Source organism: Aeromonas sp. AE23HZ002T15, assembly GCF_054165525.2.
Map to the genome: position 1 here is coordinate 2,735,979 of NZ_CM201342.1, position 114,305 is coordinate 2,850,283.

Annotated in this window: 100 protein-coding genes and 2 tRNA genes (2 of these 102 cut by a window edge); 55 read left to right on the top strand and 47 right to left on the bottom strand. The window is 62.8% G+C overall.

The features are described 5' to 3' along the window. From rstB to trmA, 3 genes are all read right to left on the bottom strand, one after another. Window positions 1-258, bottom strand: partial view of a two-component system sensor histidine kinase RstB gene (gene rstB / locus ACT5M9_RS12750; protein WP_457982585.1) — the 5' portion only. It extends 1,068 nt beyond the left edge of the window; 258 of the gene's 1,326 nt are visible here — the first part of the coding sequence; it begins with the start codon at window positions 256-258; its stop codon lies off the left edge, out of view. Between the two features lie 94 nt (window positions 259-352). Then, window positions 353-1,060: a two-component system response regulator RstA gene (gene rstA, locus ACT5M9_RS12755; RefSeq protein ID WP_457982584.1), complete on the bottom strand. Its 708-nt coding sequence runs from the start codon at window positions 1,058-1,060 to the stop codon at window positions 353-355. Between the two features lie 210 nt (window positions 1,061-1,270). Then, window positions 1,271-2,377 carry a tRNA (uridine(54)-C5)-methyltransferase TrmA gene (gene trmA, locus ACT5M9_RS12760; RefSeq protein WP_457982582.1) on the bottom strand — a complete coding sequence of 369 codons (1,107 nt, stop codon included), beginning with the start codon at window positions 2,375-2,377 and terminating at the stop codon, window positions 1,271-1,273. Window positions 2,378-2,546: 169 nt separating this feature from the next. On the opposite strand from trmA, the gene ACT5M9_RS12765 reads away from it, so the two are divergent. Together ACT5M9_RS12765 and ACT5M9_RS12770 are read left to right on the top strand one after the other, a co-directional pair. Continuing rightward, window positions 2,547-3,665: a DUF5610 domain-containing protein gene (locus ACT5M9_RS12765; protein ID WP_457982655.1), complete on the top strand. Its 1,119-nt coding sequence runs from the start codon at window positions 2,547-2,549 to the stop codon at window positions 3,663-3,665. Window positions 3,666-3,756: 91 nt separating this feature from the next. Continuing rightward, complete coding sequence (locus tag ACT5M9_RS12770) at window positions 3,757-4,290, top strand: cobalamin adenosyltransferase family protein (protein WP_457982580.1); 534 nt, start codon at window positions 3,757-3,759, stop codon at window positions 4,288-4,290. A 152-nt stretch (window positions 4,291-4,442) separates the two neighbouring features. Here the strand turns inward: ACT5M9_RS12770 and malZ are convergent, their stop codons facing one another. The 9 genes from malZ to ACT5M9_RS12815 all read right to left on the bottom strand — a co-directional run bounded on the left by malZ (window position 4,443) and on the right by ACT5M9_RS12815 (window position 13,001). After that, complete coding sequence (malZ, locus tag ACT5M9_RS12775) at window positions 4,443-6,272, bottom strand: maltodextrin glucosidase (RefSeq protein WP_457982579.1); 1,830 nt, start codon at window positions 6,270-6,272, stop codon at window positions 4,443-4,445. A gap of 119 nt (window positions 6,273-6,391) precedes the next feature. Continuing rightward, window positions 6,392-7,240: an HDOD domain-containing protein gene (locus ACT5M9_RS12780; protein WP_457982578.1), complete on the bottom strand. Its 849-nt coding sequence runs from the start codon at window positions 7,238-7,240 to the stop codon at window positions 6,392-6,394. Between the two features lie 80 nt (window positions 7,241-7,320). Next, window positions 7,321-7,740 (bottom strand): META domain-containing protein, encoded by a 420-nt coding sequence (locus ACT5M9_RS12785; RefSeq protein WP_457982576.1) that lies wholly within the window; start codon window positions 7,738-7,740, stop codon window positions 7,321-7,323. A 310-nt stretch (window positions 7,741-8,050) separates the two neighbouring features. Then, a complete protein-coding gene (yegD, locus tag ACT5M9_RS12790) occupies window positions 8,051-9,412 on the bottom strand; it encodes a molecular chaperone (RefSeq protein ID WP_457982575.1) in 1,362 nt (453 codons plus the stop codon). An 89-nt stretch (window positions 9,413-9,501) separates the two neighbouring features. Further along, window positions 9,502-10,491: a 2-hydroxyacid dehydrogenase gene (locus ACT5M9_RS12795; RefSeq protein WP_457982574.1), complete on the bottom strand. Its 990-nt coding sequence runs from the start codon at window positions 10,489-10,491 to the stop codon at window positions 9,502-9,504. Between the two features lie 77 nt (window positions 10,492-10,568). Then, the gene (locus tag ACT5M9_RS12800) at window positions 10,569-11,036 is read right to left on the bottom strand and encodes a CreA family protein (protein WP_438551439.1); all 468 of its coding nucleotides are present in this window, start codon (window positions 11,034-11,036) and stop codon (window positions 10,569-10,571) included. A gap of 16 nt (window positions 11,037-11,052) precedes the next feature. After that, window positions 11,053-11,499 carry an Mpo1 family 2-hydroxy fatty acid dioxygenase gene (locus tag ACT5M9_RS12805; RefSeq protein WP_457982572.1) on the bottom strand — a complete coding sequence of 149 codons (447 nt, stop codon included), beginning with the start codon at window positions 11,497-11,499 and terminating at the stop codon, window positions 11,053-11,055. 109 nt (window positions 11,500-11,608) lie between these two features. Further along, window positions 11,609-12,484 (bottom strand): hypothetical protein, encoded by an 876-nt coding sequence (locus ACT5M9_RS12810; protein ID WP_457982571.1) that lies wholly within the window; start codon window positions 12,482-12,484, stop codon window positions 11,609-11,611. Window positions 12,485-12,614: 130 nt separating this feature from the next. Continuing rightward, on the bottom strand, window positions 12,615-13,001 hold the full coding sequence (locus ACT5M9_RS12815; protein ID WP_438551442.1) for a TraR/DksA family transcriptional regulator: 387 nt from the start codon (window positions 12,999-13,001) through the stop codon (window positions 12,615-12,617). A gap of 462 nt (window positions 13,002-13,463) precedes the next feature. Here ACT5M9_RS12815 and ACT5M9_RS12820 point away from each other — a divergent pair, with 462 nt between their 5' ends. The 10 genes from ACT5M9_RS12820 (at window position 13,464) to ACT5M9_RS12865 (ending at window position 26,272) form a co-directional block, all read left to right on the top strand. Further along, complete coding sequence (locus ACT5M9_RS12820; RefSeq protein WP_438551443.1) at window positions 13,464-14,795, top strand: glutamine synthetase family protein; 1,332 nt, start codon at window positions 13,464-13,466, stop codon at window positions 14,793-14,795. Window positions 14,796-15,016: 221 nt separating this feature from the next. After that, entirely contained in the window at window positions 15,017-16,378 is a 1,362-nt protein-coding gene (locus tag ACT5M9_RS12825; protein WP_457982569.1) for an aspartate aminotransferase family protein, read from the top strand. Window positions 16,379-16,432: 54 nt separating this feature from the next. Continuing rightward, entirely contained in the window at window positions 16,433-17,530 is a 1,098-nt protein-coding gene (locus tag ACT5M9_RS12830) for an extracellular solute-binding protein (protein WP_457982567.1), read from the top strand. Between the two features lie 118 nt (window positions 17,531-17,648). Continuing rightward, window positions 17,649-18,734 (top strand): polyamine ABC transporter substrate-binding protein, encoded by a 1,086-nt coding sequence (locus tag ACT5M9_RS12835; protein ID WP_438551446.1) that lies wholly within the window; start codon window positions 17,649-17,651, stop codon window positions 18,732-18,734. A gap of 76 nt (window positions 18,735-18,810) precedes the next feature. Further along, entirely contained in the window at window positions 18,811-19,965 is a 1,155-nt protein-coding gene (locus tag ACT5M9_RS12840; protein WP_457982565.1) for a polyamine ABC transporter ATP-binding protein, read from the top strand. After that, entirely contained in the window at window positions 19,962-20,867 is a 906-nt protein-coding gene (locus ACT5M9_RS12845) for an ABC transporter permease subunit (protein WP_438551448.1), read from the top strand. Before ACT5M9_RS12840 ends, ACT5M9_RS12845 begins: the two co-directional genes overlap by 4 nt. 73 nt (window positions 20,868-20,940) lie before the next feature. Continuing rightward, window positions 20,941-21,783 carry an ABC transporter permease subunit gene (locus ACT5M9_RS12850; RefSeq protein ID WP_438551449.1) on the top strand — a complete coding sequence of 281 codons (843 nt, stop codon included), beginning with the start codon at window positions 20,941-20,943 and terminating at the stop codon, window positions 21,781-21,783. 48 nt (window positions 21,784-21,831) lie between these two features. Then, window positions 21,832-22,554, top strand: coding sequence for an MOSC domain-containing protein (locus tag ACT5M9_RS12855; RefSeq protein ID WP_457982564.1), 723 nt, complete (start codon window positions 21,832-21,834; stop codon window positions 22,552-22,554). 146 nt (window positions 22,555-22,700) lie between these two features. Beyond that, window positions 22,701-22,777 (top strand) — tRNA-Pro (locus ACT5M9_RS12860). Between the two features lie 519 nt (window positions 22,778-23,296). Continuing rightward, complete coding sequence (locus tag ACT5M9_RS12865) at window positions 23,297-26,272, top strand: hypothetical protein (protein WP_457982562.1); 2,976 nt, start codon at window positions 23,297-23,299, stop codon at window positions 26,270-26,272. A gap of 793 nt (window positions 26,273-27,065) precedes the next feature. On the opposite strand, the gene ACT5M9_RS12870 is transcribed toward ACT5M9_RS12865, so the two are convergent. Continuing rightward, window positions 27,066-27,593 (bottom strand): AbiTii domain-containing protein, encoded by a 528-nt coding sequence (locus tag ACT5M9_RS12870; protein WP_438551452.1) that lies wholly within the window; start codon window positions 27,591-27,593, stop codon window positions 27,066-27,068. 123 nt (window positions 27,594-27,716) lie between these two features. Next, a complete protein-coding gene (locus tag ACT5M9_RS12875) occupies window positions 27,717-28,181 on the bottom strand; it encodes a thioesterase family protein (protein WP_438551453.1) in 465 nt (154 codons plus the stop codon). Between the two features lie 132 nt (window positions 28,182-28,313). Between ACT5M9_RS12875 and recQ the strand changes: the two genes are divergently transcribed. Continuing rightward, on the top strand, window positions 28,314-30,161 hold the full coding sequence (recQ, locus tag ACT5M9_RS12880; protein WP_457982561.1) for an ATP-dependent DNA helicase RecQ: 1,848 nt from the start codon (window positions 28,314-28,316) through the stop codon (window positions 30,159-30,161). Between the two features lie 71 nt (window positions 30,162-30,232). Here recQ and ACT5M9_RS12885 read toward each other — a convergent pair whose 3' ends face one another. After that, window positions 30,233-30,538, bottom strand: coding sequence for a c-type cytochrome (locus tag ACT5M9_RS12885; RefSeq protein WP_457982559.1), 306 nt, complete (start codon window positions 30,536-30,538; stop codon window positions 30,233-30,235). Window positions 30,539-30,643: 105 nt separating this feature from the next. Between ACT5M9_RS12885 and ACT5M9_RS12890 the strand changes: the two genes are divergently transcribed. The 3 genes from ACT5M9_RS12890 to ACT5M9_RS12900 all read left to right on the top strand — a co-directional run bounded on the left by ACT5M9_RS12890 (window position 30,644) and on the right by ACT5M9_RS12900 (window position 33,227). Next, the gene (locus tag ACT5M9_RS12890) at window positions 30,644-32,071 is read left to right on the top strand and encodes a protein adenylyltransferase SelO (protein WP_457982558.1); all 1,428 of its coding nucleotides are present in this window, start codon (window positions 30,644-30,646) and stop codon (window positions 32,069-32,071) included. A 12-nt stretch (window positions 32,072-32,083) separates the two neighbouring features. Further along, entirely contained in the window at window positions 32,084-32,371 is a 288-nt protein-coding gene (locus tag ACT5M9_RS12895; RefSeq protein WP_457982557.1) for a DUF3630 family protein, read from the top strand. Between the two features lie 181 nt (window positions 32,372-32,552). Beyond that, entirely contained in the window at window positions 32,553-33,227 is a 675-nt protein-coding gene (locus ACT5M9_RS12900) for a 7-cyano-7-deazaguanine/7-aminomethyl-7-deazaguanine transporter (protein WP_457982556.1), read from the top strand. A gap of 281 nt (window positions 33,228-33,508) precedes the next feature. Here ACT5M9_RS12900 and rraA read toward each other — a convergent pair whose 3' ends face one another. From rraA to ACT5M9_RS12945, 9 genes are all read right to left on the bottom strand, one after another. Next, complete coding sequence (rraA, locus tag ACT5M9_RS12905) at window positions 33,509-33,994, bottom strand: ribonuclease E activity regulator RraA (protein ID WP_438551459.1); 486 nt, start codon at window positions 33,992-33,994, stop codon at window positions 33,509-33,511. 204 nt (window positions 33,995-34,198) lie between these two features. Further along, window positions 34,199-35,623, bottom strand: coding sequence for a magnesium transporter (gene mgtE, locus ACT5M9_RS12910; protein ID WP_457982555.1), 1,425 nt, complete (start codon window positions 35,621-35,623; stop codon window positions 34,199-34,201). Between the two features lie 228 nt (window positions 35,624-35,851). Beyond that, window positions 35,852-36,247 carry a CesT family type III secretion system chaperone gene (locus ACT5M9_RS12915; RefSeq protein ID WP_457982554.1) on the bottom strand — a complete coding sequence of 132 codons (396 nt, stop codon included), beginning with the start codon at window positions 36,245-36,247 and terminating at the stop codon, window positions 35,852-35,854. Continuing rightward, the gene (locus ACT5M9_RS12920; protein ID WP_457982553.1) at window positions 36,244-37,128 is read right to left on the bottom strand and encodes a YopT-type cysteine protease domain-containing protein; all 885 of its coding nucleotides are present in this window, start codon (window positions 37,126-37,128) and stop codon (window positions 36,244-36,246) included. The genes ACT5M9_RS12915 and ACT5M9_RS12920 overlap by 4 nt, the downstream gene beginning before the upstream one ends. A 287-nt stretch (window positions 37,129-37,415) precedes the next feature. Continuing rightward, window positions 37,416-38,816 carry a siroheme synthase CysG gene (gene cysG, locus ACT5M9_RS12925; protein WP_457982551.1) on the bottom strand — a complete coding sequence of 467 codons (1,401 nt, stop codon included), beginning with the start codon at window positions 38,814-38,816 and terminating at the stop codon, window positions 37,416-37,418. 12 nt (window positions 38,817-38,828) lie between these two features. Continuing rightward, the gene (gene nirC / locus ACT5M9_RS12930; protein WP_457982550.1) at window positions 38,829-39,635 is read right to left on the bottom strand and encodes a nitrite transporter NirC; all 807 of its coding nucleotides are present in this window, start codon (window positions 39,633-39,635) and stop codon (window positions 38,829-38,831) included. Between the two features lie 51 nt (window positions 39,636-39,686). Further along, a complete protein-coding gene (nirD, locus tag ACT5M9_RS12935; protein WP_457982548.1) occupies window positions 39,687-40,004 on the bottom strand; it encodes a nitrite reductase small subunit NirD in 318 nt (105 codons plus the stop codon). Next, window positions 40,004-42,550: a nitrite reductase large subunit NirB gene (nirB, locus tag ACT5M9_RS12940; protein WP_457982547.1), complete on the bottom strand. Its 2,547-nt coding sequence runs from the start codon at window positions 42,548-42,550 to the stop codon at window positions 40,004-40,006. The genes nirD and nirB overlap by 1 nt, the downstream gene beginning before the upstream one ends. Before the next feature lie 311 nt (window positions 42,551-42,861). Beyond that, entirely contained in the window at window positions 42,862-43,764 is a 903-nt protein-coding gene (locus ACT5M9_RS12945; RefSeq protein WP_457982545.1) for a LysR family transcriptional regulator, read from the bottom strand. 182 nt (window positions 43,765-43,946) lie between these two features. On the opposite strand from ACT5M9_RS12945, the gene ACT5M9_RS12950 reads away from it, so the two are divergent. Then, on the top strand, window positions 43,947-45,341 hold the full coding sequence (locus ACT5M9_RS12950; RefSeq protein ID WP_457982544.1) for an MFS transporter: 1,395 nt from the start codon (window positions 43,947-43,949) through the stop codon (window positions 45,339-45,341). Window positions 45,342-45,444: 103 nt separating this feature from the next. Here ACT5M9_RS12950 and hslU read toward each other — a convergent pair whose 3' ends face one another. The 4 genes from hslU to argS all read right to left on the bottom strand — a co-directional run bounded on the left by hslU (window position 45,445) and on the right by argS (window position 50,146). Then, window positions 45,445-46,773, bottom strand: a complete 1,329-nt coding sequence (gene hslU / locus ACT5M9_RS12955; RefSeq protein WP_100859969.1) for an ATP-dependent protease ATPase subunit HslU — start codon at window positions 46,771-46,773, stop codon at window positions 45,445-45,447. A gap of 51 nt (window positions 46,774-46,824) precedes the next feature. After that, window positions 46,825-47,373 (bottom strand): ATP-dependent protease subunit HslV, encoded by a 549-nt coding sequence (gene hslV, locus ACT5M9_RS12960; RefSeq protein ID WP_457982542.1) that lies wholly within the window; start codon window positions 47,371-47,373, stop codon window positions 46,825-46,827. 187 nt (window positions 47,374-47,560) lie between these two features. Continuing rightward, the gene (locus ACT5M9_RS12965; protein WP_438551469.1) at window positions 47,561-48,397 is read right to left on the bottom strand and encodes an SPOR domain-containing protein; all 837 of its coding nucleotides are present in this window, start codon (window positions 48,395-48,397) and stop codon (window positions 47,561-47,563) included. A 3-nt stretch (window positions 48,398-48,400) separates the two neighbouring features. Continuing rightward, window positions 48,401-50,146 carry an arginine--tRNA ligase gene (gene argS / locus ACT5M9_RS12970; RefSeq protein WP_457982540.1) on the bottom strand — a complete coding sequence of 582 codons (1,746 nt, stop codon included), beginning with the start codon at window positions 50,144-50,146 and terminating at the stop codon, window positions 48,401-48,403. Between the two features lie 49 nt (window positions 50,147-50,195). Here argS and ACT5M9_RS12975 point away from each other — a divergent pair, with 49 nt between their 5' ends. The 4 genes from ACT5M9_RS12975 (at window position 50,196) to ACT5M9_RS12990 (ending at window position 52,372) form a co-directional block, all read left to right on the top strand. Continuing rightward, window positions 50,196-50,405, top strand: a complete 210-nt coding sequence (locus ACT5M9_RS12975) for a hypothetical protein (RefSeq protein WP_457982538.1) — start codon at window positions 50,196-50,198, stop codon at window positions 50,403-50,405. A 55-nt stretch (window positions 50,406-50,460) separates the two neighbouring features. Continuing rightward, window positions 50,461-51,027 carry an LON peptidase substrate-binding domain-containing protein gene (locus tag ACT5M9_RS12980; RefSeq protein ID WP_457982536.1) on the top strand — a complete coding sequence of 189 codons (567 nt, stop codon included), beginning with the start codon at window positions 50,461-50,463 and terminating at the stop codon, window positions 51,025-51,027. A gap of 132 nt (window positions 51,028-51,159) precedes the next feature. Beyond that, window positions 51,160-51,729, top strand: coding sequence for a sigma-70 family RNA polymerase sigma factor (locus ACT5M9_RS12985; protein WP_457982534.1), 570 nt, complete (start codon window positions 51,160-51,162; stop codon window positions 51,727-51,729). Then, on the top strand, window positions 51,722-52,372 hold the full coding sequence (locus tag ACT5M9_RS12990; RefSeq protein ID WP_457982533.1) for a ChrR family anti-sigma-E factor: 651 nt from the start codon (window positions 51,722-51,724) through the stop codon (window positions 52,370-52,372). The genes ACT5M9_RS12985 and ACT5M9_RS12990 overlap by 8 nt, the downstream gene beginning before the upstream one ends. A 57-nt stretch (window positions 52,373-52,429) precedes the next feature. Here ACT5M9_RS12990 and bacA read toward each other — a convergent pair whose 3' ends face one another. The 6 genes from bacA to galE form a co-directional block, all read right to left on the bottom strand. Next, window positions 52,430-53,245, bottom strand: a complete 816-nt coding sequence (gene bacA, locus ACT5M9_RS12995) for an undecaprenyl-diphosphate phosphatase (protein ID WP_457982532.1) — start codon at window positions 53,243-53,245, stop codon at window positions 52,430-52,432. 203 nt (window positions 53,246-53,448) lie between these two features. Beyond that, on the bottom strand, window positions 53,449-54,444 hold the full coding sequence (locus ACT5M9_RS13000) for an aldo/keto reductase (protein ID WP_457982653.1): 996 nt from the start codon (window positions 54,442-54,444) through the stop codon (window positions 53,449-53,451). 82 nt (window positions 54,445-54,526) lie between these two features. Further along, a complete protein-coding gene (galM, locus tag ACT5M9_RS13005; protein WP_457982651.1) occupies window positions 54,527-55,525 on the bottom strand; it encodes a galactose-1-epimerase in 999 nt (332 codons plus the stop codon). 23 nt (window positions 55,526-55,548) lie between these two features. After that, window positions 55,549-56,697 carry a galactokinase gene (gene galK, locus ACT5M9_RS13010; protein ID WP_457982530.1) on the bottom strand — a complete coding sequence of 383 codons (1,149 nt, stop codon included), beginning with the start codon at window positions 56,695-56,697 and terminating at the stop codon, window positions 55,549-55,551. Next, on the bottom strand, window positions 56,694-57,752 hold the full coding sequence (locus ACT5M9_RS13015) for a UDP-glucose--hexose-1-phosphate uridylyltransferase (protein ID WP_457982529.1): 1,059 nt from the start codon (window positions 57,750-57,752) through the stop codon (window positions 56,694-56,696). Before ACT5M9_RS13015 ends, galK begins: the two co-directional genes overlap by 4 nt. A 102-nt stretch (window positions 57,753-57,854) precedes the next feature. Then, window positions 57,855-58,868: a UDP-glucose 4-epimerase GalE gene (gene galE, locus ACT5M9_RS13020; protein WP_457982528.1), complete on the bottom strand. Its 1,014-nt coding sequence runs from the start codon at window positions 58,866-58,868 to the stop codon at window positions 57,855-57,857. A gap of 215 nt (window positions 58,869-59,083) precedes the next feature. On the opposite strand from galE, the gene ACT5M9_RS13025 reads away from it, so the two are divergent. From ACT5M9_RS13025 to ACT5M9_RS13050, 6 genes are all read left to right on the top strand, one after another. Continuing rightward, window positions 59,084-60,088 (top strand): substrate-binding domain-containing protein, encoded by a 1,005-nt coding sequence (locus tag ACT5M9_RS13025; RefSeq protein WP_457982527.1) that lies wholly within the window; start codon window positions 59,084-59,086, stop codon window positions 60,086-60,088. A gap of 1,019 nt (window positions 60,089-61,107) precedes the next feature. Further along, entirely contained in the window at window positions 61,108-64,161 is a 3,054-nt protein-coding gene (locus tag ACT5M9_RS13030) for a beta-galactosidase (protein WP_457982526.1), read from the top strand. Between the two features lie 223 nt (window positions 64,162-64,384). Next, a complete protein-coding gene (gene mglB, locus ACT5M9_RS13035; protein ID WP_438551481.1) occupies window positions 64,385-65,371 on the top strand; it encodes a galactose/glucose ABC transporter substrate-binding protein MglB in 987 nt (328 codons plus the stop codon). A gap of 54 nt (window positions 65,372-65,425) precedes the next feature. After that, complete coding sequence (gene mglA / locus ACT5M9_RS13040) at window positions 65,426-66,946, top strand: galactose/methyl galactoside ABC transporter ATP-binding protein MglA (RefSeq protein ID WP_438551482.1); 1,521 nt, start codon at window positions 65,426-65,428, stop codon at window positions 66,944-66,946. Between the two features lie 15 nt (window positions 66,947-66,961). Next, the gene (mglC, locus tag ACT5M9_RS13045) at window positions 66,962-67,972 is read left to right on the top strand and encodes a galactose/methyl galactoside ABC transporter permease MglC (protein WP_438551483.1); all 1,011 of its coding nucleotides are present in this window, start codon (window positions 66,962-66,964) and stop codon (window positions 67,970-67,972) included. A 58-nt stretch (window positions 67,973-68,030) separates the two neighbouring features. Then, window positions 68,031-69,764: a methyl-accepting chemotaxis protein gene (locus ACT5M9_RS13050; protein WP_457982524.1), complete on the top strand. Its 1,734-nt coding sequence runs from the start codon at window positions 68,031-68,033 to the stop codon at window positions 69,762-69,764. Window positions 69,765-70,691: 927 nt separating this feature from the next. On the opposite strand, the gene ACT5M9_RS13055 is transcribed toward ACT5M9_RS13050, so the two are convergent. Next, window positions 70,692-70,868, bottom strand: a complete 177-nt coding sequence (locus ACT5M9_RS13055; RefSeq protein WP_457982522.1) for a hypothetical protein — start codon at window positions 70,866-70,868, stop codon at window positions 70,692-70,694. Between the two features lie 747 nt (window positions 70,869-71,615). Here ACT5M9_RS13055 and arcA point away from each other — a divergent pair. The 4 genes from arcA (at window position 71,616) to ACT5M9_RS13075 (ending at window position 76,427) form a co-directional block, all read left to right on the top strand. Beyond that, complete coding sequence (gene arcA / locus ACT5M9_RS13060) at window positions 71,616-72,836, top strand: arginine deiminase (RefSeq protein WP_332502980.1); 1,221 nt, start codon at window positions 71,616-71,618, stop codon at window positions 72,834-72,836. Between the two features lie 61 nt (window positions 72,837-72,897). Beyond that, window positions 72,898-73,824 (top strand): carbamate kinase, encoded by a 927-nt coding sequence (gene arcC, locus ACT5M9_RS13065; protein ID WP_457982520.1) that lies wholly within the window; start codon window positions 72,898-72,900, stop codon window positions 73,822-73,824. 69 nt (window positions 73,825-73,893) lie between these two features. Beyond that, a complete protein-coding gene (argF, locus tag ACT5M9_RS13070) occupies window positions 73,894-74,898 on the top strand; it encodes an ornithine carbamoyltransferase (protein WP_100859991.1) in 1,005 nt (334 codons plus the stop codon). Between the two features lie 122 nt (window positions 74,899-75,020). Further along, window positions 75,021-76,427, top strand: coding sequence for a YfcC family protein (locus tag ACT5M9_RS13075; protein ID WP_457982518.1), 1,407 nt, complete (start codon window positions 75,021-75,023; stop codon window positions 76,425-76,427). A 202-nt stretch (window positions 76,428-76,629) separates the two neighbouring features. On the opposite strand, the gene ACT5M9_RS13080 is transcribed toward ACT5M9_RS13075, so the two are convergent. From ACT5M9_RS13080 to ACT5M9_RS13095, 4 genes are all read right to left on the bottom strand, one after another. Further along, window positions 76,630-77,121, bottom strand: coding sequence for an arginine repressor (locus ACT5M9_RS13080; protein WP_438551488.1), 492 nt, complete (start codon window positions 77,119-77,121; stop codon window positions 76,630-76,632). A 199-nt stretch (window positions 77,122-77,320) separates the two neighbouring features. Continuing rightward, the gene (gene pyrI, locus ACT5M9_RS13085; protein ID WP_349920181.1) at window positions 77,321-77,785 is read right to left on the bottom strand and encodes an aspartate carbamoyltransferase regulatory subunit; all 465 of its coding nucleotides are present in this window, start codon (window positions 77,783-77,785) and stop codon (window positions 77,321-77,323) included. 16 nt (window positions 77,786-77,801) lie between these two features. Continuing rightward, window positions 77,802-78,722, bottom strand: a complete 921-nt coding sequence (gene pyrB, locus ACT5M9_RS13090; protein WP_438551489.1) for an aspartate carbamoyltransferase — start codon at window positions 78,720-78,722, stop codon at window positions 77,802-77,804. A gap of 274 nt (window positions 78,723-78,996) precedes the next feature. Beyond that, on the bottom strand, window positions 78,997-79,539 hold the full coding sequence (locus ACT5M9_RS13095) for a hypothetical protein (RefSeq protein ID WP_457982516.1): 543 nt from the start codon (window positions 79,537-79,539) through the stop codon (window positions 78,997-78,999). 208 nt (window positions 79,540-79,747) lie between these two features. Here ACT5M9_RS13095 and ACT5M9_RS13100 point away from each other — a divergent pair. The 3 genes from ACT5M9_RS13100 (at window position 79,748) to ACT5M9_RS13110 (ending at window position 82,533) form a co-directional block, all read left to right on the top strand. Next, a tRNA-Trp gene (locus ACT5M9_RS13100) sits at window positions 79,748-79,824 on the top strand. Window positions 79,825-80,140: 316 nt separating this feature from the next. Beyond that, window positions 80,141-81,511 (top strand): phosphatidylserine decarboxylase family protein, encoded by a 1,371-nt coding sequence (locus ACT5M9_RS13105; RefSeq protein WP_438551491.1) that lies wholly within the window; start codon window positions 80,141-80,143, stop codon window positions 81,509-81,511. A gap of 197 nt (window positions 81,512-81,708) precedes the next feature. After that, complete coding sequence (locus tag ACT5M9_RS13110; RefSeq protein WP_457982515.1) at window positions 81,709-82,533, top strand: alpha/beta fold hydrolase; 825 nt, start codon at window positions 81,709-81,711, stop codon at window positions 82,531-82,533. A 37-nt stretch (window positions 82,534-82,570) separates the two neighbouring features. Here the strand turns inward: ACT5M9_RS13110 and ACT5M9_RS13115 are convergent, their stop codons facing one another. After that, the gene (locus ACT5M9_RS13115; RefSeq protein ID WP_457982514.1) at window positions 82,571-83,167 is read right to left on the bottom strand and encodes a LysE family translocator; all 597 of its coding nucleotides are present in this window, start codon (window positions 83,165-83,167) and stop codon (window positions 82,571-82,573) included. 103 nt (window positions 83,168-83,270) lie between these two features. On the opposite strand from ACT5M9_RS13115, the gene ACT5M9_RS13120 reads away from it, so the two are divergent. Both ACT5M9_RS13120 and ACT5M9_RS13125 read left to right on the top strand, forming a co-directional pair. After that, entirely contained in the window at window positions 83,271-84,170 is a 900-nt protein-coding gene (locus ACT5M9_RS13120; RefSeq protein WP_457982512.1) for a LysR substrate-binding domain-containing protein, read from the top strand. A 220-nt stretch (window positions 84,171-84,390) separates the two neighbouring features. Further along, window positions 84,391-86,280 (top strand): methyl-accepting chemotaxis protein, encoded by a 1,890-nt coding sequence (locus tag ACT5M9_RS13125; protein WP_457982510.1) that lies wholly within the window; start codon window positions 84,391-84,393, stop codon window positions 86,278-86,280. Window positions 86,281-86,403: 123 nt separating this feature from the next. Here the strand turns inward: ACT5M9_RS13125 and ACT5M9_RS13130 are convergent, their stop codons facing one another. Beyond that, window positions 86,404-86,847, bottom strand: coding sequence for a GNAT family N-acetyltransferase (locus ACT5M9_RS13130; RefSeq protein WP_457982509.1), 444 nt, complete (start codon window positions 86,845-86,847; stop codon window positions 86,404-86,406). A 205-nt stretch (window positions 86,848-87,052) separates the two neighbouring features. Continuing rightward, entirely contained in the window at window positions 87,053-87,955 is a 903-nt protein-coding gene (locus ACT5M9_RS13135; RefSeq protein ID WP_457982508.1) for an AraC family transcriptional regulator, read from the bottom strand. 140 nt (window positions 87,956-88,095) lie between these two features. Between ACT5M9_RS13135 and yqhD the strand changes: the two genes are divergently transcribed. The 6 genes from yqhD to ACT5M9_RS13165 all read left to right on the top strand — a co-directional run bounded on the left by yqhD (window position 88,096) and on the right by ACT5M9_RS13165 (window position 97,407). Then, window positions 88,096-89,259, top strand: coding sequence for an alcohol dehydrogenase (gene yqhD / locus ACT5M9_RS13140; protein ID WP_457982507.1), 1,164 nt, complete (start codon window positions 88,096-88,098; stop codon window positions 89,257-89,259). A gap of 506 nt (window positions 89,260-89,765) precedes the next feature. After that, window positions 89,766-91,292 (top strand): Re/Si-specific NAD(P)(+) transhydrogenase subunit alpha, encoded by a 1,527-nt coding sequence (locus tag ACT5M9_RS13145; protein WP_457982505.1) that lies wholly within the window; start codon window positions 89,766-89,768, stop codon window positions 91,290-91,292. An 11-nt stretch (window positions 91,293-91,303) separates the two neighbouring features. Further along, complete coding sequence (gene pntB, locus ACT5M9_RS13150) at window positions 91,304-92,788, top strand: Re/Si-specific NAD(P)(+) transhydrogenase subunit beta (protein ID WP_457982503.1); 1,485 nt, start codon at window positions 91,304-91,306, stop codon at window positions 92,786-92,788. A 362-nt stretch (window positions 92,789-93,150) separates the two neighbouring features. Next, complete coding sequence (locus ACT5M9_RS13155; RefSeq protein WP_457982501.1) at window positions 93,151-94,443, top strand: L-cysteine desulfidase family protein; 1,293 nt, start codon at window positions 93,151-93,153, stop codon at window positions 94,441-94,443. 155 nt (window positions 94,444-94,598) lie between these two features. Further along, complete coding sequence (locus ACT5M9_RS13160; protein ID WP_457982499.1) at window positions 94,599-95,999, top strand: L-cystine transporter; 1,401 nt, start codon at window positions 94,599-94,601, stop codon at window positions 95,997-95,999. Window positions 96,000-96,078: 79 nt separating this feature from the next. After that, a complete protein-coding gene (locus ACT5M9_RS13165; protein ID WP_457982497.1) occupies window positions 96,079-97,407 on the top strand; it encodes a CoA-disulfide reductase in 1,329 nt (442 codons plus the stop codon). 203 nt (window positions 97,408-97,610) lie between these two features. On the opposite strand, the gene bamD is transcribed toward ACT5M9_RS13165, so the two are convergent. Continuing rightward, window positions 97,611-98,366 (bottom strand): outer membrane protein assembly factor BamD, encoded by a 756-nt coding sequence (gene bamD, locus ACT5M9_RS13170; protein ID WP_438551504.1) that lies wholly within the window; start codon window positions 98,364-98,366, stop codon window positions 97,611-97,613. A gap of 116 nt (window positions 98,367-98,482) precedes the next feature. Here bamD and rluD point away from each other — a divergent pair, with 116 nt between their 5' ends. From rluD to ACT5M9_RS13200, 6 genes are all read left to right on the top strand, one after another. Then, window positions 98,483-99,463, top strand: coding sequence for a 23S rRNA pseudouridine(1911/1915/1917) synthase RluD (gene rluD / locus ACT5M9_RS13175; RefSeq protein WP_457982495.1), 981 nt, complete (start codon window positions 98,483-98,485; stop codon window positions 99,461-99,463). 122 nt (window positions 99,464-99,585) lie between these two features. Continuing rightward, window positions 99,586-100,323: a peptidoglycan editing factor PgeF gene (gene pgeF / locus ACT5M9_RS13180; RefSeq protein WP_457982493.1), complete on the top strand. Its 738-nt coding sequence runs from the start codon at window positions 99,586-99,588 to the stop codon at window positions 100,321-100,323. Window positions 100,324-100,521: 198 nt separating this feature from the next. Beyond that, window positions 100,522-103,098: an ATP-dependent chaperone ClpB gene (gene clpB / locus ACT5M9_RS13185; protein WP_457982492.1), complete on the top strand. Its 2,577-nt coding sequence runs from the start codon at window positions 100,522-100,524 to the stop codon at window positions 103,096-103,098. Window positions 103,099-103,157: 59 nt separating this feature from the next. Beyond that, window positions 103,158-103,979, top strand: coding sequence for an MBL fold metallo-hydrolase (locus tag ACT5M9_RS13190; RefSeq protein WP_457982491.1), 822 nt, complete (start codon window positions 103,158-103,160; stop codon window positions 103,977-103,979). A 207-nt stretch (window positions 103,980-104,186) separates the two neighbouring features. Continuing rightward, window positions 104,187-104,810, top strand: a complete 624-nt coding sequence (locus tag ACT5M9_RS13195; protein WP_457982490.1) for a c-type cytochrome — start codon at window positions 104,187-104,189, stop codon at window positions 104,808-104,810. Then, entirely contained in the window at window positions 104,807-105,721 is a 915-nt protein-coding gene (locus ACT5M9_RS13200) for a c-type cytochrome (RefSeq protein ID WP_457982489.1), read from the top strand. The genes ACT5M9_RS13195 and ACT5M9_RS13200 overlap by 4 nt, the downstream gene beginning before the upstream one ends. Before the next feature lie 296 nt (window positions 105,722-106,017). On the opposite strand, the gene asnA is transcribed toward ACT5M9_RS13200, so the two are convergent. After that, window positions 106,018-107,010, bottom strand: a complete 993-nt coding sequence (gene asnA, locus ACT5M9_RS13205) for an aspartate--ammonia ligase (RefSeq protein WP_457982488.1) — start codon at window positions 107,008-107,010, stop codon at window positions 106,018-106,020. Window positions 107,011-107,163: 153 nt separating this feature from the next. On the opposite strand from asnA, the gene asnC reads away from it, so the two are divergent. Then, complete coding sequence (gene asnC / locus ACT5M9_RS13210) at window positions 107,164-107,625, top strand: transcriptional regulator AsnC (protein WP_457982487.1); 462 nt, start codon at window positions 107,164-107,166, stop codon at window positions 107,623-107,625. Between the two features lie 321 nt (window positions 107,626-107,946). Here asnC and ACT5M9_RS13215 read toward each other — a convergent pair whose 3' ends face one another. Further along, entirely contained in the window at window positions 107,947-108,711 is a 765-nt protein-coding gene (locus ACT5M9_RS13215; RefSeq protein WP_457982485.1) for a substrate-binding periplasmic protein, read from the bottom strand. Between the two features lie 82 nt (window positions 108,712-108,793). Here ACT5M9_RS13215 and ACT5M9_RS13220 point away from each other — a divergent pair, with 82 nt between their 5' ends. Continuing rightward, complete coding sequence (locus tag ACT5M9_RS13220) at window positions 108,794-109,330, top strand: DUF2301 domain-containing membrane protein (RefSeq protein WP_457982484.1); 537 nt, start codon at window positions 108,794-108,796, stop codon at window positions 109,328-109,330. Here the strand turns inward: ACT5M9_RS13220 and ACT5M9_RS13225 are convergent. Beyond that, window positions 109,327-109,731, bottom strand: a complete 405-nt coding sequence (locus ACT5M9_RS13225) for a CBS domain-containing protein (protein ID WP_457982483.1) — start codon at window positions 109,729-109,731, stop codon at window positions 109,327-109,329. The two genes, ACT5M9_RS13220 and ACT5M9_RS13225, sit on opposite strands and share 4 nt — an antisense overlap. Before the next feature lie 148 nt (window positions 109,732-109,879). On the opposite strand from ACT5M9_RS13225, the gene ACT5M9_RS13230 reads away from it, so the two are divergent. Then, a complete protein-coding gene (locus tag ACT5M9_RS13230) occupies window positions 109,880-110,584 on the top strand; it encodes an SDR family oxidoreductase (protein WP_457982482.1) in 705 nt (234 codons plus the stop codon). A gap of 39 nt (window positions 110,585-110,623) precedes the next feature. Here ACT5M9_RS13230 and ACT5M9_RS13235 read toward each other — a convergent pair whose 3' ends face one another. Beyond that, window positions 110,624-111,166: a 2-amino-4-hydroxy-6-hydroxymethyldihydropteridine diphosphokinase gene (locus ACT5M9_RS13235; protein ID WP_457982481.1), complete on the bottom strand. Its 543-nt coding sequence runs from the start codon at window positions 111,164-111,166 to the stop codon at window positions 110,624-110,626. A 138-nt stretch (window positions 111,167-111,304) separates the two neighbouring features. Between ACT5M9_RS13235 and cydH the strand changes: the two genes are divergently transcribed. The 4 genes from cydH to ACT5M9_RS13255 all read left to right on the top strand — a co-directional run. After that, the gene (cydH, locus tag ACT5M9_RS13240) at window positions 111,305-111,385 is read left to right on the top strand and encodes a cytochrome bd-I oxidase subunit CydH (RefSeq protein WP_520395677.1); all 81 of its coding nucleotides are present in this window, start codon (window positions 111,305-111,307) and stop codon (window positions 111,383-111,385) included. 97 nt (window positions 111,386-111,482) lie between these two features. Continuing rightward, the gene (locus tag ACT5M9_RS13245) at window positions 111,483-112,883 is read left to right on the top strand and encodes a sensor histidine kinase (RefSeq protein ID WP_457982480.1); all 1,401 of its coding nucleotides are present in this window, start codon (window positions 111,483-111,485) and stop codon (window positions 112,881-112,883) included. A 113-nt stretch (window positions 112,884-112,996) separates the two neighbouring features. After that, the gene (locus tag ACT5M9_RS13250) at window positions 112,997-113,506 is read left to right on the top strand and encodes a hypothetical protein (protein ID WP_457982478.1); all 510 of its coding nucleotides are present in this window, start codon (window positions 112,997-112,999) and stop codon (window positions 113,504-113,506) included. Between the two features lie 55 nt (window positions 113,507-113,561). Next, a protein-coding gene (locus tag ACT5M9_RS13255) for a sigma 54-interacting transcriptional regulator (protein WP_438551038.1) crosses the window boundary here: on the top strand, window positions 113,562-114,305 show its 5' portion. The gene runs 537 nt beyond the window's last position; 744 of the gene's 1,281 nt are visible here — the first part of the coding sequence; it begins with the start codon at window positions 113,562-113,564; its stop codon lies off the right edge, out of view.

Consider the following 114,305-nt stretch of genomic DNA (forward strand, 5'->3'; position numbering starts at 1 on the left):
GGGCTGGCTGGTGAGGGTCCCGGCCTGCAGCGGCAGGTTGAGCTGACGGCTCTGCTCTCCCATGCGGGCGGGCCAGCGTTCAGGCGGTAGCCGCGCCAGCTCGCCGGTGAGCAGGCCGAGGGAGCCTTGCATCATGTGCTCCAGATAGCGATCCCCCGCCCGCTCGGCGCTGACCTGATAGACCAGGCCGATCAGCAGGATGGCGAGGCCGAAGCAGCCGATCAGCAGGAGGTAGAACTGGATAAACAGGCGACGCATGGGGTCTCTTCCTCTGGCGATGGATCGATGACGGCATCCTTACTTTCTATGCTGACCTTTTGGCCTGCGTGGCATCTAAAGACCCGTTGCCGGTCTACTCCCAGGCCTGGGGCACCAGCAGATAACCCTTCTGACGTACCGTCTTGATCCGGCTGGGGTTGTTGGGATCGTCCCCCAGCTTGCGGCGCAGGCGGGAGATGGCCACGTCCATGCTGCGATCCTGGCCGTCGTAGTCACGGCCCCGCAGGCTGCGAAACAGCACCTCCCGCCCCAAGATCTGGCCGGCATGGCAGGCGAGCTCCCACAGCAGATCGAAGTCGGCGGTGGAGAGGGGGATGCTGTGGCCCTCGAGACGCACGTCCCGCCCCGGGCCGTCTATCTGCAGGCGGCCGAACTGCAGGCGCTGGGGGGGCGGGCTGACAGGGGCCGATTGTGGTGCCTGGCCCTGTTGGCGGAACTGGACCCGCAGTCGGGCCAGCAGCACAGGGGGCGGCGTGGTCTTGAGGATATAGTCGTTGGCACCGAGCTCCAGGCTCAGGATCTGGTTCATGTCGCTATCGAGGGAGGTGAGCATGACGATGGGGCCGGCAAAGCGTGGGCGGAGATCCCGGCACAGGGAGAGGCCATCCTGACCCGGCAGCATGATGTCCAGCAGCACCAGATCCGGCTGCTCCGCCTCGACGCGGGCCAGCGCCCTGTCCCCCCGGGTCTCCAACAGGACTTCCATATCGTGGCGGCCGAGCCAGCTACTTATGAGCTGGCCTATTTCGGGATCATCTTCAACAAAGAGAACGCGTGGCATGGTGGCGTGGCACCCCGGCAATGGCGCGAATGCGAGTGCCGCCAGCATAACGGCTCCCGTTGCCACATGCACAGGGTTAAATAATCGGACAGGGCCCAAGGGCCCTGTCGTTATGCTGGCGAGCTTGTCGGCGGTATTCCCACCCCTGGCTAGACTCCCTTGGCGCCCCTCTCCTCTGGCGGGAGAAGGGCTGGGGATGAGGGGAAGAAGTTAACCCGCCTTGCGTTTCAGATAGACCCCGGCCTCCATATGGTGGGTCCAGGGGAACTGGTCGAACAGGGCGAAGCGGGCGATCTCGTGGGTCTCGCCGAGCACCGCCATGTTGGCCTGCAGGGTCTCAGGGTTGCAGGAGATGTAGAGGATGTTGTCGTACTCCTGCACCAGTTTGACGGTCGCATCGTCCAGCCCGGCGCGGGGGGGATCCACGAAGATGGTGTTGCACTGGTAGCTCTTGAGCTCCACCCCCTTGAGGCGGTTGAACTCCCGCTCGCCGCGCATGGCCAGGGTGAACTCCTCGGCGGACATGCGCAGTATGATGAGATTATCCACCCCGTTCGCAGCGATGTTGAACTGGGCGGAGTCCACGCTCGGCTTGGCGATCTCGGTGGCCAGCACCTTGCGGAAGTTCCGGGCCAGGGCGATGGAGAAGTTGCCGTTGCCGCAGTAGAGCTCCAGCAGATCCCCCTCGCTGCCCCGAGTCACGTCCAGCGCCCAACCCAGCATCTGTTCGTTGATGGCGGCATTGGGCTGGGTGAAGCTGTTCTCCACCTGCTTGTAGACCAGCTCGCGCCCCTGCACATTCAACCGCTCGATGACGAACTCCTCCCCCAGGCAGATCTTCTGCTTGTGGGCGCGACCGATCAGTTGCAGATGGAAGCCCAGGGCCCGCAGATCGGCCTGCAGGGCCTCGGCGGCCTGCAGCCACTCGGCTTCCAGCTTGCGGTGGTAGAGCAGGCTCACGCAGATCTGGCCGGACTGGGTGGAGAGGTAGTCGATCTGGAACAGTTTGCGGCGCAGCACCGGGTGCGGGCGCAGCCCCTCGAGGAGTACCGGCATCAGGTGGTTGATGAGCAGGCTGGCGGTGGGGAACTGGTCGACCCGGATGATCTCCTTGGTGGCCGGGGCATACATGCAGTGGAAGAGGTCATCCCCCTCGTGCCAGATGCGAAACTCCGCCCGCATCCGGTAGTGCTCGGCGGGGGAGGCGTGCACTTCCAGGGCCGGCGGGTTGAAGCCTGCGAACAATCCGGTGAGACGGACGCTCTTCTCGTCGAGCTGGGCCTGGTAGTCAGCAGGAGTTCGCTGGGATTGAGTCATGGATACCTCGCATGCGCCGGGCAAAGCCGGGTGAAAACCGGGGGAAGGCCTTGGCCAACCAAAGGGGCAAGATTGTAAGAGGCGGCCGCAGATTCTCCAAGTTTTTATGGTCAAGAAGTATCCAGTCGGGCCGATAACCGATCCACCACTATTGGCGGGAGGAAGAATGATGCAGATCGATGGCGTGGGCGCGACCCAACCCAAGGGAGTGGGCACCTCCCCCAAGGCAGCTCAGACGGTCCAGAACAAACCGGCGGAGGAGGGGGATCAGGTCTCCCTCAACCAGCCGCCGAAATGGGCCCAGCGGCTGATTGAGCAGGCGTTGCAGTTCGCCCTGAAGATCAACGGCCAGCACTATCAGGCCCCCAAGAGCCAGGAGTTCAAGCTGGAGCCACCGGAGGCGATCACCCCGGAGACCCTGTTCGACTACCAGTCGGTGGCGGACAACGTGCTGCAGTTCGTCACCGGGCGGCTGGGGGCGGCGCGGGCGGACGGCAAGAGCGACGAGGATCTGGCCGAGATGATGGCCCAGGCCCGCAAGGGGGTGGACATGGGCTTTGGCGGCGCCAGGGAGCAGCTCGGCAGCTGGGCGGACAACGAGGACATCAAGACCGGCATGGATCAGAGCTACAAGCTGATCCAGGAGGGGTTGGCGTCCTTCGAGAAGGAGTTCTTCGGCCAGCTCTCCCCCACCGAACTCGGGGATGCCGAGATGGCGAGCCGCCGTCAGGGGGCCCTGGAGATCGAGACGCGGGACGGTGACAAGGTGATACTGCGCTTCAGCGACAGCTGGCAGTTCAAGTCCCAGAGCGAGGAAGGGGGGAGCCAGCTCAGCCTGAAGTCGAGTCAGGGCTTCGATTTTTCCCTTGAAGGGGAGCTCGACGGCGACGAGATAGAGGCCATGGGCCGGCTGGTGAAGGGGCTGGACGAACTGGCGGGCAAGTTCTTCGGCGCAGACGGCCAGACCCTGGAGGACAAGCTGAGCGGCTTGCCGCTGGATGACAGCCAGCTGGCGTCCTACTCCCTCAAGCTCAGGCAGTCGGCCCGCCTCAGCCAGACCTATCAGGGGGCCCACTCTTTGCAGGAGAGCCTCAAGCCCCTGGCGGACTACCTGCCGAGGCTCGGCCAGTGGCAGCAGCAGGCCGATGCCCTGCTGCCGGAATCCCAGCAGCAGGCTCTCACCCCCGCGGTGCTGGCGGCACGGGGCCAGACCGATGGACAGGGTGCCGGCTTTATGGGCTTCAACCAGCGGATGCTGGAGGCCGCGCGCCTGCTCGGCCAGGTCTGACGCCAAACCATGACTTGAGCGGTTTGCCAGCCCTGTTTGCTAGACAATGGCCGGGCTGGCACACTGCCCTTTTCCCTGACCAGATGCGGCCATGAACCCCAAGAAGCCAAGAGACAAGCGCGAGCTCTGCTACCCCTTCATCTTCGAGACCCAGTTCCAGTGCGACTACGAGATCGCCACCGACGAGCTCTGCTGCCAGGTGGGGGCCGTGCTCGCCGCGCTGCCCGCCGAGGCCGAGACCCGCGAGATGGCGGCGGATCTGGCGACTCTGCAGCGGCTCATCTACAACCTGAACGGCTCGGTGCGTGGCCGGCTCGGCATCTTCGAGGCAGACCTGGACTGGCTGAAGGGGCGCTATGACCACTACAACGAGGCGAGCCGCGGCCGGGTGACCGGCTTCGTGCTGCCCCAGGGGCCCCAGCCCATCCCCACCCTGCACCTGTGCCGCTGCGGCAGCAAGAAGGTGGTGCGGCTGCTGGTGCGTCTCGAGGAGAGCGGGGTGCGCTTCGATCCCATCCTCTACCGCTTCGCGAACCTGCTGGCGAACTTCTTCTTCGTGCTGACCGTCTTCCTCAAGCTGCACTGGGACGTGCCGGAAGTGCCTTACATCAGCATCAACTACTGATTTAGGTGGTTGTGGTGGGCTATTCTTGATGCTAATTCACACAAGGTAGTGTCATTGCGCAGTGGAATGATGCTGAGGCAGTGTGTATCACTGCCGACGATGCCAAATAAAAAAACCGGAGCCCAGGCTCCGGTTTTTTATGGTCACAACCCTCAGCTCGACAGCAGCACCCTGGCCGAGTTGGCCGGTATGGTGAGCTGCACCTCCCCCTGCACCACCTCGAACTTGTCGCCGTTGAAGGCGTCGGTGAAGCGGCTGGCGGGGCTGGCGGTCTGCCACAGGGGCAGGCTGATGGTGCGCGGCTCCGTGGGGTGGCGGTTGCAGGCCACCACCACCTGATCACTTTGCAGGGTGCGGGCGAACACATAGCTGTGGGGGCCGGCGTAGAGGGTCTGGATGTCCCCCCGGCGCAGGGCCGGGCGCTGGCGGCGCAGCTGGATCAGGCGGCGGTAGTGATCGTGCAGCACGTGATCCCAGTCGGTGGTTTCCCAGGGGAAGCAGCGGCGGCAGTCCGGATCGTTGCCGCCGGAGAGCCCCACCTCGTCACCGTAGTAGATGGAGGGCACGCCGATATAGGTGATGAGCAGGGTGGCGGCGAGGCGCATGCGCTGCTTGTCCTCTCCCAGCAGGTGCAGGAAGCGGGCGGTGTCGTGGCTGTCCAGCAGGTTGAACTGGGCCAGCTGGTTCTTGAACGGGATATGGGCCCGCGCCAGCTTGAGCCAGCGGTCCAGCTCCTCGGCGCTGATCTTGATGGGGTGGTAGGCGATGTCCTGCCCCGCCAGGAAGGCGCGGATGGGGTGGGCGAAGCCGTAGTAGTTCATGGCGCCGTCCTCCTGATCTCCTTGCAGCCACTGGCTCGCCTCGAAGAAGTGTTCGCCGAGCACGTAGGCGTCCGGGTTCTCCTGCTTCACGGCGCCGCGGATGGCGCGCACATGGCCGCTGTTACCGATGGCCGAGCCCCGCTCCCCCAGCATGTGGATGACGTCGAAGCGCCAGCCGTCGATCTGGTAGGGGGCCCGCATCCAGTAGCGCAGGATGGCGTTATCGGCGCGATAGACGGCGTCTTGCACCTGCTCGCTGGAGAAGTCCAGCTTGGGCAAGCTGCGGATCCCCTTCCAGCTGACATAATCCCCCTCTTTATCGAAGGTGTAGAAACTGCGCCAGGGGGAGTCCGGATTCTGCTGGGCGCCGAGCGGCGGGCAGAACCAGGGGTGCTCGGTGGAGGTGTGGTTGACCACGGCATCCAAGATGATCTTCATGCCGCGCTGGTGCAGGTTGCGGGTCAGCTCGGCGAACTGCTCGTTGGTGCCGAGGTGGGCGTCCACCTTGAAGTAATCCTGGGTGTCGTACTTGTGGTTGCTCGGCGAGTCGAAGATGGGGTTGAGGTAGAGCGCCGTGATGCCGAGGGACTGCAGGTAGTGCAGCTTGGCGTCTATTCCCGCCAGATCCCCACCGTAGAACTCACAGGCACCGTGCCCCTCGTCGTGGCGGCTGACCGGCTCGCCCCAGGCCTTGCTGATGACGGCCTTGCCCCTGTATTCGTATTCGTGGTGACGCACGCTTAAAGACGGGTCGCCGTTGCAGAAGCGGTCGGGGAAGATCTGGTAGAACACCTGATCCTGCACCCAGGCCGGCGGCTGATGGCGGCTGTTGAAGCGGAAATGCTGCTCCCGTGGCGGCATGGCGGCGCTGACGCCGGCCCCGTGCAGCCACCATTGCTCCTCGTCGGTGATGCACTTGAAGCAGTAGAGGTGGATCTCCTGGCCCCTGAGGAGGGGCAGCTCGACCTGCCACACCTGCAGCCTGTCACGGGTCGAGACCGGGCGCATGGCCAGCAGGTACTCTTCGTTGTCCGGCTCGTGGCGCAGCCACACCTCCCGGATGGGGGCGTCCAGCTCGCTGAACAGGGTGAGCTGCAGGGCGTCGGCACTCTCTTTGAACCAGGGTGCCACCTGGGGATGAAACAGGAAGGGATGGGTCATGGTCTCTACTGCGTCAAAGGTTGGCCAGGGGGATATTACCCCGTTCGTGATCTTGTGTGTGTGCCGGCCGGCCGGAATGGGACAAGGCTCCTGTCCGCTCTGGTCGACCGGGCGTGAGTCTACTGGGTCAGCAGATCGGCCAGGGCGTTGCCCTGTTCATGGAGCTGTTCGAGCTGATCCGCCAGGGTGGCGGGATCCAGTCCCAGCTCATTGGCCAGCGGCTTGGGGAAGCGGCTGATGATGGCCTGGGCCGGCACCCCGGCATGCCAGGCGAAGGAGACGAAGACGGCGAGCCGGATCAGCACGGCCTCCTTGCTGACCGGCTGATGGGAGAGGGGATCCAACTGCTGGGCGATGGCATCGACGAAGGATTCCGACAGGTTCCAGCGCCGCGCCAGTTCGGCGCCGAGCTGGGCATAGTCGTAGCCCAGCATCTCCCGCTGGGCCTCGACCCGGCTGCTGCCCTTCTCGATGGCCAGGCTGATGAGCTCGGCCTCTTCCGGCAGGGTGCTCTGGATCAAGAGCTCGCCGATGTTGTGGATGAGGGCGCAGGTGAAGGCGGTCTCCGCATCCACGACCCTGGTCTGCTGGGCCAGGGTGCGGGCTATGGTGGCGACCTGGAAGGTCTGGGTCCAGAAATGGTGTTTGTCGAAGCTGGGGGGCGCCTTGAAGCTGCTGATGATGCCGGAGGCGACCACCACGGAACGCAACCGGTTGAAGCCGAGCCGGATCACCGCCTGTTCGATGGAGGTGACCTCATTGCCCCGGCGCAGGGCGGCCGAGTTGGCCATGCGCAGCACCTTGACGCTGATCACCTGGTCCATGGCGATCTTGGCCGCGATCTCGTCGATGCGGGCATTCTCGTCGCTGAAGCTCTGCATCAGCTCGTGCAGCAGCTTGGGGATTGTGGGCAGTTGTTTGATCTTGTCAAACAGGCGATCCATCGACATGGCTGAGGCAGCCTCCATTGCGAACAGTGCCTCATATTGTGCCACAGCCTGGTCAGTTGTTCCTGTGAGGGTGCAGATTTCGTGAGCCGGGGACGCTCCTAGAACACCCAGTCCCGCAGCTTGTATTCCAAACGGTGCCGTTTTCCCTTCAAGATCAGCGTCTCCGTGTCGCCACTCAGGGTAGATCCTTCCATCAGGGTGGCGAGGACCGCCTGCTCGACCAGATCGAGCTGCGGCTGGCAGGCCATGGCGGTGCTGCCCAGGCTGCTGACCCAGAATCTGTTCCCCTCGAGGTTGCCCTGGCCGAAGTAGCGGTTGCAACCGGCGATGCCGTTGACGGTGAAGTGTTCGCCAATCTCGATATCGGGGCGGTTGTCCGGGCCGTTGGCCACGGGTTGGCCATCCAGCTTGTCGAGCACCCAGTGATGGTGCTGCAAATCTTGCTGGGCGAAGCGAGGCGTACTGCTGCAGGCGCTGAGCAGAAGCAGGGCGAGCAGGAGTAACAACATTCTGGGCATTGCAGGGCTCCGGTGATGGGAGTGACAAGCATACCTTCACCGGGGGCCCCGGGGCAGGGCGGACAAGGGGGGCACCGACCGCTTCTGTCGCCCTTTGGCTGGGAGGGGTGTCGGCAAATGGCAACACCTGCCCCGGCCGAGGCTCGCCGTCAGCAAAAAGGGGCCACAATGTGGCCCCTTTGTCCTCAGACTGCTGCTTATGCGCCGGCGAACAACCGCTCGGCGTAGCGGGCGAGGCCCGAGGCCACAGAGCCGAAGTCGTCCCCCCCTTCCAGCGGGAGATTGGGGGGAGCTTCTGGCGTATCAGGGATCAGTTTGCGAACAGCCGCTCGGCGTAGCGGGCGAGGCCGGACGCTACCGAGCCGAAGTCATCTCCCCCTTCCAGAGGGATGGCTGGGAGCTTCTGGCGGATGAAGTCTTTGATGAGGGGAGACTTGGCGCTGCCGCCGGTGATGAAGACCCGATCCGGCTGCACGCCGGCGGCGGTGATGGCCTCATCCATCAGCTCGCCGATCTTCTCCAGCAAGGGGGCCGAGGCGGAGGCCAACTGACCGCGGTTGAGCTCGGCCGCCAGCCCCTTCTCCAGCTCGCTCAGGGATTGCTGGTTGAGCTCGTGGTCGGAGAGGGCGATCTTGCCCTGCTCGGCGCGCCACACCAGCTGGTGGCTCAGCTTGTGGGCCCGCAGGCTCGCGAGGCGGGCGAGCTTGCTGCCGGGCTGGCTGTCGAGCTGCAAGTCTTGGAGCTGGCGGGCGGTATCCAGGCTATAGAAGCGGCTCTGGGCGCTGACGTCGTTGATGGCGGCCGCATCCCAGAACAGGGGGTGGGGCAGGGGCTTGCCGGTCTTGAGGGTCTCGTGCATGCCGAGCAGCGGCATCATGCCCTCCACCGTCAGCCGGATGTCGAAGTCGTTGCCGCCGATGCGCTGACCGCTGTGGCTGAGCAGGTCGCCGCCGCGATCCAGCTGATCTCGGTGGCTCGGGCCCATGCGCAGCATGGAGCAGTCCGTGGTGCCGCCGCCGATGTCCACCACCAGCACCACGGCATCCTCGGTCAGACGTGCCTCGAATTCGAAGCCGGCTGCCACGGGTTCATACAGGAACTCCACCTGCTCGAAGCCGGCGAGGCGAGCCGCCTCGGTCAGGATGGCGATGGCCTGACGGTTGCTCTCCTCCCCAGCCAGCCCCTGGAAGTTGACCGGACGACCGATGACGGCGCCGCGCACCGGCTGGCCGAGCTGCTGCTCCGCCTCCTCGCGTACCTGCAGCATCATGGCGCAGACAATGTCCTCGAACAGGGCGATCTGGGGGGCCTTGAGGCCATAGGCACCGAGGAAGGATTTCGGCGACTTGATGTAGTAGCCGTCGTCCGGCTCCTCCAGATAGCGCTCGAGGGCCGCATTGCCGAAGCTGAGCTCGTCGATCAGTCCTTCTTCGCGCATCTGGCGGCGTACCGCCTGGGCCCGGGGCACCACGGGGCCGCGCAGCTTGAGGTATTCCGTCTGCCGGGCAGGGGTCAGCCGCTCCGCCAGCAGGCCGGCGATGGCGTCCCTGTGGGGGGCGTGCAGGGTGGAGGGGAGGTAGCGGGAGCCTGACAGGGTCAGCAGCCGGGGGCTGCCTTGTTCCATCACGGCGACGGCGCAGTTGGAGGTACCGTAATCAAATCCGATAAACATGGGCGGCCAGGCTCCTGTTCAAAAAAGGGCTGGTAGCCTACCCGAAGGCGCCGGGTCTCACAACCCGGCGCGGCTGAATGGCGGGCGCTTTATTCCACTTCGTTGTCGCTGTGGCCCTGGCGCTCGATGGCCTGGATGTTGCTGAGGGTGGTGTCGGCGATGGCGTGCAGCGCCTCCCGGGTCAGGAAGGCCTGGTGACCGGTGAACAGCACGTTGTGGCAGGCGGAGAGGCGGCGGAAGACATCGTCGGTGATCACCTCGTTGGACTTGTCCTCGAAGAAGAGATCTTCTTCCTCCTCGTAGACGTCCAGCCCCAGGGCGCCGATGCGGGTGGTCTTGAGGGCCTCGATGGCGGCGTTGGAGTCGAGCAGGCCGCCGCGGCTGGTGTTGATGATCATCACCCCGTCCTTCATCTTGGCGAAGGCCTCCTTGTTCAGCAGGTGGTAGTTCTCCTTGAACAGGGGGCAGTGCAGGCTGATGACGTCGGACTGGCGGAACAGGGTGTCGAGATCCACGTACTCGGCGCCGAGATCGATGGCCGCCTGGTTCGGATAGGGGTCGCTCACCAGCAGGCGCATGCCGAAGCCCTTGAGGATACGCAGGGTGGCGATGCCGATCTTGCCGGTGCCTATGATGCCGGCGGTGCGACCGTGCATGTTGAAGCCGACCAGGCCCTCGAGGGAGAAGTTGGCATCACGGGTGCGCTGATAAGCCTTATGGATGCGGCGGTTGAGGGTCATCATCAGCCCCACCGCGTGCTCGGCCACCGCCTCCGGGGAGTAGGCGGGGACCCGCACCACCTTGAGCCCCAGCTCCTTGGCGGCGACCAGATCCACGTTGTTGTAACCGGCACAGCGCAGGGCGATCACCTTGGTGCCGTTGGCGGCCAGCTCGGTCAGCACCTCCCGGTCGGCATCGTCGTTGACGAACAGGCAGACCACGGGGAAGTGGTGGGCGAGACGGGCGGTCTTGGCCTCCAGCCGCACGTCGAAGAACTCCAGTTCGAAGCCGTACTGGCTGTTGGCCTGATGGAAGTGTTCCTTGTCATAGCTCTTGGTACTGAAAACGGCGACTTTCATGGTGCGCTCTCCGCAGATATCGATGTGGTTAAATTACAACAACCGTTGGCCTTCATCACGGGATAAATCGTGGGGAATTAACCCCAGGGCATGATGGGAACCGCGCTGACGGCGCTTTTATAAGAACCATCCACCAATTTGGTGCTGTAAGTCAGATAAACCAAGGCATTACGCTTCTCGTCGTAAAAACGCACCACTTTCTGCTCCTTGAACACCAGGGACGTGTTGACGTCGAACACCTCCTCCCCGGCCTTCAGCTTGGCGGGCAGGGTGATGGGGCCCGTCTGGTGGCAGGAGAGGGACGCGTGGGAAGGATCCTCCGCCAGCCCGAGCCCGCCCTTGACGCCGCCGGTCTTGGGGCGTGCCAGGTAGCAGGCGATGCCGGCGATCTTGGGATCGTCGAACGCCTCTATCACTATCTTGTGATTCGGCCCGACCAGCTTGAAGGCGGTGCTCACCTCGCCGATGGGATCGGCCTTGTCCGCGAGGGCGGGGGCGGCGAGCAGGGCGGTCAGCAACAGGGGCAGGGGGCGTGAGTAGGACATGGGGTTTCTCCTGGCCTCAGTAAGGGAGGCCCAAGCGACGATAGAGGCTGGCCAGCACCCAGGCGGGACCGATCAGCAGGAATTGCAGGTCGGCGAGGAAGGAGGGGCGTTTGCCCTCGATCCGGTGGCCGACAAACTGGGCGACCCAGAGTAGCACGAAGCCGATGAGCGCCGGCAGCAGAAGGGGCCCCTGCCACCACTGGCAGGCCAGCAGGCCGAGGCCGGTGAGCACCGTCATGCCGAGGCACAGGGGGGGCGAGAGACGCAGGTAGAACAGCAGCACGGGCACGGCCGCCACCATGGCCCAGTTGATGCCAGGGGGCAGGGGCCCATTAGGCAGGCACCAGAGCAGGGCCAGCCCGCACAGATAGATGCCGGGTACCGCCACCTTGTGGATGGCGATGTTGACCGGGTGGCGGTGGCTCTGGCCGTAGTCGCTGAACCATTGTTCGAGTCGTTTCATGGCACCTCCCTGGTGCTGTGGGTGAAACCGGTTTGCCGTCCATCCCGGACGGCTCGCTTGCCTGACGGTGTGCCTCTCGACCGGGTCATCGAGGGGGCGGCTTGCGCTCTCAGGGGGCGGGCTGCGCCTCCTGCACCGGTGGATAGTCCCAGTACTGTGCCGGGATGCTCCTGAGCAGGGGGGTCATGTCCGGGTTGGTCAGGGGTATGGTGAGGCGGCCATCCAGATTGGCGCTGGCCAGGGCCTCGCGGATCTTGGGATTCTCGCGGAAGAACCGCATGAAGCTGCCGTCGGCGTAGGCGCGCTCGAGCCCGGTCTGGATCGCCTTGGCCAGCTTGGGATATTCGGGGCTGACGAAGAAGAATTCCGCGAAGGGGTAGCGCAGCAGCAGGTGCTGCTCGATGGCGAGGTTGGGATACTGGGCGCTCAGCTCGGCGCGCTCGGCGAAGATCTCCACCACATTGCGGGGGAAGAAGTCGAGCTTGTCGCCGTCGTTGATGATGCGGAACAGGTTGCTGTAGCGGCCGGCATAGGTGGGGATGCCCGCCAGCTCCAGGATCTTGTTGTCGGCCCAGCCGACACCTTGCGCCGCCTTCAGCTTCTTGAGGTCGGCGAGGCCGCTGACCTGGTTGAACTTCTCCTGGGCATCGGCGTGGATGAAGGAGAGTCGCAGCCCTTCCAAGCCACGGAACAGCGGGATGGGTACAGGGATGAGGGAGGATTCGAGGGTGCTGGACGTCCCCATCCAGTACACATTGATGTTCTTGCCCTTGCTGAGCTCCTGCTGCAGGCTGAACTGGTTGAGGTTGAGCTCGACCTGTTCCAGCTTGAACGGCTGACCGGCACGGGTGAGCGCCAGCTCCAGCAACTTGAGCTGATATTCGTTATCGAGGTGGTTGATCGGTCGGCTGGGGACCTTGACGGTGAGAGTCTGTGCTTGTGCCAGCAGTGGCAGGCACAAACACAGCCTGATGAGCCATTTCACTCTCTGCGCTCCTGTTAGATTCCAAGACTTGCCCGGAGTCTAACAGAACTTGCCACGCTCTGGCTGTGTAGCCGTGAGTGAGCCGGTGGCGCCGCCCGCATCCCGATGCGCCGGGCGGCGTCAGGCCGAGTCAGGCGACCCGGCGGAACACGTGGGTATCGTTGAATTCCTTGGTGCTCTGACACTCGACGCAGAAGCGGGATTCAGGACGGGCCTGCAACCGCTTGAGAGAGATCTCGTCACCGCAGGATTCGCAGTAGCCAAAGTCCCCTTCGTTGATGCGTTTCAACGCCCCTTTCAGCTTGCGCAGGTGCAGCTTGTCGTGCTCGATGCGGTTCAGCTCCAGACGGCGGGCCTCCTCGATGCTGGCACGGTCGATCTCATCGGCCATCTCGTTGGTATCGGTGGCGATGGCCTGGCTGGCTTGAGAGTTGAGACGCTCCTCGAGCTCGATGATTTGGCGCTCGATCTGACCCTTGTAGAAGGTCAGTTGGTCTTCAGTCATGAAATCACACATATGGTTTTCTACCAGTCAGTTTCCCAATTTTTCCCATTTATGGGGGCTGTCTGCCTGCAGACCAAGCCCTTGTATCCCGATTTGCACCAAATCCATGCAGGAGAGTGCAAATCAGGGCGGGCCTTGTACCAAAAAAATGCAGGCATGCAAAGCATATCGGATAAGGATTGTGCGCCCTTGCAAAGAAATGGTCCTCATCTGACAAGGTATGACTGAGAACCCGTGCCGGAATGGCGGTCGTTGGCATCCCCTTTGCAGTGGGCTGATCGTGATACAAGGTGTTTAGTATTTGGTGTCGGCGTGGTCATTATATAGGCCGTTGTTTATAGTTTTTTAAACACCACCGCTTGACAAGGGGCGTTGTCGCGGGCTTTTATGGTGGTGCTGATTACATTTTCTTAACAAGGGTGTTCCTTATATTAGACACCCTTGCCAATGGCAACCGTAGAGTCGGGGTTTAACATGGACAGTATCAAGGGCTGGATGGAGAGCAATCGCATCACTGAGGTGGAGTGTTTGTTTCCGGATTTCACCGGCAATGCCCGAGGCAAGATCATCCCAGCCAACAAATTCCTGCGCGAAGGGGGTATGCGGCTACCCGAGGTCATCTTCACCCAGACGGTGACCGGCGAGTATCCGGATGACGACAGCATGATAGACCCGCTGGAGCGGGACATGCAGCTCTACCCCGATCCCAACACCATTCGTTTCGTGCCCTGGGCCCTCGAGCCGACCGCTCAGGTGATCCACGACTGTTTCGACATCAATGGCAAGCTCATCGACATAGCACCGCGCTCCGTGCTGCGCCGGGTCCTGTCATTTTACGAGAAGCAGGGCTGGAAGCCGGTGGTGGCGCCAGAGCTCGAATTCTATCTGGTCAAGCGCAACGAAGACCCCGACTACCCCCTGGTGCCGCCGGTGGGGCGCAACGGCCGCCCCGAGACGGCGCGCCAGTCCTTCAGCATCGATGCGGTCAACGAGTTCGATCCCATCTTCGAGGACATGTACGACTACTGCGAGGCCCAGGAGCTGGAGGTGGACACCCTGATCCACGAGTCCGGTGCCGCCCAGATGGAGATCAACTTCCTGCACGGCGACGCCATCGATCTGGCGGACCAGGTGTTCCTGTTCAAGCGCACCATGCGGGAAGCGGCCCATCGCCACGGCATCTATGCCACCTTCATGGCCAAGCCCATGAGCGACGAGCCGGGCTCCGCCATGCACATCCACCAGAGCCTGGAGGACATGGACGGTCACAACCTGTTTGGTACCAGTGAGGGGGGCAACTCCGCCCTATTCATGCACTTCATCGCCGGTCTGCAGAAGTACACCCCGGCGGTGACCGCGCTGCTGGCGCCAAACGTCAACTCCTACCGCCGCCTCACCTTCGGCGAGAGCGCGCCGCGCAACGTGCAGTGGGGGGTAGAGAACCGGACCTGCGGCCTGCGGGTACCCTTCTCTGATCCGAGCGCACGGCGGGTGGAGAACCGCTTCGCCGGCGCCGACGCCAACCCCTATCTGGCCCTGGCGGCGACCCTGGCCTGCGGCTACCTCGGCATGCTGGAGAAGCTGGAGCCCATGCAGGAGATGAAGGCGAGCGCCTATGACCTGCCCTACAGCCTGCCCCGTTCACTGGAGGAGTCGCTGAGCCATCTGGAGCAGTGTGAGCCCATCAAGGACATGCTTGGCGAGCGTTTCATCCGCGCCTTCGTCGCGGTCAAGCGCAAGGAGTACGAGACCTACTTCGGGGTGATCAGCCGCTGGGAACGGGAATTCCTGCTGCTGAACGTGTGACCCTGCTTCGAGGGAAGCCGGCGCCGGCTTCCCTCGTCAACAAGCAGCCGCCGAGGCTGTCGTCGTGGCAGGGCTCACCCCGTCACGGCAGCACAACAATATTTCGCTTCAGAATGATGGAACCGAGGTGCAGCCAGTGCAGCAGTTCGCCCGTGCCTTGCTGATCACCTCATTGATTCATAAAGAACATCGCTTAAATCGAAGGAACCGAGGAGCAAGCAATGCAGCACAGTACCCGTGAGTGGCAACAACTGGATGCCAGCCACCATCTGCACCCCTTTACCGATTTTAAGGCCTTGAACAAGAAGGGCAGCCGCATCATCACCAAGGCCGAGGGCGTCTATCTGGAAGATTCCGACGGCAAGCGCATCCTGGACGGAATGGCGGGCCTGTGGTGCGTCAACATGGGCTACGGCCGCCAGGAGCTGGTGGATGCCGCCACCCGGCAGATGCAGCAACTGCCTTACTACAACCTCTTCTTCCAGACCAGCCACCCGCCCGCTGCCGAGCTCGCGACCTTGCTGGCGGAGGTGGCCCCGGCCCACCTCAACCACGTCTTCTTCACCGGCTCGGGCTCCGAGTGCAACGACACGGTGCTGCGCATGGTGCGCCACTACTGGGCCAGCAAGGGGCAACCGGACAAGCAGGTGATCATCAGCCGCCACAACGCCTACCACGGTTCCACCGTGGCTGGCGCCAGCCTCGGCGGCATGAAGGGCATGCACGCCCAGGGCGGCCTGCCCATCCCGGGCATAGTCCACATCGATCAGCCCTATCACTTCGGTGAGGGGCAGGGGATGAGTGCCCATGAGTTCGGGCTGGAGCGCGCCGGTCAACTCGAACAGAAAATTCTGGAGCTGGGGGTGGACAAGGTGGCCGCCTTCATCGGCGAACCCATCCAGGGCGCCGGCGGCGTCATCATCCCTCCTGCCAGCTACTGGCCCGAGATCCAGCGCATCTGCGACAAGTACGGCATCCTGCTCATCGCCGACGAGGTGATCTGCGGCTTCGGGCGCACCGGCCACTGGTTTGCGAGCGAAGGTTTCGGCATCAAGCCGGATCTCATGTGCCTGGCCAAGGGCATCACCTCCGGCTACCTGCCGATGGGGGCCGTGATGGTGGGGGACAGGGTCGCCAGGGTGCTGGTGGAAGAGGGGGGAGAGTTCAATCACGGCTTCACCTACTCCGGCCATCCCGTGGCTTGCGCCGTGGCCATCGCCAACATCCAGCTTATGCAAAGTGAGAGCATAGTTAAGCGCGTTCATGATAACATCGGCCCCTATTTGCAGCGCCGCTGGAGCGAGCTGGCCGATCACCCGCTGGTGGGTGAAACCCGGGGCAAGGGTCTGGTCGCCGCGTTGGAAATAGTGCAGGACAAACAGACGAACCGTCGCTTCCCGGCCGAGCTTCAAGCCGGGATGACCTGTCGGGAGTTCTGCTTTAACAATGGCTTGGTGATGAGGGCGGTCGGCGATACCATGATCATATCGCCCCCCTTGGTGATCACCGAGGAACAGGTGGATGAATTGGTCAAACTGGCCAGGATCAGTCTGGATCTGACAGCGGCAAAGCTGCGGGAATAGGCTGCAACCGGGCAGATTGGCTTACGCATACAATTTGCTTAGGAGACAAGGACTATGTCTTTTAAAAAGGGAATGATGGCTGCTTCCGTGGCGCTGGTCATGATGAGTTCCGGGGCGATGGCCGAGGACAAGGTGCTGCACGTCTATAACTGGAGCGATTACATCGCGCCGAACACCCTGGAAGATTTCCAGAAAGAGACGGGCATCAAGGTGGTCTATGACGTGTTTGACAGCAACGAGGTGCTGGAAGCCAAGTTGCTGGCAGGTAGCTCGGGCTATGACATCGTGGTGCCGTCGAACTCCTTCCTGGCCAAGCAGATCCAGGCGGGCGTCTTCCAGAAGCTGGACAAGTCCAAAATCTCCAACTGGAAAAACCTGGATACTGCCTTGCTGAAGGCTCTCGAGCCGAGCGATCCGGGTAACCAGTACTCGGCGCCTTATCTGTGGGGCACCATCGGCTACGCCTACAACATCGACAAGGTAAAGGCGGTGTTGGGGACGGACGCGCCGCTGGACTCCTGGGATCTGGTGTTCAAGCCGGAAAACATGGCCAAGTTGAAGGAGTGCGGTGTCTCCTTCCTCGACTCACCGACCGAAATGCTGCCGGCCGCCCTGAAATATCTGGGCTTCGATCCGAACAGCCAGAAGCCGGACGAGCTGAAGAAGGCTGAGGAGCTGTTCCTCTCCATCCGTCCCTATACCGCCTATTTCCACTCCTCCAAGTACATTTCGGATCTGGCCAACGGCAACATCTGCGTGGCCGTCGGGTACTCCATGGACCTGCAACAGTCCAAGGCCCGGGCGATCGAGGCCAAGAACGGCGTCAATCTGACCTATGTGATCCCGAAAGAGGGGGCAGGCAGCTTCTTCGACATGCTGGCCATTCCGGCGGATGCGAAGAACGTGGAAGAGGCCCATGTGTTCCTGAACTACCTCATGAAGCCTGAGGTGATCGCCAACATCACCAACCAGATTCATGCACCCAATGGCAATAGCGCATCGACCCAGCTGGTCGACAAGGCCATCAGCTCTGACCCGGGGGTTTACCCGTCCGGTGAAACCCTGGCGAAGATCTACACCTTCCCGGCGCTGCCGGCCAAGGTACAGCGCCTGATGACCCGCAGCTGGACCAAGATCAAATCGGGTAAGTAAGTGACGAATACCCCTCCCGGTCCGCAGTTCGGCCGGGAGGGCTGTGAGCCACCCGATTAGGATGGACGGCGCGTAAGGATGCGCGACGGATAAATCACACACCGAGAGGACTGAACAAGTGCACACGACCAAGATAGCGACGCTGGCCCTGACCCTGGGGTTTGCAAATCTGGCCCAGGCAGCCCCTGTGGTCCATTTTTACAACTGGTCCGACTATATCGGCGAGACCACCCTCAGCGACTTCCAGCAGAAAACCGGGATCAAGACCGTCTACGACGTGTTTGACTCCAACGAGACGCTGGAAGGCAAGCTGCTGACCGGCCGTACCGGTTACGATCTGGTCGTGCCCTCCAATAATTTCCTGGCCAAGCAGATCAAGGCGGGGGCCTTCCAGAAGCTGGATCCCGCCCTGCTGCCCAACATGGTCAATCTGGATCCCTTGCTGCTCAAGCAGCTCGACAAGGTGGATCCGGGTCACCAGTACGCCGTGCCCTACCTGTGGGGCACCAACGGCATCGGCTACAACGTCGAGAAGGTGAAAGCCGTGCTGGGGGTCGACAAGATCGACTCCTGGGCGACCATCTTCGAGCCGGAAAACATGAAGAAGCTCTCCAGTTGCGGGGTTGCCTTCCTCGACTCGGCGGACGAGATGATCCCGGCGGCGCTGAACTACCTGGGGCTCAACCCCAACAGCCACGAGCCGGCGGACATCAAGCGGGCCGAGGCGCAGCTGCTCAAGGTGCGCCCCTATGTGGCCTACTTCCACTCCTCCAAGTACATCGGCGATCTCGCCAACGGCGACATCTGCGTGGCCGCGGGCTTCTCCGGTGACATCTTGCAGGCGGCGGCCCGGGCCAAGGAGGCTGGCAAGGGGATCGACATCGCCTACAGCATTCCGAAAGAGGGTGGCAATCTCTGGTTCGACATGATGGCGATCCCCTCGGACGCCACCAATGTCAAAGAGGCCCATGCCCTGATCAACTACATACTCGACCCCCAGGTGATCGCCAAGGTGAGCGACTACGTGGGATATGCGAACCCCAATACCAAGGCGGGCGAGTATATGGACAAGCAGGTGCGTGATGATGAGTCAGTCTATCCCCCCCAGGCGGTGCTGGAACGGTTGTATGTGCAGGAAGCCCATCCCCGTTCGGTGCAGCGCCTGATCACCCGGAGTTGGACCAAGATCAAGTCCGGAACCTAACCTTGGCGCCCATCCCGGGGCGCCAGATTGTATTGATGGATCGGCCCCGGCCGGTATCACGTTTGGGAGTTTGGTGATGGCGATAGCCTCCAGTGCCTACAAGAAAGCCCTCGAGGGCAGCCAGCAGCGTAAAGAAGTGCTGGTCAAAATAGACAGGGTAAGCAAGCAGTTCGACGAAACGCTGGCGGTCGACAACGTGTCTCTCAACATCCACAAGGGGGAGATCTTCGCCTTGCTGGGAGGGTCCGGTTCCGGCAAGTCCACCTTGCTGCGGATGCTGGCTGGGTTCGAGCGCCCCACCGAGGGGCGCCTGTTCCTGGACGGGGTCGACATTACCGACATGCCGCCCTATGAGCGTCCGATCAACATGATGTTCCAGTCCTATGCCCTGTTCCCCCACATGACGGTGGCGCAGAACATCGCCTTCGGCCTCAAGCAGGATGGCCTGCCCAAGGCCGAGATCGATGCCAGGGTGGAGGAGATGCTCAAGCTGGTGCAGATGACCCAGTATGCCCGCCGCAAGCCGCACCAGCTCTCCGGCGGCCAGCGCCAGCGGGTGGCACTGGCACGCTCCCTGGCCAAGCGCCCCAAGCTGCTGCTGCTGGACGAACCCATGGGGGCCCTGGACAAGAAACTGCGCTCCCAGATGCAGCTCGAGCTGGTGGAGATCATCGAGCGGGTCGGCGTGACCTGCGTCATGGTGACCCACGATCAGGAAGAGGCCATGACCATGGCCGAGCGGATCGCCATCATGCACCTCGGTTGCATCGAGCAGATCGGCAGCCCCATGGACATCTACGAGACCCCGGCCAGCCGGCTGGTGTGCGAGTTCATCGGCAACGTCAACCTGTTTGATGGCCTGCTGGTGGAGGATGAGCAGGACCATGCCACCATCGCCTGCGAGGATCTGGAGCAGCCCATTTACGTGGGCCACGGCATCAGCTCTCGTGCCGAGAACAAGAAGGTGACCTATGCCCTGCGGCCCGAGAAGCTGCTGATGAGCCTGCAAAAGCCGGTGGAGATCGAGCACCCGGACTTCAACTGGACCAAGGGGCAGGTCTACGACATCGCCTATCTGGGCGGTCACTCCGTTTATCACATCCAGCTGCCTTCGGGCAAAATCGTGCAGGCCTTCATCGCCAACGCCGAACGCCACGGCAAGCGGCCGACCTGGGATGACCAGGTGTTCCTCTATTGGGAAGATGACAGCGGCGTGGTGCTGCAATCATGAAGTCATTGCGAAGACTGAAGAAACTGGGCGGACGCCAGCTGGTGATCGGCATCCCCTTCTTCTGGCTGTTCCTCTTCTTCCTGCTGCCCTTCATCATCGTCGTGAAGATCAGCTTCGCGGAAGCGGACGTGGCCATCCCGCCCTACACGGACGTGGTGAGCTGGGCGGACGATCAGCTCACCATCCTGCTGCACATGGGCAACTACCTGCTGCTGCAGGAGGATGAGCTCTATCTGGCCGCCTACCTGGGCTCACTCAAGATGGCCTTCGTCAGCACCATCCTATGCCTGCTGATCGGTTATCCCATGGCCTACTCCATCGCCCGGGCGAAGAAGGAGACCCAGACCGTCCTGCTGTTGCTCATCATGATGCCGACCTGGACGGCCATCCTGATCCGGGTTTACGCCTGGATGGGGATCCTCAGCAACAACGGGCTGCTCAACAGCCTGCTGATGGGCATAGGCCTCATCAACGAGCCGCTGACCATCCTCAATACCAATCTGGCGGTCTATATCGGCATCGTCTACTCCTACCTGCCGTTCATGGTGCTGCCGCTCTACGCCAACCTGGTGAAGCACGACCAGAGCCTGCTGGAGGCGGCCTCCGACCTCGGCGCCCGCAACCTGACCCGGTTCTGGCAGATCACGGTACCGCTCTCCAAGAACGGCATCATCGCCGGCTGCATGCTGGTGTTCATCCCCGTGGTCGGTGAGTTCGTGATCCCGGAACTGCTCGGCGGCCCCGAGACCCTGATGATCGGCAAGGTGCTGTGGCAGGAGTTCTTCAACAACCGCGACTGGCCGGTGGCGTCCGCTCTGGCGGTGGTGATGCTGGCGGTCTTGATAGTCCCGATCATTCTGTTCAACCGCAACCAGGCGAAAGAATTAGAGGGCAAGGTATGAAGAAGGTACTGCTGATAGTCCCCCTGTCATCCCTGTTCAACCGCAACCAGGCGAAAGAACTGGAGGGCAAGGTATGAAGCGTTTCAGTTTTTCTACCCTGATGCTGTGGCTGGGGCTGCTGTTCATCTACCTGCCCATGGTCATCATGGTGATCTACTCCTTCAACGCCTCCAAGCTGGTGACGGTTTGGGGTGGCTGGTCCCTGAAGTGGTACTTCGGTCTGCTCGACAACAAGCAGCTGATAGGATCCGTGCTGCGATCCCTCGAGATCGCCTTCTACACCGCCATCGCGGCGGTGGCGCTGGGGACGGTGGCGGCCTTCGTGCTGACCCGGATCCCGCACTTCCGCGGCCGCACCCTGTTCGGTGGCCTGGTGACGGCGCCCCTGGTCATGCCGGAGGTGATCACCGGTCTCTCCCTGCTGCTGCTGTTCGTGGCCATGGCTCAGTTGGTGGGTTGGCCGGCGGAACGGGGCATGGTGACCATCTGGATCGCCCACACCACCTTCTGTACCGCCTATGTGGCGATCGTGGTGTCGGCGCGGTTGCGGGAGCTGGATCTCTCCATCGAGGAGGCGGCCATGGATCTCGGGGCCAAGCCCTGGAAGGTGTTCTTCCTGATCACCATCCCTATGATTGCGCCCTCGTTGGCAGCAGGGGGCATGATGTCGTTCGCCCTCTCCCTGGATGATCTGGTGCTGGCGAGCTTCGTCTCCGGTCCTGGCTCCACCACCCTGCCGATGGAGGTGTTCTCGGCGGTGCGCCTCGGCGTGAAACCCGAGATCAACGCGGTGGCCAGCCTGATCCTGTTGTCGGTATCCCTGTTCACCTTCGGCAGCTGGTATCTGATGGCCAAGGCGGAGAAACGCCGCCGCGCCGAGATCGCCATGACCACCCAGATGCAGGCAGTCGCCTGACCCAGCCCATGATAAGATCCGCATTCTCCCATCCATCAGGAGGATAGAATGCGGATCTCCCTCTTTATCGGCCTGGGCGCCGAATTGAATCCCGAGCAGGCTCCCGGCCTGATCAGTGCCATCCACAAGCAAGTCGTCGACAGCCCCCAGTGGTGCGGCTTCCTCGGCCTGGCCGGGGATGAGCAGAGCGATCGGCGCCACCATGGCGGCCCGGAGCGGGCGCTCCATTACTACCCCGCCGATCACTATCCCTGGTGGCAGACCTGGCAAACCGCCATGGGCCTGCCGGCCCCGCGCACGCCCTGGCAACCGGCCGCCTTCGGCGAGAACCTCTCCGGCCTTGGGCTGACGGAAGCCGACGCCTGCATCGGCGACGTCTATCGCCTCGGGGAGGCCCTGGTGCAGATAAGCCAGCCGAGATCCCCCTGCTTCAAGCTGAATCAGCGCTTCGGCTATCCCCACTTCTCCCAGGTGATGCAGGTGAGCGGCCGCTGCGGCTGGCTGCTGCGGGTACTGGAGGAGGGGGAAGTGGCGCCGGATGCGGAGCTGCAGCTGGCGGACAGACCCTACCCCGAGCTGACGGTGAAACGGGCCGCCGACATCCTGTTCAACCAGGTGCGCAACGAAGCGGATCTGCAACTGATGCTGGACAACCCGGCCCTCTCGCCGAACTGGCGCCAGCATGCGGCCCATTGGCTGGAGCACGGGGTGGTGGCCGACTGGCGGCGTCGCTTGCTGGGGCCTGCTGAGTTTCAGTTGCCGCCGCAATAGCCTGGGTGTGGAGGAGGGGGGCCGCACCTTGCCAAACTTTGCGCAAATCGCTGAATTGTTGAGCGTAAAGCCATTTTTTTCCGCTGAACAGCAAAAAAGGCTTGTGTCATGTCGGGGCTTTCGGTAAATTCTCGCCCCGCAGACATCGGTGTGTAGCGCAGCTTGGTAGCGCACTTCGTTCGGGACGAAGGGGTCGGAGGTTCGAATCCTCTCACACCGACCACATTAGAAAAGGCCGCTCAATGAGCGGCCTTTTCGCGTCTGGAGGGCTCCCGTGCCGAGAGCATGGGGGCGCCTTTTCTGCATTCTCCTTCATGTCCCGAAACCTTCGTCAGTTCCTATCCTTCCCTTATTTCGTCGACGGAATATCTCCATCGATGACCCCTTCAGACCATGACGAGTCTGCCTGGCGCTGCGGTTCGATCACTCGGCGAGTGACATGCACCCGAACCTGTTCGAAGGGCCCGCCTCAGACACCCCGATCTGTATCAGGCGCGAAACAGTGTGCGTCTGGCTCGATCTGCCCCGTTATCAATGACTTGAGGTTCATCTTCGCAGGCACCTGTCTCATGACTGTGACACTCCTGGCGTGGCCTCTTCCTAACTCCTTGTTTTTACAAGTCATGTCTGCTGGCACAGGGCTTGCTCCATCGGTCTCGTCATGATGACCGGCGGTCGCAGGTGCCCGCGTCGATCGGCGCCACCTGGCCACACAAGGATGAACGTCAGAGGAGGCATCGACATGTTAGTCAGTCAGCGATGGATAAGAGTGCTGGGGGCCCTGCTAACGCTGGGGTTGCTCGGCATGACATCGGCGCAGGCCGCCGATCCCAACAACATACAGAAGACCCTGGAGGGTTGTCGCAAGGTCGCGGGGTTCACCTTCCCGGACGGCGGGCCCTATATCTGCCCCGACACGGACTACACGACGGGCAACCTCGGCAAGACCTGGAATGAATTGGACCTGGTGCCATACAGGATCACCTTCGAGGCGGGCCAGGCCGCCCCGGCTACCCAGACCTATACCCAGGCCCTGACGCTGGATCGCGAAGATGCCGGCAAGCCGGGCTACGACCTCATCTCAGCCCCGGTGTTGAACGTGGCGAAGTCCAGTGCGTCCTGTTCTGCGAGCTTTTCGGCACAGACCACGCTCTCGCCTGGGGTCGGCGGCACGGATGTGTCTATCTACCGCAGCATCACGGTCACGCAGTTGAAGAACACGACCTGCGTGTACGACTACTACGGTCGGCTGGCCCTGGGGTCGCATCTGTACCCGGGGTCATCCCTGCACGCCAACCTGTTGAATGAAGATCTCAGCACCGCTGGATCCGGCGCGCGGGACGTCTCCATCCCGGTGAAGGAGATCGAGCCACAGGAGATCTCCAAGACGATGACGGCTCATCAAGGGGCCGAGCAGACCTGGAACATTTCCAAGGGGACCGAAGATACTCTGGACTTCGGCAACGTCTGCCGCAGTGACGCGCCTGCGTCCCTCCCCGTGCAGATCACCGTCACCTGGACCAAGGCGGAGGTCATCGGCGGCAAGGTTGCGGTCAACATAGTGCTGAACGCGAAGAACCCGGCGGCGCGTACTATCACCGTCGAGCTGACAGACAAGCTCTACAAGGGGTCAACCAACGCTGGCACCCTGCTCGACACCTACACGGAGGGGCCATTCGATCTCGCCGCCGGCTTCAACGGCATGGTCGCCGAATTCACGGCCGAATTCGACGCGGCGACGGCGGGCAAGGTCGGTGACTGGCTGCACAACGAGGTATCAGGGACCTATACGGATAAAGCCACCGGCATTCCTGTTCCCGGTACGACCACGGCTACCGCTAACGCACAGATCCAGCAGGGGGCCATCACCAATGCCTCGACGGCGGTCAAGGATCTGGAGGATATCGATGGTGAGGGCCTGAAGTATGCCGTCAAGGCGCCGTCGTTTGGCAGCTTCCTGGCTGGTTATGTCGCGGATACGCAGACGGCCGGCGAGGTAGGCTGGGAGACGCTGGGTCAGACGGACGGGGGCTCCATTACCTTCGACAAGGTGGTGTATCTGGATAATCCGAAACGCGTCACCACTGGCGTGTTGCGGGATACGGCCACGCTGTCCGCGTCAGATGGATTCAAGGCCAGCACCAACGAGCTGCAGATCCCGATCGCTTCCTCGGTCAAGGCCAAGCTGACGATCCAGAAGAGCATTCCGAACTTCTTGGATACGGGCGAGAAACTCGAGGTGACCTTCCACATCACCCGCGCGAGTGACCCGAGCTTCAGCAAGACCAAGGTCATCACCTTCACCGGGGGCGGCGCGGTAGCGCAGTCCGTCACGGCCTGGGGCCTGGTTCCCGACCTTTATTACGTCGAAGAGCAGGGCAACACCTTCTTCGCCGCCGGCAGCAGCACAGGGGAGCCAGTCAACCTGGTCGACCTGCGTGATCCCGCCTTGTATCCGAACCCCAGGCCGGTGGACCTGAGGCTGGTGGACGGGATTGCCACCCGTTGTGCGGCAACCATCGACTTCCAGAACGAGCCTGCTGCCGGCTATGCCAAGGCACAGGTGCAGAAGACGACGGAGCCCGCACTGGAGAGCTCTGACGCCGATTACAACTGGAGTTTCGGGCTGTACGGTCCGGGTGGCGGCTTGCTGAGCACGCAAGTCGTGGGTGCGGGTGCCGGCTATGGCAAGTTCCAGGATGGGGGCGGCGATCTGCTGCTACTGGCCGAAGGGACCTACACAGTCGTGGAAACGACCAAGACGGGTTGGGACCTCATCTCGGCGGATCCGGATTCGGATCCGAAGAACAAGGTCTGTGACTTCGTGGTCGACTATCCGGAGGATCTTGGCAAAACCTTCTCCTGCTCCTTCCTGAACCGCGAACGCGGCAAGGCACAGGTCCTCAAGACCCTGAGCGGTAGCGCCGATCTGGGCAGTTACACCTTCAACTTCCAGCTGCGGCAGGGGGCCACCACAGTGGCCAACGGCCAGATCCTGGAGACCAAGTCGGCCACTGCCGGCAATGGTGGTACTGTCGTGTTCACGACGCTGCTCGTCCCGGGCCAGACCTACCAGATGTGCGAGATCGTCGGGCCGGGGTGGCTCAGCACGCTCGGGAGCTTCGTGCCCACGGCCTTCATGCCGCCGGATGGTGTGGCCCCCAACCCGAATGTCGACAACAGCATTCTCTGCGTCGACTTCTCGGTCAATCCGGGCCAGACCTACGCGTTCAACATCGACAACAGACCGCCACCGGGTGGCCGCGCGTTGACCATCGGCTACTGGCGGAACTGGGCATCCTGCGCCAGCTCCAACGGCAAGCAGAAACCCGTGCTCGACCAGACGCTGGCATCCTTTGCCGGTGGTGGCGTCTACATCGGCAAGTTGTTCGTGGATACCTGTCAGGAAGCCGTACGCATTCTGAGCAAGCAGGATGTCGCGAGCGGCAAGCAGAAGTCGAGTGATGCGGCGTTCAACATGGCGGCACAATTGCTCGCGGCCAAGTTGAACGTGCAGGCTGGCGCCGGCCAATGCCCGAGTGCAGTCACGGCGATGGTTGCAGGTCAGGCCATCCTTGACGGGCCCCCGCCGAGCTATGCGGTGAACTTCACCGGGACGGGGGACTATCCGAAGAAGGGCCAATTCGTGACCGAGGCGAACAACCTCGCCACGACGCTGGATAGGTACAACAACAACTACCTGTGCACGGGACCGTAACGACGCAAGGGAGTTGAATGCAAGCAGAGGGCCCGGCATAAGCCGGGCCCTTTTCTGTTCAATGCCTGCCGACGGGGACACTCGCGTCTTTGCCGACAAGGGCGGTGGTTTCCCTGCTCTCAGGTTCGCGTTGACATCCACCCATCCCCGGCATCCCAATACGTATTCCAGGGGGATGGGCCTGCGAGCCGGCCATACCAGCGACAGCGGTATCGGTACCGCTCGATACCTTGCATCGGAATGCTCAGTATCCGGCACTGGCCACGTCATAGGCTGCGGTGAACTACAGGTCTTGGAGGGCACAGCATGGCTCTATGCGACTGCGGTGTCGGTCGGTGTTCTTGGGGGGTCAGGGGCCGGCGGTGTAATGTCACGTCCATCCCGCAGCGGGCCCATGGCGGTATTGGCGGTGTGGAATACGGCATGGGATTGGGTGGATGCGGCGAGTTATCACAGATGCTGCCTGTGTGGCCGAGGTCGGTGAGAGGCGGGGCCGGGTGGGCAAGGGGCCGGTTTCTCTACCGGGGCGGCTTCAACTCTCTTGCCCCGCATGGAAGAACCGCGCAACAGGCGGCTTATTCACAGACGGGTATTTGGCCACTCCGCGACGGAGTGGGACACAAGGACTTTTTGGGGGGATTAGGCCACGAATACCGGACAGGCTGCGGCCAATAAAAGGGCCACCGCTCGGTGGCCCATGGGTGGAGTCTGATCCTGACTCCGGCACTCTAAGTTGTGGCAATCTCGTTGTGGTTCTGCTTTATGGTGCCCTCCTTGCGCCTTGGGCGCTTGCTCAGATGTGCCAGTGTTGATGGCACAATGCCTTGAAGCCACGTTGAGTCTGCAGAGTCGCATGCTTGGGGTACTCGCTGATGAAGTGGTCGAGACCCTCCATCAGTTGTGAGCGCAACGAAGACACGGGCTCATGCCAGGCTTGCAGGCAGAGATGGCCGGGGATCAACTGCTCTCGATACGCTTCCAGCAGATGTTCTGGCCAGGGTTCGATACCGGAATCATGTCGCAGTAAATAGTGGGCGGCGGGTTTACGGGCATAGATGAACTGAACTTGGGCCAGGTCGCGTTGGCTAAGCGTTTGACTACCGATATGGCAAGTCAAATATTTCCCCGTCTTCAGATCCAAGAAGTGACCGCGTTGCCGGCAGGCGATGATGCGATACCAAGGCAGGGGTGAACACAGAGAATACCCCTCTAGCTCCTGTTCCAACCAGTGACGACACTCGGGAGTATGCACCTCGTCGAGCATGCACTCGATCTGTGTCAGCAAGGCTCTGGATGGTTTGGTCGCCAGTATCGCGCTCATGGTCTGCAATCCTCCCTCTGCACACAATCCCGACTTTCAGTATGGACCTCGAACCGGTGCAGGGGGTAGGGATTCTAATGATTAAAATCGGCTTAGAAGTGCAGTTTTTATGCAATAAAGCCCTTAGCCGACGAGATAAGTACCGGTTCCGAAGGCGATGTGAGTCCCCTCCTCGTTGTGCAGCTCCATGCGGGCGACGGCCACCTTGCTGCCGGCGCGGATGATGTGGGCGGTGGCGATGAACTCGTTGCCACGGCCGGGGCGCAGGTAGTCGACCCGCAAATCTATGGTGCCGAGGCGGGAGAAGCGCTCCTTGAGGTAGCTAGGGGAGAAATCCTCCAGCTCGTCGATGCAGGAGGCCGCCACTATCATGCCTCCCGCCACGTCCAGCAGGCTGGCGGTGACGCCCCCGTGCAGGATGTTGTGGAAGGGGTTGCCGATGAGCTTTTCCTCCATCTTGATGCGCAGCTCCACCTTGTCGAAGTCGTAGTGGGTCACCTGCATGCCGATCAGCTTGTTGAACGGCATCCTCTCGGCAAACAGGTTGGCGATGCCACTGAGCGCCATCTTCTTCAGCATGTGTTTCATTCCCTGATCCCAATCCCTGGCGGCAAGCCGAGTAAAAACTCCAGCCAGTCTGCAACACTTCCGTAACAGTCGCAATGGCAGGTTTATTGTGAGCGGCGGCTGCTTTAGAATGGCGACCCCAAAGGAGTGCCCATGACCGCCATCGCCGACATTCAGCCCGACTCCCAATCCGATGCTGTGCCAGAGACGCCGCTCGCCCTGTTGCAGGCGGTGTTCGGCTACCAGCAATTCCGGCCGGGCCAGCTGGAGATCATCGAGCAGATAGTGGCGGGGCGCGATGCCCTGGTGCTCAAGCCCACCGGTGGCGGCAAGTCTCTCTGCTACCAGATCCCGGCCCTGCTGCGGCCCGGCCTGGGGGTGGTGGTCTCGCCCCTCATTTCCCTGATGAAGGATCAGGTGGACAGCCTGCGTGCCAACGGGGTGGCGGCGGTCTATATCAACTCGGCCCTGAGTCGGGAGGAAATGATCCAGAACTTCGCCGCCATGCGCCGCGGCGAGATTAAAATTGTTTACGTCTCCCCCGAGCGGCTGCTGCAACACGAATTCATGGACCGGCTGGCGGAACTGCCCCTCGGCCTGTTCGCCATCGACGAGGCCCACTGCGTCTCCCAGTGGGGCCACGATTTCCGGCCGGAATACGCTGCGCTGGGGCGGCTCAAGCAGTGGTTCCCCCAGGTGCCCGTGGTGGCGCTCACCGCCACCGCCGACGAGGCGACCCGCAGCGATATGCTGCATCGCCTCGAGTTGCAGGATCCCTTTATCCACACCGCCAGCTTCGACCGGCCCAACATCCGCTACAGCCTGGTGGAGAAGTTCAAGGCGGCGGAGCAACTGCTGCGCTATGTGCAGAGTCAGAAGGGCAACTGCGGCATCGTCTACTGCTCCAGCCGCAACCGGGTGGAGGAGGTGGCGGAGCGTCTCTCCCGCCACGGCTGCAAGGCGGCGCCCTACCATGCGGGCCTGCCGCTGGAGCTGCGTCAGCAGACCCAGGAGGCCTTCCTCAAGGACGATATCGAGATCGTGGTGGCGACGGTGGCGTTCGGCATGGGTATCGACAAGCCGAACGTGCGCTTCGTGGTGCACTACGACATCCCCAAGAACATCGAGTCCTACTATCAGGAGACGGGCCGGGCCGGCCGTGACGGCACCCCGGCGGAGGCGCTGCTGCTGTACGACCCCGCCGACATCGGCCGGGTGCGCCGGCTGCTCGACAACATCGAAAACCCCCAGCAGCTGCAGGTGGAGCAGTACAAGCTGAACGTGATGGCTGCCTTCGCCGAAGCGCAGACCTGCCGCCGCCAGGTGCTGCTGAACTACTTCGGCGAGTACAACGACAAGCCCTGCGGCAACTGCGACATCTGCCTGGATCCCCCCAAGAGCTATGACGGTACCGAGGACGCCCAGAAGGCGCTCTCCTGCGTCTGGCGGGTGGGGCAAAACTTTGGGGTGGGCTACGTGGTGGAGGTGCTGCGCGGGTCGCTGAACCAGCGTATCAAGGATCACGGCCACGACAAGCTGTCGACCTACGGCATCGGCAAGGATCAGAGCCACGAATACTGGATGAGCGTCATCCGCCAGCTGATCCACAAGGGGCTGCTGACCCAGAACATCACCCGCAACCTGGTGCTGCAGCTGACCGAGGCCGCCCGCCCGGTGCTGCGCGGCGAGCTGCCCCTGACTCTGGCGGTGCCGCGGCTGCAGCCCATCTCCAGTCGCAAGGAGAAGCGCAGCAGCCTGCTCGATAGCGCCAACTACGACAAGCGGCTGTTCAAGGAGCTGCGCGCCCTGCGCAAGCAGATCGCCGAGGAGGAGGAGGTGCCCCCCTATGTGGTGTTCAACGACAGCACTCTGGTGGAGATGGCGCAGCTGATGCCCATGACAGAGGACGAGCTGCTGGCGGTCAACGGCGTCGGCCACCGCAAGCTGGAGCGCTTCGGTGAGGCCTTTATGGACCTGATCATCGAGTATTGCCGCCGATAGCAGAGCCGCTCAGGATGAAGAGCAGCCTTATCTATATCCGGTGAATCAATTCACGGCCAAGACGATATTTTTCACTGCTGCAGGCTGGCGTAGTAGGCGGCCAGGTTCTCCATATCCGCCTCGGTGAGCGCCGCCATAAAGGGCGCCATCATGGGATCCTTGCGCTGCCCCTCCTTGAACGCCTTCAACTGCTTGACGAGGTAGGGGGCGTTCTGGCCCGCCAGGTTGGGATAGACGGGCACGCTGGCCTTGCCCTCAGGGCCGTGACAGGCGGCGCACAGCACGGTCTTCGCCTTGCCCGCCGCCACATCGGCCGCGCTGGCGGAGTGGCCGGACATCAGTGCCAGCAGGGGCAGGGCATAGACCCATCTTTGCATCTTCACTTCCTCGAATTGAAATAGCGGTATCGACCGTTGGCCCGAGAGGGGCCGGTGGCGGTATAAAGAGAGACATGAGCATACGCAGGGACGACCCCCATCACCATGAAGCTGATCAACACTTTCGCCACCGAACTGCCCTGGGCCTGTGAACCCGTTGCCCCCCAGCCCCTGCAAGGGGCCAGGATCTTGCACCTCAACCACGGCTTGTTGCGCGAGCTGGGGCTGGAGGGGGTGAGCGAGGCGGACTGGCTCGCCTGTTGTGGCCTGGGTCAGCCCCTGGCGGGCATGCAGCCGGTGGCCCAGGTCTATGCGGGCCATCAGTTCGGCGGCTACAGCCCGCGCCTCGGCGATGGTCGCGCCATGCTGCTGGGGGAGCAGACAGCCCCGGATGGCGGCCGCTGGGACCTGCACCTGAAGGGGGCGGGCAAGACTCCCTTCTCCCGCTTCGGCGACGGCCGCGCCGTGCTGCGCTCCAGCATCCGCGAATACCTCGCCTCGGAGGCGCTGCACGCCCTCGGCATCCCCACCACCCGCGCCCTGGTGCTGGTGGGCAGCGATGAGCCCGTCTATCGGGAGCAGACCGAGAACGGGGCGACCGTGCTGCGTACCGCACCGAGCCACCTGCGCTTCGGCCACTTCGAATACTTCGCCTGGAGCGGCCAGGGGGAGAAGATCCCGGCCCTCATCGACTATGCCTTGCGCCACCACTTCTCGGGGCTCGCCGACGGGGCCGAGCTGTTCACCGAGGTGGTGCGCCGCACCGCGCGGCTCATCGCCAAGTGGCAGGCGGCCGGTTTCTGCCACGGGGTGATGAACACCGACAACATGTCCCTGCTCGGGCTGACCCTGGATTACGGCCCCTACGGCTTTATCGACGCCTATGTGCCTGATTTCGTGTGCAATCACTCGGACCCTGGCGGCCGCTACGCCCTGGATCAGCAGCCGGCTGTGGGCTACTGGAACCTGCAGAAGCTCGCTCAGGCGCTAGCGGGCCAGGTAGATGGCGAGGCCCTGGCAGGGGCGCTGGCCCAGTATGAGCACCAGCTGATGTTGCACTACTCCGAGTTGATGCGGGAAAAGCTCGGCCTGGGCACTTGGGAAGATCAGGATCCGGCCCTGTTCCGCGAGCTGTTCCGGCTGCTGGCAAACCAGCGAGTGGACTATCACCTCTTCCTGCGCCGGCTCGGTGAGCTCACCGCCCAAGGCGACTGGCCTGCCCCCCTGCTGGCCCTGCTGCCGGATCCCGCCCTCTGGCAGGATTGGCTGACTCAGTATCGGGAGCGGTTGGCCCGGGAAGGCAGCGACGATACGGCCCGCAAGGGGCGGATGGATGCGGTCAATCCCAAGTACGTGCTGCGCAACGCCCTGGCCCAGCAGGTGATAGATGCGGCGGAACGGGGCGACATGGCACCGTTCGAGCGGCTGTTTGCGGCCCTGCAGCGCCCCTATGACGAGCAACCGGAATACGAGGACCTCGCCACCCCGGCTCCCGCCTGGTATTGCGGCGGCGAGCTCTCTTGCAGCAGTTGAGGGATAAAAAAGATGAATTGGCGTATCACGCAGATAGACACTGAATCAGCCGTGCTGATGCTGGATTGCCCGGGTCTGGACTGGGACAGCTTCCCGGTGCTGGCCGAGGCCCTGTTGCGGGAGTGGGAGCTCGAACCCGTCGAGCGGGACTGGGGGGTCGATCGCCACAGCTGGCAGCTGACATTCGAAGGCAGCCCGCTGCGGTTGGAGTATGAGCATCACAGCGGCTGCTGGCTGGAGGCGGTGCACTCGGCCGATGGAGAGGTGGTGCTCTGGCTGGGCCGCCAGCATCTGGGCTAACTCATCTCGGGGTGTCGAGCTGTGCCATCCCCCGCACGAGCACTCTTAGTGCCTTGTCTCCGGGCTTATCCACCGCATAAAGATTGAACTATCGGTTCCGGGGCGTATAATCTCGCCCCTCAATTATCGCCAATGGTGGCGGTATGGGTTCCCTAACCCCATTAACCAAAAAGGTCACAATATGAATCTGACCCCTGCTCAGCACCAGACGGCGCTGGTGCGTCTCTCTTTGTTCCACATCCTGATCATCGCCAGCAGCAACTACCTGGTGCAGCTGCCGATCACCATCTTCGGCTTTCATACTACCTGGGGCGCCTTCAGCTTCCCGTTCATCTTCCTGGCTACCGATCTGACGGTCCGTATCTTCGGCGCCGGCCTGGCCCGCAAGATCATCCAGACAGTGATGCTGCCGGCGCTGGCGGTCTCCTACGTGCTCTCCGTGCTGTTCTTCGAGGGGAGCTATCAGGGGGTGAGCCACCTGGCCGAGTTCAACCTGTTCGTGGCACGCATCGCTCTGGCCAGCTTTATGGCTTACCTGGTGGGCCAGTTCATGGATGTGGTGGTGTTCAACCGTCTGCGGCTGCTCAAGGCCTGGTGGGTGGCGCCGGCGGCCTCGACCCTGTTCGGCAACCTGGTGGATACCATCGCCTTCTTCAGCATCGCCTTCTGGCGCAGCACGGATCCCTTCATGGCCGAACACTGGGTCGAGATAGCGACCGTGGACTATGTGTTCAAGCTGCTGATAAGCCTGGGATTGTTCGTGCCGCTCTACGGTGTCTTGCTGCGCTACCTCAGCCGCAAGCTGGTGGGGGAGGCCGGACTGGACGGCCTGCAAACCGCGGCCCGTCAGGCCTGATTGAAGATGACCACCCTCAGGTGGTCATTTTTTCTCATTTCTTGCAAATAAAACTTGCACAGTTAAATGAGAATGATTATTGTTAACTTGTTTTCCGGGAAAGACTTCATTTGTTCCAACGTGATGGACTTCTTGTGAAGGCACGACATTGCTCACATTGCTTCCAGTTAAGGGGCCAGTAGTTTACTGGCCCTCTTTTTTTGTCTTTTTTCAGCCCCTTGCATCCGAATGTCGGCCATAAAAAATGGGAGCCAGGGCTCCCATTTTCAGTCTGTGCCTGCTTATTCGATGTCGAGGGCATCGGGGGAGAGGATCACCCCTGTGGTGTCCGCATAGAGGTGATCGTCCGGCAGGAAGGTGACGCCGCCGAAGTTCACCGGCAGATCCGTCTCACCGACCTCCTTGCTGTCGGCACCGACCGGGATGGCGGCCAGGGCCTGGATGCCGATGTCGAGATCCTCGAGGATGTCGACCTCGCGCACGCAGCCGTAGCAGACGATGCCTTCCCACTCGTTCTCCGCCGCCGTGGTGGCGATCTCGCTGTCGATCAGGGCGCGACGCATGGAGCCGCCGCCGTCGATCAGCAGCACGCGACCGGCGCCGTTCTCTTTCACGAGTTCACGGATCAGGCCGTTGGATTCGAAGCATTTGACCGTGGTGATGACGCCGCCGAAAGAGGCGCGGCCGCCGAAGGAGCAGAGCATGGGCTCGAGCACATCCACCATGTCCTGATAGATGTCGCACAGTTCTGAAGTGTTGTATTCCATTGTGTCAGATCCACCGCTGGAAACAGGTGGAACCAGTATAAGGAGTGGGGGGGGCATTTCAATGAATATTCCTCGCCCTGGTCAGGAAATCACCACTATTGCGACCGGGGTGGCGGGGGGTATTCCCATATTCGACAACGACTTGGCGCCATACAGGAAAGAATGGGGCCGTATCGGATCCCTTTTTCATCGGGGCAGCCGTCCCTACAGCAGGAACAGGGTCGCGAGACCGAGGAAGATGAAGAAGCCGCCTGTGTCCGTGATGGCGGTGATCATCACGCTGGCACCGAGGGCGGGATCCCGCCCCAGCCGGGTCATGGTCATGGGGATGATGACCCCCATCAGGGCCGCCACCAGCAGGTTCAGCACCATGGCCAGGGTCATCACGGCGCCGAGCGCCGCATCCTGATAGAGGAAATAGGTGACGACCCCCATGGTTCCCCCCCACACCAGGCCGTTGACCAGCGCTACCCCCAGCTCGCGCCACAGCAGGAAGGAGACGTTGCCGGTCTGGATCTGCTGCAGCGCCAGCGCCCGCACTATCATGGTGATGGTCTGGTTGCCCGTGTTGCCGCCTATGCCCGCGACGATTGGCATCAGGGCCGCCAGGGCCACCAGTTGCGAGATGCTGTGCTCGAACAGGCCGATGACCCGGGAGGCCATGAAGGCGGTGCAGAGGTTGATGGCGAGCCATGCCCAGCGCGTCTTCACCGCCTTGGTGACGGGGGCGAACACGTCTTCATCCTCGCTGATCCCCCCCATGCGGCGCAGATCGGTATCGCTCTCCTCATAGACCAGGTCCACCACTTCGGCGACGGTGAGCCGGCCCATCAGCTTGCCCTTGGCATCCACCACGGCGGCGGAGATCAGGTCGTCCCGCTCGAAGGTACGGGCCGCCGCCTCGTCGTTGTCTTCCGGATCGAAGGTGACGGGGTCCTTCTCCATCACCTCTTTGACCAGGGTATCCGGCTTGTGCAGCAGCACTGTGGTCAGCGGCAGCTCCCCCTGCAGCCGGTTGCGGCGGTCGGTGACGAACAGCTTGTCGGTGTTGGCGGGGATCTGGCCGCGCAGGCGCAGGTAGCGCTGCACCGTCGCCAGGCTTATCTCGGCCCGCACCGTGATGAGCTCGAAGTCCATCATGGCGCCGACCGTGTGCTTGCCGTAACGGATCACCTCCCGCACCCGGTCGCGCTGCTCCGGAGCCATGGAGGTGAGCAGCCGGCCCATCAGATTGCGGGGCAGGTATTGGCCGAGATAGATCTGGTCGTCGATGTCGAGGCTGCGCAGGGCGTGCAGCAGCTCCTTGTCACTCATGCCGCTGATGAGGCTGTCCCACACCGTCTCCGATGCCTCCACCAGGATCTGGCCGTGGCGCTCGGGGTCCACCTGCTGCCACAGCACGTGGCGCTCGTCCGGCGGCAGGGACTCCAGGGCATCGGCAATGTCGGCGGCGGGCAGGCTGTTGACCAGTTGGGTCAGCTCGCGGGTCTGGTCCCGCAGCTCGGGGTCCTGCCCCCCTTGCGGGTCGAGCAGGCTGTCGGTGAGCGCATCGTCGGCCAGCAGCAGGGTGAGGATGCGGGATCTGTCTTGTTCACGCTGTTTGGCGTTGTTCTTGGCGGGGAGAGACATGCAACAAGATTCCTGAATTCGAATACGGTGGGCCCTATGGCCATGCACCATAGGATACCAGACTCAAAACAAGAGGTTATGACGGCAAGGCAAGGAAAGTGAGGTATTTGGACAATGGGAGGGGCCATAGCATGAACAGGGAAGGCCTGCTTGAGCGGGCCTTCCTGTCGCGAGACAAGAGCCACGGGATGGATTGTCGACGAGAGCCCTCCGTGGTGACTGTTCTCTCTAGATCCTCAGCAAGTTAGGTGCCGGGTCAAACAAGGTGTTCTTGGTGATGGGCTTCAGTCTCTGTTCCACATCATCGATGAAGCGCTCAAGCCAGGCCTCCAAGGCGTTTCTGTCGATGCCTTGCAAAGGCTGCTGAGACCAGAGGATGGATTGCCCATCCAGGCTCCCTTGGACATGGGCTGGCCAATGGGCCCCGAAAAGGTTATCGCTCCGGGAGGCTTGCGGCCCCAGCTCACAATAGAGCTGCAACCACTCTTCCTGATAGCAGCCTATCAGCACTTGAAACTGGCCATTGACCTCCAGCGTATACACACCTTCTTCGCTGCTGATGGCGGCTAATCCCAAGTGCTCGAAAAGCCCTGAGAGCAGCTCGTGGTAGGCTTTGTCGTTCATGCCGCACCGCCTTTAAAGCTGTAGACCTCATACTCCTGGCCCAACCCGATCTCCATGTTGTACTTGGATCCCGGCCAGAATGCATCGGAGAACCAGGTACCAAAACTCTGCTTGTCGGGGAAGTGGAACTCGCCGAAATTAGGGTCAAAGAAGGTTACCCCTTGATGCTCATCCACATGGGCGGCCACCGTGTGCCCGGCCATCTTGCCCATGAAGCTGATTTTCTTGTACTCGGAGGTCTCGCCATTGGTATCCAGAATGGCTGATATCAATCTGGCCGGGCCCTGTGCGCCCGTGTCACCAGATGCTCTCGTCGCCGGGTATCCGCTTTTTGTCATCCGTGGCTCAACACTGTTCTGCTTGAGCCAGTTGCTGGTCACCCTGGCTTGATCATCCCCCTGGATACCGTCCATCTGCAGTTGTTTGATGGAGACCAGGGTGTCGATTTGGAACTGCCCCTTCTGTCCCCCGGTATAGAGTTGGTCGAAGATGCTCGCTCCCTTGGCGTGGGCGCTGATCCAATGAGCCGAGATGGATTCGCAGACCCCCCCTGAGGTCTCGCTGTGTTTCATTATTTCCCCAAGAAAGGCCCCCTTGGTCTGGGCAAACTTGAAGGTGACTGAACCGCCGTGTTGAGGCACGGAGTCACGCACTGTGCCCAAGAACATACGGACACCCAGATGGATCAATCGATCCTTGATCATGCTGAAACTGAAACGGCTGGTCTGATTCGGCTTGCCATCGCTGGTCAGTTGGCGATCAAGCAAGGAGTTGCCTGGCATGTTGCGTTGCACCGCCGCGGAGAGCCGCTGTAGCAGGCCCGGACGCGGGCTGGCATTTTGCAATACATGTTTTGCCAGCGGGCCTTCATTGGTGGCCATCCCCACCTGCTTGGCTGGGGCCTGGGGGGCAGGGGTTGAAGCCGGTATGTGTTGGCTGGCTTGTGTAATATTCATCATTTCTACCCATCTAGGAGTGAATGCATATCGCATCAATGATGGGGATGATATCGGGGAGCCAACCGAAGGGCTGTCACAGTCAATCTCGGTTTTTAACACTATTGGCCGCTACGGATGAGTACAAACTCGAGTGGCTTTTTACGCTGAATAGAGGCGGCATCAGAGAAATGAGGCTGGCTCTTTAACCGCCAGCCGTATCGAAGCAGAGATTATGCGCTGGCCAGTACAGGCATATCAGCCTGACCGAACCAGGCGAGCTGGTCGGCCAGGGTGACGACGGATCCCACCATGATGAGGGCCGGACTCTCGACGCCGACTGCCAGTTCGGCCAGCCGATCCAGGGTGCCGCGAATGACCCGCTGGCAGGGCTGGGTGCCGCGCTCAACGAGTGCCACTGGTGTGCTGCCGTCCTTGCCGTGAGCCATCAGGCGCTCGCTGATCGCCGCACAGGATGAAAGCCCCATATAGAACACCAGAGTCTGCTTGTCCCGGGCCAGCAGGGGCCAGTCGAGATCCTGGGTGCCGCCCTTGCCGTGGGCGGTGACGAAACGTACGCTCTGGGCGTGATCCCGGTGGGTCAGCGGAATGCCGGCGTAGGCGGCGCAGCCGCTCGCCGCCGTGATCCCCGGCACCACCTGGAAGCCCACGCCGCTGCCAACCAGCGTCTCCAGCTCCTCGCCGCCGCGGCCGAAGATAAAGGGGTCTCCTCCCTTCAGCCGTACTACCCGCTGCCCCTTTTTCGCCTCATCCAGCAACAGCTGGTTGATGCCCTCTTGGGGCACGCAGTGGTTACCCGCCTGCTTGCCGACGAAGATGCGCTTGGCATCCCGGCGCACCAGCGCCATCACCTCGTCCGATACCAGCCGGTCATAGACCACCACGTCCGCCTGCTGCATCTGGCGCAGGGCGTGCAGGGTGAGCAGACCGGGATCGCCTGGGCCGGCCCCCACCAGGATCACTTCCCCCTTGGCAGCGGCATCATCGGCAAACAGGTTGTCGGTCAGCTGATTGGCAGCCGCCTTGTCGCCCCGGGCCAGCGCCTGACCGAGGCGATCGGCCCCGAGCAGCCGCTCCCAGAACTGGCGCCGCTCCCCCATGGTGGCGAAGCGGGCCTTGACCCGATCCCGCAGGCCGCCGGCGAAGGCTGCCACGGCGCCGAGATGCTGGGGCAGCAAGGCCTCCAGCTTCTCGCGCAGCAAGCGGGCCAGTACCGGGGCCTTGCCGCCGGAGGAGATGGCCACCATCAGGGGCGAGCGGTCGATGATCGACGGCATGATGAAGCTGGAGCGCTTGGGGTCATCCACCACGTTGGCGAAGATGCCGGCCTGGTTCGCGCTCTGGTAGACCAGAGCATTCACCTCGCGCCGATCGGTGGCAGCCACCACCAACCACTTGCCCGTCAGCTGCGCCGGCTCGAATTCGCCGGCCAGCCAATCGATGGTCCCGGTGTCGGCAAGGGCAGCCAGCTCGGGATCGAGCTCGGGAGACACCACCGTCAGGCGAGCACCGGCATCCAGCAGCAGGCGCGCCTTGCGCTCCGCTACCTCTCCGCCTCCAACCAGCAGCACGGGTTTGTTATCGAGTCGACAGAAGATGGGCAAGTAGTCCATGGGACCTCCGGATCAGGCGGTTTGAGTCTGGCTGACGGTGTTCTCGGTCACGGCAACCGGGCGCTCCGCCTTGGGGGTGGCATACCAGTAGCCCAGACCCATGAAGAGGGCGCCGGAGACGGTATTGCCGAGGGTCACCCACAGCAGGTTGTGGCCTATGCCGCTTAGGGTATAGGCGTCGGAGTGAGCACCGAACCAGGAGAGGGCGAACAGGGTCATATTGGCGACCGAGTGCTCGTAGCCGGAGGCGATAAAGGCCAGCAGACACCACCAGATGGCGATGAATTTGGCGGCGCCTTCGGTGCGCAGCGCCATCCAGATGGCGAGGCAGACCAGCCAGTTGCAGAGGATCCCTTTCATGAACAGGGTCAGGGCCGGTGCCTGGGTCTTGGCCAGCGCCACCTTGTGGGCCAGGCTGCCCGCGTCCGGCAGCAGGCTGCCGCCGTAGGAGTAGATCAGCGCCACCGCGATGGAGCCGAGCAGGTTGCCGGCCCAGGTCTGGGGCAGGATGCGCAGCAGGTCCCCCATGGCAATCTTGCCGGTTTTCACCCCGAAGGTGAGGAACATGGTGTGACCGGTGAACAGCTCGGAGCCGGCGATGATCACCAGGGTCAGGGCGATGCCGAAGGTGGCCCCCATTACCAGCGGACGCACGCTCGGATCCACCAGGTTGCCCAGGGTGAAGATGAGTATGATGCCGAGGCCCACATAGGCCCCCGCCATGGCGGAGCTGAGCCAGAAGCCGAGCTTGTCGCTGCGCTCGAAGCGGTTGATGCGGGCCGCGTTGGCGGCGCACTTGTTGATGCTGTCGGTATACATATGGATTCTCTTTAGAGGGGCCGCCCGCGGGCAGCCCTGATATTCATGGTGTTAGACGGCGACCCAGACCTGCTGGTCACGCACTTCGACCGGGTAGCCCTGCACTGACATGGCCGCATTTTCTAGGCAGTGGCCATCGCTCAGGCGGAAGTGCTGCTTCTTGAGGGGGCTGGCGACCCAGAGCTCGCCCTCGTGTTCGCAGATGATGCCCCGCGACAGCACGTTGGCGGCGAAGAAGGGGTCCCGGTTGTCGATGGCGAACACCTCGGCCGCGTCGCTCGGGCGGAACAAGGCTACTTGGCGACCCTCGATCAGGGCACAGACGCCGGTACCTGGGAATATGTCATTGAGTTGGCAGGCTAATTTCATCATTTTGTCTCCACCTCGATCTGGTAGACGGGGATGCGCTCGGCCGGGGTAGCCGGTCTGTGCTGGTCACGTTCGGTGACGAACTGCACGTCCGGATCGCGCTTGCCGCTGTTGATGAAGTGGCTGAAGCGCTTGAGCTGCTCCTCTTCATTCAGGGTGCGGGACCATTCGCACTCGTAGCTGTCGATCAGCACCTGGATGTCGTGCTCCAGGGTGGCATTCAGTCCCAGCTTGTCGTCGACGATCACCTCGCGCAGGTAGTCGACGCCCCCTTCCAGGTTGCCGAGCCAGACCGAGGTGCGCTGCAGTTTGTCGGCGCTGGTGACGTAGAACATCATAAAGCGGTCTATCAACCGGACTAATTCTTCGCGGTCCAGATCCGAGGCGAGCAGGTCGGCGTGGCGCGGCTTCATGCCGCCGTTGCCGCCCACATAGAGGTTCCAGCCCGCGTCCGTGGCTATGATGCCGACGTCCTTGCCCTGGGCTTCCGCGCATTCGCGGGTGCAGCCGGAGACACCGAACTTCATCTTGTGGGGGGTGCGGATGCCCTTGTAGCGGTTCTCGAGGAAGACCCCGAGGCCGACGCTGTCCTGTACGCCGAAGCGGCACCAGGTGCTGCCGACGCAGGTCTTGGCCATGCGCAGCGCCTTGGCGTAGGCCTGACCGGTCTCGAAGCCGGCGGCCAGCAACTTGCGCCAGATGGCGGGCAGATCGTCTTTCTGCGCACCGAACAGGCCGATGCGCTGGGCACCGGTGATCTTGGTGTAGAGCTGGTAGTCGCGGGCCACCTCGGCCACCGCCAGCAGGCCTTCCGGGGTCACCTCACCACCGGCCATGCGCGGGATGACGGAGTAGGTGCCGTCCTTTTGCATGTTGCCGAGGAAGATATCGTTGGTGTCCTGCAGCTGGGTGTTCTGCGGGGTCAGCACATAGTCGTTCCAGCAGGAGGCGAGGATGGAGCCGACCGTGGGCTTGCACACCTCGCAGCCACGGCCCTGGCCGTGCTTGGCCAGCAGCTCGTCGAAGCTCTTGATCCCTTCCACCTTGACCAGATGGAACAGCTCCTGACGGGAGTAGGAGAAGTGGCCACAGAGGTGGTTGTTGACCTCTATGCCCTGCTTCACCAGTTCGGCATTGAGCACCTGGCTGATGAGCGGCACGCAGCCACCGCAGCCGGTACCTGCCTTGGTGTGCTGCTTGATGGCGGCCAGGGTAGTGTGCCCTTCCGCGACCGCCTGAGCTATGTCGCCCTTGGAGACGTCGAAGCAGGAGCAGATCTGGGCGCTGGCGGGCAGGGCGTCGACCCCCAGGGTCGGCTTGGCACCGGCGTAGGCGGGCAGGATCAGGGTGTCCGGGTGAGCAGGCAGCGGCATGGCGTTGAGCATCAGCTGCAACAGGTTGCCGTAGTCATCCACGTCACCGACCAGCACGGCGCCGAGCAGGCGGCTGTTGTCTTCGCTCACCACGATTTTCTTGTAGACGCCGGCCTGGTCGTCCTGGAACACGTAGCTGTGGCTGCCGGGAGTGCGGCCATGGGCATCGCCGATGGAGCCGACGGAGACGCCGAGCAGCTTGAGCTTGGCGCTCATGTCCGCCCCCTCGAAGCGGCTGTCGCCGCCGAGCAGGTGATCGACGGTGACCTGGGCCATCTTGTAGCCAGGGGCCACCAGACCGAAGAAGCGATCCTGCCAGGCGGCGCACTCGCCGATGGCATAGATGTCGGGATCCGAGGTGAGGCAGCTGTCATCGATCAGCACACCGCCACGGTCGGCGATGGCCAGCTCAGAGTAGCGGCCGAGGGTGTCCTGCGGGCGTATGCCGGTGGAGAAGACCACCACGTCTACTTCAAGCATGCTGCCGTCGGCGAAGGCGAGGCGATGCCTGGCCTCCTTGCCGCCGTGCATCAGGATCTCGCTGGTGCTCTTGCTGGTGTGCACCTGCACCCCCATGGACTCGATCTTGCGACGCAGCAGCTGGCCGCCCTGACCGTCGAGCTGCTCCGCCATCAGCACAGGAGCGAACTCCACCACGTGGGTCTCCAGACCCAGGGCCTTGAGGGCGCCAGCGGCTTCGAGGCCGAGCAGACCGCCGCCTATCACCACCCCGCTCTTGCCACTCTTGGCGGCGCTGCGGATGGCCTTGAGGTCCTCGATGGTGCGGTAGACGAAGCACTCGTGGTGCTCGCTGCCCTTGATCGGCGGCACCCAGGGGTAGGAGCCGGTGGCCAGCACCAGCTTGTCATACGCGACCACGGTGCCCTTGTTGGAGTGCACCTCGCCCTTGGCGCGGTCGATCAGCTTGACCGCCTCGCCGAGCAGCAGGCGGATGCCGTGCTTCTCGTAGAAACCGGGTTTGACGAGGGAGAGATCTTCGCTGGTGTGGTGGGAGAAATAGGAAGAGAGATGGACACGATCGTAGGCGGGACGGGGTTCTGCACCGAAGACGGTGATCTCGAACTGGCCGGGATCGGACCGCTCGATCAACTCTTCGATGAAGCGGTGCCCCACCATGCCGTTACCTATGACGGCCAGTCTGACTTTGCTCATGATTGCCTCTGGATTGGAGTAATAAAACATCATTCTGGGGTTAGGCTACCCAGTCGGAGGGGGTGGGCAATTGATGCAAATCAAGTGTCTATTTATATATCCCCTCAGGGGTAAGTTGGTGAAATTAAACGCTATCTATAAATGGGTATTTTGATGGTGTGATTAGACCCCTGATGGGGCCAGAGCGACATGCGGGGTCTAATGCCGGGTCTGGGGCAGGGTCACTGGGTCGGTGGCCGAAAGAAAAGAAGGGGGGCTAGGGGGTTGCGGCTTATTCCTGAGTGCTTGGTCGTTAACTTTCGTCACTGGGCTCAAGCATAAGGGGGTTGTGCACAGATCTCGCGAATGAGGCGGCGCAGCCAGCGGTGGGCCGGATCTGCGTCCAGCCTAGGGTGCCAGAGCAGGGCCAGGGTGATGCCGGGCAGGGGGAAGGGCAGGGGGAGCCTCACCAGATCCCCATGCAGGCTGGCGCAGTGCAGCTCGGGCACGGTCGCCACCAGATCGCTGTGTTGAACCAGGGTCAGGGCCGTGGCAAAGCCGGGCACCAGAGTCGTGACATGGCGCTCCAGCTTGAGGGCGGCCAGCGCCTGGTCTATGGGGCCATGCTCCTGGCCACGGCGCGAGACCAGTATGTGGTGGGCGGCGGCGTAGCGGGCGGCGGTCAGGGGCCCTTCACACAGGGGGTGGCCGGGGCGCACCACGGCGACGAAGCGATCCCGGAACAGGGCCTGGGTATGCAGCTCGGGTGCCGTATTGGCGCCAATCACCCCTGTTTCGAAATCCAGCTCACCGCGGCGCAATGGGCTGCTCTCCTTGTCGGGCTTGGCCACGAAGTGCAGCCGTACCCCGGGTGCCTCGGTCGCGAGCCGGGCCAGCAGGGCGGGGCCGAGCGTCTCCACAAAGCCGTCGCTGGCGCGCAGGCGAAAAGTGCGCACCAGATGGGCCGGATCTATCTCTTGCTGGGGCCGCAGCACGGCTTCTGCCTCCTGCACCAGGCGGGCGACCTGGTCGCGTAGCATCAGTGCACGCGGGGTGGGGACCAGACCTCGGCCCGCCCGCACCAGCAGGGGATCCCCTGTGGTGTCGCGCAGTCGGGCCAGGGCCCGGCTCATGGCGGAGGGGCTGAGCCGCAGTCGTCGGGCTGCGCCGGCCACGCTGCCCTCCTCGAGCAGGACATCCAGGGTGATCAGCAGGTTGAAGTCCGGTGTTGTCATGAGCGTGCCTTCGCCGAGTTGGAGCCTGCGAGTGAATCTCCGGGCCCTCAGTGCTTAGCATACAGGATGCGGCGTCACCGTATATGGCGTAAGGTGCACGGATAAGCTGCAAGCCATGCGTCTTCCGCCCGCTCAGCACGCTGGCTAGCCTTGTCGACATCTTTTCTCGCCGAGTGCATGCCATGTTCCATCCCACCTCACTCTCTACCGCGACGACCCGCCGTACCGGCCTGCTGGCGCTCGGGCTCTCTACCCTGCTGCCCATGCTGGCGGGCAGCATGGCCAACCTGGTGCTGCCGGCGCTGGGAGCGGCATTTGTCGTGCCCTTTGCCAGCCTGCAATGGGTGCTGGTGGCCTATTTGCTGGGCATCACCTGCCTGACCCTGGTGGCGGGGCGGTTCGGTGACAGGCTGGGTCGCCGCCGTCTGCTGCTCGCAGGCACGGCCCTGTTCATGCTGGCCTCCCTGCTCTGTGCCCTGGCGCCGAGCATGGGTTGGCTTATCGCGGCGCGGGCCCTGCAGGGGACGGGAGCGGCCTGCATGCTCGCCCTGGCGCTCGCCATGGTGGGGCAGCTGGTGCCGGCGGATCGGCGCGGCTGGGGCATGGGGCTGCTCGGTACCCTGTCGGCCTGCGGCACGGCCCTCGGTCCCTCGATGGGCGGCCTGCTGGTGGAAAACCTCGGCTGGCAGGCCCCCTTCCTGTTGCTGGTGCCTCTCGGCCTGCTGGCGCTGGTCGCAGGCATGATTGGCTTGCCGGCGGATGAGCAGGAGCGGGAGGGAAAAGTCATCAACCCAGGCAGTCTGCTGGCATTGACGAGCGCGCTGCTCTGCTATGGTTTGCTGCTGAGCGCGGGGCGTGAGTATTGGTATGGGCTGGTTCCTGTCGGTGTGCTCGCCACCTGGCTGCTGGTGCGAAATGAACGCCATGCCAGCGCCCCTCTGCTGCCACTGACGCTGCTGCATGAACCTGCGCTGCGAGGTGGCCTGCTCGGCAGCGCCCTGGTGGCGAGCGTGATGGTATTGACCCTGCTGATCGGCCCCTTCTATCTGCACGGGGTGTTTGGCCTTGGCCTGACCGAGGTGGGGCTCTGGATCTCGGGTGGTCCCCTGCTGGCTGCGTGCACAGGCCTGCCAGCAGGCTGGCTGGTGGACCGTTTGGGGGCAAGAGCCGTGGTGCGACTCGGTCTGGGGGCCATGTTGATCGCCACGCTGGGGTTGGTGACTTTGCCCATCTCCTGGGGGCCGCTTGGTTATCTGTTGCCCATCTTGTTGCTGACGGCGGGGTATGCGCTGTTTCAGACCGCCAACAACAGTGCCGTGGTGGGGGCCGCGAGCGAGCAGCACAGGGGCGCCGTGGCGGGTTTGCTGACTCTGGTCCGAAATCTGGGTCAACTGACGGGGGCGGCCGGGTTGGGTGGCTTGTTCGCCATGCTGGTGGGGGTTGAGAACCTGGGGGACGTCAGTGCGGCTGCGCTGCGATCGGGTATGCAGCTCAGCTTCGCGTTGGCGGGGCTGCTGATTGGATTGAGCCTCCGGGTTGCTGGCGGGCAGACAAGGCGCGCGCTGGCGCTGGATTAACGGCAGATAGACAAACGCCTCCATAAGGGAGGCGTTTTGATATGAGAGCGTCTGCGCTTAGAGGATTATAAAACAGCTCAGATCCTCGTCTTCGATCAACCTGTTACAGGATAAAGCGGCTCAGATCCTCGTCCTCGATCAGCTTGCCGAGGTGGGCGTTGACGTAGTCCGCATTGATCACGAAGGTCTCGCCGGACTTCTCGGAGGCATCATAGGAGATGTCTTCCATCAGCCGCTCCATCACGGTATGCAGGCGACGGGCACCGATGTTCTCGGTGCGCTCGTTGACCTGCCAGGCGGCCTCGGCCAGGCGGCGGATACCGTCCTGGGTGAACTCGATCTTGACCCCTTCGGTGGCCATCAGCGCCTGATACTGATCGGTCAGGGAGGCGTTCGGCTCGGTCAGGATGCGCTCGAAGTCTTCGGTGGTGAGCGCGGTCAGCTCGACCCGGATCGGCAAACGACCCTGCAGCTCGGGGATGAGGTCGGACGGACGGGCGACCTGGAAGGCGCCGGAGGCGACAAACAGGATATGATCCGTCTTCACCATGCCGTGCTTGGTGTTAACTGTGCAACCTTCCACCAGAGGCAGCAGATCGCGCTGCACCCCCTCGCGGGAGACGTCGGGGCCCGAGCTCTCGCCGCGCTTGCAGATCTTGTCGATCTCGTCGAGGAAGACGATGCCGTTGTTCTCCACCGCGTGGATGGCTTTTTGCTTCAGCTCTTCCGGGTTGACCAGACGGGCGGCTTCCTCTTCGATCAGCGCCTTCATGGCCTCCTTGACCTTGATCTTGCGCTTCTTCTTCTGTTGCTGACCCAGGTTCTGGAACAGGCCCTGCAGCTGGTTCGCCATCTCTTCCATGCCCGGCGGGGTCATGATGTCGACGCCCATAGGGCTGGCGGAGAGCTCCAGCTCGATCTCCTTGTCATCCAGCTGACCCTCCCGCAGCTTCTTGCGGAAGATCTGGCGGGTGTTGGAGTTGTCGGCCTTCTCCTCCTCGCCCCAGCTGTTGCGGGGGTTCGGCAGCAGGGCGTCGAGGATGCGCTCCTCGGCGGCTTCCTCGGCGCGGAATTTCATCTTCTCCATCTCGGTCTCGCGCACCAGCTTGATGGCGACATCGGTCAGGTCACGGATGATGCTGTCCACTTCCTTGCCCACATAGCCCACCTCGGTGAACTTGGTGGCTTCCACCTTGATGAAGGGGGCGTTGGCCAGCTTGGCCAGGCGACGGGCGATCTCGGTCTTTCCGACGCCGGTCGGGCCTATCATCAGGATGTTTTTCGGGGTCACCTCGTGGCGCATCTCCTCAGAGAGCTGCATGCGGCGCCAGCGGTTGCGCAGGGCCACGGCCACCGCGCGCTTAGCGTCGGCCTGACCGATGATGTGGCGGTCCAGCTCGTGGACGATTTCTCTCGGGGTCATCTCGGACATGATGGCATTCCTGTATCCGGGGCGGGCAGGGCCCACTCCTTGAAAATGGGCTTATTTCGGCTCGGTTTCTTTCGGATCGTAATTCAGCACTTCGACCGTGTGATGCTGGTTGGTGAAGACGCAGATGTCACCGGCGATCTTGAGGGACTTCTCGACGATGCTCTTGGCATCCAGATCGGTATTTTCCAGCAGGGCGGTGGCGGCGGACTGGGCGAAGTTGCCCCCCGAGCCGATGGCGATGAGATCGTGCTCCGGCTGCACCACGTCACCGTTGCCGGTGATGATGAAGGACTTGTGCTCGTCGGCGACCGCCAGCAGGGCCTCAAGGCGGCGCAGGGCGCGATCGGTGCGCCAGTCTTTCGCCAGCGCCACGGCGGCACGTTCCAGGTTGCCCTGGTGGGCCTGCAGCTTGGCCTCGAAGCGCTCTAGCAGGGTGAAGGCATCGGCGGTGCCGCCGGCGAAGCCAGCCAGTACCTTGCCGTTGTAGAGACGGTGAACCTTGCGGGCGTTGCCCTTCATGACGGTGTTGCCAAGGGAGACCTGGCCATCACCACCGATCACGACTTGGCCGTTGCGGCGGACAGAAACTATGGTAGTCACTTTACTTACCTCGCTTGAGCCGAAAGACGGCCTGACTGTGCATGGCAAGAAAGATGGGGGTCGGATCCGGGCTTTTCAACCCTGAGCCGCAAGGGGCGAAAAAGGGGGCTCGTTTGGACTGAGCGTCACTTGCAGATAAAAAGAAGGCAGGGCGCTGGCCCTGCCTTCTGATTTCCGGTGAAGGGGATCAACCCTTCTTGGGGATACAGCCGCTGATGCCGGCTCCTTGCAGCTTGCGGTTGGCGCCATCGGCGGCGGCCTTGCCGTTGAAGGGGCCGACCATCACCTTGTAGACGGTGCCACCGCCACCATTCACCACCTGCAGGCTGGAGGAGAGCCCGGCGGTGAAGGCGATGCGCGCCTTGAGCGACTCGGCAGAATCCTGCGAGCGCAGGGCGGCACACTGCATCATGTAGCGACCGCCGTCGGCGGCTGCCGCGGTCTGGGAGGCGGCCTTGGCCTTGGCGGCCTGCTCCCGCTCCATCTCGGCGCGCAGCTCGCGCTCCATGCGGTCACGCTCGGCCTTGCGATCGATCACCTGCTCCTGGGCGCTGGCCACGGGGGCGCCGGTGGCGGGCTTGGTCGGCTGCACAGGTTGCGGCTGATAAGGCTTGACCTGACCTATGGGGGTGCCCGGCTGCGGGATGGCTGTCTCCACCGGCTTGGGCAGCTTCTCGGGCTGCAGGGTCAGGGTCTCCGCTGGAGGCGGGGGCAGCACACCCGGCTGGGGCGGCGGCTCGATGACATCCACCTGCTTGTTCTCCAGCCGTTCTATGTAGCTCCACTTCTCCTGGGGCAGGCCATTGCCCTGGGCCTTCGGTTTGTTCGCCTTCACCTGCTCCTCGATGGTGGGGGCGTCCGCTCCCTTGCCGTTGATCAGGTAGAGGAAGGCGCCAAAGCCGACCACCAGGGCCCCGGCCAGCAGTGCCGGGATAACAGGAAAGCGGCGAGGCGCCGCTTTCTTGGTGTTACGACCACCGGCCCGACGTCTCGGGCTGTTGCCGACGTAATCCCGGGTTGCCATCTATTACATGCGCTCCAGGGTGTGGATGCCCAGCACGCCGAGGCCGAGTTTCAGGACCTTGGCGGTGGCGGCGCACAGCAGCAGACGGCTGTTGCGGGTGGCTTCGTCGACGCCATCCTTGTTGATCGGGCAGGCTTCGTAGAAGGTCATGAAGTTACCGGACAGCTCGTACAGATAGGTACAGAGCAAGTGCGGCATGCCCTTGTCCGCGACGCCGTTGACCGCGTCAGAGAACTGGATCAGCTTCTGGGCCAGGGTCTCTTCCGCTTCCTCGTTCAGCACTATCTTGCCGGTCAGGCTGCCTTCATCGACGCCGGCCTTGCGGAAGATGGACTGGATACGGGTGTAGGCGTACTGCAGATAGGGTGCGGTGTTGCCCTCGAAGGAGAGCATCAGATCCCAGTCGAAGATGTAGTCGGTGGTGCGGTTCTTGGAGAGATCCGCATACTTGACCGCGCCCATGGCGATGGCATGGACCACCTTGGCCTTCTCTTCGGCGGAGAGATCGCTGTTGCGGCTCTCCAGCAGGGCCTTGGCACGATCCTCGGCCTCGTTCAGCAGCTCGACCAGCTTGACGGTGCCGCCGGAGCGGGTCTTGTAGGGACGGCCATCCTTGCCCAGCATCATGCCGAAGGCGTGGTGCTCGAGGGGCACGGATGCCGGCACATAGCCTGCCTTGCGGGTAATGGTCCAGGCCTGCATCAGGTGCTGATGCTGACGGGAGTCGATGAAGTACATCACCCGATCCGCCTTGAGGGTCTCGTAACGGTACTTGGCACAGGCGATGTCGGTGGTGGTGTAGAGGAAACCGCCATCGCTCTTCTGGATGATGACCCCCATGGGCTCCCCATCCTTGTTCTTGTACTCGTCCAGGTAGACGACGGTGGCGCCTTCGCTCTCGACCGCCAAGCCACGGGCCTTCAGGTCGGCAACTATCTCCGGCAGCATGTCGTTGTACATGGACTCGCCCATGATGTCCTTGCTGGTCAGGGAGACATTCAGGCGGTCGTAGTTGCGCTGGTTCTGCTCCATGGTCATGTCGACCAGCTTCTTCCACATGGTGCGGCAGTACTCATCGCCGCCCTGCAGCTTGACCACGTAGTTGCGGGCACGCTCGGCGAAGGCTTCGTCTTCGTCATACAGGCGCTTGGCCTGGGTGTAGAAGGCTTCCAGATCCTTGAGCTGCATGTCGCTGGCGTGCTCGTTCTCCATCTTCTCCAGATAGGCGATCAGCATGCCGAACTGGGTGCCCCAGTCGCCGATGTGGTTGGCGCGCACCACCTTGTGGCCGAGGAACTCCAGGGCGCGGGCCGCCACGTCACCGAGGACTGTGCTGCGGATGTGGTGCACCGCCATCTCTTTCGCCACGTTGGGGGCGGAGTAGTCCACCACCACGGTTTGCGGCGCGGGCAGTTTCACGTTGGCGTTGTCGCTCTGCACCATGGTCTCGACCTGACCGGCCAGCCAGTTGGTGTCGAAGAAGAAGTTGATGAAACCTGGGCCGGCGATCTCCACCTTGGCGACGAGGTCGGAGGCAGGCAGATGCTCGATGATGGCGGCAGCCAGCTCGCGGGGGTTCTTGCGGGCCGGTTTGGCCAGCAGCATGGCCAGGTTGGTGGCCAGGTCACCGTGAGCTTTTTCCTTGCATCGGTCCACTTGCACCCGGGCTTCCAGGTCGGCGGGCAGGACGCCTGCGGACTTGAGATTGGCTACCGTTTGTTCAAGTAGATGATGAATATGCTCTTTCATAACTGACCACCGAGGTTGCGCGTCGAAAAATGACTGACTGGATAAGGGCGTGAATTTTACCCGCATCGGGCCGAGAAAACTACAGGAATGGCCCGCCCCTCTTGGGGTGGCGGATATTTCACTGCTTTTTACACCATATTCCAGAATATTGCGTGGAATAACTGGTGCTTATCCATTTCTACTGCATATCGAAGCGCGTTGTCCAGGCTATTTTCCCCTGTTTGTTAAAGGGTCTTTCGAGCGCCGCGACTTTGAATGATCTCCCCGCGCCCTGTGGTCGTATCATTAGGTGACATCGACCGAGGATGATTTCGATGAAACTGGCGCTGTTCCCCCTCTCCGCTCACCTGCTGCCCGGCGGCATGATGCCGCTGCGCATCTTCGAGCCCCGCTATCAGCGCATGGTCGCCGAGGCCCAGTGCCGGGAGTTCGCGCTCTGCATGCTGGATCCCCGCCAGCCCGAGGCGCTGCGCAACATGTACCCCATCGCCACCCGGGTGCGGATCGTGGACTTCGATCTGCTGCCGGAGGGCCTGCTCGGCATCACCGTGCTCGGGGTGAGCCGGGTGCGGATCACCGATCTCTGGCAGGAGCCCGATGGCCTGCGGGTGGGGGAGGTGGAGCCCCTGCCTCCCTGGCAGACCAGTCGGCTCAACGCCGATCAGCACTCCCTGGCCAAGGCGCTGCAGGACGTGTTCAACGACTACCCCGAGTACGCCGCCCTCTATACCCAGCCGGACTGGGACGATGCCAGCTGGGTGGTGCAGCGCTGGCTCGAGGTGCTGCCGATCCCGGTGGAACACAAGCAGTGGCTGGTGGCGGCGGAGAACAACCAGCCGGCGCTCTCCCTGCTGAGCGGTCTGCTGGTGGCGAGCCACTGAATACGGGGCCTGGGTGATCCTTTTCGGATGGCCGCCGTATCTCTCTGCATCTGGGGAGGGTGACCATCGAGGTAGGGCGAGATGACATATACTAGCCAACCATCAAATGTTCCATTCAGGACCGAGTCCCCCATGGATAATCCCGATGGTGATCTGACCGCCCAGTTGCTGCGGGTGGCGGAGCGGGCCGACAAGGTCGCCTTCGCCAGCCTGTTCCACCACTTCGCGCCGCGCATCCGGGGCTATGGCCTGCGCCACCTCGGCAGCGAGGCCAATGCACTCGAACTGGTGCAGGAGACCATGTTGCTGGTGTGGCAGAAGGCGCGCCTCTATCGTCCCGACAAGGGGGCTCCCACCACCTGGATTTACACCGTCATGCGCAACCAGTGCTTCGACATGCTGCGTCGCCGTCGTGCCAGCAAGGAGGATCTCTGCGCCGAGGAGCTGTGGCCCCTGCTGGAATTCAAGGCGCAGGAGGAGCAGCTGAGCGATGGGGAGGGGGTCGTGCTGACGAGCCAGATGGCCCATCACCTTGCCACCCTGCCACCGACACAGCAGCAGGTGGTGCGCGGCATCTATCTGCAGGAGCTCTCCCAGCAGGAGCTGGCGGCGCTGCTTGGCGTCCCGCTCGGGACCATCAAATCGCGGCTGCGGCTGGCACTGCAGAAGCTCAAGGAACAAGTGGAGCAAGACCATGATTAAAGCCCATCCCACCCAGGCCCTGTTGCGTGCCTTCGCGGCCGACGAACTGCCGCTGCCGCTGACGGTCGGGGTCGCCGCCCACTGCGAGCTCTGCGCCGAGTGTGGCGCCGGTCTGAGCGCCTGGGAGGCGGAACTGGCGGCCAGCCATCTGGGGGTACCAGCGGCTGCGGAGGCTCCCGAACTGGATGCCATGCTGGCGGCCATCTTGCAGCAGCCGGTCTCCCATCAGGAGGCCCAGATCCAGCCGGCCACCGAGCTGAGGGTCGGGGAGCGCGGCTACCCCTTGCCCAGAGCCCTCGCCCGCTATCATCAGGCCAACTGGCGTCGCCTCGGTGGCATCCGCCACTGCCGGCTGCCGCTGACGGAGCAGGGGGTACGGGCCGGCTTGCTGCACGTGGAGGCGGGGGGGCAGATCCCGGATCACACCCACCAGGGCTACGAGCTGACCCTACTGCTGGCGGGCAACTTGCAAGAGGGGGAGGTGCGTTATCAGACGGGGGACTTCATCTGGCGGGACGCCAGCCACCACCACAGCCCCCACACCCCGGACGGCTGCCTCTGCTACACGGTGCAGGATGCCCCCATCCGCTTCACCAAGGGGTTGCCACGGCTGCTCAACCGCATCAGCCATCGACTCTACTGAATCATAGGGCCAATAAAAAAGGGACCGGCGTGGTCCCTTTTTCGTGTTGTGGGTCTATCAGGCGACGAACACCAGATAGACGGCGAAGGCCACCACGAAGCGGTAGATGGCGAACGGGATGAAGTCGAGGCGGCGGATCAGCGCGAGGAAGGTCTTGATGGCGATCATGGCCACCACGAAGGCGGTGACGAAGCCTACCGCGAACATGGGGAAGTCCGCCCAGGAGAGGAAGTCGCGGCTCTTGTAGAGATCCAGGCCGCTCGCGGCCACCATCATGGGCACCGCCAGGATGAAGGAGAACTCGGCCGCCGCCTGACGGCTGATCCCCATCAGCATGCCGCCGCTGATGGTGGCGCCGGAGCGGGAGAAGCCGGGCCAGAGCGCCAGGCACTGGAACAGGCCTATGCCGAGCGCCTGCTTGTAGCTGATGTCATCCAGGGTCTCGGAGCGCACGGCGGGGCGGCACTTCTCGGCGATGATGAGCAGGATGCCGCCGGCCACCAGGGCATACATGACGGTTTCCGGTCCGAACAGATGGGCCTTGATCCAGCTGTGGATGGCCAGGCCGATGATCACGGCGGGCATCATGCCGAGGAGGATGTGCACCAGGGAGAGGGTGGCATGGCCAGGCGCCGGTTTCTGACCAAAATGGATGCCGATCAGCCCGAACAGGCGGCGCCAGAACACGGCAACCACCGCCAGGATGGAGCCCATCTGGATCACGACCTCGAAGGTGGCGGCCTTGGGGCCCTCGAATCCGAGCAGGTGGCCGACGATGATCATGTGGCCGGTGGACGATACGGGTAAAAATTCGGTCAGGCCTTCCACTATGCCCAGCACAAAGGCGACAAACAGGGCGTAGGAATCGGTCATGGGTCAGTCTCTTGGTTGATGGTGCCGGATAAAATCAGCCCCGAGCGGAGTCGGGGCAGCCAATGATGGCGGAAAAGCACGCGGGCAACCAGAGAATATTTTGGCGTCATTCGCCTGTGCGGCCGGGTACCTTTCGCTGCCATTCATGGCCCCATGATGGCATGGGGATAGTTAAGGAAGAATTAACCTCGCGAACATCCTGCTCAACTCATAACGGACAGGATCTTTTGCTGCAGCTCATCCTCCAGGGGAGGCAGGCTCAGGGCGTCCACCGCGCTGACAATCTGTTGCGCACTGCTGGCACCGATCAGGGCGCAGCTCACCACGGGGTCGCGCAGCACCCACTGCAGGGCGAGTTGTGACAGGGCTTGTCCCCGCTGACGCGCCAGGGCGTGCAGGGCGCGGATCTTCGCAAGCTTCTCCTCGGTGATCTGGTCCGGTTGCAGGAAGGGGCTGGCGCCGGCGGCGCGAGAATCGCTCGGGATCCCGGCCAGATAGCGATCGCTCAGCAGGCCGCCCGCCAGGGGTGAGAAGGCGACCACCCCCATCCCCTGCTCACGGCAGACCGGTAGCGTCTGCGCCTCGATCTCCCGCTGGAACAATGAGTATTTGAGCTGATTCACCAGGCAGGGGGTGCCGAGCTCGGCCAGTCGGGCCGCCGCCTTGGCTGCCAGCTCGGCCGGGTAGTTGGAGAGGCCTATGTAGAGCGCCTTGCCCTGGCGCACCATGAGTGCCAGGGCCTGGCAGGTCTCCTCCAGCGGGGTGCGGGGATCCGGCCTGTGGTGATAGAAGATGTCCACATAGTCGAGGCCGAGCCGACGCAGGCTCTGGTGCAGGCTGGCAAACAGGTACTTGGCGCTGCCGCCATCGCCGTAGGGGCCGTCCCACATCACATAACCCGCCTTGCTGGCGATGATCAGCTCGTCCCTATAGGGGGCAAGGCTGCCCTTGAGCAGGGCGCCGAAGGTGGTCTCGGCGCTGCCCGGCGGGGGACCATAGTTGTTGGCGAGATCGAAGTGGGTGATCCCCAGATCGAAGGCCTGGTGCACCATGGCCTTCACCCTGGCGGGATCGCTCCCTCCGCCGAAGTTGTGCCAGAGACCGAGGCCTATGCCGGGCAGGTGCAGGCCGTGGCGGCCAGCGGGCCGGTAGGGCTGACGCTGGTAGCGATCGGCGGCGGCCTGGTAGTGAGCTTCCATGTCCATCAAGACTCCTGTGATGATTCGGCATCGGCCTGGTCGGGGCCGCTCCCCGCGAGGAGAGCCGGCCCGGGCACAGGTGTCAGCGGGTGGGGATAAAGCGGTAACGGGTCTGGTGATGATAGCGCTGGCCCGGCAGCAGCCAGGGATCCCCCAGCTCGGGGCGATTCGGGCTGTCCGGTAACTGCTGGGCCTCCAGACAGAAGCCGGCGTGATCCCGATGGCTCCTGCCGGTGCGATCCGGCGTGTTGGCGAGCCAGTTGCCGCTGTAGAACTGCAAGGAGGGCTGATTGGTATAGACCTCCATCGCCAGTTGCCGATCGGTGGAGTGCACGCGGGCCGCCCAGGCCTGCCCGAACTTGCTCAACCGATCGGCCCCGTGCAGCAGATAGGCGTGGTCATAGCCCTTGGCCTGCATCTGCTGGGAGTGGCTCAGCCAGGCCTGGCCGATGAGGCGCTCGGCGCGCAGATCGAAGGGCCCCTCCACCGGGCTGATGGCGAGGGGCAGGCCGCTGGCATCCGTGGGCAGGAAGTGATCCGCCCGCAGGGTGATGGCGTGTTGGCGCACATCTCCCTCGGGGCCATCACCGTCCAGGTTGAAGTAGGCGTGGCTGGTGAGGCTGACCGGGGTGGGGGCGTCGCTGGTGGCTTCAAAGTCGATCACCAGATCCTGCCTCTCCAGCCGGTACTCCAGGGTCACCCGCAGCTGGCCGGGGAAGCCCTGATCCCCCGCCGGGGAGAGCAGGCTCAGCCGGACGCTGTCTGCGCCCTGCTCGACCAGCTGCCAGCGGCGGCGGTGAAAGCCGTCCCGACCGCCGTGCAGGCAGTGGGGGGGCTGGTTGGCATCCAGGGGCCAGCGCTGGCCGTCTCGCACCAGCTCGGCGCCGCCGATGCGGTTGGCGAAGCGTCCCGCCACGGCTCCGAGCCACACCTGTTGGAGCGGATAGTCCTGGTCGGCGCAGCCGAGCAACACTTCCCGCCGCTCCCCACCCACGGGCAGGCTGAGGGAGGTCAGGGTCGCGCCGAAGTCGAGGCCGCGCAGGCGCAGTCCCGCCTCGTTCTCCAGCACGAAGGGGGTCATGGCCCCCTCCTGTCCTGTGCGGGTCATAGCCGTCCCGCCCCTGCGGTGGCGCGGCAGACATAGCAGTCGGCCTTGAGGCCGAAGCGGGCCGGGTATTCGGCCTCGACCCTGGCGATCACCGCCTCCACCTGCTCCGGGCGCAGCAGGGCGACCACGCAGCCGCCGAAGCCGCCGCCGGTCATGCGCACGCCACCCTGAGTGCCGATCTGCCCCTTGATGATCTCCACCAGACCGTCGATGGCCGGCACCGTTATCTCGAAGTCGCCACGCATGGCGGCGTGGGACTCGGCCATCAGCTCGCCGAGGCGCACCAGATCGCCGCTCGCCAGGGCATCGGCGGCGGCCAGGGTGCGGGCATTCTCGCCGACCACGTGGCGGGCGCGGCGATAGCTGGTCTCATCGAGCCCAACCTTGCCCGCCTCCAGCGTTGTCAGATCCAGATCCCGCAGGGCCTTGACCCCGTAGTGACGGGCGGCGTGCTCGCATTGCTGGCGACGGGTGTTGTATTCGCTGTCCACCAGGCCACGGCGCACGTTGGAGTTGACGATGAGCACCGCCAGATCCGTCGGCATGGGGATGAGACGGGTCTCCAGGGAGCGGCAATCCAGCAGCAGGGCGTGATCCACCTCGCCGCTGGCGGAGATCATCTGATCCATGATGCCGCAGTTGCAGCCGACGAACTGGTTCTCCGCCTGCTGGCCGTTGAGGGCGATCTCGGCCTGACTGATGTCCAGCCCCAGCGCCTCCTTGAAGGCCTGGCCTATGGCCACCTCCAGTGACGCCGAGGAGGAGAGGCCTGTGCCCTGGGGCACGTTGCCGGAGACCACCAGGTTGAGGCCGCGCAGGGCATGGCCGCGCTCCTGCAGGTACTTCACCACGCCGCGGATGTAGTCGCTCCAGCGCTGATCCGGGTGGTGGCCGATGGGTTGGGCGAGATCGAACAGATCCCGCTGATTGCCGTAGTCGGCGGCGATCACATGCACCAGGTTGTCGCCGCGGAGGCCGATGGCGACGCAGGTCTCGTAGTCGATGGCGCAGGGCAGCACGAAACCGTCGTTGTAGTCGGTGTGCTCGCCGATGAGGTTGACGCGGCCGGGGGCGCGCACCAGCAGGTCGGGCTGCTGCTCAAACTGCTCGGCATAGACGGCGCTGACGCGTTGGCTGGGGGTCATGGGGTCACCTCATTGGCTTGATTGGTCTGGTTGTAGTGAATGGGGGAGAGTGCCCGCAGCCGCTCTGCCGCCTGTTCCGGGGTGAGATCGCGCTGGGTCTCCGCCAGCATCTCGAAGCCCACCATGAATTTGCGCACTGTCGCAGAGCGCAGCAGGGGCGGGTAGAAGTGGGCGTGCAGCTGCCAGGCCTCCGGACAATCCGAGTTCGGCGGTGCGAAATGCCAGCCCATGGAGTAGGGGAAGCTGCACTCGAACAGGTTGTCGTAGCGGCTGGTGAGCTCCTTGAGTGCCACAGCAAGATCCTGTTGCTGGGCCGGGTCGAGATCCAGCATGGAGGGCACATGGGCCTTGGGCAGCAGCAGGGTCTCGAACGGCCAGGCGGCCCAGAACGGCACCACCGCCAGCCAGTGCTCGGTCTCCACCACGATGCGGCTGCGATCCGCCAGCTCCCGCTGTACATAGTCCAGCAGCAGCGGGCTGCCATGCTCGGCCAGCCAGGCACGCTGATTCTCTTCTTCGCGGGCGATTTCGTTGGGCAGGAAGTCGCTGCCCCACAGCTGGCCGTGGGGATGCGGGTTGGAGCAGCCCATGACGGCGCCCTTGTTTTCGAAGACTTGCACCCATTCCCACTGCTGTGACAGCTCGGCAACCTGGCTCATCCAGGTGTGGATCACCGCCTCGATGGCGGGCAATGGCAGCTCGGGCAGGGTCTTGCCGTGATCCGGCGAGAAGCAGATGACCCGGCTGGTGCCCCGGGCGGCCTCCAGCTTGAGCAGGGGATCCTGCTCGCCAGCGGCGGCCGGGGTGTCCTGCATCAGGGCGGCGAAGTCGTTGGTGAAGACGAAGGTGTCCCGATAGTCGGGGTTTTGATCACCGGTGACGCGCTTGTTGCCCGCGCAGAGGAAGCAGTCGGGGTCATGGGCCTGGCTCGGCGCCTGGCTTATCTTCTCGACCTGCCCCTGCCAGGGGCGCTTGGCCCTGTGGGGGGAGACCAGCACATATTGGCCGGTCAGCGGGTTGAAACGACGGTGGGGGTGATCAACCGGGTTGAACATCATCACTCCTCAAAGCTGTATGAAAGGGTTGCGGAGGAGGGGATTGACGCCCCTCATCCCCGGCCCTTCTCCCGCGAGGGGAGAAGGGCGAAAAAACGGACATCACGCCTCGTAACCGTTCGGGTTGGCGGACTGCCAGCGCCAGCTGTCGGCACACATGGCCGCGAGATCCCGGCTGGCACGCCAGCCCAGCTCGCGCTCGGCCTTGGCCGGATCGGCCCAGCACTCGGCGATGTCCCCCGGGCGCCTCGGCTCGATGCGATAGGGCAGGGGGCGGCCGCTGGCCAGCTCGAAGGCCGCGACCATCTGCAGCACGCTCTGGCCCTGGCCCGTCCCCAGATTGTAGGTGTGAACGCCGCCCCGGTTTGCGCAGTGGTGCAGTGCCTTGACGTGCCCCTCGGCGAGATCCATCACATGGATGTAGTCGCGCACCCCGGTGCCGTCCGGTGTGTTGTAATCGTTTCCAAATATGGAGAGGTAGTCACGGCGGCCGATGGCGACCTGGGTCAGGAAGGGCATCAGATTGTTCGGTGTGCCTTGCGGATCCTCCCCCATGGTGCCGGATTCATGGGCGCCGACCGGGTTGAAGTAGCGCAGCAGCGTCATGCTCCAGTGGGGCTCGGCCGCCTGCAGATCCTCGAGTATCTCCTCGATGATCAGCTTGGATCGCCCGTAGGGATTGGTGGCGCTGCGGGGGAACTCCTCCCGGATGGGAGTCGTTGCCGGATCGCCGTAGACGGTGGCGGAGGAGCTGAACACCAGGTTGTGGACGCCGGCCTTCTTCATGGCTTCCAACAGCACCAGGGTGCCGCTGAGGTTGTTCTGGTAGTAGGCGAGGGGAATGCGGGTGGACTCACCGACCGCCTTGAGGGCGGCGAAGTGGATGACGGCGGCTATCTCCTGCTCGTCGAAGATGCGCGTCAGCAGCGCCTCGTCACGGATGTCTCCCTCGTAAAACAGGGGCTCCCGGCCACTGATGGCGGCTATCCTGGCCAAGACGGCTCGCTTGCTGTTGCACAGGTTGTCTACCACCACGGGCTCCATGCCGGCGGCCTGCAAGGCGAGACAGGTGTGGCTGCCGATATAGCCGCAACCGCCGGTGACCAGTACCTTCATCCTCTTCTCCACGTTTGTTCTCCCTGCTTGAACTGTCTGAGCAGGAGTCTAGCCGAGGGGTTCACTCCCAAACTGTGAGCGGGGTAACACTTTGTGTAAACGATTACACTTCTTGGGAGGAGCAAAACAGGGGTCATCTTGGTTTTTCCCCTGTTATCAGTGGGATTGCTCGGTATAATGACCTCGTCTTGCACAGTGAAATAAGTGAAAACAGCATGAGCACCATCAAGGATGTCGCCCGTTTGGCCAATGTTTCGGTGGCAACGGTTTCACGGGTGATGAACAACTCACCCAAGGCCAGCGCCGCCTCTCGCGAGGTCGTCCAGAAAGCCATGGCCGAGCTGGGCTATACCCCCAATGCCAACGCGCGGGCGCTGGTCAGCCAGACCTGTGACACCATGGGCGTGGTGGTGGGCGACGTGGCCGATCCCTTCTTCGGCGCCCTGGTCAAGGGAGTCGCCGGGGTGGCGGTGGAGCAGGGGTTGCACCTCTTGATGGGTAATGGTTTTCACAAGGCGGAGTCGGAGCGGGCCGCCATCGAGCTGCTGATCGGCAAACGCTGCGATGCGCTGGTGGTGCACAGCAAGGCGCTGAGCGATGAGGAGCTGATCGACTATGCCCATCGTTCCCCCGGCATGGTGCTGATCAACCGCGACATTCCGGCGCTGAAGGGACGCTGCATCTCCCTCAACAACCGGCAGGGGGCTGCGACGGCCACCCGTCATCTGCTGGATCTGGGCCACCGCCATATCGCCTTCGTCAGCTCGGATCACGCGATCGAGGATGCGATCTTGCGCCATCAGGGCTATCAGGATGCCCTGCTGGAGGCCGGCATCCCGGTGGATCCCGAACTGGTGGAGAGCGGTGTGCCCAATGAAGAGGGGGGGGAGCGTGCCATGCTCAACCTGCTGGCCAAGGGGCTGCCCATCACCGCCGTGGTGGCCTATAACGACGCCATGGCGGCGGGGGCCATCTCTGTGCTGGCGGACAACGGCCTCAAGGTGCCGGAAGAGGTCTCGGTGGTGGGCTTCGATGACATCATCTATGCCAGGTATCTGAGACCCAAGCTCTCCACCATGCGCTACCCCATCGAGTTGATGGCGGCCCAGGCCGCCAAGCTGGCGCTGCAACTGGCGGCCGGCGAGAGCGAGGTAGTGGCAAGCCGTGTCTACACCCCGACCCTGATCAATCGTCATTCGGTAGCGCCGGTCAGGCTCTGAGCCCACCTCGATGGTGGCGGCGTGCCGGATAACCCTATGCCGCGTCTACACGCCAAGCCGCTGATCCATCGTCGTTCGGTGGCGCCGGTCAGGCTCTGAGTCAGCCTCGATGGCGGCGGCGTGATGGATAGCCCTATGCCGCGTCTACAGCCGCTGATCCATCGTCATTCGGTGGCGCTGGTCAGGCTCTGAGTGAGCTTCGATGGCCGCGGTGGATGGATGGCTCTATGTCGCGCCTGTAGGCCAAACCGCCGATCAATCGCCATTCGGTGGCGCCGGTCAGGCTCTGAGTGAGCCTCGATGGCCGCGGCGTAATGGATGGCTCTATGCCGTGTCTACACGCCAAGCCGCTGATCCATCGTCATTCGGTGGCGCCGGTCAGACTCTGAATTAGCCTCGATGGCGACGGCGTGATGGATGGCTCTATGTCGCGCCTGTACGCCAAACCGCTGATCCATCGTCATTCGGTAGCGACGGTCAGGCTCTGAGTCAGCCTCGATGACTGGGGCGTGATGGATAGCCCTATGTCGCGCCTGTACGCCAAGCCGCCGATCAATCCCTACTCCAAGCCTTCCGGTCAAGTGCCAGCCGCGATCACCATATGCGCCATGGCTGCATATCAAGCCTGAGCCGGACCGTCGCCTTGGCGGCACCAATGTATCTCCTGAATCTCCTGATGCCTGTGTCGATGGCGGTTGGCACGGCACAGTCCCGCATGCCTAGTCTGGCAACCGCCATTCGCTCCCCTGCCTCCCGGTTGAACGCTCAGCCTCTTCGCTGCGTCAGGCGCTTCTTCCCCCTTTCCCCCTTTCTCCGTTTCCTTGTTTTTCCCTCGTTCCCGGCGCCCCCATGACGAGGATCGGATTTTTACTCATCTTTAATCATTTTTACTCCGTTTTACTTAACATTTGCAGTGTAATCGTTTACACCTGTGTGAGCGGGATCGCCGTTTCCCGCATCAAACTCTCCTACACTGCAGACGTTTTCATCGACGCGACTCAATACAGGGAGAGATAAGGATGCTCAGGGAGATCTTGGCCCGTCAGGATTGGCAGACCCAGGCGATCACCGCCGTCAACCGCTTGCCCGCTCACACTCCCCTGTCCAGCTGGCGCAGCGAGGCGGATGCCCGCGCCGGGACTCCGTCCCCCTCGCGCCTACTGCTGGATGGTGACTGGCAGTTCTCCTTCTTCGAGGCGCCGGAGCAGGTGCCGGGCGAGTGGCTCGAGCAGGATCTGGCGGATGCCGTCGCGGTTCGGGTACCCGGCAATTGGCAGTTGCAGGGCTTCGATCGCCCCATCTACACCAATATCAAGTACCCCTTCCCCTGCGATCCCCCCAGGGTGCCGGCCGAGAATCCCACCGGCTGCTATTCCCGGGAATTTGAACTGCCCGCCCACTGGCTGGCCAGCGGCCAGACCCGCATCATCTTCGACGGGGTGGACAGCGCCTTCCATCTGTTCTGCAACGGCCGCTGGGTCGGCTACTCCCAGGACAGCCGACTGCCGGCCGAATTCGATCTGACCCCCTTCCTGCAGGCCGGCCCCAACCGGCTGGCGGCCCTGGTGCTGCGCTGGTCCGATGGCTCCTACCTCGAAGATCAGGACATGTGGCGCCTCTCCGGCATCTTCCGCTCCGTCAGCCTGTTGCACAAACCGGAGCGCCAGCTGATGGACGTGCGGCTGACCCCGGTGCTGGATGCCTGCTACCGGGATGCCCGCCTCAAGCTGGATGTGCAGGTGAATACCGGCGCCGGGCTGGCGGTGCAGGCGCACCTCTACTTTGGCGATGCCAGGGTCGTCAGCAAGCGCCAACCCCTCGGCACGGCGCCCATCGACGAGAAGGGGGCCTTTGAGGACAGGAGCGAGCTCTGGCTGGAGGTCGCCGCCCCCCACAAGTGGAGTGCCGAGACCCCCTATCTCTACCGGCTGACGCTGACCTTGCTGGACGAGCAGGGTGAGTGCATCGAGAGCGAGGCCTATGACGTGGGCTTCCGGGCGGTAGAGATCCGTGGCGGTCTGCTGCGGGTCAACGGCCAGCCCCTGCTCATTCGCGGCGCCAACCGCCACGAGCACGATCCCGCCCTCGGCCACGTGGTGACCCGGGCCGCCATGGAGCAGGATCTGCGGTTGATGAAGCAGAACAACTTCAACGCGGTGCGCTGCTCCCACTACCCCAATCACCCGGAGTTCTATCGCCTGTGCGATCGGCTCGGCCTCTACGTGGTGGACGAGGCGAACCTGGAGACCCATGGCATGACCCCCATGGGCAGGCTGGCGCGGGATCCCGCCTGGAGCGGCGCCTTCCTAGAGCGGGTGACCCGCATGGTGGTGCGGGACTTCAACCATCCCAGCATCATCATCTGGTCCCTCGGCAACGAGTCCGGTTACGGCCCGGCCCACGACGCCATGTACCAGTGGATCAAGGGGAGCGACCCCAGCCGCCCCGTCCAGTACGAGGGGGGCGGTGCCGACACCCCGGCCACCGACATCATCTGCCCCATGTATGCCCGCACCCATCAGGATCAACCCTTCCCGGCGGTACCCAAGTGGGCGCTGGCCAAGTGGATCGGCCTGCCCGGCGAGACCCGGCCGCTGATCCTGTGTGAATACGCCCACGCCATGGGCAACAGCCTGGGGGGCTATGCCGAGTATTGGCGGGCGTTTCGCACCCACCCTCGCCTGCAAGGCGGCTTCGTCTGGGATTGGGTGGATCAGGGGCTCGACAAACGGACCGACGACGGCCGCCACTTCTGGGCCTATGGCGGCGACTTCGGTGACAGCCCCAACGACCGCCAGTTCTGCTGCAACGGCCTGCTGTTCCCGGACCGGACGCCCCATCCCGCCCTGGCCGAAGCGAAGCGGGCTCAGCAGCCGTTCGAGATGAGGCTGGTGAGCCAGCGGCCGCTGGTGGTGGAGGTATTGAGCGACTATCTGTTCCGCATCACGGACAACGAGCGGCTGCGCTGGCAGCTGCGGGAGGACGGTCGGGTGCTGCAGGAGGGTGAATGCCCACTCTGCCTGGCCCCCCTGACCGGCGTGACGCTGACCCTGCTCGAGCAGCCGCCGGCCTTCACCCCGGGAGCCCTGGTCTCCCTGGATCTGGCCATAGTGCAGCCGGATGCCACGGCCTGGGCCGAGGCGGGCCACGAGGCGGCCCGTCAGCAGTTCATTCTGCCATCCCCCCTGGCATTGCCAGCGGCATTCCACAGCACGGCCTTGCTGGAGCAGCCGGATCACTGGCTGGCCACCGCCACAGGCAGTGAGTGGCAACTGGACAAGGTCAGCGGTCGCATCCGCCACTGGCGCAAACAGGGCCGCGAGCAACTGAAGGGCGCCATCGCCGATCACTTCTACCGGGCACCGCTCGACAACGACATCGGCACCAGCGAGGCGGATCACGCGGATCCCAACGCCTGGATTGCCCGCTGGCAGGAGGCGGGCCTGAACACGCTGCAGCACCGCTGCCTCGGCATGACGGCGAGCCCGGAGCAGGGGGTGATAGTGGTGACCCATGGCTACTTCGCCGGCGACGACCTCAAGCTGCTGACCCGCTGGCGGCACGGTTTCGGTGCCGATGGTGCCATGCACCTCACCATCGAGGTGGAGGTGGCCCCGGGCATGCCTTCCCTGCCTCGCATCGGCGCCCGGCTCTGGCTGGTGGATGAGGTGATGGCCAAGACGGATGAGGTGAGCTGGCTGGGGCGCGGCCCCCACGAGAACTACCCGGACAGGTTGCTCGCCGCCGACCAGGGCCGCTGGCAGCTGCCGCTAGACGGCTTGCACACCCCCTATGTGTTCCCGACCGACAACGGGCTGCGCTGCGACACCCGTCAGCTGCGGCTGGGGGAGCTCGACATCCGGGGCCGCTTCCACTTCAGCCTCAGCCGCTACAGCCAGCAACAGCTCGCGGCAGCCCGTCATCAGACCGACCTGGTGGCCGAGGGGGGACTGCATCTGTGCCTCGACGGCTTCCACATGGGGGTGGGCGGGGATGACTCCTGGAGCCAGAGCGTGCGGCCGGAATATTGGTTGCAACCGGGGAGCTACTATTGGAACTGTGTTCTACGCTGAGTCTGATCCCCTGGTAACGGCACAGGAATCCAATAGAGTCTTCATGCTTTGTATTTCATTGATTCTTATGGGTTTCATGTCTATGTAACAGAGTGTAAACGTTTTCATTTTGTTGTCAGGATCACAGAACGTCGGACAACAAATTGATTACATTAGGCTGGCGCCAGCTCAGATGGTGTACAGCATTCCCTACAAAAACAGATACAGAGATCGGAGCATAACAATGAAAAAACTCACGACAGTCGCCACCCTGCTGATGGGACTGATGGCGGGAGCCCAAGCCCAGGCCGACACCCGCATCGGGGTCACCGTCTACAAGTATGACGACAACTTCATGGCAGTAGTGCGCAAGGCCATCGAGAAGGAAGCGGCGGCGAATCCGGGTGTCGAGCTGCTGATGAACGACTCCCAGAACGACCAGTCCAAGCAGAATGACCAGATCGACGTGCTGCTGGCCAAGGGCGTGAAGGCGCTGGCCATCAACCTGGTCGACCCGGCGGCGGCCTCTGTCGTGATCGAGAAGGCCCGTGCCGACGAGATCCCCGTGGTGTTTTACAACAAGGAACCGAGCGCGGCGGACATGGCCAGCTATGACAAGGCCTACTACGTGGGCACCGACTCCAAGGAGTCAGGCATCATCCAGGGCCAGCTGATCGCCAAGCACTGGAAGGCACACCCGGAGTGGGATCTGAACAAGGATGGCGTCATCCAGTTCGTGCTGCTCAAGGGCGAGCCGGGTCACCCGGATGCGGAAGCCCGTACCACCTATGTCGTCAAGACCCTGAACGATGGCGGCATCAAGACCCAGCAGCTGCACATGGATACCGGTATGTGGGATACCGCCATGGCGAAAGACAAGATGGACGCCTGGATCTCCGGCCCGAACGCCAACAAGATCGAAGTGGTCATCGCCAACAACGACGGCATGGCGATGGGGGCTGTTGAATCCCTGAAAGCCCAGGGCAAGAGCGCCATCCCGGTGTTCGGCGTCGACGCCCTGCCGGAAGCCCTGGCCATGGTCAAGAGCGGTGCCATGGCGGGTACCGTGCTGAACGATGCGGCCAACCAGGCCAAGGCGACCTTCGATCTGTCCAAGAACCTGGCCGAAGGCAAGCCGGCCGGTGAAGGCACCAACTGGAAGATCGACAACAAGATCGTGCGTGTTCCTTACGTGGGCGTGGATAAAGACAACCTGTCCCAGTTCGAGTAATTCCCTCCTCCCGGGCAAGGGTGACCCCCTTGCCCTCTGTTCCAACCAGATGTGATGGCTGATATGACAACACGGCAACAATCAGAATGGCTGTTGGAGATGATTGACGTCAGTAAGAGTTTCCCTGGCGTCAAGGCACTCGATAAAGTCAATTTACGGGTCCGTCCTCATTCTGTGCATGCGTTGATGGGCGAGAATGGCGCGGGGAAATCCACGCTGCTCAAGTGCTTGTTCGGCATCTATGAGAAGGATGAGGGCAAGATCTTCTTCAAGGGGGAGGAGATCAACTTCACCTCCTCCAAGGAGGCGCTGGAGAATGGCGTCTCCATGGTGCACCAGGAGCTGAACCTGGTGTTGCAACGCACCGTGATGGACAACATGTGGCTCGGCCGCTACCCCACCAAGGGGTGGTTCGTTGACCACGGCAAGATGTATGAAGAGACCAAACACATCTTCGACGAGCTGGACATCGACATAGACCCCAGGGTCAAGGTCGGCACCCTGTCCGTCTCCCAGATGCAGATGATCGAGATCGCCAAGGCGTTCTCCTATGACGCCAAGATCGTCATCATGGATGAGCCCACCTCCTCCCTGACCGAGAAGGAGGTCAATCACCTCTTCAAAATCATCAACAAGCTCAAGGAGAAGGGCTGCGGCATCGTCTACATCTCCCACAAGATGGAAGAGATCTTCCAGTTGTGCGACGAGATCACCATATTGCGGGATGGGCAGTGGGTGGATACCCGGCCGCTCCAGGGCATGACCATGGATCAGATCATCGGCATGATGGTCGGTCGTGAGCTGACCCAGCGCTTCCCGGAAAAAACCAATGAGCCGAAAGAGGTCATCCTCGAGGTCGAGCACCTGACGGCCAAGAACCAACCCTCCATCCAGGACATCACCTTCAACCTGCACAAGGGGGAGATCCTCGGCATCGCCGGTCTGGTGGGGGCCAAGCGCACCGACATCGTCGAGACCCTGTTCGGCATCCGCGATCGCAGCGAAGGAAGCATCAGGCTGCACGGTAAAGAGGTGGCGAACCATACCGCCCACGAGGCGATCCAGAACGGCTTCGCCCTGGTGACCGAGGAGCGCCGCTCCACCGGCATCTACTCCCGCCTCGACATCGCCTTCAACTCCCTGATCGCCAACATGGACAGCTACAAGGGCTCCATGGGGCTGCTCAGCGACAACAAGATGAAGAGCGATACCCAGTGGGTCATCGACTCCATGCGGGTCAAGACACCGACCCAGCAGACCCAGATCGGCAGCCTCTCCGGCGGCAACCAGCAGAAGGTCATCATAGGTCGCTGGCTATTGACCCAGCCCGAGATCCTGATGCTGGACGAACCGACCCGCGGCATCGACGTGGGGGCCAAGTTCGAGATCTATCAGCTCATTCTGGAGCTGGCCAAGAAGGACAAGGGGATCGTCATCATCTCCTCCGAAATGCCCGAACTGCTGGGGATCACGGACCGCATCATGGTCATGAGCAATGGCCGGGTCGCGGGGATCGTCAACACCAAAGAAACTGACCAGAGCGAGATCCTGCGCCTGGCATCTCTGTACCTATAAGACAGGAAGACATTTATGGAGTCGGCTAAAAAATTCAATCTGATGCAGGCGCTCAAAGAGAACGGCATCTATGTGGTGCTGCTGGTGCTGCTCATGGTCATCGTGATCAAGGAGCCTTCCTTCCTGAGCCTCACCAACTTCAGCAACATCCTGACCCAGTCCTCGGTGCGGATCATCATCGCCCTCGGGGTGGCGGGCATCATCATCACCCAGGGGACTGACCTGTCGGCCGGTCGCCAGGTGGGCCTGGCGGCCCTGATTGCGGCCACCATGCTGCAGGCCCTGACCAACGTCAACAAGGTGTTCCCCAGCCTGGGGGAGGTGCCCATCCCGGTGGTGATCCTGCTGGTCTGCGCCGTGGGTGCCGTGATCGGTCTCATCAACGGCCTGATCGTGGCCTACCTGAACGTGACCCCCTTCATCACCACCCTGGGCACCATGATCATCGTCTACGGCATCAACTCGCTGTACTTCGACTCCGTGGGCGCCTCCCCGGTGGCCGGCTTCGATCCCCGCTTCTCCAGCTTCGCGCAGGGGTTTATCAGGATTGGTGGCTTTAAACTATCGTATCTGACCTTCTATGCGGCCATCGCCAGCGTGTTCGTCTGGGTGCTGTGGAACAAGACCCGCTTCGGCAAGAACATCTTCGCCATCGGTGGCAACCCGGAAGCCGCCAAGGTGTCCGGCGTCAACGTGGCCGTCAACCTGGTGATGATCTATGCCCTTGCCGGTGTCTTCTACGCCTTCGGCGGCATGCTGGAAGCGGGCCGGATCGGCAGCGCCACCAACAACCTGGGCTTCATGTATGAGCTCGATGCCATCGCGGCCTGCGTGGTGGGCGGGGTCTCCTTCGCCGGTGGCGTGGGTACGGTGGCCGGGGTCATCACGGGGGTGCTCATCTTCACCCTGATCAACTACGGTCTGACCTATATCGGTGTCAGCCCCTACTGGCAGTTCATCATCAAGGGCGGCATCATCATACTGGCGGTCGCACTGGACTCCATGAAGTACGCCAAGAAGAAGTAAGCATTGGCAGAGAGGGCTGGAGCAATTCCGGCCCTCTCTATTTGGAGGGACCCATCCCATGCCATTCAAAGTCAAGATCAACGTCCTCCTGCTGCTCGCCATCCTGGTCACCATCGGCACCGCCTGGCTCAGCGTCAATCACTTCATCAGCGGCTACATCCGCACCCAGGCCACCGAGAACATCAACGAGCAGATCACCCTGGTCAAGGAGAAGCTGGCGGGGGACATCAACCAGCGGGTGCTGCTGGCGGCCAACCTCAACCTGGGGGTGACCAGCGTCAAGAAGGCCCTGCAGGAGACCGGCTTCCACAATATCGTCAAGCTGGTGGGCGACATGGCGTTCGACGTGAACGGGGTCATCGACGACCCGGCCAGGGTCGAGGCCCTGCGCAAGTTGATCCCCGCCGCTAACAACCGGATCACCGTCAGCCCTCTGGAGCAGCTGGACGGCAAGCCGGTCATCTCCATCCTGGTACCGCGGGGGGCGGATTCCGCCTACCTCTATTACCTCGACATGAGCGAGTTCAAGGCCCTGCTGGAGCAGGTGAGCGGGGAGGGGCGCTACTTCTCCCTGACCGACAGCCAGGGCCACGTGCTCCACGACGGCAAGCCCCAAGGGGAGAGCGAGGCGCGGCCCAATTCGCTGGACATCCGGGGCAGCCAGTGGACCCTGACTGGCTACGTGGATCTGGACCATATCCGGACCATGACCCAGGCCCTCAACGGCAAGATCACCCTGGCCCTGCTGGGGGTGGCGGTTCTGGTGCTGATCCTCTCCATGGTGGCGCTTAACCTGGCCTATAGGCCCATCCTCTCCCTGCGGGATCTGGTGCAGGAGCTGTCCCAAGGCAGCGGGGATCTGACCCGTCGCCTGGCGGTCACCAGCAAGGACGATCTCGGCCAGATCTCCGCCGGTATCAACCGCTTCATCGAGCGGCTGCAGGAGATGATGGGGGAGGTCAGCAAGGCCAGCGGTCAACTCAACGAGGGGATCTCGGATCTCGCCAGGCAGACGGGTTCGGCCCAGGGGCTGCTGGCGGAACATGTACGGGAGACGGAGCAGGTGGTCACCGCCATCAACGAGATGAGCCGTACCGCCATCTCGGTGTCGGAGAGCGCGGCCAGCACGGCCCAGCTGACGGGCCAGAGCCAGCAGCTGGCCAGCGAGTCACGGCAGGTGGTGGACAGGGCCATGGGCAGCGTGACCGCGCTGGTGGCCGAGGTGGAGACCACCGCCAGCTCCATCGCCGCCATGCAGCAGGATGTGCAGCAGATTGGCTCCATCCTGGGGGTCATCGGCGGCATCGCCGAGCAGACCAATTTGCTGGCCCTCAACGCGGCCATCGAGGCGGCCCGGGCCGGCGAGCAGGGGCGCGGCTTCGCCGTGGTAGCCGACGAGGTGCGCTCCCTGGCCGGGCGCACCCAGCAGAGCACCGCGGAGATCCAGACCATGCTGAGCCGATTGCAGCGGGGCACCCAGACTGTGGTGGAGGCCATGGGCAACACCCGTCAGAGCTGTCAGGATGCAGCAGAGAACACCGGCAAGGTGAATGCGTCCCTGGATGCCATGGCGGGGGAGGTGGTGGAGATCAACGATCTCATCAGCCACATCGCCACGGCAGCGGAACAGCAGAGTGCGGTCGCCGAGGAGATCAATCGCAACATGAGTGCCATCGCCGAGGTGATCACCCAGCTCAAGGGTAACGGCGAGCGGACGGTGGAGAGTTCGGCGTCCATGCAGCGCACCTACGACAGGCTGAGGGAGATAGTGGGGCACTTCCGTTTGCAATGACCCTTTGCAGTGAGACATCATCGATGAAGTGAGGCATCGGCTGGCCGGGATCGCTCCGGCCAGAACGCCGGACAGCCAATGAAAAAGCCAAAAAACAGGCAAAAAAGATGGGGGCGACTTGCGTCGCCCCCGATAGTCTTATCGTTCATGTCCTTGAACGAAGTTGCTCCCTGCAATCCCTGACTATACCTCTTCCTTTAGGTTTCCCCTTCCCAATCCTTTGGGGTGTCCTTTAGCCATCATGGCCTGACGAGTCATCCATTCCCGTCGCACTTTCTCCGTCCTGGGAGGTGTCCTTTACCACATCCTGTGGTGAGTCCATTTGCCCAACCCTGGCAGCCAGTCTTCCTGACCGACTTCATTGCGTCCGTGCAGGAGTAACTATAAGGATTTCGGGAGGGACGACAACGGCACGCTGAAAAACGTTTTTACCCAACTCGTTTCCCAGGAAACGATGGAATAGCTTTATCTTTATTAATCATGATGTTGTGATTTTTTATGGCAGGTTTTTCGATCTTATCTTCCGACTATGGCGGGAGCTTGATGGGAGCTTTGCTCACGCATCGTATGGCGAATGTCTCACGCGCCATTTAACTGAGGTTCAGGAACGTAACAAATGGCAGAGCCGTTTGCGAAGGTGGCCTGAACACCTGTCCTTTGGCCCGAGCCTCGGCGCCATATTGCCCAAGGCTAAAGGGGGATCCGGTAACCCGCCCCGGAGCGAGTCAGCCTGCCGGCAGATGGCGGCTTGGGGATGAGGCCAGAGGAGGGGGGCATCAACGGCCTGAACAGGCAGCGCTCATAGTTGCCGCCACCATTCATAACCCGGTGGTCGGGACAAACGAAGTGAGGGGGAAGAACAAGGAATAAGAGGGGAGGAGTCACAGGTCTGGCCAAGAGGAGGAGACCTCCCCTTGGACTCAGGGGTTAGTAGTGCTGGCTGCCGCCATGCCATAGGCACACATATTCGGGTACCAGCATCTGGGGAGCCTGGCCGACGTGGCAGACCACCAGGGGCATGGCGGGGGCGCCCTGAGCGCTGACCAGAGCCGGAGTGGCGGGCAGGACCAGGGCGATGAACAGAAACAGAGATTTGACCTTCATGGATATCTCCTTGGTGACAGGACTCGGTGTGATACTGATCACTGTTTGAGTTAAGCCGAGGCGGGTGGCGCCGCAAGGAGGCACGATAAATTCAACTAATGAAAAAAGTTTAAAAACGGGCGGCAACGGCACGGTTGAAAAAATCACCATCCGGATGCGGACAAAATGCATATCCATATAAGAGACATAGGACGACGCCCGTCATTTGAGGAGCCGCCGAAGCGGGTTGGGGTCATTGCCATGATCTGGAACAAGAAACTGATTATGCAGGTCAGGTGATGAGAGTGACTATTTATGTGGACGCCAAATGGGACTTTTTCGAAGATCCATTCACTCATAGGCATAGAAAATTCAATTCACGTGTAATTTGTTTTTATCTTATTGATTTATAGCTGCATTTATTATTTCGCATATCCCTTTGTAGATATTTTCAATGAATGAAAACGCTCTCTCGTTGAAATTTAAGAGGCCTTTTTTGCTTATTTATTGAGATGGAGTGAATGGAGAAATGTCATTTATGTAAACTCCATCAAAAATTAACTCATGGTTTTATTCAGTTCCGATTGAATGTGATCAATGTCTAAGTTTGTGGTGCTTGGCAGGCCTAATCTCTGCGTCGAAAGGCAAGGGCAGGATAGAACACAAGCCGAGTACCCTACATAAAGAATATCCCGCCTTAGCCACGAGCCAGAATAGAAGGAATCTATTCAATCACTCGCAGGGACCACTGCTAGACGGAATATAATCATGAGCAAATTTTATGTAGGTTCTGAAGTTGGCCAATTGCGCCGTGTCATGCTGCACCGCCCCAACCTCAGTCTGAAGCGTCTGACCCCTTCCAACTGTCAGGATCTGCTGTTCGATGACGTCCTGTCCGTGGAACGCGCCGGCCAGGAGCACGACAAATTCGCTCAAGTGCTGCGCGATCAGAATGTCGAAGTCTTCCTGCTGACCAATCTGCTGGCCGAAACCCTGGACGTGCCGGAAGCCAAAGCCTGGCTGCTGCAAAACCAGGTCTCCGATTATCGCCTCGGCACCGCACTGGCCAACGACGTACGCTGCTTCCTGGCAGACATGCCGCACCGCGAGCTGGCCCGCATCCTCTCCGGCGGTCTGACCTACTCCGAGATGCCCTACAGCGGCGTCAACATGGTAGTGGGCATGCACGCACCGACCGATTTCATCATCGAGCCGCTGCCCAACCACCTCTTTACCCGTGACACCTCCTGCTGGGTCTACGGTGGCGTCTCCATCAACCCCATGGCCAAGGCCGCCCGTCGCCGCGAAACCAACCACGTGAAGGCCATCTACCGCTGGCACCCGCAATTCGCCGGTCAGGACTTCATCAAGTACTTCGGTGACGAGGAGCGCGACTACGACAACTCCACCATCGAAGGGGGTGACGTCCTGGTCATCGGCCGCGGCGCCGTGCTCATCGGCATGTCCGAGCGCACCACGCCACAGGGTGTCGAGCACCTGGCCCGCGGCCTGTTCAAGCACGGCCAGGCCAAGCAGGTCATCGCCATGCAACTGCCGAAACACCGCAGCTGCATGCACCTGGATACCGTCATGACCCACATGGACATAGACACCTTCTCCGTCTATCCGGAAGTCATCCGCAAGGATGTGAACTGCTGGAGCCTGACCCCGGGCGGCGCCACCGGCATGAACATCAAGGAAGAAGGCTACTTCGTGACCGCCATCGAGAAGGCGCTGGGTGTGGATCAGCTGAAGCTCATCACCACCGGCGGCGACACCTTCGAGGCCGAGCGTGAGCAGTGGAACGACGCCAACAACGTGCTGACCGTGCGTCCAGGGGTGGTCGTGGGCTACGAGCGCAACACCTACACCAACGAGAAGTACGACAAGGCTGGCATCACAGTGCTGCCCATCCCGGGTGAAGAGCTGGGACGTGGTCGCGGCGGCGCCCGCTGCATGAGCTGCCCGATGGAACGTGACGGCATCTGACAAGACGGCGTGGCGCCGGCGGAGGCTGGCGCCACACAGACTCACACTCGAGATCAATGCTATGAAAAAACCAACTGTCGTCGTCGCCCTGGGGGGCAATGCCCTGCTCCGTCGCGGCGAGCCGCTTGAAGCTGACATCCAGCGCAAGAACATCGCCACCGCCGCCAAGACCATCGCCCGCATCGCCGAGGATTACAACGTGGTACTGGTACACGGCAACGGCCCGCAAGTCGGCCTGCTGGCCCTGCAAAACAGCGCCTACACCAAGGTCGCACCCTATCCCCTGGATGTGCTAGGCGCCGAGTCCCAGGGCATGATCGGCTACATGCTGATCCAGGAACTGAAAAACCTGATGCCGAGCCGCAACGTCACCGCGTTGCTGACCCAGGTCCAGGTCGATCCCAAGGATCCCGCTTTCGCCAACCCGACCAAGTTTATCGGCCCGGTTTATGAAGAAGCTGAAGCCCGCACCCTGGCTGCCGAGAAGCAGTGGAGCGTCAAGGCCGACGGCAAGTTCTTCCGCCGCGTGGTGCCGTCCCCGCTGCCCCAGCGCATCGTCGAAGGCGACGCCATCGAAACCTTGATCGCCCAGGGTCACCTCATCATCTGTACCGGTGGTGGTGGCATTCCGGTGACCTGGGATGGCCAGTGCCTGACCGGTATCGAAGCCGTCATCGACAAAGACATGTCTGCCGCCTACCTGGCCAAGCAGATCAAGGCCGACGCCCTGCTGATCCTGACCGACGCCGATGCCGTCTACCTGGATTGGGGCAAGCCGACCCAGCGTCCGCTGCGGGTCACCAGCCCGGACGAGCTGGCAGGGGTCAAGTTCGATGCAGGCTCCATGGGGCCCAAGGTCGAAGCGTCCTGCGAATTCGTCAAGGCGACCGGCGGTATGGTCGGGATCGGCTCCCTGGAAGATGGTCTGGCCATCCTGAGGGGCGAAGCCGGTACCAATATCGTTGCCACCAATACCGTGAATGCCTGAGTCGTTGAATCACTGCGTAGTTAACAACACTGCCCAAATTGGTCTGAACAAATATAGAGAGAACTCATCATGGCTTTTAATCTGCGTAACCGTAACTTCCTGAAACTGCTGGACTTCACCCCGCGCGAAATCCAATACATGATCGATCTGGCCATCGACCTGAAGAAGGCCAAATACGGTGGCTATGAGCGCAAGCACCTGACCGGCAAGAACATCGCCCTGATCTTCGAGAAGACCTCCACCCGCACCCGCTGTGCGTTCGAAGTGGCGGCCTTCGACCAGGGCGCCCAGGTCTCCTACCTCGGCCCAAGCGGTTCCCAGATCGGGCACAAGGAGTCCATGAAGGACACCGCTCGTGTATTGGGCCGCATGTATGACGGCATCGAATACCGTGGCTATGGCCAGGAGATCGTCGAAGAGCTGGGTGCCTACGCCGGTGTCCCGGTCTGGAACGGACTGACCAACGAATTCCACCCGACCCAGATCCTGGCCGACTTCATGACCATGCTGGAGCACGGCAAGGGCAAGCGTCTGGATCAGATCAAGTTCGCCTACCTGGGGGACGCTCGCAACAACATGGGTAACTCCCTGATGGTCGGTGCCGCCAAGATGGGCATGGACATCCGTCTGGTTGCGCCCAAGGCCTTCTGGCCGGAAGAAGAGCTGGTCGCCCAGTGCCGCCAGATCGCCGAAGAGACCGGCGCTCGTATCCACCTGACCGAAGACGTGAAAGAAGGTGTGCTGGGTGCCGACTTCCTCTACACCGACGTCTGGGTCTCCATGGGTGAAGCGAAAGAAGCCTGGGATCAACGCGTCAAGCTGATGACCCCCTATCAGGTCAACATGGACGTCATCAACGCCACCAAGAACCCGGATGTGAAATTCATGCACTGCCTGCCGGCGTTCCACAACGATGAGACCACCATGGGCAAGGAAGTGGCCGACAAGTACGGTATGAAGGGTCTGGAAGTGACAGAGGACGTGTTCGAATCCGAGCACAGCATCGTATTCGACGAGGCCGAAAACCGGATGCACACCATCAAGGCAGTGATGGTTGCTACGCTGGGCGACTAAGGTCGCAGTAGTGGTGCCGGGGGGTGACCCCCGGCTTTTCGACCATGTGACAGCGGCATAATACCTCTAACCCTACAACCCGCAGATACATGGATACCACACCCACAGAAGGAAGCTGGACCATGACCAAATTCAAGTTCCCGTCAGCCTACACGATACTGTTTGTGCTGATCGCCCTGGTGGCCGCCCTGAGCTGGATAGTGCCGGCGGGCAAATATGACATGACCATGAACGAGTCCCTCGGCAAGGAAGTACCGGTAGCCGGTACCTACAAGCTGGTGGATGCGAATCCCCAGGGGATAGTCGACGTGCTGCTGGCACCCATCGACGGCCTCTACAACCACGACACCTATGAGGCTGGCGCCATCGACGTCTCCCTCTTCATCCTGATCATCGGCGGCTTCCTTGGCATAGTGACCAAGACAGGGGCCATCGATGCCGGTATCGAGCGCGTCACCGATCGTCTGCGTGGCCGCGAGGAGTGGATGATCCCCATCCTGATGGCGCTGTTCGCCGCAGGGGGCACCATCTACGGCATGGCGGAAGAGTCCCTGCCGTTCTACACCCTGCTGGTGCCCGTGATGATGGCCGCCCGCTTCGACCCTGTCGTGGCCGCTGCAACCGTCTTGCTCGGTGCCGGTATCGGCACCCTGGGCTCCACCATCAACCCGTTTGCCACCGTGATTGCCGCCAACGCCGCCGGCATCTCCTTCACCGACGGGATCTGGCTGCGCGTCGCCATGCTGGTGGCCGGCTGGCTGCTGTGTGTGGCCTACGTGATGCGCTACGCCAAGATGGTGCGCAACGATCCGAGCAAGTCCCTGGTGGCCGACAAGTGGGATGAGAACCGTGCCCACTTCCTCGGCAACAAGAGTGACGAGATGCTGGAGTTCACCCTGACCCGTAAAATCGTACTGGGTATCTTCGTCGCCGCCTTCGCCGTGATGATCTACGGGGTGGCCGTGCTCGGCTGGTGGATGGCACAGATCTCCGGTGTCTTCCTGGCCGCCGCCATCATAGTGGGCGTCATCTCCCGCATGAGCGAGGAGGAGCTGACCTCCAACTTCATCGACGGTGCCCGTGACCTGCTCGGCGTGGCCCTCATCATAGGTATCGCCCGCGGTATCGTCGTGGTGATGGACAACGGCATGATCACCCACACCATCTTGCACAGTGCGGAAGGGATCGTCACCGGCCTCTCCACAGTGGTGTTCATCAACGTGATGTTCGTGCTGGAAGTGGTGCTCTCCTTCCTGGTGCCGTCCTCCTCCGGTCTGGCGGTGCTGACCATGCCGATCATGGCGCCGCTCGCCGACTTCGCCAACGTGGGTCGCGAGCTGGTGGTCACCGCCTACCAGTCTGCCTCCGGCCTGGTGAACCTGGTGACCCCGACATCCGCCGTGGTCATGGGTGGCCTGGCCATTGCCAAGGTGCCCTATGTGCGCTGGCTGAAGTGGGTGGCCCCGCTGCTCGGCATCCTGACCGTGCTGATCGTGGTCTGCCTGAGTCTGGGGGCTCTGCTGGCCTGATAAACAAGTACTGCAATGAAACGGGAGCCGCTGGCTCCCGTTTTTTATTGAGCTTGGGGTGTGGAGGCCATGTCCCGTCGGAGAGCAAGGCACGAAAGCCTGCTATTGGGGTAGAAAGAGGACAAGAGAAAGAGGCGGATATAGTGGATATAAAAGAGGCGACCCCGGGTCGCCTTTTGCATTCGTATTCTGGGGGAAAGGCTCAGCGTGCCTGGGCCAGGGTGCGCACCACGGCGGCGTGGGCCTGGCGGGTGCGGCTGATGTGACGGGGGGCGACCAGCACCACATCGTTGCCGGCCACGGCCCCCAGGATCTCCGGGTCGGCGTTGCGATCCAGCAGGCGGGCCACCACTGTGGCGGCCCCCGGTGTGGTGTGCACCAGCACCATCTGCTGGTTGTGGACCACGCCGCGCACCATGTCGTGGATGGAACGGGTGCTGCCGGCGGGCTCCAGCTGCTCGTCCACCAGGGTGTAGACCTTCTTGCCGTTCGCATTTTGGGCCTTGGCCACCCCGAGGCGGCGCAGCAGGCGGGAGATGGTGGACTGGCTGATGTCGGCGAAGCCCCGTTCTGCCAGCTCGCGGCGGATCTCTTCCTGGGTGCTGTAACAGTGCTGACCGATGATCTGGCGGCAGGCATCCAGCTGGGCCTGGTCGGACTCGGTTTCGGCGGGACGGCTGAGGATCTTGACCACGGGAATGTCCTTTGATGATGGCCGGAGGCTATGCGTCACATCTGCCATTCATCTGTTTATTAGCAAAAGATGCTGTTGAAAAAGAATCAGGCAGCGAATGAGCGGGGTTTAGCCGTTATGGGATGGCAAATTATAACCAAAGGGGGAATAAGTGATGTGACAGGGGTCAAAAATGGGCCCCGTGGGGCCCAGCTGGCTATTAGTAACGTTCGCTGACGATGTCCTGGGTGAAGGACTTCTCGCAGTATTTGCACTTCATGCGCACCGCGCCCTTCACCTCGCGCACCCGGAAGTAGCTGTCCACCGGCTCGTTGTGGGAGATGCAGTTGGAGTTCGGGCAGTGGAACACCCCGGTGATGAACTCGGGCAGTGCCAGCTGGTGCTTCTTCACCACCACGAAGTCTTCGATGATGTTGACGGTTGCCTTGGGGGCGAACAGCGCGAGCTGGTTCGCCTGCTGTTCGGTCAACCGGGTGTGCTCGATCTTGATGAGATCCTTCTTGCCGAGGGCGCCGGATTTCAGATTGAAACCGACGGTGATCCGCTCCTGGGTCTCGATCAGCTGGAACAGCTTGAGGATCTTGATGCCCTGGCCGGCGGGGATGTGGTCGATGACGGAGCCCTGACGGATGGCTTCGACTTGCAGTTGGTTCTTCTCGGACATGATGTTCCCCTTTCCCTTAGACGGTTTCGTTCAATACAAGTGCCAGCAGTGCCTGGCGCGCATAGACCCCGTTCTCCGCCTGCTGGAAGTAGTAGGCGTGGGGGGTCTGGTCGACGGCGACCTCGATCTCGTCGACCCGGGGCAGGGGATGCAGGATCTTCATGGTCGGCTTGGCCCCTTCCAGGGTGGCCACTTCAAGCACGAACTTGGCGGCCATGTGCTTGTACTCGGTCTCGTCGAAGCGCTCCTTCTGGACCCGGGTCATGTAGAGGATGTCGAGCTCAGGCATCACCTCTTCCATGGTCTCGTGCACGCTGAACTGGATGCCCTTCTCCTCCAGCTCCTCGCACAGGTAGTCCGGCATCGCCAGCGCCTCCGGGGAGATGAAGAAGAAGCGGCAGTTGAACAGGCTCAGGGCCTGGGCCAGGGAGTGGACGGTACGGCCGTATTTCAGGTCGCCGACGAAGGCGACGTTGAGGCCGTCCAGCTTGCCCTGGGTCTCGTGGATGGAGAAGAGGTCGAGCAGGGTCTGGGTCGGATGCTGGTTGGAGCCGTCACCGCCGTTGATGACGGGCACCCGGGAGAACTCGGAGGCGAGGCGGGCGGCCCCCTCCTTCGGGTGGCGCATCACCACGGCATCGCTGTAGGAGCCGATGATCTTGATGGAGTCCGCCAGGGTCTCCCCCTTCTTGGCGCTGGTGTTGCCGCCGTCGGCGAAGCCGATGATGTTGCCGCCAAGGCGCTGCACCGCGGTCTCGAACGACAGGCGGGTGCGGGTGGAGGCCTCGAAGAAGCAGCTGGCGACCAGCTTGTCTTTCAGCAGGCGGGTGTCGGGTTCGGCCTTCAACCGCTGTGCGGTGGCGACCACCAGTTCCATGTCGGAGCGGGTCAGATCCGAGATGGAGATGACGTGTTTTTTATAGAGAGGATTGGTCATCGTCTGCATTCCCTTTGGCGTTGATGAGGGTTTTTCGGGCACAAAAAAAAGCCCCTGAAACAGGGGCTCTTTTTAAAAACAATTGGGGATCTGTGGGTCGGGAACCGGAAACAACGGGGCCGCTCTGGTGCGCTCCACCCGTCTGCAAGGCTGTTTTTTTCATCAAAAACGGCATCGTCCTGTCCCGACCTTTTTCAAAACCGCAACGATTATAGAGTCGGTTTTTGAATTGTCAAAAATTTATTTCAGAGGCACTTTTTCGGCAAAAAAACGTTTAACTGACACGAACGGGTCGACAAACCCAGAGTTGGTGGTGTGGCTCCAGGGGCAGGCCATCCTGCGCCATGCTGCGCAGGTAGCCGAGCCTGTGGTGTCCCTCCAGCAGGCAATAGGGGTGGGGCAGGGGCTGGCCGTCGGGGTAGCAGGCATCGGGCTCGGGCTCCAGCACTATGATGGGCTCGGACCAGGTGCCCAGGGCCAGCATCTTCTCCCCGAGCCAGGAGCGGCGTACGTAGCGATTGTGGCGCAGCAGCTCTCCCCAGCGATCGATCACCTCCATGTGGCGGGAGTCGATGTCGGTCAGCACGCGCTCTGTGGGCCAGTGTTCGCACTCGAAGCTGTGGCTGGCGAGATCGATAAAGCTCCAGTTGGACTCGAAACCGCGCCAATGGCGATAAATCCACTGGGTCAGCACGTTGGAAGGAATGAAGGGGACCTGGGGACCGACCCGTGCCAGGTAGTCGGGCAGGGCCTCGGTTTTGCTCTCATCCCTGAAGTTGAGTGGTGCAAGTTGTTGAAGTAAGCGGTAATTGAGCATGAGCATCCTCCTCTTGCCTCGCTCCCGATCCCACCCTACCCCCATTTCGGTGGCTTTCCTACCCTGACAAGGCTGTAAATACAGCGAGTTACCCCCTGAGGCTGCCAAAATCGGCGGCATCTGCTCGTGATTTGCGCAATCGCATCGAAAGTGCGAAAAAAGCCTTTACCTTTGATCCCGGCTTTGTATAATTCGCCTCGTTTGTTGCAGGGGCGTAGTTCCAATTGGTAGAACAGCGGTCTCCAAAACCGATGGTTGCGGGTTCGAGTCCTGCCGCCCCTGCCATTTTTCAGAGAGGCCAGCTCATTGAGCTGGCCTTTCGCATTTCTGTGATCCGCATTTTCCTGCCTTCCTCAGCCCGGCAGCCGTCGCCGACCATTCTCGCGGATCTGCCTTCCCGTCTTATCCCTTGAGCCTCAACGGCTTGGCCCAGTCCTTCTTCGCTAGCCGCTCTTGCCGCTTTCTGCCCTGTCGTTTCTGGCAATCGTACGTTCTTGCGCCCTGTGCTACACCACATGGGCTGCGCCTCACGCGGGCGCACAAGCAACCGGGCGTTCCGACCGACAACGGGGAGCGCGAAGCGAGAGCGAGGAGATGAGTGATGAACAAGGCCGTTGAAACCCGATTGAACAAGTCCCGCCCCGGTGGTTGGGTACCGCAGGATCAGGCCCACATCGATCGTTGGGTCAAGCGGTTGCAGCGTTATGTGGCGCAGCAGCCGAGGCCGCTGGTGGCACCCATCGCCCAGCTGCAGGATCTGGTGAAGTCCGATCCCCTGTTGCACGCCCAGGCCGACGCCATGTTCAAGGAGGCCTGGCGCCACGAACACCTGACACCTATCGGGCAGATAGCATTGAAGAATTTCGACGAGTTCCTGGTCCTGCTCAACGGCATCATGACCACGGCCCCGGAAGCCTATCAGGACATCCCGACCCACGAGCCCTCCGGCCTCATCGGCTTCCCCATCAACGCCCTGCTGGACTGGCCCATGGCAACCCGATCCGGCTACCTGTTCTTCGCCAACGCCCTGGTCAATCAGCAGTTCAAGAAGATCCTCGGCTACTGGTCGCAGTTTCTGCAAAGCCAGGCCTCCCGCTACGTGCTGACCGAGCCGGTCAGCCGGCTGGACAGGGAGACCCTGATCGTCCCCTGGCTCGGCGAAGTGGCTCAGGCCGAGATGGTGAAGGTCGCCGGCTCTGCCCTGGGGGCGGGCAGCAATCCGACCCCGACCCGTTTCGATGCCATCTTCCAGTGCGATCCGGCGGCGGACTACCATGGCTTCGGCTGCTGGGATGACTTCTTCACCCGCACCTTCCGACCCGGCGTGCGGCCGGTCTCCTCCCCGGAGGATGACAGCGTCATCGTCAATGCCTGCGAGTCGGCGCCCCTGCAGGTGAAGACGGGAGTGAGCCGCAGCGATCGCTTCTGGCTCAAGGGCCAGCCCTATTCCCTGGACAACATGCTCGACTTCGACGACACGGCGCCCCTGTTCGACGGCGGCACCGTCTACCAGGCCTTCCTCAGCGCCTTGAGCTACCACCGCTGGCACAGTCCGGTGAGCGGCACCATCCGCAAGGTGCGCGTCGTCAACGGCACCTACTATCTGGAGAACCAGTACGAGGGCTTCCTCGATGCCGATGGGGCGGATCCCAGCGCCCCCAACAACTCCCAGCCCTTCCTCACCTCGGTGGCGACCCGGGCGCTGATCTTCATCGAGGCGGACAACCCCAAGATCGGCCTGATGTGCGTGGTGCCTGTGGGAATGGCCGAGGTGTCGAGCTGCGACATCACGGTGAAGGCGGGGGACAGGGTGAAGAAGGGGGACCAGCTCGGCATGTTCCACTTCGGCGGCTCGACCCACTGCCTGGTGTTTCGCAAGGGGGTGGAGCTGGCGTTCGACTTCTATGGCCAGACCCCGAGCCTGGATGCCACCAACATGCGGCTCAACACCGCCATCGCCAGGGTGAAATAGGGATATAATGTTGCCTCAAAAGGCCGCCATCTGGCGGCCTTTTCCATTGGCGCGAGGGGCTGGTCAATCGAATGAACTGCGTCATCGCCATAGCCTGAGCGAATGATGTCGATACGCTGATCAAAATTCACCGGCTCGCCGGGGCTGGCCATAATCGGGGGCCGCCATCGTTGGCCCACCCATACCAAGGAGATCCCATGTCCCCCCGCTTCACCGAATGGACCCAAGCCCTGCAACTGGGGGAGGTGCGGCTCGACATCGCCGCCATCGGCCGCCCGGGTACGCGTGCCCCCGTCGTCTTCCTGCACGGCTTCGGTTCCACCAAGGAGGATTACGCCGACCTCGTCCACCACCCCGACTTCGACGATCGCCCCTTCCTCGCCTGGGATGCCCCCGGCTGCGGGGCGACCACCCTGGACAGGCCGGATCGCATCGGTCTGGATCTGCTGGTGCTGACGGCACTCAAGATGATCGAGAGCAAGGGGTTCGGGCGCTTCCATCTGGTGGGCCACTCCATGGGCGGGCTGACCGCCCTGCTGCTGGCTCATCGCCATCCCGAGCGGGTGCTCAGCTTCACCAGCATGGAGGGCAACCTGGCGCCGGAGGATTGTTTCCTGAGTCGTCAGGTGCAGGCCCATCCGGCCGAGAGTGACGAGGCCTTCTTCGCCGCCTTCATTGCGCGCACCCGCCACGGCCGGGACATGGCGAGCACCCTCTATGCCGCCAGCCTGCGTCACAAGGTACGCACCGAGGCGGTGCGCCCCATCTTCCGCTCCATGGTGGCCCATTCGGATGAGGGGGACCTGCTCGGCAAGTTCCTCGCGCTGCCGTGTCCCCGGCACTTCCTGTACGGGGAGCAGAACGCCCACCTCTCCTATCTGGGGGCGCTGTCGCAGGCCGGGGTCAGGCTGACCGAGATCCCCCGCTGCGGCCACTTCCCCATGTATTCGAACCCTGTGCTGATGTGGTGGGCGCTGGCCGAGTTCTTCGAGGAAAGCGAGCGCTATATGACCGCCGGGTGATGCGCGCCCCTGGCGGGCATCGAGAGTGAGGGGCCTCCTAGCCCCGCAGCAGCACCATGGCGAGCAACCCGAAGGCGAGGGCGCCGAGGCGGTTGATCCAGTGCCCGCCACCCTCTTGCAGCCAGCGCCGTGCCTTGCGGGCCGAGAGGATGTAGCCGCCGTGCACCAGCACCATCAGCAGGCAGAAGCTGGAAACCAGCAGCAGGAACTGTGGCAAATAGGCGCGCCGATGGTCGATAAACTGCGGCAGTATGGAGAGGAAGAAGATCAGCGCATTGGGATTCGTGAATTGCAGCATGACGCCTTCCCAGAACAGCCGGTGGCGGGCCGATGGCGGGTTCTCACCCATTCTGGGAGGGGGGCTGCGCCACAGCTTCACCCCGAGCCAGGCCAGGTAGAGCACGCCGCCGTAGCGCACCCACTCGAAGACGGTGGGGGAGGTGGCGAGGAGCACCCCCAGGCTGGTAGCGGAGAGGGTGGCCACCCCCAGCACCCCGCAGGTGAGGCCGGCCATGCCGACGAGGGCCGGTCCCAGCCCGTGGTTGAGGGCATTGGTGAGGGACTTGAGGGTGCTGGGGCCGGGGCTCAGTATGGTGAGCCCCGCCATGGCGATAAACATCAGGTAGGCTTGCACGTCGCTTCCTATGCCGTTGAGAGGGTCGGCGCCATTGTTGTGAGCCTATGCCTATACGTAAAATCCAAAGAAAGTAACGACCCGATTCGAACAGGCTATCGATATGATCAACTTCCGACTCGTTCGCCATCTCTGGCTGTTTCTGGCGGTGGCCGAGGAGCGCCACTTCGGCCGCGCCGCCCGCCGCCTCGGCATGACCCAGCCGCCCCTGACCGAGCAGATCAAGGTGCTGGAACACGCCCTGCGGGTGAAGCTGTTCGATCGCACTCCAAAGGGGGTGCAGCTCACCCCGGCGGGGCAGGCGATCCTGCCCGCGGTGCGGCGGCTGGCGGATCAGCTCGAACACCTGGAGCTGGCGGTGCGGGAGGCGGCCTCCGGTCAGGTGGGGCTGCTGACCATCGGGGCCATCACCTCAGCCATGCTGGACGAGCTGCCCGGGGTGATAGAGCGACTCAAGCTGAGCCACCCCGGCGTCACCGTCTCGGTGCGGGAGATAGACAGCGCCGACGCCATACCCGCGCTGGAGAGCGGCGAGCTGGATCTGGCCCTGGTGCGGCTGGCCGGGCGGGATGAGGGCAGCATACGAGTGCGCCCCCTGAAGCAGGACAGGCTGGCGGTGGCCCTGCCCCTGGCCCATCCCCTTGCGGGGGAGGCGTCCGTGCCCCTGGCGGCCCTGGCGGAGGAACCTTTCGTACTCTTTCCCCGCGCCCTCAACCCGGCCTACTTCGATACCCTGATGGCCTGCTGCCACGAGGCGGGCTTCGCCCCCCGGGTGCTGCACGAGGCGCGCACCGTGGCGTCCCAGGTGGCCTTCGTGGGTTGTGGCCAGGGGGTGGCTCTGGTACCCGAGACCCTGCACAAGAGCGCCCCGGCCAACGTGGTGATCCGCCCCCTGGCGGGGGAGGTGCAGGTGGTGACCACGGCGCTGGCCTGGCATGGGGAGCGCCCGCCCGCGCTGCTGGATCTGCTGCTGGCCGAGCTGGGAGGCGAGCCCCGGCTCTGATGCTGCCGTGTTCTCATCGACTCGACGACCCTTGGTACCCTGTTCACCGACGCGGAGGCCGGTAGCCAAGGATGTCGCCGTTTCCGTGATCCGCAGCACGTCCTGCGGCTTAAAAGGCACAAACTGAACGGAGCCACTAAAGTCCCGGTGTCGGAGCGCCGATAGCCTTGAAGAATATGGGGACTCTGTTGGCCTCCAGTCACCACAAGGATCTGTAGTCATGACACTCTCGTTACGCGGCAAGTTGCTCGCGACCAGCCTGGGGGTAGTGCTGTTGATGGCGGCGCTGCTCGGCGTGGTCGCCTTCCATACCCTCAAGTCCCGCTCTCAGGCGGCCATCCAGAGCGAGGCCGTCAACTACGGTCATGCCTACTCGGTGGCCATCGGCGACTGGATGGCGGATCGCAAGAACGCGGTACACGCCCTGGTGAACCTGATCGCCGAAAATCCGCAGGCCGAGCTGGTACCACACCTGAAGCAGGCCTACACCTCGGGCGGCTTCGGTCTCACCTACTTCGGTTCCACCCAGGGGGTGATGACCCGGCAGGATCCCGCCCTCAACACCGGCAACTATGACCCGCGCGAACGCCCCTGGTATCAGGATGCGGTGAAAGCGGGCCAGCTGATCGTCACCGCTCCCTATGTGAGTGTGACCATGCAGAAGCTGGTGGTGACCCTCTCGGAACCGGTGAGCCATCAGGGCGAGCTGGTGGGGGCTGTGGGGGCCAACCTGGCGCTCGACAAGTTGATCGACGAGGTGCTGGCCATGAAGGTGCAGGGGGAGGGCTATGCCATGCTGCTGGACCGCTCCGGCCTCATAGTCGGCCACCCCCAGAAGGAGCTGGCCCTCAAGCAGGTGGCCGAGCTGTCGCCGGATCTCTCGGGGGCCATCCTGGATGGCTGGAGCCAGAGCGGCGAGCTGCACCCTGCCACCATAGACGGCCGCGCCGTGCTGCTGTCGGTGCAGGGAGTGCCCGGCACCGACTGGCTGCTGGCCATGGTGATGTACAAGGATGTGCTGGAGGCTCCCTTCGCCACCCTGCTGTGGCAGTTGGTGGGGCTGACCCTGGTGCTCCTGCTGCTGTTCAGCGCCCTGCTCATCGCCACCTTCAACTACCTGTTCGCGGATCTCGGCCGGGTGTCCAAGGCGCTGGCCAACATCGCCCACGGAGAGGGGGATCTGACGGTGCAGATCGCCACCCGCAGCCAGGACGAGGTGGGCCAGCTGGCCCAGAGCTTCAACCAGTTCGTGGCCAGGCTGCACGGCATCGTCAGCCGGTTGCGGGATGTGACCACTGAACTGGCGGCCCAGTCCCGGGCCCAGGCCCAGGGCGCCGAGTCCCGCAGCGAGCGGGTGCGCCAGCAGCAGGACGAGATCGTCATGGTGGCCACGGCGGTGACCGAGATGGCCTCCGCCACCCAGGAGATCGCCGGCAACGCCGAGTTTGCCGCCACCACCTCGGGGGATGCGGTGCGTCTCGCGGTCGCGGGCCAGTCCCAGGTCGGTCAGAGCCAGCGCAGCATCACGGGGCTTGCCGATGAGGTGGCCGATGCCAGCCAGACCATCCACGAGCTGGATACCCATGCCCAGAAGATCAGCGGCATCCTGGCCACCATCAGCGGTATCGCCGAGCAGACCAATCTGCTGGCCCTGAACGCCGCCATCGAGGCGGCCCGGGCCGGGGAGCAGGGGCGCGGTTTCGCCGTGGTGGCGGACGAGGTGCGGGTGCTGTCGCGCCGCACCCACGACTCCACCGCCGAGATCCAGCAGATGATAGAGGCGCTGCAACAGACCACCCGCCGCGCCGTCAGCGGCATGGAGAGCAGCCGTCAGCTGGCGGGCACCAGCGTGGAGGACGCCGAAGCGGCGAACCTGAGCCTAGGCCAGATCAACGAGGCCATCGGTGCCATCAGCGACATGGCGACCCAGATAGCGGCGGCGGCGGAGGAACAGACCTCGGTCACCGGCGAGATCAGCCGCAACACCGAGAACATCCGCCACGTCTCCCAGGATCTGGCGGAGCAGGCGCGGGAGGAAGCCAGACAGGCGGCGGCCCTCAAGGCCCTGACCGAACGACTGGAGCAGGAGATCGGCCGCTTCAGGCTCTGATGGCGGTGCCATGACGATGAAAAAGGCGGCTAAGGCCGCCTTTATTCATGGTGAGCATGGACATACAAAGCCCATACACCGAATGAATGATGAGCCGTCATAGGGCCCGGTTGAGAGGGGGCCTCAGAGCGGCTTGATGTAGCTGTAGAACTCGAGATCCCTGTGATAGCCGTGGCCCTCGTAGAGGGACTGGGCCCCCAGGTTGTCGGTGGCCGTGCTCAGCATCAGGAAGGCGGCGCCGGTGGCGTGACCGTGCTCGTCCGCCCGTTCGAGCAGGGCCTGGGCGACCCCCTGCTTGCGGGCGCTCGGTGCCACGAACAGGTCGTACAGCAGCCAGATGGGCTTGAGCTCGAGGGAGCAGAACAGGGGGTAGAGGTGGGCGAAGCCCAGCACCTCGCCGTCCTCGTGCTCGGCCAGGAACAGCACCGACTCCTGGCGGGCACAGCGCGCCTGCAGGAAGGCTTCGGCCGCGGCGGGGGCGGCGGGCACCCGGTAGAACTCGCGGTATTGCACGAACAGGGGGGCGACGCGAGGGATGTCGTCGATTCTGGCTTGGAGGATGTTCACAGGCGGCTCCTTGTGGGATGGGGCAGGGAAGGGAGAGCGGCCCGTCGCTCTGACTATGCACGGGTCAAGGAGAGGGTAAGGGCTCCCGGGCGCGCTGGCGAGGGGGTTGTGACCCTCTCTCCCCCTTGCTTGCGGCAGGTCAATTCATCGTCGACCGGGTTGCAGAAACTGACGCAGGGCGTTCGCAGCCCTGCAGGTCAGGCTCTCATCCCTCCATGATGCGCAACTGACCGTCCCGGAAGCGGGAGGCCTGATCCGTGGGGGTGCTGCCGAAGTAGCGTTTGTACTCCCGGCTGAACTGGGAGTTGCTCTCGTAGCCGACCCGGGCCGCTGCCGCCCCGGCCTTGATGCCGTCGTGCAGCATCATGAGCCGCGCCTTGTGCAGCCTGAACGACTTGATGTACTGCAGGGGCGAGGTGGCGGTGACCGCCTTGAAGTGGTGATGGAAGGCCGACACGCTCATGTTCACCTCCCGGGCCAGCTCCTCCATGGTCAGGGTGTCGGCGTAGCGCTGCTCGATGAGGCGCAGCACCCGGGCAATCTGCCCCATGTGGTTGTGGCGGTTGGCGAGCGCCTGCAGCGCCGGGCCGCCCCCCTCGTGCAGGGCGTAGAACAGCATCTCGCGCACCGTCTGGGGCCCCAGCACCCGGGCGTGCTGGGGCTTGTCCATCAGATCGATGAGTCGCTCGGCGGCGCAGAACATCTGCTCCGAGAGGGGCACCGCCAGCACGCCGCTCTTCTGGGGCGGCGGCGGGGGCAGGCTGTCTCCCAGCTCCAGCAGCAGCTCCTGCAGGGTGGCGACGTTGATCTCGAGGGAAAAGCCGATGAGGGGCTGCTCGGGGGAGGCGAAGCACTCGCACTCGCACGGCAGGGGCAGGGTCATCAGCAGGTAGTGGTTGGGATCGTAGCGAAACACCTGATCCGCCAGGTAACCCACCTTGTGCCCCTGCAGGATCACTATCATCCGCGGCTGATAGAGCACCGGCAGGCGGCCGTGGGGCTCGGTGGTATAGATGAGATTGACCTGGGCCACCGGGGAGGGCGTGATGCCGGGGGCCGCCACGTGGCGGGTCAGCCTGGCGGCGAGTTCGGCGTAGCGGTCGGACATGGTGACTCCAGTTGAATTCCAATGTTTGTAGGAATAGGCAAGTAATGTGCAGAATGTTGCCTTGATGGTAAGGGTGTGCTGTAGAAAAATGCAACCATCATTTTGCGGCCAGGCCGCGCAGTCATCCCGAGGTAATCCCCATGCACAACTTCACTCTGCACACCCCGACCAAGGTCCTGTTCGGCAAGGGCCAGGTCGCCCATCTGCGCGAGCAGCTCCCCAGGAACGCCCGCATCCTGATCACCTACGGCGGCGGCAGCGTGGTGCGCAGCGGCCTGCTGGCCCAGATCAAACAGGATCTGGCGGGCATGACCCTGTTCGAATTCGGCGGCATCGAGCCGAACCCCACCTACGAGACCCTGATGGGCGCCGTCGAACTGGCCCGCGCCGAGAAGGTGGACTTCCTCTTGGCGGTCGGTGGTGGTTCCGTGCTGGACGGCACCAAGTTCATCGCCGCCGCCGCCCACTACGATCTGGCCCAGGATCCCTGGCACATCCTAGAGACAGTCGGCGGTGACGTGGCCTCCGCCATTCCCCTCGGCGCCGTGCTGACCCTGCCGGCCACCGGCTCCGAGATGAACATGGGGGCCGTCATCACCCGCAAGAGCAGTGGCGACAAGCAGCACTTCTTCTCCCCCTTCGTGATGCCGCGCTTCGCCGTGCTGGATCCCGTGCTCACCTACACACTGCCGGCCCGTCAGGTCGCCAACGGCGTGGTGGATGCCTTCGTCCACACCCTGGAGCAGTACCTCACCTACCCGGTCGACGCCAAGGTGCAGGATCGCTTCGCCGAAGGCCTGCTGCTGACCCTGGCCGAGGAAGGCCCCAAGGCGCTGGTGGAGCCGGAAAACTACGACGTGCGCGCCAACATCATGTGGAGCGCCACCCTGGCTCTGAACGGCCTGATCGGTGCCGGCGTGCCCCAAGACTGGGCGACCCACATGCTGGGCCACGAGATCACCGCCCTGCACGGCCTCGACCACGCCCAGACCCTGGCCGTGGTACTGCCGGCCCTGCTCGATGCCAAGCGTGAGCAGAAACGCGCCAAGCTGCTGCAATACGCCGAGCGGGTCTGGGATCTGCGCAGCGGCAGCGAGGAGGAGCGCATCGACGGCGCCATCGCCGCCACCCGCGACTTCTTCGAGCGCATGGGGATCAAGACCCGGCTGCGGGACTACGGCATGGCCGACGCCCAGATCGACACCCTGCTGGCCAAGCTGGAAGAGCACGGCATGACCGCCCTCGGGGAGCACGGCGACATCGATCTTGCCCAGAGCAAGCATATTTATGAGGCGGCCTGGTAAGGGGCGCATGCCCACCGATGGCGCCGGCCACAGATGAATAGCGGGGCCCTTCCTCTGCCTGCGGGCGGGGAAGCGGCCCCTTAACGTTACAAAACGGTTACTTTTTTCCGCTTCGTCTCATCCCATGCGCCAACGGCAGATTTCGTAAGAACAAAAAACGCTAAGATAGAGGGCCGGTTAAACATTTTTTTTGACTGGTTGGATCACTTTTTTTGGTGCTTTTTGCTGGTATAAGTCGCTAATTTAGTTTGTTTTTTTTAATCATGGCCCTCGGTGGGCTGAAATCTGTACCGGCGCCGTCCGGGCTGCGGTTGTAATAAAACTCCAAAATTTGATACTAATCACCTTCGCGCCTGAAAAGCGGGGGCCTGACCATGACAGGAGGTTGAGGTAAAGCCTGCTGATTTTCATAACAAAGGGCCCGTGACCTGCACTTTGGTCATGCCTTGTCGGCTCAGACATGAGAGACTGGGCAATGATTGTTTATTAACCATCAGGGAATAGTCATGCAGATTGGAATACCGAGAGAGAGTCTCGCCGGTGAGACCCGGGTCGCAGCGACCCCGGCCACCGTCGAGCAGCTGAAAAAGCTCGGCTTCGAGGTTGCTGTCGAGGCCGGTGCCGGCCAGCTGGCCAGCTTCGATGATGCCGCCTTCGAGGCTGCCGGTGCCAGCGTGGTGCCGAGCGTCTGGCAAGCCGACCTCATCTTCAAGGTCAATGCGCCGACCGACGCCGAGATCGCACAAATTAAGGATGGTGCCACCCTGGTGAGCTTCATCTGGCCCGCACAGAACCCCGAGCTGGTCGAGAAGCTGTCCGCGCGCAACATCAATGTGATGGCGATGGACATGGTGCCGCGGATCTCCCGTGCCCAGTCCCTGGATGCCCTCTCCTCCATGGCCAACATCGGTGGCTATCGCGCCGTGGTCGAAGCCGCCCACCAGTTCGGTCGCTTCTTCACCGGTCAGATCACCGCCGCCGGCAAGGTTCCCCCTGCCAAGGTATTGGTGATCGGTGCCGGCGTTGCCGGCCTGGCCGCCATCGGGACCGCCGGTTCCCTCGGCGCTATCGTGCGTGCCTTCGACACCCGTCTGGAAGTGGCCGAGCAGATCGAGTCCATGGGGGGTGAGTTCCTCAAGCTGGACTTCGGCGGCGAAGATGGCGCCTCCAGCGACGGCTACGCCAAGGTCATGTCCGACGAGTTCATCAAGGCCGAGATGGAGCTGTTCGCCCAGCAGGCCAAGGAAGTGGACATCATCATCACCACAGCCCTGATCCCGGGCCGTCCCGCTCCCAAGCTGATCACCAAAGAGATGGTGGACAGCATGAAGCCGGGTTCGGTGATCGTGGATCTGGCGGCCGCCACCGGCGGCAACTGCGAATACACTGTGCCGACCGAGCTGTTCGTCACCCCGAATGGCGTCAAGGTGATCGGCTACACCGATCTGCCGGGTCGTCTGCCCGCCCAATCCTCCCAGCTCTACGGTACCAACCTGGTCAACCTGATGAAGCTGATGTGCAAGGAGAAGGACGGCCAGGTCGCCATCGACTTCGAGGACGTGGTCCAGCGCAACATGACGGTGATCCAGGCCGGTGAAGTGACCTTCCCGCCCCCCGCGATTTCCGTCTCCGCCGCCCCCCAGAAGCCGGCCGCCAAGGCTGCGCCGAAGAAGGTTGAAGAGAAGAAACCCTCCAACAAGAAGTTCGTCTGGGGTGCCCTCGGCATCGCGGCCTTCGGTTGGGTGGCTGCGGTGGCCCCTGCCGCCTTCCTCTCCCACTTCACCGTCTTCATCCTGGCCTGCGTGGTCGGTTACTACGTGGTGTGGAACGTCTCCCACTCCCTGCACACGCCGCTGATGTCGGTCACCAATGCCATCTCCGGCATTATCGTGGTCGGTGCCCTGCTGCAGATAGGGCAAGGGTCGACCCTGGTCACCGTGTTGGCCTTTATCGCCGTGCTGATTGCCAGTATCAACATCTTCGGTGGCTTCACCGTTACTCAGCGCATGCTGAAGATGTTCCGTAAGGATTAAGGGGGTTTAACGTGTCTCAAGGACTGGTAACAGCATCCTATATCGTTGCCGCCGTGCTCTTCATCCTCAGTCTCGCGGGACTGTCGAAGCAAGAGACGGCCAAGCATGGCAACCTGTTCGGTATCGCGGGTATGGCCATCGCCCTGCTCGCCACCGTGTTCAACCCGGAAACCAGTGGCGTGCACTGGATCATCCTGGCCATGGTCATCGGCGGCGCCATCGGCGTGCGTCTGGCGCTCAAGGTCGAGATGACAGAGATGCCCGAGCTGGTGGCCGTGCTGCACAGCTTCGTGGGCATGGCGGCGGTGCTGGTGGGCTTCAACAGCTTCATCGATCTGCACCCCTCCGCACCCGCCGAGGTGGTGGTCTCCGTCGGTTCCAACCTGGATGCGACTCTGGCGGCTGCCCGGGCGGCGTTCGAGCAGGCGGCCAGCATCGCCCAGGTCGAGCACCTGTCCGGCGCCATGCTGAACATTCACCTGGTGGAAGTCTTCCTCGGTGTCTTCATCGGTGCAGTGACCTTCACCGGCTCCATAGTCGCGTTCGGCAAGCTGAGAGGCCTCATCTCCTCCAAGCCGCTGCAACTGCCCCATCGCCACAAGCTGAACCTGCTGGCCGTGCTGGTCTCCCTGGCGCTGATGATCCACTTCGTCAACGCCGGTGGCTCCACCTTCGCCCTGCTGCTGATGACACTGATCGCCTTCGCGTTCGGCTGGCACCTGGTCGCCTCCATCGGTGGCGCGGACATGCCGGTGGTGGTCTCCATGCTGAACTCCTACTCCGGTTGGGCGGCGGCGGCGGCGGGCTTCATGCTCTCCAATGACCTGCTGATCGTGACCGGTGCCCTGGTGGGTTCCTCCGGTGCCATCCTGTCCTACATCATGTGCAAGGCGATGAACCGCTCCTTCATCTCGGTGATCGCCGGTGGCTTCGGCTCCGACGGCGTGGCCTCCACCGTCGACCAGGAACTGGGCGAGTACCGCGAGACCAACGCCGAAGACGTGGCCGACATGCTGAAAAGCGCCAGCTCCGTCATCATCACCCCGGGCTACGGCATGGCGGTGGCGCAGGCCCAGTATCCGGTGGCCGAGATCACCCAGAAGCTGCGTGATCGCGGCGTCAAGGTGCGCTTCGGTATCCACCCGGTTGCCGGTCGTCTGCCGGGCCACATGAACGTGCTGCTGGCGGAAGCCAAGGTCCCCTACGACATCGTGCTGGAAATGGACGAGATCAACGAGGACTTCGGCGACACCGACGTGGTGCTGGTGATCGGTGCGAACGACACCGTCAACCCGGCCGCCATGGAAGATCCGGGCAGCCCCATCGCCGGCATGCCGGTGCTGGAAGTGTGGAAGGCGCAGAACGTCATCGGCTTCAAGCGCTCCATGAATACCGGCTACGCCGGTGTCCAGAACCCGCTGTTCTTCAAGGAAAACACCCAGATGCTGTTTGGCGATGCCAAGGCCAGCGTCGAGGCGATCCTCAAGGCGCTGTAAGCGTTGCAAGGAATGTAAAAAGGAGGCTCAGGCCTCCTTTTTTATTGCCCGGGATCCGGCGGCCAGCCTGGGCCCCGGGCTAGTTGGCCTGGGGGGCGGTGAGAAGTGGCACTCGCCGGCGGGCAATGAGTGGGCTTGTTTGGAGCCTGAATCGTGATCCGGTTCGCAATCCGGTGACGTTCCTGCTGCTGGAAGGCATAATGGCGACAAAAGGCGAACGGGTTCAATTTTATTTGATTCTGACGTCATTAAAATCAAATAAAGTTACAGGAGGGGGCAGGCCAGCGGCGGGCCACCCTCCCACCAGATCCATCCGGCCGGGCCAGCAATGTCACGCGGCACAGTGAATACGAGAACCACAGATGAAAGCACAATGGACCGATTTCATAACCCTGCTCAAGCGTGAAGTGGTGCCGGCCCTTGGCTGCACCGAACCCATGTCGGTGGCGCTGGCGGCGGCCAACTGCCGCAGGCTGCTGGGGCGGGATCCGGCCCGCATCAGCGTCTGGGTCAGCGGCAACCTGTTCAAGAACGGCATGGGGGTCGGGGTGCCCGGCACCGGCATGATAGGCCTGCCGGTGGCAGCCGCCGTCGGTATCACGGGAGGCAACCCGGACGCCGGCCTCGAGGTGTTGAAGACCCTGACCCCGGCCCAGGTGGAAGCCGCCAAGGGGCTGCTGCCCATCATCCAGGTGGATGTGAAGGACGTGCCGGACGTGCTCTACGCCGAGGTGCTGGTGGAGGCCGAGGGCCACAGCGCCCGGGTAGTGATCTGTACCGATCACACCCGCATCGTGCTGATGGAGAAGGATGGCGAGGTGCTGATGGAGCAGGCCAGCGCCCCCGGGGTGCAGATCCAGCCCGCCAAGTCCGACAAACCCACCATGACCCTGAAGGAGATAGTCGACTTCGCGCTGCAGGCCCCCCTCGCCGACATCGACTTCATCCGCGAGGCGGCCAGCATGAACCAGGCGCTGGCGGACGAGGGGTTGCAGGGCTATGGCCTGCGCATCGGCAAGATCCTCACCGAACAGGTGGAGCGCAAGCTGCTGTCGGACGATCTGATGACGCTGGCTATGCGCCTCTCCTCGGCCGCATCGGATGCGCGCATGGACGGCGCCATGCTGCCCGCCATGTCCAACTCGGGCTCCGGCAACCAAGGCATAGCCGCCACCATGCCGGTGGTGGCCGCCGCCCGCTTCCTCAAGGCGAGCGACGAGCAGCTGGCACGGGCCCTGGTGATGAGCCACCTGGTAGCCATCTACATCAAGGCCTATCAGAACAAGCTGTCGGCCCTGTGCGCCGCCAGCACAGCCGCCATGGGCTCGGGGGCCGCCATCACCTGGCTGCTCGGGGGCCAGTTCGAGCAGATCAGCCACTGCATCAACAACATGATTGGCGACGTTTCCGGTATCATCTGCGACGGGGCAGGCAGCGCCTGCTCCATGAAGGTCTCCACCTCCACCTCGGCAGCGGTCAAGTCCTCCCTGATGGCCATCAACAACCTGAGAGTGCCCCAGAGCGAGGGCATAGTCTCCGACGACGTGGACCAGACCATCGCCAACCTGGGCCGCCTCTCCAAGCAGGGGATGCTGGATACCGACATCGAGATCATCAACATCATGCGGGCCAAGCAGCAAGGCAAGGTGAGCTGATGAGGAGGGTGGCACAGGCCACCCTCTGTTTTTGACTGACGCCACCCCGGCCATACCGGGGGGCGGGCCGCCACGATGCGGCCAGTTTCAGGGCGGATGCACATGAGGTGCTCGTCCTTTCACCTCGGGCCCCGCCCGTCATTTTGGGGAATATCATGACACTTAGCGTTATCGGTAATCTGGCCATCATGGTCATGTTGCTGCTGTTTCTCTATCGCCTGCAGCAAACCCACGTCAGCTTCACCCGCCGGGTCTTCGCCGGTCTCGGCCTCGGCATACTGTTCGGTGGCGCCCTGCAGCTGTTGTACGGGGTCGGCTCCGACGTCCTGGTGAAGACCAGCGACTACCTGGACATCGTCGGCAGCGGCTATGTGAAGCTGCTGCAGATGATCATCATCCCCCTCATCATGGTCTCCATCATAGGCGCCATCCTGAAGCTCTCCGGCGGCAGCGCCCTCGGCAAGATCAGCGGCCTGACCATAGGGGTGCTGATCTTTACCACCATGATCGCTGCCGGGGCGGGCATCCTGATGTCCAACCTGTTCGGCCTGACCGCCGAGGGGCTCACCGCCGGCGCCGCCGAGACCGCCCGTGGTGCGGCCCTGCAGACCAGCCTCGGCAGCGTCGAGAGCATGTCCTTCGCCAAGATGGTGCTGGAGTTCATCCCGGCCAACCCCTTCCTCGACATGACGGGAGCTCGCAAGACCTCGACCATCGCCGTGGTGATCTTCTCCATCTTCATCGGGTTGTCGGCCACCGGCATCGCCCGCAAGCAGCCCGAGATCTTCGCGAGCTTCGAGCGCTTCATGCAGGTCGCCCACGTCATCGTCATGCGGATGGTGACCCTGGTGCTGCGCCTCACCCCCTATGGCGTGCTGGCGCTGATGGCCAAGGTGGTGTCCGGCTCCAACTATGCGGACATCCTGAACCTGCTGAACTTCGTGCTGGCCTCCTACGGCGCCATCGCCATCATGTTCGCCGTGCACTTGCTGCTGGTGAGCCTGGTGGGGATCAACCCGGCCCGCTTCCTGAAGAAGATCATGCCGGTGCTGGCCTTCGCCTTCACCTCCCGCACCAGCGCGGGCTCCATCCCGATGAACGTGCAGACCCAGACCCGGGCCCTCGGCGTGCCGGAAGGCATCGCGAACTTCGCCGCCTCCTTCGGCGCCACCATAGGCCAGAACGGCTGTGCCGGCATCTATCCGGCCATGCTGGCGGTGATGATAGCGCCAACCGTGGGGGTCAATCCCATGGATCCCGGTTTCATCATGACACTCATCGCCATCATCACGGTCAGCTCCTTCGGGGTGGCCGGTGTGGGGGGCGGCGCCACCTTCGCGGCGCTGATCGTGCTCTCCGCCCTGGACTTCCCGGTGGCCCTGGCGGGCCTGCTCATCTCCATCGAGCCCCTCATCGACATGGGCCGCACCGCCCTCAACGTCTCCGGCTCCATCACCGCCGGCACCGTCACCAGTCGATTGATGGGACAGACCGACATGACGGTGTTCAACAGCGACGCCGAGATCAGCCTGGATGGGGAAGAGTCCAGGGTCTGATGCCAGTGTTCCCGACAGCGGATCAATGAACTATGTGAGGGGGAGGCGAGGCCTCCCCCGTCGTTACAGGAGTCAAGCAATGCGTATTGTGATCATTGGCGGCGAAGCCGCCGGCATGAGTGCGGCCGCCAAGGCCCGTCGTCTGGCCAGGGACGCCGAGATAGTGGTCTATGAGGCGTCCGAGGTGATCTCCTTCGGTGCCTGTGGCCTGCCCTACTTCGTCGGTGACGACTTCCAGAACCCCGGCTTCATGGCCGAGCTCAGCGTCGAGCAGTTCGCTGCCAAGGGGATAGAGGTAAAGATCGGCCACAGGGTGCTGAGCCTGGACGCGGCCACCCAGACCCTGGTCGTCGAGCACAATGGCGACACCTTCAGCGATCGCTACGATCGACTGATGATCGCTACCGGCGCCCGTGAGGTGATGCCCCCCATCCCCGGACTGCAGCAGGAAGGCGTGTTTGGCCTTCGCCGCATGGCCGACGGTCTGGCGCTCAAGGCGGCGGTGCAGGACGCGGGCAAGCGCAAGGCCGTGGTCATCGGCTCCGGCTTCATCGGGCTGGAGGTGGTGGAGGCCCTGGTTCATCAGGGCAAGGAGGTGCGTCTCATCGAGCTGGCAGAGCGGGTCATCCCGGATGCGTTTGACGAGGAAATTACCCAGCATATCGAGACCGAGCTGAGGGAGCAGGGGGTTAACCTGCACCTCGGCGAGCGGGTCGAGGCCCTACTGGGAGAGGGACGGGTGACCGGTGTGCGCACCGACAAAGGCGAATACGAGGCCGACATCGTCGTGGTCTGCACCGGGGTCAGACCCAACACCGAGTTCCTGGCGGAGACCGGCATAGTGCAACTGGCCAACGGCGCCATTGAGGTGGACCGCCAGGGCAAAAGCTCCTTGCCGAACGTCTGGTCGGCGGGGGATTGCGCCAGCGTCTGGCACAGTGTCAAGGAGCAGCAGGTCTATGTGCCGCTCGCCACCATAGCCAACAAGCTGGGGCGCATGGTGGGGGAGAACCTGGCGGGGGCCGAGCATGTATTCCCGGGCACCCTGGGCTCGGCGGCCCTCAAGGTGCTGGGGCTGGAGGCGGGTCGCACCGGGCTCTCCGAGAAGGAGGCCCAGCAAATGGGCATTGACTATCGCACCGTGGTCATCAAGGACAAGTGCCACACCAACTACTGCCCGGGCCAGTCCGACATCCACGTCAAGCTGGTGTATGAGGCCGGCAGCAAGCGACTGCTGGGCGGCCAGATCCTGGGTCGCAAGGGGGCTGTGCACCGCATCGATGCCCTGGCGGTCGCCATCACCATGGGGGTCACCACAGAGCAGCTAGGCATGCTGGACTTCGCCTATGCGCCCCCCTTCTCCCGCACCTGGGATGCGCTCAACGTGGCGGGCAACGTCGCCAGGTAAGGCACGAGGCGGCGCATGGACGTGTCGCCTCATTCTTACCGTACCGGCGATGGGCTCAAAGGGGTGAGATACCCTCTCCTTTATATGGGGAGGCGCCTGTACTCCTCTTCGTCGGGGGTGAGATTGGGTACGGATCGCCGGCAGCCACCCATAAAAAAACCGGAGCCTGAGACACCGGTTTTTCATTGCAGAACGATGCGTTCTCAGCCGCGGCCGAGGCGATTGTCCGGGTAGTTCTTGGCCAGCACTTCGCGGGCGTGGCGAGCCAGGGTCGGCATCTTCAGGGTCTCGTAGGAGTTCACCATGATCTCCAGTGCCTTCTCGGTCTCGACGGTGTCGGGGTAGGTCTCGACGATCATCTTGGCGCGGTTGGCGGCGGCGATCAGGGCGTCACGCTTGACGTAATACTCGGCCACGCTCAGGTCGTAGCGGGCGAGACGGGTCTTCAGACCGACCATGCGGGCACGGGCATCGGCCGCGTACTGGCTGTTCGGGTAGTTCTGCAGCAGTGTCTTGAAGTCCTGGAAGGCCTGACGGGCGTAGGCCGGATCCTTGTCATCCCGATTGATGCCGAGGAAGTCCTGGAAGAAGTTGTAATCCGCCGCCATGTTGGTCAGACCGCGCATGTAGAACACGTAATCGATATTCTTGTGAGCCGGGTTCAGGCGGATGAAGCGGTCGATATTGGCGATGGCCTGAGCGGTATCGTCCTGCTTGTAGTAGGCGTAGATGAGATCGAGCTGGACCTGGTTTGAGTAGGCGCCGAACGGGTAGCGGGAGTCGAGGGCTTCCAGCAATTCGATGGCATTCAGGTAGTTACCAGTGTCCAATTTGAGACGGGCTTGCTGGTACAGAACTTCCGGCGGTTCGTCGGGAACCTTGGGTTTGGTGCTGGAACAACCAGTGATCAGGGTAGCGATCAAGGCGAGTGACATCAGCAGGTGAGACTTCTTTCCCATCAACAACATCCGGTCCATTTCCACGAAATTGGCAAAGTATCCGTTATGCTTGGCTAAAAGAAAAGCTAGAATACCCGGATTATTTCGAATTGATACCCCCGCTCAAGAGACCATACATGAGCCAGCATATTGAACTGACAGGCGAATTTCAGGATCACCAATTCGGGCAACGGCTCGACCAGGCCCTGGCCGAATTGTTTCCCGACTACTCCAGAACCCGTATCAAGGAGTGGATTTTACAGGACAGAGTGACCCTGGACGGTCAGGTTGCCAATACCCCGCGCGAGAAAGTGCTGGCCGGGCAACAGGTACATGTAGATGTCGAGTTGGAGGCGGATACCCGCTGGGACGCCCAGAACATCGAGCTCAACATCGTCTATGAAGACGAACACATTCTGGTGATCGACAAGCCCGCCGGCCTGGTGGTCCATCCGGGCGCCGGCACGCCGGATGGCACCATACTCAACGCCTTGCTGCACCGCTACCCCGGCATCGCCGAGGTGCCCCGTGCCGGCATAGTGCACCGTCTGGACAAGGACACCACAGGCTTAATGGTGGTGGCCAAGACAGTGCCGGCCCAGACCCATCTGGTGGAGGCCCTGCAGGCGCGCCAGATCACCCGTGAGTACGAGGCCATCGCCATCGGTCACATGACCGCAGGCGGCACCGTTGACGCCCCCATCGGCCGTCACCCGACCCAGCGTACCCACATGGCCGTGGTGCCCAATGGTCGCCCGTCCGTGACCCACTTCCGGGTACACGAGAAGTTCCGCGGCCACACCCGTCTGCGGCTGCGCCTCGAGACCGGTCGTACCCACCAGATCCGTGTGCACATGGCTCACATCAAGCACCCGCTGGTGGGGGATCCCGCCTACGGTGGCCGTCTGCGCCTGCTGCGCAATGCGACTCCCGAGCTGACCCTGGCCCTGCGCAACTTCAACCGTCAGGCCCTGCACGCCACCATGCTGAAGCTGGCTCACCCCATCACGGGCGAAGTCATGGAGTGGCACTCCTCCACCCCGCAGGACATGCTGGATCTGATGGAAGTGCTGCGGGCCGATACCCTGGCCAACCCGGACGATCTGGTCTGGAACTGATAACAGCAGGCCTGCGTCGGTTTTTGCCGTAACCGGGCCCACATAAGATCCCAAGCGGGGCTTCCTCTCGGCCGATGAGGAGCCCCGCTTTCATATGAGGTGAATCAATGAAGGAGTCGCAGATGAACTGGATCGAACCGGACTGGCCGGCCCCGGCCCGTGTGCGGGCGCTGTCGACCACCCGGGACGGGGGGATCAGCGAGGGGGTCTTCCAGGGTCTGAACCTGGGTGCCCATGTGGGTGACAACCCCGCTAGGGTCGAGGCGAACCGGGCCCTGCTGCAACAGGGCGCAGGGATCCCGGGTCGGCTCAACTGGCTCAATCAGGTGCACGGCGTCGCCGTCCACCCCGTCGGCCATGAGTACGGCGTGGCGTCGGATGCGGATGCCGCCTGCGCCCTGCAAGCAGGGCTGGCTTGCATCGTCATGACAGCCGACTGCCTGCCCGTGCTGTTCTGTGACAGGGTTGGCACCCGGGTGGCCGCCGCCCACGCCGGTTGGCGCGGACTGCAAGCAGGAGTATTGGAGGCGAGCATAGCGGCCATGGGCTGTGCGCCAAACGATATTCTCGCCTGGCTCGGCCCGGCCATAGGCCCCACGGCGTTTGAGGTGGGGGGGGAGGTGCGCGATGCCTTTATGGCCGAGCAGGAGGAGGCGATCGCGGCTTTCGTGCCTTCTGCCAACGAAGGCAAATGGTTGGCGGATATCTACCAACTTGCCAGGTTGCGACTGGCCCGTGCCGGGGTGATCGCCGTCTATGGCGGCGAGCACTGTACCTTCAGCGATCCCGAGCGTTTCTACTCCTATCGCCGGGACGGCCAGACCGGCCGCATGGCCTCCATCATCTGGTTGGCGGAATAAACCGAGAGGCGCTTGTCGACACCCGCGAGAGCCTTCCCCGGCGCCGCCCTGTGATACGGGAGGCGCTCTTTTGGTTCCGCTATTGAGGGAAAAATAAACAGCCACCCCTTGAAATCCCATTCCAAGACCTCATCTTCCTTGTCAGAAAGTTATGTTGTTTGCCGCCTCGGCGGCGTCTGTCTGAAGAGGGGGAGTGCAATGCGCCTCGATCGCCTGACCAGCAAATTCCAAGTCGCTATTTCCGACGCCCAGTCATTGGCACTGGGCCGTGATCATCAATTCATCGAACCCGTCCACCTGATGACCGCCCTGGTCAACCAGGATGGTGGCTCCATTCGCCCGCTGTTGACCCTGACCGGGCTGGACATCAATGCCCTGCGCTCGCGCCTGGGTGAAGAGCTCGACCGCCTGCCCCGCGTCAGCGGTGTGGAGGGGGACGTTCAGCTCTCCAATGGTCTCGGCCGCCTGCTGAACGTCTGTGACAAGCTGGCCCAGCAGCGCAAGGACCAGTTCATCTCATCAGAGTTGTTCGTGCTGGCTGCCCTCGACGAGAAGGGCACCCTCGGCGAGCTGCTGCGCGCCCAGGGGCTGACCAAGGAGAAACTCGAAGCCGCCATCGACAAGGTGCGCGGTGGCAAGAAGGTGGATGACGCCAACGCCGAGGAGAATCGCCAGGCGCTGGAGAAATACACAATCGATCTCACCGAGCGGGCCGAGCTCGGCAAGCTCGACCCCGTCATCGGTCGTGATGACGAGATCCGCCGCACCATCCAGGTGCTGCAACGCCGTACCAAGAACAACCCCGTGCTGATCGGTGCCCCCGGTGTGGGCAAGACCGCCATCGTCGAGGGGCTGGCCCAGCGCATCATCAACGGCGAGGTGCCGGAGGGGCTCAAGAACAAGCGGGTGCTCTCCCTGGACATGGGGGCCCTGGTGGCCGGTGCCAAGTATCGCGGCGAGTTCGAGGAGCGTCTCAAGGCGGTCCTGAACGATCTAGCCAAGGAGGAGGGTAGCGTCATCCTCTTCGTGGATGAGCTGCACACCATGGTCGGCGCCGGCAAAGGTGAGGGGGCCATGGATGCGGGCAACATGCTCAAACCCGCCCTGGCGCGCGGTGAGCTGCACTGCGTCGGTGCCACCACGCTCGATGAGTACAGACAGTATGTGGAGAAGGATGCCGCCCTGGAGCGCCGCTTCCAGAAGGTGCTGGTGGAGGAGCCCTCGGTGGAGGACACCATCGCCATCCTGCGCGGCCTGAAGGAGCGTTACGAGCTGCACCACCACGTGCAGATCACCGACCCGGCCATAGTCGCGGCGGCCCAGCTGTCTCACCGTTACATAGCCGATCGCCAGCTACCGGACAAGGCCATCGACCTCATCGACGAGGCGGCGGCCAGCATCCGGCTGCAGATCGACTCCAAGCCGGAGTCCCTGGACCGGCTCGAGCGGCGCATCATCCAGTTGAAACTGGAGCAGCAGGCGCTGATGAAGGAGGACGACGACGCCAGTCGCAAGCGTCTGGATCTGCTGAACCAGGAACTTTCGGAAAAAGAGCGGGAATACAACGAGCTGGAAGAGGTGTGGAAGGCCGAGAAGGCCGCCCTCGCCGGCACCCAGCACATCAAGGCGGCGCTGGAGCAGGCCCGTCAGGATCTGGAGGTGGCGCGCCGGGCTGGCGACTTGGCTCGCATGTCCGAGCTGCAATATGGCCGCATCCCAGAGCTGGAGAAACAGCTGGATCTCGCCACTCAGGCCGAGATGCAGGAGACCAGCCTGCTGCGCAACCGGGTCACAGACGTGGAGATCGCCGACGTCTTGGCGCGCTGGACCGGTATTCCGGTGGCGCGGATGCTGGAAGGGGAGCGTGACAAGCTGCTGCGGATGGAGGATCAGCTGCACAGCCGGGTGATCGGCCAGGAAGAGGCGGTGGACGCCGTCTCCAACGCCATTCGCCGCTCCCGGGCCGGGTTGTCCGATCCGAACCGCCCCATCGGCTCCTTCCTGTTCCTCGGTCCGACGGGGGTGGGCAAGACAGAGCTGTGCAAGGCGCTGGCGGAGTTCCTGTTCGACACCCAGGACGCCATGGTGCGCATCGACATGTCCGAGTTCATGGAGAAGCACAGCGTGGCCCGTCTGGTGGGGGCGCCTCCGGGATACGTGGGTTATGAGGAGGGGGGTTATCTGACCGAGGCGGTGCGCCGTCGCCCCTACTCGGTGATCCTGCTGGACGAGGTGGAAAAAGCCCACCCGGACGTGTTCAACATCCTGCTGCAGGTGCTGGACGACGGTCGCCTGACCGATGGTCAGGGCCGCACCGTGGACTTCCGCAACACCGTGGTGATCATGACCTCCAACCTCGGCTCGGATCTCATCCAGGAGCACCACTCCGAGAAGGATTATGAGGAGATGAAGGGCATGCTGATGGAGGTGCTGACCCGCAGCTTCAGACCCGAGTTCATCAACCGGATCGACGAGACTGTGGTGTTCCATCCCCTCGGCGAGGATCACATCAAGTCCATCGCCCGCATCCAGCTCAAGAGCCTGATGGGCCGCCTGGAGGCCCAGGGTTACGAGGTGGAGGTGAGCGAGGAGCTGCTGACCAAGCTGGTGCATGCCGGTTTCGATCCCGTCTACGGGGCGCGTCCCCTCAAGCGGGCGATCCAGCAGAAGGTCGAGAACCCGCTGGCCCAGGCCCTGCTCAGCGGTCGGGTCATCCCCGGCAAGAAGCTGCTGCTGGGGGCCGACAGCAATGGGCTCACCATGAGCCAGCCATAAGGGTGTTATCGATGAAAACGCAGGCCTGGTGCCTGCGTTTTTATTTTCAGGGAGGTGAGATGATCAAGTTTTCTGTGCTGGTGGATGACGAGGTTCATCACCCGGCTTGTGTGCCGGAGAGAGGGCTGGCGCTGCTGCTGGAGTGCGATGGCCTCAGAGTGTTGTTCGATAGCGGCAGAGGGCGGGCCTTGCGCCTCAATGCCGAGGCGATGGGCGTGGATCTCGCCTCCCTCTCCCACCTGGTGCTATCCCACGGCCATTACGATCACGTGGGCGGCGTCGGTGCCCTGCCACCCTATGCCGAGCCCATCCCCCTGATCGCCTGCCCGGACGTGTTTCATGAACGGGGCTATTTCCTGCCGCTGCCGTTTCGACGCCATAACCTCTATCGTCTCTCGGGAGCGTTGGAGCCCTCGGCCCTGACTGCGAGGGGGCTGATCCCCCAGTGCTCGGCCGAGCCGGTCTGGTTGTCCGAGCGCCTGGTGTTTCTGGGATCCATCCTGAGGCGGGATCGGGCCAAGCCCTCCCTGCTCGGCTACATAGTGCGCGGCGGCCGAGTGGAGAAGGATCTCATCAGCGATGATTCCGCCATGGCCTACAAGAGTGAACAGGGGCTCATCATATTCATCGGCTGCGGCCATGCCGGGGTCGAGAATATCGTCCAGCGGGCCAGAGAGGTCTGCGGCGATGAGCGGGTGCACGCCATCATCGGCGGCCTGCACCTGAAGTTCTCGGGGGCGGGGCGCGCCAAGGCGCTGGGAGCCTATCTGGAGCAAGAAGGGGTAGGGCAGCTCTTTGCCTGCCACTGCACCGGTGACCGGAAGAAAGGGCTGCCACGGCAAACCCACATAGGGGCGGGGTTTGAATATCAATTCTGCTGAGCGGGGTATCGCGTCGGTACTTCGCGTAATGGCGTGAGTGCTCGGCACACTGCCCTGTGCGAAACGCCAGCCCTCGGGCTGGCGTTTTTGTATTTCCCACTCAACTAAGGCCTCGAAAGGGGCTGTTTATGCCTCGCCGGACAAGGATGCTATTCTGTAAACCACTAATGACTATATTGTTATTTTCAGAAGAGGGATCCTTTGCCGATGAAAATACCCTGCTCACTCCTCCTGCTCTGCGCCAGCCTGGGGTCACCCCTGGCGATGGCGGCGCAAGCCGTCCAGGACGTACCCGAGATCTGCGCCACCTGCCACAGCATGAACGGCGTCCCCAAGGAGCCGAACATTCCCAACCTGTGGGGACAGTCCGAAGCCTATATCAGCGAACAACTGCGCGCCTTTCGCAGTGGCAAGCGGGTCAGCGACTTCATGAACCCCATCATCTACCAGCTCAGCGACGAGCAGATTGCCCGCGCCGCCAAGCACTTCGCCAGCCAGGCCGAGGCCAAGACGGTCCCGCTGCACTGGAGCGGCGACAAGTGGCCGGGTGACATGGAAGCCGGTGAGCGGCTGGCCCTGGCCGGCAAGCCGGATCGCAACCTGCCCGCCTGCGTCGCCTGTCATGGCCCGAGCGGTGTCGGCGTGAGCCCGCTGTTCCCGCGCCTCGCCGGTCAGGATCCCGCCTACCTCAAGCGCCAACTGCACTACTGGAAGGCGAACAAGCGCCCGGATGGCGCCATGGGCTCCATGCCCGCCATCGCCAAGGCCCTGAGCGATGCCGAGGTGGATGCGGTGGCCAACTATTTTGCAGCGTTGGGGGTGGCGAAATGAAGGCTCTCTATCTGTTGACCTACCTGCTGGTAGGCCTGGCTCAGGCCGAATCCTTCGACGATCAGTTCAGCGTACCCCTCGGCGAGAAGGCGCCGGATGGCCAGTATCATCAGGTGCCCGACTGGTCTAAGGTGCCGGACGGCGAGATGGGGGCTGCCATCAAGCGCGGCTACAGTCTGTTCGTCAACACCCAGCAGCTCAAGGGACAGGGCCAGCCGAACAATGCCCTGCAATGCAGCCACTGCCATCTTGGCAGTGGCATCATTGCCGGCGCCAGCCCGCTGTGGGGGGCCTATCCCGCCTACCCCGCCTATCGCAAGAAGAACAACAAGGTGAACACCTATGAGGACAGGTTGCAGGGCTGCTTCCTGTTCTCGATGAATGCCAAGGGGGGCGAGCCGCCGGCCTATGACAGTCAGGCCATTCGCGATCTGGTGGCCTACTCCTACTGGCTGGCGAGCGGGGCGGCCATCAGCGACAAGCTGCCGGGCCGCAACTTCTTCTCGGTAGCCGAGCCTGTCAAGGCGCCCGACTTCCAGCGCGGTCAGGCCGTCTATATCGAACGCTGCGCCGATTGTCACGGCGCCAGCGGCGAGGGCAAGAAAGTCGCCGGGCGACATGTGTTCCCGCCGCTCTGGGGCAAGGAGAGCTACAACTGGGGGGCGGGCATGCACGGCATCGACAAGGCCGCCGCCTTCATCAAGAGCAACATGCCGCTCTCCCAGGGCGGGAGCCTCAGCGATCAGCAGGCCTGGGACGTCTCCTTCTACATCAACAGCCAGGAGCGACCGCAGGATCCCCGATTCAAGGGGGATCTCGGCCAGACCACCAGGGAGTATCACGGCAAGTATTCCCAGTACGGGCTGGCCTCGCCGGTGGATGGCCACCTGCTGGGCAGCAAGGCGTACTGACGAAAGTGGCAATGAAAACGGGGGCTCAGGCCCCTTTTTTCTTGGCCAACATAGCGTGGGGAGGATAAAAAAGCGGCAATCCGCAGATTGCCGAGAGGAATGTATTCGATGCGATCTGAGGTGGGTTGAGCGGATCGCAGGGGCAAGCCCCAGGGTCGGCAGGCATGGTCAGCGACCCTGCCCGCCTTACAGCCAGCCGGGATACGCTCTCCACCCCGGCTGACCAGCTTCGCTATCCCATCCATCCTTTATCGCATTGGCCGCGATAGGAGGACAGATGCAATAAAATCAATCTCTTACAGCATGCCCGGCACGGCGGCCTTCATCTCGGCTGGCCAGACGCCCACTTGCACTTGACCGATGTGTTCCTTCTGCAGCAGTAACATGGCGAGGCGGGATTGGCCGATGCCGCCACCGATTGTCTGGGGCATCTCGCCCGCCAGCAGAGCCTGGTGCCAGTCATACTGCAGGCGATCCTCGTCCCCGGTGGTGGCGAGCTGACGGCGCAGGGCCTCGGCGTCAACCCGGATTCCCATGGAGGAGATCTCGAAGCTGTCTTCCAGTACCGGGTTCCACACCAGGATGTCGCCGTTCAGGCCGGCCAGCCCCAGTTCGTTCTGGCTGCTCCAGTCGTCGTAGTCCGGGGCGCGCACGTCGTGGCGATCCCCGTGGGAGAGATCCCCTCCGATGCCGATAAGGAACACGGCCCCCAGCTCCTTGGCGATGGCGCGCTCGCGGCCCTTGGCATCGAAATCCGGGTAGCGGCTCAGCAACTCTTCACTGTGCAGGAACTGGATCTCGCTCGGCAGGAAGGGGGTCAGCTCGTGCTCGGCGCAGACCGCGCGCTCGGTGGCCTTGATGGCGCTCCAGATACCGCGCACCGTCTCCTGCAGATAGGCCAGATCCCGGCGCTCGCTCGGCATCACCTTCTCCCAGTCCCACTGATCCACGTAGACGGAGTGGATGGGGGTCAGGCGGTCTTCATCCGGGCGCAGCGCCTTCATGTGGGTGTAGATGCCCTCGCCCGGGCCGAAACCGAAGCGGCCCAGGGTCTGGCGCTTCCACTTGGCGAGGGAATGCACCACCTCGTAGCTGTGCTCGGGGAGTGTCTTCACCTTGACCTGCACCGCATGCTCGCAGCCGGAGAGGTTGTCCTGGGTGCCGTCACCGACCCGGCTCAGGATGGGGGCTTGCACCTCCATCAGGCCGAGCTGCTGGGCGAGTTGGCGGGAGAACATCTCTTTGACGAAACTGATCTGCTGTTGGCTGCGAATGTAGTGCTGTTTCATGGTGATTACCTGTCTAAAACCCGTTGAATGTGGCGATTCTTCAACAGATGGCTACTTAAATTCAATATTCGATAATAGAAATAGGCTTTGCGTGTTTTTTTCTTCAAAATAAGCGCTTGGTTACTGAGATATCGTCAACGGGAGTGCAAAAAAGTGCCAGAAAATTATCGGATCGATAATCTCGATCAGGCCATCCTCACCGCCCTGATGGAGAATGCGCGGCTTCCCTATGCGGAGCTTGCAAAACAACTGCTGGTCAGCCCGGGGACCATCCATGTGCGGGTGGAGAAGATGAAGCAGGGGGGGATCATAGAGGGGACCCGGGTGCAGGTGAACGCCAAGAAGCTGGGCTATGACGTCTGCTGCTTTATCGGTATCAACCTCAAGAGCGCCAAGGATTACCCCTCGGCGCTGGCCAAGCTGCAGGCCCTGGACGAGGTGGTAGAGGCCTACTACACCACGGGTCACTACAGCATCTTCATGAAGGTGATGACCCGCTCCATCGACGAGCTGCAGACGGTGCTGATCCACAAGATTCAGACCATAGATGAGATCCAGTCCACCGAGACCCTGATCTCCTTGCAGAACCCGATCCTGCGGGATGTAAAACCCTGATGGGAATGGCTTTTACGTCAGGGGCGGGAAGCCTCCCCCTGGCATAAGGGTCTGTGTGCCTTGCCCGCTACGCTGCTACGGGGGTCAGGGCTTGCCGACGGCTGCCCATAACCAGGTGAGCCATGTGGGTGGCACTGAGTTGAGCAGGCTAGCGCCGCCCTGAGCACGCCTTTGACCCCTTGCTTGGGTTGCCAAGCAGGCCGTTCAGACAGCTGTGAAGTTAGCCATTTAAAGACTGCATGCGATGTTTTCTATTTAAACGTAGACGTTTGACTGCCACACAGGGGCGGTCGCCAAGGGAGCCAGCACTGATAACCCTTGTCAGGGGGCGACATAGGGGATGCCGTACTTGATGTAGAGGGCCTTGAGCCGGCCATCCTGCTTCATGTGCAGCAACTCGGTATCGTAGGCGGCCATCAGGGCCGGGGTGTCGGCATCGGCGCGGGCGCGGGTCCAGGCATTGAAGTAGGGGCTGGTACGCAGGGGTTTGGGCAGGTAGTCGAGCTGGCCTTCCAGATGCTCCTCCTTGATCTGGGCGAAGGCGGTGACCAGGGGCATGGGCACCAGATCGATGCGCCCGGCGATCAGTTTACGCAGTTGCAGCGAGTTGATGGGGATCTCCTGGAAGTGGTAGGCCGGATCCTGGCTGGCGGCCATCAGCTCCGGGGTATAGGCGAAATCCCTGGTGATGCCGATGCGCCAGGGTTTGAGGTCGGCGAGCTGGTCGTAGTGGATCTTCTCCTTGTCGCCCTTGCGCACGAAGAAGTGCCAGCTGTGCAGCAGGTGAGCCTGCTTCGGGTAGATGAGGTAGGACTCCCGCTCCGGCTTGTAGGAGTGGGTCAGCACCAGGTCGTAGTCGCCGCCCTGGGCGTTGCGGGTGAGGCGGGCGCCGGATTCGGTCAAGTCTATCTTGATCGGTACCCTGAGCGCCTCGAAGATGGTGCTGATCAGATCCACATCCAGTCCCTGAGGTCGGCCATCGGCATCCAGCCACTTCAGGGGCGGTTCTATGGTGCCGCCGATGACCAGCGTCTTGGCAGACAGCCAGCAGGGCAACAGCAGACAGAGCAGCAGCAAGGCTCGCAAATCATATCTCCTGAGTGCGCGGGGCAGGTGCACGATCATTTGGGTATAGTAGCCAGCATCTATGTCACAGAGGCGACCGCGGATGGCGAATCCTGAAATAGAAAGCGAGCTGGACGGCATCGACAGAGTTTCGGTCTGTCTCTATCGCCTTGGCCTCAGTCTGGCAGCTTTGCTGTTGCTGTGTCGAGGGGTCAGCCTGTTGATTGGGCAGGATATTTTATCGCACCGGTCTTGGTTGACGGCGCTGGTGGTGGGGAGCGGCCTGTGCGGCTTCTGCCTGCATATCTATGACAAGCGAGTGCGCTTCCTGCTGCAGGGGTTTGCCTGGGGCGGCCTGATGCTGGCCGCCGCCGGGGTGCCGGATGCCCTGGTGCTGGGGACGGCGCTGGCCACCCTGAGCGGGCTGGCGTTCAAGGAGCAGTTCTGTTTCGCCATCCCGGGTATCCGGCTGTTGCCGTTGTTGCTCCCCCTGCTGTGGCTGCTGGAGGGGCTCAGGCTGGGGTGGGGGGCGGCGCTGGTGGCCCTGGTGAGCGGAGCCTTGCTTGCCCTGCTCAGTCTGGCCAAGTGGCGCATGCCGCTGCATTTCGATATCGGGGATCGGAGCCGCTACCAGCTCTAGGTGGCTTGGCACTGCTTCATCTGCTGGTTGAGGGCGGCCATCACCTGCCGGCGACTGATGAGGCCCGTCACCTTGCCCTGCAGCAGCACCGGATAGATCTTGGGTCTGGCCCCCGTCATCTGGCGGGCCAGATCCAGGATGCTGTCGTCCGGGTCGACCGAGAGGGGCGTGCGGCTCATCAGATCCTCTACCTTGGTGCGGGTATCGCAGTAGTAGCTGCCGCTGAGCAGGCTGGGGATGCAGTCCTGCTCGGACAGGAAGCCGACGAGCTGGCGCTGGGCGTTCAGCACCGGCAGGCCGCTCAGGCCGGCGCTGTGCAGCCGGTCCAGTGCCTCGGCGAGGCTGAGTTCCGGGCTGAGGAAATGGGTGAGGCGCTGCATATGATCGCGAACTTGTAGCATGATGGGTCTCCGTGCGTTTCAATGGAGTCACTATGCCCGCCGGGATGGGGGACGGGCCAATGGGTTATGCCTCGCCCATTGATAGGCGTTGGGCGCGAGGTGTGGCCAGCCGGGTGCTCAGGCTGGCGCTATCAGACAAGGAGAGGTTATGCGTGCATTGGTGACGGGCTGTGGCCGCCGACTGGGTTTCTACCTGTGCGAGCGGCTGGTGGCATCGGGTTGGCAGGTGACGGGCAGCTATCGCAGCGAGCGGCCCGAGCTGGCGCACCTGCGCGCCCTCGGGGTGGAGCTGGTGCAGGCAGACTTTGCCGGCGAGGGGGAGGTGGAGCGGCTGATCGACGCCCTGGCCGCTCACGAGGATCTCGGGCTCATCATCCACAACGCCTCGGCCTTCGAGCCCGAGGCTTCAGACGCGGCGGCGCAGCGCGAGCAGTTCGAGCGCTTCTACCGGGTGCATATGGCGGCGCCCTTCGCACTGAACCGGGCGCTGGCCCCCCGGCTGGCGCGCCAGGGCAACGCCAGCATCATCCACATCACCGACATCTACATTCACGCACCGGCCCCCCAGTTTGCCGCCTATGTGGCCACCAAGGCGGGGGCCCATTCGCTGGCCATGAGCTTCGCCCGCGAGTTGGCGCCCGGGGTGCGGGTCAACACCATAGAGCCCGGTCCCATACTGTTTCTCGATGAACACGGGGATGCCTGGCGCCAGCAGGTGCTGGCCAGGACGCCCCTGGCGCGGGAGGGGGGGCTGGCACCTATCTGGCAGGCGGTGCAGCTCCTGATGACCAACGACTACATGACGGGGGCCAGCATCCGGGTGGATGGCGGCCGCGCCCTGGCGGTCATCTAGGCGGTAATCCCCGGCCACTGGCCGGGGGAGACGACGGCCTCAGTGGCGGGGGCCGTCCGGATGGGGGGAGGCTGTCTGGGGCTGGGCGGGGATCTTGCCCTCCTCCAGCGGTTGCCACAGCTCGACGGGGCTCTGCCCGAGCAGGGGGGCCGTGAAGACCTTGCTGGTCGGCAGCCGCAGCACCACCTTGCGCTCGTGCACCTGACCCAGGCCATAGAACTCGGCGAGCAGTTCTCCCAGGTAGGTATCCACCCCGGCGCTCGCGAAGTCGTCCCCCAGCCCCTGGGCCAGGATGTCGATATCCAAGGGTCTGTCCGTCACCTTGCACAGGGGATGGCTGCGATCCCGGCCGTGGGCCAGCTCCATGAGGACGAACTCCGCCTTCAGCTGGGGCTGGGAGAGCTCGCTCTCGATGACGAACAGGCAGTTGAGAAAGTCGTGGCGCGAGTGCATGCCCACCGGCTTGGTCTGGATCACCGAACTCAGCCGCAGATGGCCGAAGCGGGCAAGCAATTCGGCCACGGCTTGACCGACGTGCTGGGCCGGCTCCAGATTCGATCCAATGCTACACAGATAGAACATGCTGTCCGCTTCCTTGGGATAGGCTCGTTTGAAATATATACGCAGCTCACGGTTATCGTGTTCACTATGAATTAACATGGTTTTATCTGTTGTGATCCAACTCTGATTGGCAGAAAGGAGGTCCATATGAGTGTTGAGATGAAATGGGCGTTGTTGACCGCCTCCGGGGCCCTGGCCCTGATCCTCGTCATCTGTGTGTTATCCGTCGGGCTGGCATAAGCGCTCCGATCGAGACGAACCGGCCCCTTGGCCGGTTTTGCTTTTTGGGGGAGTGCGGATATGCTGACCCACCCATGAAAAAGCGAGACAGTTCGAGATGACCAAGGTACGGCCGCGTTCTCTTCTTCAGGTGGTGTTGATGGGCTTCGTGCTGGTCTTGATGCCCCTGGGGGGCATGATCTGGCACGACAGCCAGGCGCTCTCCCACCTGAGCCAGCTGACCAGCGATGAGCTGGAGCGGGCGGTGCGCGATACCCGGCGGGCGACCCTGCTCGGCGCCCAGGCGGTCGATCTGGAACGCACCCTGCGCCGTTACGCGATCCTGGGGGACGAGCGCATCCTCGGCAGCTATCAGCAGCAGTTGGCGAGCTATCGGGCCCTGCTCGCCACCCATCAGCAGTCCATTCCTGACGCGACCGCCTATGAGGGCCTCGAGTCCTCCCTGAGCTGGCTGGACAGCCTGCAGGATCTGCGCAAGGCCAGGAATGAGACCGCCAGCCCCCGGTTTGAGGAGTTCAACCGGCTCAACGACCAGCTGGAGGAGATCACCAGCGGCCGGGTCGATGAGCAGGTGGTGCGCATGCGCACCGCCATCGCCGATCTGAGAACCGAGATCTGGTGGGCCAGCGGCTTCGTGGCCGTGCTCAGCCTGCTGTTGGCGCTGCTGTTCACCTACCTCATCATCCACCCCGTACGTCAGATTGAGTCGCGGATCCTGAGCCTGGGCGCAGGTGTGGAGCCGGACAAGCGCTCGGTGGACGGACCCGCCGAGCTGGTGCTGCTGGGGGAGCGGATCGGCTGGCTGCACGAGAAGCTCAAGGAGCTGGAACAACAGAAGTATCAGTTCCTGCGCCACGTCTCCCACGAGTTGAAGACCCCGCTGGCCGTGTTGAGGGAGGGGGCGGATCTGCTGTCGGAGCAGCTGGTGGGCCCCCTCAATCCGGATCAGCAGGAGATCTGCCAGATGCTGGAGGAGAACAGCCGCCGTCTGCAGACCCTGATCGAGCGGCTGCTGGACTTCAATCGTCTCAGCCAGCAGGAGGTGTTCAGCTTCACTGCGGTACCTTTGGGTCCCTTGTTGTCAGAATTGTCCGCAGAGTACCGGCTGGCGCTGGAATCCAAGGAAATCAGTGTACACTTGCCGTCCGAACCGCTCAGTCTGCAGGCAGAACCCTATCGCCTGCGGCTCATCCTGGACAACCTGTTTTCCAACGCCGTCAGCTACGGTGCCAAGGGGGGGCAGATCTGGATCCGGGCCGGTGTGGAGGCCGGCGGCAGCTGGCTGGAAGTGGCCAATGAAGGGCCTGCCATCCCCCCTGCGGAGCGTGAGCGGATCTTCGAGCCGTTCGAGCAGGGCAGCACGGTACGCCAGGGACTGTTGAAGGGCTCCGGGATGGGCCTCTCCATCGCCCGCGAGTCGGCGATGAGCCTGGGAGGAGAGTTGAAACTGGTCGACGATGAGCAGGCGGATGTCTGCTTCCGGTTGACGCTGAAGTGATACCCGAACCGGCGCTATTCAGGATATCCGGTGACAGGGTGATGAAGATGAGATTGATTGACGCCAGACAGGCCTCTGCCTGTCTCCCGCTTGGATCTGAAGTGAAGTCCACAATGAAACGATTTGTTGTTCCCATATTGATGATGAGCCTGCTGCCTGGCTGTTCCATGTTTCCATCGGGCAGTCTGACGACGCCCTCCGATGAGGCCGTCGCCAAGCGCATGGAATTTGCCAACAAGGAGATGCAGGTCCGCCTGCAGTACTCGGATTGGCTGCTGGCCAGCCATCCCCAGCAGCGGGTGCAGGAGCGCCAGCGGCTCAAAGGCGCCAGCGACCTCGAGAGCCGGGTCAGCCTGGCCATGGTCAACACCCATCCGTCCGAGTCGGTGGCGAGTCGCCGGGCCGGGCTGGATCAGCTCAAGTCGCTGCTGCCCGAGCTCGGGCTGGATGCCCAGGCCTTCCTGCGCAGCTGGATAGCCCTCGGCGAGGAGTTGCTGGCCAGGGACAGCCGCCGCGATGATCAGAGTCAGGAGGTACAGCGTCTTCGCCGCCAGATCGAACAGCTCACCGCCATCGACGAGCAGCTGAATCGGCGTAAGCTCAATGGTGGGGCCCAGCCATGACGAGACGGTCTGGGGAGGGCATGAGCGCCACAATCGGGGCGAAAGGGGGAATGGCATGAGCCGCATTCTGCTGGTGGACGACGACGCCAGCCTGCTCAAGCTGATGAGCATGCGCCTGCGCAGCCAGGGCTATGAGGTGGATACCGCGGACAGCGCCGAGGGTGCGCTGGACAGGCTGCGCCAGCAGCGGGCCGACCTGGTGCTGAGCGACCTGCGCATGGGGGGCATGGACGGGTTGGCGCTGTTCGAGCGGATCCAGTCCCAGTGGCTCGGCATGCCGGTCATCATCATGACCGCCCATGGCACCATCCCCGACGCCATCCAGGCGACCCGCTCCGGGGTGTTCAGCTTCCTCACCAAGCCCATCGACAAGGATGAGCTGCTGGTCACCATAGAGCATGCCCTCAGCCTCACGCGTCCCAAGCAGCAGCAGGAGTGGCAGTCCCTCATTCAGACCCGCAACCCGCAGATGGAGCAGTTGCTGATCCAGGCGAGCAGCATAGCCGCCATGGAGGTGCCCGTGCTGATCCTGGGGCCTTCCGGCTCGGGTAAGGGTGTGATGACCCAGGCCCTACATCAGGCCAGCAGCCGGCACGACAAGCCGCTGCACGCCATCAACTGCGCCGCCCTGCCCTGGGCCGCGCTGGATCTGCAGCTGTTCGGGGAGGATGGTCAGTCCGGCCTGTTCGCCCAGGCCAAGGGCGCCACCCTCTTCCTCGACGAGATAGGCAACCTGTCGGAGTCCCTGCAGGCCAAGTTGCTGCAGGTGCTGGCGGAATATGGGCAGGGGACTCCCGAG

Bases quoted from the DNA above. Each gene is read 5' to 3' on its own strand.
- rstA (WP_457982584.1), bottom strand. From the start codon at position 1,060: ATGCCACGCGTTCTCTTTGTTGAAGATGATCCCGAAATAGGCCAGCTC.
- trmA (WP_457982582.1), bottom strand. From the start codon at position 2,377: ATGACTCAATCCCAGCGAACTCCTGCTGACTACCAGGCCCAGCTCGAC.
- ACT5M9_RS12765 (WP_457982655.1), top strand. From the start codon at position 2,547: ATGCAGATCGATGGCGTGGGCGCGACCCAACCCAAGGGAGTGGGCACC.
- ACT5M9_RS12770 (WP_457982580.1), top strand. From the start codon at position 3,757: ATGAACCCCAAGAAGCCAAGAGACAAGCGCGAGCTCTGCTACCCCTTC.
- malZ (WP_457982579.1), bottom strand. From the start codon at position 6,272: ATGACCCATCCCTTCCTGTTTCATCCCCAGGTGGCACCCTGGTTCAAA.
- ACT5M9_RS12780 (WP_457982578.1), bottom strand. From the start codon at position 7,240: ATGGAGGCTGCCTCAGCCATGTCGATGGATCGCCTGTTTGACAAGATC.
- ACT5M9_RS12785 (WP_457982576.1), bottom strand. From the start codon at position 7,740: ATGCCCAGAATGTTGTTACTCCTGCTCGCCCTGCTTCTGCTCAGCGCC.
- yegD (WP_457982575.1), bottom strand. From the start codon at position 9,412: ATGTTTATCGGATTTGATTACGGTACCTCCAACTGCGCCGTCGCCGTG.
- ACT5M9_RS12795 (WP_457982574.1), bottom strand. From the start codon at position 10,491: ATGAAAGTCGCCGTTTTCAGTACCAAGAGCTATGACAAGGAACACTTC.
- ACT5M9_RS12800 (WP_438551439.1), bottom strand. From the start codon at position 11,036: ATGTCCTACTCACGCCCCCTGCCCCTGTTGCTGACCGCCCTGCTCGCC.
- ACT5M9_RS12805 (WP_457982572.1), bottom strand. From the start codon at position 11,499: ATGAAACGACTCGAACAATGGTTCAGCGACTACGGCCAGAGCCACCGC.
- ACT5M9_RS12815 (WP_438551442.1), bottom strand. From the start codon at position 13,001: ATGTGTGATTTCATGACTGAAGACCAACTGACCTTCTACAAGGGTCAG.
- ACT5M9_RS12820 (WP_438551443.1), top strand. From the start codon at position 13,464: ATGGACAGTATCAAGGGCTGGATGGAGAGCAATCGCATCACTGAGGTG.
- ACT5M9_RS12825 (WP_457982569.1), top strand. From the start codon at position 15,017: ATGCAGCACAGTACCCGTGAGTGGCAACAACTGGATGCCAGCCACCAT.
- ACT5M9_RS12830 (WP_457982567.1), top strand. From the start codon at position 16,433: ATGTCTTTTAAAAAGGGAATGATGGCTGCTTCCGTGGCGCTGGTCATG.
- ACT5M9_RS12840 (WP_457982565.1), top strand. From the start codon at position 18,811: ATGGCGATAGCCTCCAGTGCCTACAAGAAAGCCCTCGAGGGCAGCCAG.
- ACT5M9_RS12845 (WP_438551448.1), top strand. From the start codon at position 19,962: ATGAAGTCATTGCGAAGACTGAAGAAACTGGGCGGACGCCAGCTGGTG.
- ACT5M9_RS12850 (WP_438551449.1), top strand. From the start codon at position 20,941: ATGAAGCGTTTCAGTTTTTCTACCCTGATGCTGTGGCTGGGGCTGCTG.
- ACT5M9_RS12855 (WP_457982564.1), top strand. From the start codon at position 21,832: ATGCGGATCTCCCTCTTTATCGGCCTGGGCGCCGAATTGAATCCCGAG.
- ACT5M9_RS12865 (WP_457982562.1), top strand. From the start codon at position 23,297: ATGTTAGTCAGTCAGCGATGGATAAGAGTGCTGGGGGCCCTGCTAACG.
- ACT5M9_RS12870 (WP_438551452.1), bottom strand. From the start codon at position 27,593: ATGAGCGCGATACTGGCGACCAAACCATCCAGAGCCTTGCTGACACAG.
- ACT5M9_RS12875 (WP_438551453.1), bottom strand. From the start codon at position 28,181: ATGAAACACATGCTGAAGAAGATGGCGCTCAGTGGCATCGCCAACCTG.
- recQ (WP_457982561.1), top strand. From the start codon at position 28,314: ATGACCGCCATCGCCGACATTCAGCCCGACTCCCAATCCGATGCTGTG.
- ACT5M9_RS12885 (WP_457982559.1), bottom strand. From the start codon at position 30,538: ATGCAAAGATGGGTCTATGCCCTGCCCCTGCTGGCACTGATGTCCGGC.
- ACT5M9_RS12890 (WP_457982558.1), top strand. From the start codon at position 30,644: ATGAAGCTGATCAACACTTTCGCCACCGAACTGCCCTGGGCCTGTGAA.
- ACT5M9_RS12895 (WP_457982557.1), top strand. From the start codon at position 32,084: ATGAATTGGCGTATCACGCAGATAGACACTGAATCAGCCGTGCTGATG.
- ACT5M9_RS12900 (WP_457982556.1), top strand. From the start codon at position 32,553: ATGAATCTGACCCCTGCTCAGCACCAGACGGCGCTGGTGCGTCTCTCT.
- rraA (WP_438551459.1), bottom strand. From the start codon at position 33,994: ATGGAATACAACACTTCAGAACTGTGCGACATCTATCAGGACATGGTG.
- mgtE (WP_457982555.1), bottom strand. From the start codon at position 35,623: ATGTCTCTCCCCGCCAAGAACAACGCCAAACAGCGTGAACAAGACAGA.
- ACT5M9_RS12915 (WP_457982554.1), bottom strand. From the start codon at position 36,247: ATGAACGACAAAGCCTACCACGAGCTGCTCTCAGGGCTTTTCGAGCAC.
- ACT5M9_RS12920 (WP_457982553.1), bottom strand. From the start codon at position 37,128: ATGGCCACCAATGAAGGCCCGCTGGCAAAACATGTATTGCAAAATGCC.
- cysG (WP_457982551.1), bottom strand. From the start codon at position 38,816: ATGGACTACTTGCCCATCTTCTGTCGACTCGATAACAAACCCGTGCTG.
- nirC (WP_457982550.1), bottom strand. From the start codon at position 39,635: ATGTATACCGACAGCATCAACAAGTGCGCCGCCAACGCGGCCCGCATC.
- nirD (WP_457982548.1), bottom strand. From the start codon at position 40,004: ATGAAATTAGCCTGCCAACTCAATGACATATTCCCAGGTACCGGCGTC.
- nirB (WP_457982547.1), bottom strand. From the start codon at position 42,550: ATGAGCAAAGTCAGACTGGCCGTCATAGGTAACGGCATGGTGGGGCAC.
- ACT5M9_RS12945 (WP_457982545.1), bottom strand. From the start codon at position 43,764: ATGACAACACCGGACTTCAACCTGCTGATCACCCTGGATGTCCTGCTC.
- ACT5M9_RS12950 (WP_457982544.1), top strand. From the start codon at position 43,947: ATGTTCCATCCCACCTCACTCTCTACCGCGACGACCCGCCGTACCGGC.
- hslU (WP_100859969.1), bottom strand. From the start codon at position 46,773: ATGTCCGAGATGACCCCGAGAGAAATCGTCCACGAGCTGGACCGCCAC.
- ACT5M9_RS12965 (WP_438551469.1), bottom strand. From the start codon at position 48,397: ATGGCAACCCGGGATTACGTCGGCAACAGCCCGAGACGTCGGGCCGGT.
- argS (WP_457982540.1), bottom strand. From the start codon at position 50,146: ATGAAAGAGCATATTCATCATCTACTTGAACAAACGGTAGCCAATCTC.
- ACT5M9_RS12980 (WP_457982536.1), top strand. From the start codon at position 50,461: ATGAAACTGGCGCTGTTCCCCCTCTCCGCTCACCTGCTGCCCGGCGGC.
- ACT5M9_RS12985 (WP_457982534.1), top strand. From the start codon at position 51,160: ATGGATAATCCCGATGGTGATCTGACCGCCCAGTTGCTGCGGGTGGCG.
- ACT5M9_RS12990 (WP_457982533.1), top strand. From the start codon at position 51,722: ATGATTAAAGCCCATCCCACCCAGGCCCTGTTGCGTGCCTTCGCGGCC.
- bacA (WP_457982532.1), bottom strand. From the start codon at position 53,245: ATGACCGATTCCTACGCCCTGTTTGTCGCCTTTGTGCTGGGCATAGTG.
- ACT5M9_RS13000 (WP_457982653.1), bottom strand. From the start codon at position 54,444: ATGGAAGCTCACTACCAGGCCGCCGCCGATCGCTACCAGCGTCAGCCC.
- galM (WP_457982651.1), bottom strand. From the start codon at position 55,525: ATGACCCCCTTCGTGCTGGAGAACGAGGCGGGACTGCGCCTGCGCGGC.
- galK (WP_457982530.1), bottom strand. From the start codon at position 56,697: ATGACCCCCAGCCAACGCGTCAGCGCCGTCTATGCCGAGCAGTTTGAG.
- ACT5M9_RS13015 (WP_457982529.1), bottom strand. From the start codon at position 57,752: ATGTTCAACCCGGTTGATCACCCCCACCGTCGTTTCAACCCGCTGACC.
- galE (WP_457982528.1), bottom strand. From the start codon at position 58,868: ATGAAGGTACTGGTCACCGGCGGTTGCGGCTATATCGGCAGCCACACC.
- ACT5M9_RS13025 (WP_457982527.1), top strand. From the start codon at position 59,084: ATGAGCACCATCAAGGATGTCGCCCGTTTGGCCAATGTTTCGGTGGCA.
- ACT5M9_RS13030 (WP_457982526.1), top strand. From the start codon at position 61,108: ATGCTCAGGGAGATCTTGGCCCGTCAGGATTGGCAGACCCAGGCGATC.
- mglB (WP_438551481.1), top strand. From the start codon at position 64,385: ATGAAAAAACTCACGACAGTCGCCACCCTGCTGATGGGACTGATGGCG.
- mglA (WP_438551482.1), top strand. From the start codon at position 65,426: ATGGCTGATATGACAACACGGCAACAATCAGAATGGCTGTTGGAGATG.
- mglC (WP_438551483.1), top strand. From the start codon at position 66,962: ATGGAGTCGGCTAAAAAATTCAATCTGATGCAGGCGCTCAAAGAGAAC.
- ACT5M9_RS13050 (WP_457982524.1), top strand. From the start codon at position 68,031: ATGCCATTCAAAGTCAAGATCAACGTCCTCCTGCTGCTCGCCATCCTG.
- ACT5M9_RS13055 (WP_457982522.1), bottom strand. From the start codon at position 70,868: ATGAAGGTCAAATCTCTGTTTCTGTTCATCGCCCTGGTCCTGCCCGCC.
- arcA (WP_332502980.1), top strand. From the start codon at position 71,616: ATGAGCAAATTTTATGTAGGTTCTGAAGTTGGCCAATTGCGCCGTGTC.
- arcC (WP_457982520.1), top strand. From the start codon at position 72,898: ATGAAAAAACCAACTGTCGTCGTCGCCCTGGGGGGCAATGCCCTGCTC.
- argF (WP_100859991.1), top strand. From the start codon at position 73,894: ATGGCTTTTAATCTGCGTAACCGTAACTTCCTGAAACTGCTGGACTTC.
- ACT5M9_RS13075 (WP_457982518.1), top strand. From the start codon at position 75,021: ATGACCAAATTCAAGTTCCCGTCAGCCTACACGATACTGTTTGTGCTG.
- pyrI (WP_349920181.1), bottom strand. From the start codon at position 77,785: ATGTCCGAGAAGAACCAACTGCAAGTCGAAGCCATCCGTCAGGGCTCC.
- pyrB (WP_438551489.1), bottom strand. From the start codon at position 78,722: ATGACCAATCCTCTCTATAAAAAACACGTCATCTCCATCTCGGATCTG.
- ACT5M9_RS13095 (WP_457982516.1), bottom strand. From the start codon at position 79,539: ATGCTCAATTACCGCTTACTTCAACAACTTGCACCACTCAACTTCAGG.
- ACT5M9_RS13105 (WP_438551491.1), top strand. From the start codon at position 80,141: ATGAACAAGGCCGTTGAAACCCGATTGAACAAGTCCCGCCCCGGTGGT.
- ACT5M9_RS13110 (WP_457982515.1), top strand. From the start codon at position 81,709: ATGTCCCCCCGCTTCACCGAATGGACCCAAGCCCTGCAACTGGGGGAG.
- ACT5M9_RS13120 (WP_457982512.1), top strand. From the start codon at position 83,271: ATGATCAACTTCCGACTCGTTCGCCATCTCTGGCTGTTTCTGGCGGTG.
- ACT5M9_RS13125 (WP_457982510.1), top strand. From the start codon at position 84,391: ATGACACTCTCGTTACGCGGCAAGTTGCTCGCGACCAGCCTGGGGGTA.
- ACT5M9_RS13135 (WP_457982508.1), bottom strand. From the start codon at position 87,955: ATGTCCGACCGCTACGCCGAACTCGCCGCCAGGCTGACCCGCCACGTG.
- yqhD (WP_457982507.1), top strand. From the start codon at position 88,096: ATGCACAACTTCACTCTGCACACCCCGACCAAGGTCCTGTTCGGCAAG.
- ACT5M9_RS13145 (WP_457982505.1), top strand. From the start codon at position 89,766: ATGCAGATTGGAATACCGAGAGAGAGTCTCGCCGGTGAGACCCGGGTC.
- ACT5M9_RS13155 (WP_457982501.1), top strand. From the start codon at position 93,151: ATGAAAGCACAATGGACCGATTTCATAACCCTGCTCAAGCGTGAAGTG.
- ACT5M9_RS13160 (WP_457982499.1), top strand. From the start codon at position 94,599: ATGACACTTAGCGTTATCGGTAATCTGGCCATCATGGTCATGTTGCTG.
- ACT5M9_RS13165 (WP_457982497.1), top strand. From the start codon at position 96,079: ATGCGTATTGTGATCATTGGCGGCGAAGCCGCCGGCATGAGTGCGGCC.
- bamD (WP_438551504.1), bottom strand. From the start codon at position 98,366: ATGGGAAAGAAGTCTCACCTGCTGATGTCACTCGCCTTGATCGCTACC.
- rluD (WP_457982495.1), top strand. From the start codon at position 98,483: ATGAGCCAGCATATTGAACTGACAGGCGAATTTCAGGATCACCAATTC.
- pgeF (WP_457982493.1), top strand. From the start codon at position 99,586: ATGAACTGGATCGAACCGGACTGGCCGGCCCCGGCCCGTGTGCGGGCG.
- clpB (WP_457982492.1), top strand. From the start codon at position 100,522: ATGCGCCTCGATCGCCTGACCAGCAAATTCCAAGTCGCTATTTCCGAC.
- ACT5M9_RS13190 (WP_457982491.1), top strand. From the start codon at position 103,158: ATGATCAAGTTTTCTGTGCTGGTGGATGACGAGGTTCATCACCCGGCT.
- ACT5M9_RS13195 (WP_457982490.1), top strand. From the start codon at position 104,187: ATGAAAATACCCTGCTCACTCCTCCTGCTCTGCGCCAGCCTGGGGTCA.
- ACT5M9_RS13200 (WP_457982489.1), top strand. From the start codon at position 104,807: ATGAAGGCTCTCTATCTGTTGACCTACCTGCTGGTAGGCCTGGCTCAG.
- asnA (WP_457982488.1), bottom strand. From the start codon at position 107,010: ATGAAACAGCACTACATTCGCAGCCAACAGCAGATCAGTTTCGTCAAA.
- ACT5M9_RS13220 (WP_457982484.1), top strand. From the start codon at position 108,794: ATGGCGAATCCTGAAATAGAAAGCGAGCTGGACGGCATCGACAGAGTT.
- ACT5M9_RS13225 (WP_457982483.1), bottom strand. From the start codon at position 109,731: ATGCTACAAGTTCGCGATCATATGCAGCGCCTCACCCATTTCCTCAGC.
- ACT5M9_RS13230 (WP_457982482.1), top strand. From the start codon at position 109,880: ATGCGTGCATTGGTGACGGGCTGTGGCCGCCGACTGGGTTTCTACCTG.
- ACT5M9_RS13235 (WP_457982481.1), bottom strand. From the start codon at position 111,166: ATGTTCTATCTGTGTAGCATTGGATCGAATCTGGAGCCGGCCCAGCAC.
- cydH (WP_520395677.1), top strand. From the start codon at position 111,305: ATGAAATGGGCGTTGTTGACCGCCTCCGGGGCCCTGGCCCTGATCCTC.
- ACT5M9_RS13245 (WP_457982480.1), top strand. From the start codon at position 111,483: ATGACCAAGGTACGGCCGCGTTCTCTTCTTCAGGTGGTGTTGATGGGC.
- ACT5M9_RS13250 (WP_457982478.1), top strand. From the start codon at position 112,997: ATGAAACGATTTGTTGTTCCCATATTGATGATGAGCCTGCTGCCTGGC.